This window comes from Bacillus sp. PS237, from assembly GCF_037963345.1.
GTDB classification, from domain to species: domain Bacteria; phylum Bacillota; class Bacilli; order Bacillales; family Bacillaceae; genus Bacillus; species Bacillus subtilis.
Window position 1 is genome coordinate 2,482,454 of the sequence record NZ_CP150156.1, and the last position, 111,799, is coordinate 2,594,252.

Annotated in this window: 137 protein-coding genes and 4 pseudogenes (2 of these 141 cut by a window edge); 24 read left to right on the forward strand and 117 right to left on the reverse strand. The window is 41.2% G+C overall.

What is annotated here, in order from left to right; all coding sequences use genetic code 11:
* A protein-coding gene (gene cshB, locus NST22_RS12755) for a DEAD-box ATP-dependent RNA helicase CshB (protein WP_004399101.1) crosses the window boundary here: on the reverse strand, nucleotides 1–862 show its 5' portion. Its footprint begins 455 nt before the window's first position; the window shows 862 of its 1,317 coding nt (coding positions 1–862); the start codon lies at nucleotides 860–862; its stop codon lies off the left edge, out of view.
* Nucleotides 863–1,030: 168 nt separating this feature from the next.
* Here cshB and NST22_RS12760 point away from each other — a divergent pair, with 168 nt between their 5' ends.
* Together NST22_RS12760 and NST22_RS12765 are read left to right on the forward strand one after the other, a co-directional pair.
* Complete coding sequence (locus NST22_RS12760; RefSeq protein ID WP_003246095.1) at nucleotides 1,031–1,774, forward strand: YqfQ family protein; 744 nt, start codon at nucleotides 1,031–1,033, stop codon at nucleotides 1,772–1,774.
* A 122-nt stretch (nucleotides 1,775–1,896) separates the two neighbouring features.
* The gene (locus NST22_RS12765; RefSeq protein WP_003246170.1) at nucleotides 1,897–2,841 is read left to right on the forward strand and encodes a 4-hydroxy-3-methylbut-2-enyl diphosphate reductase; all 945 of its coding nucleotides are present in this window, start codon (nucleotides 1,897–1,899) and stop codon (nucleotides 2,839–2,841) included.
* Between the two features lie 22 nt (nucleotides 2,842–2,863).
* On the opposite strand, the gene NST22_RS12770 is transcribed toward NST22_RS12765, so the two are convergent.
* The 25 genes from NST22_RS12770 to rpsU all read right to left on the reverse strand — a co-directional run bounded on the left by NST22_RS12770 (nucleotide 2,864) and on the right by rpsU (nucleotide 25,906).
* Complete coding sequence (locus tag NST22_RS12770; protein WP_004399125.1) at nucleotides 2,864–3,985, reverse strand: Nif3-like dinuclear metal center hexameric protein; 1,122 nt, start codon at nucleotides 3,983–3,985, stop codon at nucleotides 2,864–2,866.
* The gene (gene trmK / locus NST22_RS12775) at nucleotides 3,978–4,628 is read right to left on the reverse strand and encodes a tRNA (adenine(22)-N(1))-methyltransferase TrmK (RefSeq protein WP_003246178.1); all 651 of its coding nucleotides are present in this window, start codon (nucleotides 4,626–4,628) and stop codon (nucleotides 3,978–3,980) included. Before trmK ends, NST22_RS12770 begins: the two co-directional genes overlap by 8 nt.
* A gap of 256 nt (nucleotides 4,629–4,884) precedes the next feature.
* A complete protein-coding gene (cccA, locus tag NST22_RS12780) occupies nucleotides 4,885–5,247 on the reverse strand; it encodes a cytochrome c550 (protein WP_003230068.1) in 363 nt (120 codons plus the stop codon).
* 328 nt (nucleotides 5,248–5,575) lie between these two features.
* Nucleotides 5,576–6,691 (reverse strand): RNA polymerase sigma factor RpoD, encoded by a 1,116-nt coding sequence (gene rpoD, locus NST22_RS12785; RefSeq protein WP_003226225.1) that lies wholly within the window; start codon nucleotides 6,689–6,691, stop codon nucleotides 5,576–5,578.
* A 198-nt stretch (nucleotides 6,692–6,889) separates the two neighbouring features.
* Nucleotides 6,890–8,701 carry a DNA primase gene (dnaG, locus tag NST22_RS12790; RefSeq protein ID WP_003230066.1) on the reverse strand — a complete coding sequence of 604 codons (1,812 nt, stop codon included), beginning with the start codon at nucleotides 8,699–8,701 and terminating at the stop codon, nucleotides 6,890–6,892.
* A 33-nt stretch (nucleotides 8,702–8,734) separates the two neighbouring features.
* Nucleotides 8,735–9,229, reverse strand: a complete 495-nt coding sequence (locus NST22_RS12795) for a YaiI/YqxD family protein (protein ID WP_003230065.1) — start codon at nucleotides 9,227–9,229, stop codon at nucleotides 8,735–8,737.
* Between the two features lie 253 nt (nucleotides 9,230–9,482).
* Nucleotides 9,483–10,295 (reverse strand): pyruvate, water dikinase regulatory protein, encoded by an 813-nt coding sequence (locus NST22_RS12800; RefSeq protein WP_003230064.1) that lies wholly within the window; start codon nucleotides 10,293–10,295, stop codon nucleotides 9,483–9,485.
* A 25-nt stretch (nucleotides 10,296–10,320) separates the two neighbouring features.
* The gene (ccpN, locus tag NST22_RS12805) at nucleotides 10,321–10,959 is read right to left on the reverse strand and encodes a transcriptional regulator CcpN (RefSeq protein ID WP_003237058.1); all 639 of its coding nucleotides are present in this window, start codon (nucleotides 10,957–10,959) and stop codon (nucleotides 10,321–10,323) included.
* A 132-nt stretch (nucleotides 10,960–11,091) separates the two neighbouring features.
* Complete coding sequence (gene glyS / locus NST22_RS12810) at nucleotides 11,092–13,131, reverse strand: glycine--tRNA ligase subunit beta (protein ID WP_003230059.1); 2,040 nt, start codon at nucleotides 13,129–13,131, stop codon at nucleotides 11,092–11,094.
* Nucleotides 13,124–14,011: a glycine--tRNA ligase subunit alpha gene (gene glyQ, locus NST22_RS12815; RefSeq protein ID WP_003226213.1), complete on the reverse strand. Its 888-nt coding sequence runs from the start codon at nucleotides 14,009–14,011 to the stop codon at nucleotides 13,124–13,126. Before glyQ ends, glyS begins: the two co-directional genes overlap by 8 nt.
* Before the next feature lie 296 nt (nucleotides 14,012–14,307).
* Nucleotides 14,308–15,075, reverse strand: a complete 768-nt coding sequence (recO, locus tag NST22_RS12820; protein ID WP_003230055.1) for a DNA repair protein RecO — start codon at nucleotides 15,073–15,075, stop codon at nucleotides 14,308–14,310.
* 36 nt (nucleotides 15,076–15,111) lie between these two features.
* Nucleotides 15,112–15,255 (reverse strand): YqzL family protein, encoded by a 144-nt coding sequence (locus tag NST22_RS12825; RefSeq protein ID WP_003230053.1) that lies wholly within the window; start codon nucleotides 15,253–15,255, stop codon nucleotides 15,112–15,114.
* A gap of 147 nt (nucleotides 15,256–15,402) precedes the next feature.
* Nucleotides 15,403–16,308: a GTPase Era gene (gene era / locus NST22_RS12830; RefSeq protein ID WP_003230051.1), complete on the reverse strand. Its 906-nt coding sequence runs from the start codon at nucleotides 16,306–16,308 to the stop codon at nucleotides 15,403–15,405.
* Nucleotides 16,289–16,699 (reverse strand): cytidine deaminase, encoded by a 411-nt coding sequence (locus NST22_RS12835; protein WP_003230049.1) that lies wholly within the window; start codon nucleotides 16,697–16,699, stop codon nucleotides 16,289–16,291. Before NST22_RS12835 ends, era begins: the two co-directional genes overlap by 20 nt.
* A gap of 118 nt (nucleotides 16,700–16,817) precedes the next feature.
* On the reverse strand, nucleotides 16,818–17,189 hold the full coding sequence (locus tag NST22_RS12840) for a diacylglycerol kinase family protein (RefSeq protein WP_004398824.1): 372 nt from the start codon (nucleotides 17,187–17,189) through the stop codon (nucleotides 16,818–16,820).
* Nucleotides 17,170–17,643: an rRNA maturation RNase YbeY gene (gene ybeY, locus NST22_RS12845; RefSeq protein WP_003230039.1), complete on the reverse strand. Its 474-nt coding sequence runs from the start codon at nucleotides 17,641–17,643 to the stop codon at nucleotides 17,170–17,172. Before ybeY ends, NST22_RS12840 begins: the two co-directional genes overlap by 20 nt.
* Complete coding sequence (gene pgpH, locus NST22_RS12850) at nucleotides 17,644–19,779, reverse strand: cyclic-di-AMP phosphodiesterase PgpH (RefSeq protein ID WP_010886570.1); 2,136 nt, start codon at nucleotides 19,777–19,779, stop codon at nucleotides 17,644–17,646.
* A gap of 78 nt (nucleotides 19,780–19,857) precedes the next feature.
* A complete protein-coding gene (locus NST22_RS12855) occupies nucleotides 19,858–20,817 on the reverse strand; it encodes a PhoH family protein (RefSeq protein WP_003230035.1) in 960 nt (319 codons plus the stop codon).
* Nucleotides 20,814–22,010 (reverse strand): sporulation protein YqfD, encoded by a 1,197-nt coding sequence (gene yqfD / locus NST22_RS12860; protein ID WP_003230033.1) that lies wholly within the window; start codon nucleotides 22,008–22,010, stop codon nucleotides 20,814–20,816. The genes NST22_RS12855 and yqfD overlap by 4 nt, the downstream gene beginning before the upstream one ends.
* Before the next feature lie 18 nt (nucleotides 22,011–22,028).
* Nucleotides 22,029–22,310: a sporulation protein YqfC gene (gene yqfC / locus NST22_RS12865; RefSeq protein ID WP_003226191.1), complete on the reverse strand. Its 282-nt coding sequence runs from the start codon at nucleotides 22,308–22,310 to the stop codon at nucleotides 22,029–22,031.
* A 56-nt stretch (nucleotides 22,311–22,366) separates the two neighbouring features.
* Nucleotides 22,367–22,786: a hypothetical protein gene (locus tag NST22_RS12870; RefSeq protein ID WP_003230029.1), complete on the reverse strand. Its 420-nt coding sequence runs from the start codon at nucleotides 22,784–22,786 to the stop codon at nucleotides 22,367–22,369.
* A 24-nt stretch (nucleotides 22,787–22,810) separates the two neighbouring features.
* Nucleotides 22,811–23,806, reverse strand: a complete 996-nt coding sequence (floA, locus tag NST22_RS12875) for a flotillin-like protein FloA (RefSeq protein WP_003230026.1) — start codon at nucleotides 23,804–23,806, stop codon at nucleotides 22,811–22,813.
* A gap of 21 nt (nucleotides 23,807–23,827) precedes the next feature.
* Nucleotides 23,828–25,141, reverse strand: a complete 1,314-nt coding sequence (locus tag NST22_RS12880) for a nodulation protein NfeD (protein WP_003230024.1) — start codon at nucleotides 25,139–25,141, stop codon at nucleotides 23,828–23,830.
* A gap of 130 nt (nucleotides 25,142–25,271) precedes the next feature.
* Complete coding sequence (locus NST22_RS12885) at nucleotides 25,272–25,718, reverse strand: GatB/YqeY domain-containing protein (protein WP_003230022.1); 447 nt, start codon at nucleotides 25,716–25,718, stop codon at nucleotides 25,272–25,274.
* Nucleotides 25,719–25,732: 14 nt separating this feature from the next.
* Complete coding sequence (rpsU, locus tag NST22_RS12890; protein ID WP_003152957.1) at nucleotides 25,733–25,906, reverse strand: 30S ribosomal protein S21; 174 nt, start codon at nucleotides 25,904–25,906, stop codon at nucleotides 25,733–25,735.
* A 172-nt stretch (nucleotides 25,907–26,078) separates the two neighbouring features.
* On the opposite strand from rpsU, the gene NST22_RS12895 reads away from it, so the two are divergent.
* Nucleotides 26,079–27,002 carry a Na/Pi symporter gene (locus tag NST22_RS12895; RefSeq protein WP_003230019.1) on the forward strand — a complete coding sequence of 308 codons (924 nt, stop codon included), beginning with the start codon at nucleotides 26,079–26,081 and terminating at the stop codon, nucleotides 27,000–27,002.
* A 36-nt stretch (nucleotides 27,003–27,038) separates the two neighbouring features.
* On the opposite strand, the gene mtaB is transcribed toward NST22_RS12895, so the two are convergent.
* From mtaB to gpr, 12 genes are all read right to left on the reverse strand, one after another.
* Nucleotides 27,039–28,394 (reverse strand): tRNA (N(6)-L-threonylcarbamoyladenosine(37)-C(2))-methylthiotransferase MtaB, encoded by a 1,356-nt coding sequence (gene mtaB, locus NST22_RS12900; protein ID WP_003230017.1) that lies wholly within the window; start codon nucleotides 28,392–28,394, stop codon nucleotides 27,039–27,041.
* Nucleotides 28,394–29,164, reverse strand: a complete 771-nt coding sequence (locus NST22_RS12905; protein WP_003230015.1) for a 16S rRNA (uracil(1498)-N(3))-methyltransferase — start codon at nucleotides 29,162–29,164, stop codon at nucleotides 28,394–28,396. Before NST22_RS12905 ends, mtaB begins: the two co-directional genes overlap by 1 nt.
* Before the next feature lie 22 nt (nucleotides 29,165–29,186).
* Complete coding sequence (gene prmA / locus NST22_RS12910) at nucleotides 29,187–30,122, reverse strand: 50S ribosomal protein L11 methyltransferase (protein WP_004398884.1); 936 nt, start codon at nucleotides 30,120–30,122, stop codon at nucleotides 29,187–29,189.
* 24 nt (nucleotides 30,123–30,146) lie between these two features.
* Nucleotides 30,147–31,274, reverse strand: a complete 1,128-nt coding sequence (gene dnaJ / locus NST22_RS12915) for a molecular chaperone DnaJ (RefSeq protein WP_003230010.1) — start codon at nucleotides 31,272–31,274, stop codon at nucleotides 30,147–30,149.
* Nucleotides 31,275–31,473: 199 nt separating this feature from the next.
* A complete protein-coding gene (dnaK, locus tag NST22_RS12920) occupies nucleotides 31,474–33,309 on the reverse strand; it encodes a molecular chaperone DnaK (RefSeq protein ID WP_004398786.1) in 1,836 nt (611 codons plus the stop codon).
* A 23-nt stretch (nucleotides 33,310–33,332) separates the two neighbouring features.
* On the reverse strand, nucleotides 33,333–33,896 hold the full coding sequence (gene grpE / locus NST22_RS12925) for a nucleotide exchange factor GrpE (RefSeq protein ID WP_003230005.1): 564 nt from the start codon (nucleotides 33,894–33,896) through the stop codon (nucleotides 33,333–33,335).
* A 71-nt stretch (nucleotides 33,897–33,967) separates the two neighbouring features.
* The gene (gene hrcA, locus NST22_RS12930) at nucleotides 33,968–34,999 is read right to left on the reverse strand and encodes a heat-inducible transcriptional repressor HrcA (RefSeq protein WP_003246126.1); all 1,032 of its coding nucleotides are present in this window, start codon (nucleotides 34,997–34,999) and stop codon (nucleotides 33,968–33,970) included.
* 80 nt (nucleotides 35,000–35,079) lie between these two features.
* A complete protein-coding gene (gene hemW / locus NST22_RS12935; RefSeq protein ID WP_004398764.1) occupies nucleotides 35,080–36,219 on the reverse strand; it encodes a radical SAM family heme chaperone HemW in 1,140 nt (379 codons plus the stop codon).
* 52 nt (nucleotides 36,220–36,271) lie between these two features.
* On the reverse strand, nucleotides 36,272–38,110 hold the full coding sequence (gene lepA, locus NST22_RS12940; RefSeq protein WP_003229999.1) for a translation elongation factor 4: 1,839 nt from the start codon (nucleotides 38,108–38,110) through the stop codon (nucleotides 36,272–36,274).
* Nucleotides 38,111–38,243: 133 nt separating this feature from the next.
* Nucleotides 38,244–38,582, reverse strand: a complete 339-nt coding sequence (locus NST22_RS12945; protein WP_004399162.1) for a YqxA family protein — start codon at nucleotides 38,580–38,582, stop codon at nucleotides 38,244–38,246.
* Between the two features lie 16 nt (nucleotides 38,583–38,598).
* On the reverse strand, nucleotides 38,599–39,804 hold the full coding sequence (gene spoIIP, locus NST22_RS12950; protein WP_003229993.1) for a spore autolysin SpoIIP: 1,206 nt from the start codon (nucleotides 39,802–39,804) through the stop codon (nucleotides 38,599–38,601).
* A 62-nt stretch (nucleotides 39,805–39,866) separates the two neighbouring features.
* Nucleotides 39,867–40,973, reverse strand: a complete 1,107-nt coding sequence (gene gpr / locus NST22_RS12955) for a GPR endopeptidase (RefSeq protein ID WP_003229991.1) — start codon at nucleotides 40,971–40,973, stop codon at nucleotides 39,867–39,869.
* Between the two features lie 203 nt (nucleotides 40,974–41,176).
* Here gpr and rpsT point away from each other — a divergent pair, with 203 nt between their 5' ends.
* Complete coding sequence (gene rpsT / locus NST22_RS12960; protein ID WP_003229989.1) at nucleotides 41,177–41,443, forward strand: 30S ribosomal protein S20; 267 nt, start codon at nucleotides 41,177–41,179, stop codon at nucleotides 41,441–41,443.
* 14 nt (nucleotides 41,444–41,457) lie between these two features.
* Here the strand turns inward: rpsT and holA are convergent, their stop codons facing one another.
* Together holA and NST22_RS12970 are read right to left on the reverse strand one after the other, a co-directional pair.
* Nucleotides 41,458–42,501 (reverse strand): DNA polymerase III subunit delta, encoded by a 1,044-nt coding sequence (holA, locus tag NST22_RS12965; RefSeq protein ID WP_003229987.1) that lies wholly within the window; start codon nucleotides 42,499–42,501, stop codon nucleotides 41,458–41,460.
* Between the two features lie 39 nt (nucleotides 42,502–42,540).
* A complete protein-coding gene (locus NST22_RS12970) occupies nucleotides 42,541–42,690 on the reverse strand; it encodes a hypothetical protein (protein ID WP_003229985.1) in 150 nt (49 codons plus the stop codon).
* Nucleotides 42,691–42,730: 40 nt separating this feature from the next.
* On the opposite strand from NST22_RS12970, the gene NST22_RS12975 reads away from it, so the two are divergent.
* On the forward strand, nucleotides 42,731–42,865 hold the full coding sequence (locus NST22_RS12975; RefSeq protein WP_003229983.1) for a YqzM family protein: 135 nt from the start codon (nucleotides 42,731–42,733) through the stop codon (nucleotides 42,863–42,865).
* 39 nt (nucleotides 42,866–42,904) lie between these two features.
* Here NST22_RS12975 and NST22_RS12980 read toward each other — a convergent pair whose 3' ends face one another.
* The 3 genes from NST22_RS12980 to comEA form a co-directional block, all read right to left on the reverse strand.
* Nucleotides 42,905–45,235: a DNA internalization-related competence protein ComEC/Rec2 gene (locus tag NST22_RS12980; RefSeq protein ID WP_009967776.1), complete on the reverse strand. Its 2,331-nt coding sequence runs from the start codon at nucleotides 45,233–45,235 to the stop codon at nucleotides 42,905–42,907.
* Between the two features lie 3 nt (nucleotides 45,236–45,238).
* The gene (locus NST22_RS12985; RefSeq protein WP_003229978.1) at nucleotides 45,239–45,808 is read right to left on the reverse strand and encodes a ComE operon protein 2; all 570 of its coding nucleotides are present in this window, start codon (nucleotides 45,806–45,808) and stop codon (nucleotides 45,239–45,241) included.
* A gap of 66 nt (nucleotides 45,809–45,874) precedes the next feature.
* Nucleotides 45,875–46,492: a competence protein ComEA gene (gene comEA / locus NST22_RS12990; protein WP_004398514.1), complete on the reverse strand. Its 618-nt coding sequence runs from the start codon at nucleotides 46,490–46,492 to the stop codon at nucleotides 45,875–45,877.
* A gap of 83 nt (nucleotides 46,493–46,575) precedes the next feature.
* Here comEA and comER point away from each other — a divergent pair, with 83 nt between their 5' ends.
* Nucleotides 46,576–47,397: a late competence protein ComER gene (comER, locus tag NST22_RS12995; protein WP_004398597.1), complete on the forward strand. Its 822-nt coding sequence runs from the start codon at nucleotides 46,576–46,578 to the stop codon at nucleotides 47,395–47,397.
* Between the two features lie 65 nt (nucleotides 47,398–47,462).
* On the opposite strand, the gene NST22_RS13000 is transcribed toward comER, so the two are convergent.
* Genes NST22_RS13000 through NST22_RS13035 form a run of 8 tightly spaced genes read right to left on the reverse strand, consistent with a single transcriptional unit; the run spans nucleotide 47,463 to nucleotide 52,474 of the window.
* The gene (locus NST22_RS13000) at nucleotides 47,463–48,206 is read right to left on the reverse strand and encodes a class I SAM-dependent methyltransferase (protein ID WP_003229973.1); all 744 of its coding nucleotides are present in this window, start codon (nucleotides 48,204–48,206) and stop codon (nucleotides 47,463–47,465) included.
* A complete protein-coding gene (gene rsfS, locus NST22_RS13005) occupies nucleotides 48,203–48,559 on the reverse strand; it encodes a ribosome silencing factor (RefSeq protein WP_003229971.1) in 357 nt (118 codons plus the stop codon). Before rsfS ends, NST22_RS13000 begins: the two co-directional genes overlap by 4 nt.
* 17 nt (nucleotides 48,560–48,576) lie before the next feature.
* Nucleotides 48,577–49,137 carry a bis(5'-nucleosyl)-tetraphosphatase (symmetrical) YqeK gene (gene yqeK, locus NST22_RS13010; RefSeq protein ID WP_004399059.1) on the reverse strand — a complete coding sequence of 187 codons (561 nt, stop codon included), beginning with the start codon at nucleotides 49,135–49,137 and terminating at the stop codon, nucleotides 48,577–48,579.
* Nucleotides 49,127–49,696, reverse strand: a complete 570-nt coding sequence (locus NST22_RS13015; protein WP_004398676.1) for a nicotinate-nucleotide adenylyltransferase — start codon at nucleotides 49,694–49,696, stop codon at nucleotides 49,127–49,129. Before NST22_RS13015 ends, yqeK begins: the two co-directional genes overlap by 11 nt.
* A gap of 11 nt (nucleotides 49,697–49,707) precedes the next feature.
* The gene (gene yhbY, locus NST22_RS13020) at nucleotides 49,708–49,998 is read right to left on the reverse strand and encodes a ribosome assembly RNA-binding protein YhbY (RefSeq protein ID WP_003226133.1); all 291 of its coding nucleotides are present in this window, start codon (nucleotides 49,996–49,998) and stop codon (nucleotides 49,708–49,710) included.
* Nucleotides 49,992–50,834 (reverse strand): shikimate dehydrogenase, encoded by an 843-nt coding sequence (gene aroE, locus NST22_RS13025; protein WP_003229967.1) that lies wholly within the window; start codon nucleotides 50,832–50,834, stop codon nucleotides 49,992–49,994. The genes yhbY and aroE overlap by 7 nt, the downstream gene beginning before the upstream one ends.
* 17 nt (nucleotides 50,835–50,851) lie before the next feature.
* Nucleotides 50,852–51,952, reverse strand: a complete 1,101-nt coding sequence (gene yqeH / locus NST22_RS13030; protein ID WP_003229966.1) for a ribosome biogenesis GTPase YqeH — start codon at nucleotides 51,950–51,952, stop codon at nucleotides 50,852–50,854.
* Between the two features lie 3 nt (nucleotides 51,953–51,955).
* A complete protein-coding gene (locus tag NST22_RS13035; RefSeq protein ID WP_003226126.1) occupies nucleotides 51,956–52,474 on the reverse strand; it encodes a YqeG family HAD IIIA-type phosphatase in 519 nt (172 codons plus the stop codon).
* 361 nt (nucleotides 52,475–52,835) lie between these two features.
* On the opposite strand from NST22_RS13035, the gene NST22_RS13040 reads away from it, so the two are divergent.
* The gene (locus NST22_RS13040; RefSeq protein WP_003226124.1) at nucleotides 52,836–52,976 is read left to right on the forward strand and encodes a sporulation histidine kinase inhibitor Sda; all 141 of its coding nucleotides are present in this window, start codon (nucleotides 52,836–52,838) and stop codon (nucleotides 52,974–52,976) included.
* A 305-nt stretch (nucleotides 52,977–53,281) separates the two neighbouring features.
* Here the strand turns inward: NST22_RS13040 and NST22_RS13045 are convergent, their stop codons facing one another.
* Both NST22_RS13045 and cwlH read right to left on the reverse strand, forming a co-directional pair.
* Nucleotides 53,282–54,013 (reverse strand): SGNH/GDSL hydrolase family protein, encoded by a 732-nt coding sequence (locus NST22_RS13045; RefSeq protein ID WP_003229964.1) that lies wholly within the window; start codon nucleotides 54,011–54,013, stop codon nucleotides 53,282–53,284.
* A 251-nt stretch (nucleotides 54,014–54,264) separates the two neighbouring features.
* Nucleotides 54,265–55,017 carry an N-acetylmuramoyl-L-alanine amidase CwlH gene (gene cwlH / locus NST22_RS13050; protein ID WP_003229963.1) on the reverse strand — a complete coding sequence of 251 codons (753 nt, stop codon included), beginning with the start codon at nucleotides 55,015–55,017 and terminating at the stop codon, nucleotides 54,265–54,267.
* 186 nt (nucleotides 55,018–55,203) lie between these two features.
* Here cwlH and NST22_RS13055 point away from each other — a divergent pair, with 186 nt between their 5' ends.
* Nucleotides 55,204–55,830 (forward strand): TVP38/TMEM64 family protein, encoded by a 627-nt coding sequence (locus NST22_RS13055; protein ID WP_003229962.1) that lies wholly within the window; start codon nucleotides 55,204–55,206, stop codon nucleotides 55,828–55,830.
* Between the two features lie 18 nt (nucleotides 55,831–55,848).
* On the opposite strand, the gene gnd is transcribed toward NST22_RS13055, so the two are convergent.
* A complete protein-coding gene (gene gnd / locus NST22_RS13060) occupies nucleotides 55,849–56,742 on the reverse strand; it encodes a phosphogluconate dehydrogenase (NAD(+)-dependent, decarboxylating) (RefSeq protein WP_003229961.1) in 894 nt (297 codons plus the stop codon).
* 251 nt (nucleotides 56,743–56,993) lie between these two features.
* On the opposite strand from gnd, the gene NST22_RS13065 reads away from it, so the two are divergent.
* On the forward strand, nucleotides 56,994–57,716 hold the full coding sequence (locus tag NST22_RS13065; RefSeq protein ID WP_010886572.1) for a hypothetical protein: 723 nt from the start codon (nucleotides 56,994–56,996) through the stop codon (nucleotides 57,714–57,716).
* Between the two features lie 32 nt (nucleotides 57,717–57,748).
* Here NST22_RS13065 and nucB read toward each other — a convergent pair whose 3' ends face one another.
* Nucleotides 57,749–58,159, reverse strand: coding sequence for a sporulation-specific Dnase NucB (gene nucB, locus NST22_RS13070; protein ID WP_009967785.1), 411 nt, complete (start codon nucleotides 58,157–58,159; stop codon nucleotides 57,749–57,751).
* A gap of 195 nt (nucleotides 58,160–58,354) precedes the next feature.
* Between nucB and NST22_RS13075 the strand changes: the two are divergent.
* Nucleotides 58,355–58,702 (forward strand): annotated as a pseudogene (locus tag NST22_RS13075) (sigma-70 family RNA polymerase sigma factor); the annotation flags it as partial.
* A gap of 30 nt (nucleotides 58,703–58,732) precedes the next feature.
* Here NST22_RS13075 and spoIVCA read toward each other — a convergent pair.
* The 7 genes and pseudogenes from spoIVCA to NST22_RS13110 all read right to left on the reverse strand — a co-directional run bounded on the left by spoIVCA (nucleotide 58,733) and on the right by NST22_RS13110 (nucleotide 64,132).
* Nucleotides 58,733–60,193 (reverse strand): site-specific DNA recombinase SpoIVCA, encoded by a 1,461-nt coding sequence (gene spoIVCA, locus NST22_RS13080; protein ID WP_223257626.1) that lies wholly within the window; start codon nucleotides 60,191–60,193, stop codon nucleotides 58,733–58,735.
* Nucleotides 60,151–60,329, reverse strand: a pseudogene (locus NST22_RS13085) (hypothetical protein). Before NST22_RS13085 ends, spoIVCA begins: the two are co-directional and overlap by 43 nt.
* Before the next feature lie 354 nt (nucleotides 60,330–60,683).
* The gene (locus NST22_RS13090; protein WP_004398596.1) at nucleotides 60,684–61,103 is read right to left on the reverse strand and encodes a thioredoxin-dependent arsenate reductase; all 420 of its coding nucleotides are present in this window, start codon (nucleotides 61,101–61,103) and stop codon (nucleotides 60,684–60,686) included.
* 11 nt (nucleotides 61,104–61,114) lie between these two features.
* A complete protein-coding gene (acr3, locus tag NST22_RS13095) occupies nucleotides 61,115–62,155 on the reverse strand; it encodes an arsenite efflux transporter Acr3 (RefSeq protein ID WP_004398718.1) in 1,041 nt (346 codons plus the stop codon).
* A 22-nt stretch (nucleotides 62,156–62,177) separates the two neighbouring features.
* On the reverse strand, nucleotides 62,178–62,618 hold the full coding sequence (locus NST22_RS13100) for an ArsI/CadI family heavy metal resistance metalloenzyme (RefSeq protein ID WP_003229954.1): 441 nt from the start codon (nucleotides 62,616–62,618) through the stop codon (nucleotides 62,178–62,180).
* 60 nt (nucleotides 62,619–62,678) lie between these two features.
* Entirely contained in the window at nucleotides 62,679–62,996 is a 318-nt protein-coding gene (gene arsR, locus NST22_RS13105) for an arsenical resistance operon transcriptional regulator ArsR (protein ID WP_004399122.1), read from the reverse strand.
* Nucleotides 62,997–63,367: 371 nt separating this feature from the next.
* A complete protein-coding gene (locus NST22_RS13110; RefSeq protein ID WP_004398670.1) occupies nucleotides 63,368–64,132 on the reverse strand; it encodes a YqcI/YcgG family protein in 765 nt (254 codons plus the stop codon).
* Between the two features lie 442 nt (nucleotides 64,133–64,574).
* Between NST22_RS13110 and rapE the strand changes: the two genes are divergently transcribed.
* The 6 genes from rapE to NST22_RS13140 all read left to right on the forward strand — a co-directional run bounded on the left by rapE (nucleotide 64,575) and on the right by NST22_RS13140 (nucleotide 68,916).
* The gene (gene rapE / locus NST22_RS13115) at nucleotides 64,575–65,702 is read left to right on the forward strand and encodes a response regulator aspartate phosphatase RapE (RefSeq protein WP_004398842.1); all 1,128 of its coding nucleotides are present in this window, start codon (nucleotides 64,575–64,577) and stop codon (nucleotides 65,700–65,702) included.
* On the forward strand, nucleotides 65,692–65,826 hold the full coding sequence (gene phrE / locus NST22_RS13120; protein WP_004398770.1) for a phosphatase RapE inhibitor PhrE: 135 nt from the start codon (nucleotides 65,692–65,694) through the stop codon (nucleotides 65,824–65,826). Before rapE ends, phrE begins: the two co-directional genes overlap by 11 nt.
* A 109-nt stretch (nucleotides 65,827–65,935) precedes the next feature.
* Nucleotides 65,936–66,094, forward strand: a complete 159-nt coding sequence (locus tag NST22_RS13125; RefSeq protein ID WP_003245945.1) for a hypothetical protein — start codon at nucleotides 65,936–65,938, stop codon at nucleotides 66,092–66,094.
* 369 nt (nucleotides 66,095–66,463) lie between these two features.
* Nucleotides 66,464–68,059: an LXG family T7SS effector endonuclease toxin YqcG gene (gene yqcG / locus NST22_RS13130; protein WP_004399034.1), complete on the forward strand. Its 1,596-nt coding sequence runs from the start codon at nucleotides 66,464–66,466 to the stop codon at nucleotides 68,057–68,059.
* A 14-nt stretch (nucleotides 68,060–68,073) separates the two neighbouring features.
* A complete protein-coding gene (yqcF, locus tag NST22_RS13135) occupies nucleotides 68,074–68,652 on the forward strand; it encodes a type VII secretion system immunity protein YqcF (RefSeq protein ID WP_009967790.1) in 579 nt (192 codons plus the stop codon).
* Between the two features lie 117 nt (nucleotides 68,653–68,769).
* Nucleotides 68,770–68,916 (forward strand): hypothetical protein, encoded by a 147-nt coding sequence (locus tag NST22_RS13140; RefSeq protein WP_009967791.1) that lies wholly within the window; start codon nucleotides 68,770–68,772, stop codon nucleotides 68,914–68,916.
* Here the strand turns inward: NST22_RS13140 and NST22_RS13145 are convergent.
* From NST22_RS13145 to NST22_RS13230, 18 genes are all read right to left on the reverse strand, one after another.
* Nucleotides 68,913–69,275 carry a hypothetical protein gene (locus tag NST22_RS13145; protein WP_003229947.1) on the reverse strand — a complete coding sequence of 121 codons (363 nt, stop codon included), beginning with the start codon at nucleotides 69,273–69,275 and terminating at the stop codon, nucleotides 68,913–68,915. The two genes, NST22_RS13140 and NST22_RS13145, sit on opposite strands and share 4 nt — an antisense overlap.
* Nucleotides 69,276–69,290: 15 nt before the next feature.
* On the reverse strand, nucleotides 69,291–69,770 hold the full coding sequence (locus NST22_RS13150) for a hypothetical protein (protein ID WP_004399085.1): 480 nt from the start codon (nucleotides 69,768–69,770) through the stop codon (nucleotides 69,291–69,293).
* Nucleotides 69,771–69,934: 164 nt separating this feature from the next.
* Complete coding sequence (gene cwlA / locus NST22_RS13155; RefSeq protein ID WP_003229946.1) at nucleotides 69,935–70,753, reverse strand: N-acetylmuramoyl-L-alanine amidase CwlA; 819 nt, start codon at nucleotides 70,751–70,753, stop codon at nucleotides 69,935–69,937.
* A 44-nt stretch (nucleotides 70,754–70,797) separates the two neighbouring features.
* Nucleotides 70,798–71,220, reverse strand: a complete 423-nt coding sequence (locus NST22_RS13160) for a holin family protein (protein WP_003246208.1) — start codon at nucleotides 71,218–71,220, stop codon at nucleotides 70,798–70,800.
* Between the two features lie 44 nt (nucleotides 71,221–71,264).
* Nucleotides 71,265–72,158: a hypothetical protein gene (locus tag NST22_RS13165; RefSeq protein ID WP_003246010.1), complete on the reverse strand. Its 894-nt coding sequence runs from the start codon at nucleotides 72,156–72,158 to the stop codon at nucleotides 71,265–71,267.
* A gap of 87 nt (nucleotides 72,159–72,245) precedes the next feature.
* Nucleotides 72,246–72,410 (reverse strand): XkdX family protein, encoded by a 165-nt coding sequence (locus NST22_RS13170; protein WP_003229944.1) that lies wholly within the window; start codon nucleotides 72,408–72,410, stop codon nucleotides 72,246–72,248.
* Nucleotides 72,407–72,742 carry an XkdW family protein gene (locus tag NST22_RS13175; RefSeq protein WP_009967793.1) on the reverse strand — a complete coding sequence of 112 codons (336 nt, stop codon included), beginning with the start codon at nucleotides 72,740–72,742 and terminating at the stop codon, nucleotides 72,407–72,409. Before NST22_RS13175 ends, NST22_RS13170 begins: the two co-directional genes overlap by 4 nt.
* A gap of 9 nt (nucleotides 72,743–72,751) precedes the next feature.
* Nucleotides 72,752–73,852: a pyocin knob domain-containing protein gene (locus tag NST22_RS13180; RefSeq protein WP_003229943.1), complete on the reverse strand. Its 1,101-nt coding sequence runs from the start codon at nucleotides 73,850–73,852 to the stop codon at nucleotides 72,752–72,754.
* 2 nt (nucleotides 73,853–73,854) lie between these two features.
* On the reverse strand, nucleotides 73,855–74,127 hold the full coding sequence (locus tag NST22_RS13185; RefSeq protein WP_003229942.1) for a hypothetical protein: 273 nt from the start codon (nucleotides 74,125–74,127) through the stop codon (nucleotides 73,855–73,857).
* A complete protein-coding gene (locus NST22_RS13190) occupies nucleotides 74,124–74,702 on the reverse strand; it encodes a YmfQ family protein (RefSeq protein WP_003229941.1) in 579 nt (192 codons plus the stop codon). The genes NST22_RS13185 and NST22_RS13190 overlap by 4 nt, the downstream gene beginning before the upstream one ends.
* Nucleotides 74,686–75,732 (reverse strand): baseplate J/gp47 family protein, encoded by a 1,047-nt coding sequence (locus NST22_RS13195; RefSeq protein WP_003229940.1) that lies wholly within the window; start codon nucleotides 75,730–75,732, stop codon nucleotides 74,686–74,688. Before NST22_RS13195 ends, NST22_RS13190 begins: the two co-directional genes overlap by 17 nt.
* Nucleotides 75,725–76,150, reverse strand: a complete 426-nt coding sequence (locus tag NST22_RS13200; protein WP_004398572.1) for a DUF2634 domain-containing protein — start codon at nucleotides 76,148–76,150, stop codon at nucleotides 75,725–75,727. The genes NST22_RS13195 and NST22_RS13200 overlap by 8 nt, the downstream gene beginning before the upstream one ends.
* A 12-nt stretch (nucleotides 76,151–76,162) precedes the next feature.
* On the reverse strand, nucleotides 76,163–76,426 hold the full coding sequence (locus NST22_RS13205; RefSeq protein WP_003229938.1) for a DUF2577 family protein: 264 nt from the start codon (nucleotides 76,424–76,426) through the stop codon (nucleotides 76,163–76,165).
* Entirely contained in the window at nucleotides 76,423–77,403 is a 981-nt protein-coding gene (locus NST22_RS13210; RefSeq protein ID WP_004398524.1) for a hypothetical protein, read from the reverse strand. The genes NST22_RS13205 and NST22_RS13210 overlap by 4 nt, the downstream gene beginning before the upstream one ends.
* Nucleotides 77,404–77,415: 12 nt before the next feature.
* Nucleotides 77,416–78,075, reverse strand: coding sequence for a LysM peptidoglycan-binding domain-containing protein (locus tag NST22_RS13215; protein ID WP_004398548.1), 660 nt, complete (start codon nucleotides 78,073–78,075; stop codon nucleotides 77,416–77,418).
* Nucleotides 78,068–82,825, reverse strand: coding sequence for a phage tail tape measure protein (locus tag NST22_RS13220; protein WP_003246092.1), 4,758 nt, complete (start codon nucleotides 82,823–82,825; stop codon nucleotides 78,068–78,070). The genes NST22_RS13215 and NST22_RS13220 overlap by 8 nt, the downstream gene beginning before the upstream one ends.
* Before the next feature lie 2 nt (nucleotides 82,826–82,827).
* On the reverse strand, nucleotides 82,828–82,965 hold the full coding sequence (locus NST22_RS13225; protein ID WP_003229934.1) for a hypothetical protein: 138 nt from the start codon (nucleotides 82,963–82,965) through the stop codon (nucleotides 82,828–82,830).
* A 41-nt stretch (nucleotides 82,966–83,006) separates the two neighbouring features.
* Nucleotides 83,007–83,456 (reverse strand): phage portal protein, encoded by a 450-nt coding sequence (locus NST22_RS13230; RefSeq protein WP_003229933.1) that lies wholly within the window; start codon nucleotides 83,454–83,456, stop codon nucleotides 83,007–83,009.
* A gap of 145 nt (nucleotides 83,457–83,601) precedes the next feature.
* Here NST22_RS13230 and txpA point away from each other — a divergent pair, with 145 nt between their 5' ends.
* Together txpA and bsrH are read left to right on the forward strand one after the other, a co-directional pair.
* Nucleotides 83,602–83,781: a type I toxin-antitoxin system toxin TxpA gene (gene txpA / locus NST22_RS13235; RefSeq protein WP_004398662.1), complete on the forward strand. Its 180-nt coding sequence runs from the start codon at nucleotides 83,602–83,604 to the stop codon at nucleotides 83,779–83,781.
* Between the two features lie 379 nt (nucleotides 83,782–84,160).
* The gene (bsrH, locus tag NST22_RS13240) at nucleotides 84,161–84,250 is read left to right on the forward strand and encodes a type I toxin-antitoxin system toxin BsrH (RefSeq protein ID WP_075058862.1); all 90 of its coding nucleotides are present in this window, start codon (nucleotides 84,161–84,163) and stop codon (nucleotides 84,248–84,250) included.
* Nucleotides 84,251–84,503: 253 nt separating this feature from the next.
* Here bsrH and NST22_RS13245 read toward each other — a convergent pair whose 3' ends face one another.
* The 17 genes from NST22_RS13245 to NST22_RS13325 all read right to left on the reverse strand — a co-directional run bounded on the left by NST22_RS13245 (nucleotide 84,504) and on the right by NST22_RS13325 (nucleotide 96,806).
* The gene (locus NST22_RS13245; protein WP_003229930.1) at nucleotides 84,504–84,947 is read right to left on the reverse strand and encodes a phage tail tube protein; all 444 of its coding nucleotides are present in this window, start codon (nucleotides 84,945–84,947) and stop codon (nucleotides 84,504–84,506) included.
* A gap of 2 nt (nucleotides 84,948–84,949) precedes the next feature.
* Nucleotides 84,950–86,350 (reverse strand): phage tail sheath family protein, encoded by a 1,401-nt coding sequence (locus NST22_RS13250; RefSeq protein ID WP_003229929.1) that lies wholly within the window; start codon nucleotides 86,348–86,350, stop codon nucleotides 84,950–84,952.
* The gene (locus NST22_RS13255) at nucleotides 86,351–86,542 is read right to left on the reverse strand and encodes a hypothetical protein (RefSeq protein WP_010886574.1); all 192 of its coding nucleotides are present in this window, start codon (nucleotides 86,540–86,542) and stop codon (nucleotides 86,351–86,353) included. It abuts the gene before it with no gap.
* A complete protein-coding gene (locus NST22_RS13260) occupies nucleotides 86,539–86,976 on the reverse strand; it encodes a DUF6838 family protein (RefSeq protein ID WP_003229927.1) in 438 nt (145 codons plus the stop codon). Before NST22_RS13260 ends, NST22_RS13255 begins: the two co-directional genes overlap by 4 nt.
* Before the next feature lie 12 nt (nucleotides 86,977–86,988).
* Nucleotides 86,989–87,492, reverse strand: a complete 504-nt coding sequence (locus NST22_RS13265; protein WP_003246050.1) for an HK97 gp10 family phage protein — start codon at nucleotides 87,490–87,492, stop codon at nucleotides 86,989–86,991.
* Complete coding sequence (locus NST22_RS13270; protein ID WP_003229925.1) at nucleotides 87,489–87,851, reverse strand: YqbH/XkdH family protein; 363 nt, start codon at nucleotides 87,849–87,851, stop codon at nucleotides 87,489–87,491. Before NST22_RS13270 ends, NST22_RS13265 begins: the two co-directional genes overlap by 4 nt.
* Complete coding sequence (locus NST22_RS13275) at nucleotides 87,848–88,243, reverse strand: DUF3199 family protein (RefSeq protein ID WP_004398566.1); 396 nt, start codon at nucleotides 88,241–88,243, stop codon at nucleotides 87,848–87,850. Before NST22_RS13275 ends, NST22_RS13270 begins: the two co-directional genes overlap by 4 nt.
* Before the next feature lie 3 nt (nucleotides 88,244–88,246).
* Nucleotides 88,247–88,558, reverse strand: a complete 312-nt coding sequence (locus tag NST22_RS13280; RefSeq protein WP_003229923.1) for a YqbF domain-containing protein — start codon at nucleotides 88,556–88,558, stop codon at nucleotides 88,247–88,249.
* Nucleotides 88,559–88,568: 10 nt separating this feature from the next.
* Complete coding sequence (locus NST22_RS13285; RefSeq protein WP_003229922.1) at nucleotides 88,569–89,504, reverse strand: phage major capsid protein; 936 nt, start codon at nucleotides 89,502–89,504, stop codon at nucleotides 88,569–88,571.
* Between the two features lie 18 nt (nucleotides 89,505–89,522).
* Nucleotides 89,523–90,491 carry an XkdF-like putative serine protease domain-containing protein gene (locus NST22_RS13290; RefSeq protein ID WP_003229921.1) on the reverse strand — a complete coding sequence of 323 codons (969 nt, stop codon included), beginning with the start codon at nucleotides 90,489–90,491 and terminating at the stop codon, nucleotides 89,523–89,525.
* 32 nt (nucleotides 90,492–90,523) lie between these two features.
* Nucleotides 90,524–91,177, reverse strand: a complete 654-nt coding sequence (locus NST22_RS13295) for a hypothetical protein (protein ID WP_003229920.1) — start codon at nucleotides 91,175–91,177, stop codon at nucleotides 90,524–90,526.
* Between the two features lie 40 nt (nucleotides 91,178–91,217).
* The gene (locus NST22_RS13300; RefSeq protein WP_004398748.1) at nucleotides 91,218–92,135 is read right to left on the reverse strand and encodes a phage head morphogenesis protein; all 918 of its coding nucleotides are present in this window, start codon (nucleotides 92,133–92,135) and stop codon (nucleotides 91,218–91,220) included.
* A complete protein-coding gene (locus NST22_RS13305; protein ID WP_004398894.1) occupies nucleotides 92,132–93,664 on the reverse strand; it encodes a phage portal protein in 1,533 nt (510 codons plus the stop codon). Before NST22_RS13305 ends, NST22_RS13300 begins: the two co-directional genes overlap by 4 nt.
* A 3-nt stretch (nucleotides 93,665–93,667) precedes the next feature.
* Complete coding sequence (locus tag NST22_RS13310; RefSeq protein WP_003229917.1) at nucleotides 93,668–94,963, reverse strand: PBSX family phage terminase large subunit; 1,296 nt, start codon at nucleotides 94,961–94,963, stop codon at nucleotides 93,668–93,670.
* Nucleotides 94,956–95,675, reverse strand: a complete 720-nt coding sequence (gene terS / locus NST22_RS13315) for a phage terminase small subunit (RefSeq protein ID WP_003229916.1) — start codon at nucleotides 95,673–95,675, stop codon at nucleotides 94,956–94,958. Before terS ends, NST22_RS13310 begins: the two co-directional genes overlap by 8 nt.
* 67 nt (nucleotides 95,676–95,742) lie before the next feature.
* Entirely contained in the window at nucleotides 95,743–96,207 is a 465-nt protein-coding gene (locus NST22_RS13320) for a hypothetical protein (RefSeq protein WP_004398685.1), read from the reverse strand.
* Nucleotides 96,208–96,350: 143 nt separating this feature from the next.
* Nucleotides 96,351–96,806 (reverse strand): hypothetical protein, encoded by a 456-nt coding sequence (locus NST22_RS13325; protein WP_004398775.1) that lies wholly within the window; start codon nucleotides 96,804–96,806, stop codon nucleotides 96,351–96,353.
* A 197-nt stretch (nucleotides 96,807–97,003) separates the two neighbouring features.
* Between NST22_RS13325 and NST22_RS13330 the strand changes: the two genes are divergently transcribed.
* Nucleotides 97,004–97,933, forward strand: a complete 930-nt coding sequence (locus tag NST22_RS13330; RefSeq protein WP_003229913.1) for a hypothetical protein — start codon at nucleotides 97,004–97,006, stop codon at nucleotides 97,931–97,933.
* Nucleotides 97,934–98,006: 73 nt separating this feature from the next.
* Here the strand turns inward: NST22_RS13330 and NST22_RS13335 are convergent, their stop codons facing one another.
* From NST22_RS13335 to NST22_RS13395, 13 genes are all read right to left on the reverse strand, one after another.
* Nucleotides 98,007–98,213, reverse strand: coding sequence for an XtrA/YqaO family protein (locus NST22_RS13335; protein WP_003229912.1), 207 nt, complete (start codon nucleotides 98,211–98,213; stop codon nucleotides 98,007–98,009).
* A gap of 81 nt (nucleotides 98,214–98,294) precedes the next feature.
* Nucleotides 98,295–98,723 (reverse strand): RusA family crossover junction endodeoxyribonuclease, encoded by a 429-nt coding sequence (locus NST22_RS13340; protein ID WP_009967809.1) that lies wholly within the window; start codon nucleotides 98,721–98,723, stop codon nucleotides 98,295–98,297.
* A gap of 95 nt (nucleotides 98,724–98,818) precedes the next feature.
* Nucleotides 98,819–98,968 carry a hypothetical protein gene (locus NST22_RS13345; protein WP_003229910.1) on the reverse strand — a complete coding sequence of 50 codons (150 nt, stop codon included), beginning with the start codon at nucleotides 98,966–98,968 and terminating at the stop codon, nucleotides 98,819–98,821.
* Entirely contained in the window at nucleotides 98,959–99,900 is a 942-nt protein-coding gene (locus tag NST22_RS13350) for an ATP-binding protein (protein ID WP_075058863.1), read from the reverse strand. The genes NST22_RS13345 and NST22_RS13350 overlap by 10 nt, the downstream gene beginning before the upstream one ends.
* Nucleotides 99,782–100,459, reverse strand: a complete 678-nt coding sequence (locus NST22_RS13355; RefSeq protein ID WP_116362964.1) for a DnaD domain protein — start codon at nucleotides 100,457–100,459, stop codon at nucleotides 99,782–99,784. Before NST22_RS13355 ends, NST22_RS13350 begins: the two co-directional genes overlap by 119 nt.
* Nucleotides 100,460–100,534: 75 nt before the next feature.
* Entirely contained in the window at nucleotides 100,535–101,389 is an 855-nt protein-coding gene (locus NST22_RS13360) for a recombinase RecT (protein ID WP_003229907.1), read from the reverse strand.
* A 2-nt stretch (nucleotides 101,390–101,391) separates the two neighbouring features.
* Entirely contained in the window at nucleotides 101,392–102,351 is a 960-nt protein-coding gene (locus tag NST22_RS13365) for a YqaJ viral recombinase family protein (protein ID WP_004398673.1), read from the reverse strand.
* Between the two features lie 105 nt (nucleotides 102,352–102,456).
* Nucleotides 102,457–102,651 (reverse strand): hypothetical protein, encoded by a 195-nt coding sequence (locus NST22_RS13370; protein ID WP_003229905.1) that lies wholly within the window; start codon nucleotides 102,649–102,651, stop codon nucleotides 102,457–102,459.
* Nucleotides 102,611–102,784 carry a hypothetical protein gene (locus NST22_RS13375; RefSeq protein ID WP_119123069.1) on the reverse strand — a complete coding sequence of 58 codons (174 nt, stop codon included), beginning with the start codon at nucleotides 102,782–102,784 and terminating at the stop codon, nucleotides 102,611–102,613. The genes NST22_RS13370 and NST22_RS13375 overlap by 41 nt, the downstream gene beginning before the upstream one ends.
* Entirely contained in the window at nucleotides 102,781–103,038 is a 258-nt protein-coding gene (locus NST22_RS13380; protein ID WP_003245994.1) for a YqaH family protein, read from the reverse strand. The genes NST22_RS13375 and NST22_RS13380 overlap by 4 nt, the downstream gene beginning before the upstream one ends.
* Nucleotides 103,035–103,604: a helix-turn-helix transcriptional regulator gene (locus NST22_RS13385; RefSeq protein ID WP_004398626.1), complete on the reverse strand. Its 570-nt coding sequence runs from the start codon at nucleotides 103,602–103,604 to the stop codon at nucleotides 103,035–103,037. The genes NST22_RS13380 and NST22_RS13385 overlap by 4 nt, the downstream gene beginning before the upstream one ends.
* 73 nt (nucleotides 103,605–103,677) lie before the next feature.
* On the reverse strand, nucleotides 103,678–103,818 hold the full coding sequence (locus tag NST22_RS13390) for a hypothetical protein (RefSeq protein ID WP_003229902.1): 141 nt from the start codon (nucleotides 103,816–103,818) through the stop codon (nucleotides 103,678–103,680).
* 29 nt (nucleotides 103,819–103,847) lie between these two features.
* Entirely contained in the window at nucleotides 103,848–104,078 is a 231-nt protein-coding gene (locus NST22_RS13395; RefSeq protein ID WP_004398958.1) for a helix-turn-helix transcriptional regulator, read from the reverse strand.
* Nucleotides 104,079–104,254: 176 nt separating this feature from the next.
* Here NST22_RS13395 and sknR point away from each other — a divergent pair, with 176 nt between their 5' ends.
* Nucleotides 104,255–104,605: a transcriptional regulator SknR gene (gene sknR / locus NST22_RS13400; protein ID WP_004398704.1), complete on the forward strand. Its 351-nt coding sequence runs from the start codon at nucleotides 104,255–104,257 to the stop codon at nucleotides 104,603–104,605.
* 266 nt (nucleotides 104,606–104,871) lie between these two features.
* Here the strand turns inward: sknR and NST22_RS13405 are convergent, their stop codons facing one another.
* Nucleotides 104,872–105,039: a hypothetical protein gene (locus tag NST22_RS13405; protein WP_003229900.1), complete on the reverse strand. Its 168-nt coding sequence runs from the start codon at nucleotides 105,037–105,039 to the stop codon at nucleotides 104,872–104,874.
* 355 nt (nucleotides 105,040–105,394) lie between these two features.
* On the reverse strand, nucleotides 105,395–105,931 hold the full coding sequence (locus NST22_RS13410) for an AAA family ATPase (RefSeq protein WP_004399117.1): 537 nt from the start codon (nucleotides 105,929–105,931) through the stop codon (nucleotides 105,395–105,397).
* Nucleotides 105,932–106,199: 268 nt separating this feature from the next.
* On the opposite strand from NST22_RS13410, the gene NST22_RS13415 reads away from it, so the two are divergent.
* From NST22_RS13415 to NST22_RS13425, 3 genes and pseudogenes are all read left to right on the forward strand, one after another.
* A complete protein-coding gene (locus tag NST22_RS13415) occupies nucleotides 106,200–106,718 on the forward strand; it encodes an ImmA/IrrE family metallo-endopeptidase (RefSeq protein ID WP_004399097.1) in 519 nt (172 codons plus the stop codon).
* Between the two features lie 5 nt (nucleotides 106,719–106,723).
* A pseudogene (locus NST22_RS13420) lies at nucleotides 106,724–107,116 on the forward strand (sigma-70 family RNA polymerase sigma factor); the annotation flags it as partial.
* A complete protein-coding gene (locus NST22_RS13425) occupies nucleotides 107,116–107,232 on the forward strand; it encodes a hypothetical protein (RefSeq protein WP_003229898.1) in 117 nt (38 codons plus the stop codon). The pseudogene NST22_RS13420 and the gene NST22_RS13425, both read left to right, overlap by 1 nt.
* Here the strand turns inward: NST22_RS13425 and NST22_RS13430 are convergent.
* The 5 genes and pseudogenes from NST22_RS13430 to yrkP all read right to left on the reverse strand — a co-directional run.
* A pseudogene (locus tag NST22_RS13430) lies at nucleotides 107,198–107,398 on the reverse strand (recombinase family protein); the annotation flags it as partial. The gene NST22_RS13425 and the pseudogene NST22_RS13430 sit on opposite strands and share 35 nt — an antisense overlap.
* Nucleotides 107,341–107,505, reverse strand: coding sequence for a hypothetical protein (locus tag NST22_RS13435; protein ID WP_010886576.1), 165 nt, complete (start codon nucleotides 107,503–107,505; stop codon nucleotides 107,341–107,343). The gene NST22_RS13435 and the pseudogene NST22_RS13430, both read right to left, overlap by 58 nt.
* A 544-nt stretch (nucleotides 107,506–108,049) precedes the next feature.
* Nucleotides 108,050–108,466 carry a phosphate-starvation-inducible protein PsiE gene (psiE, locus tag NST22_RS13440; protein ID WP_003246154.1) on the reverse strand — a complete coding sequence of 139 codons (417 nt, stop codon included), beginning with the start codon at nucleotides 108,464–108,466 and terminating at the stop codon, nucleotides 108,050–108,052.
* A gap of 45 nt (nucleotides 108,467–108,511) precedes the next feature.
* Complete coding sequence (yrkQ, locus tag NST22_RS13445; RefSeq protein ID WP_003246194.1) at nucleotides 108,512–109,810, reverse strand: two-component system sensor histidine kinase YrkQ; 1,299 nt, start codon at nucleotides 109,808–109,810, stop codon at nucleotides 108,512–108,514.
* Complete coding sequence (gene yrkP, locus NST22_RS13450; protein ID WP_003229895.1) at nucleotides 109,797–110,492, reverse strand: two-component response regulator YrkP; 696 nt, start codon at nucleotides 110,490–110,492, stop codon at nucleotides 109,797–109,799. Before yrkP ends, yrkQ begins: the two co-directional genes overlap by 14 nt.
* Before the next feature lie 267 nt (nucleotides 110,493–110,759).
* On the opposite strand from yrkP, the gene NST22_RS13455 reads away from it, so the two are divergent.
* Nucleotides 110,760–111,799: the 5' portion of a DUF418 domain-containing protein gene (locus tag NST22_RS13455; RefSeq protein ID WP_003229894.1), read on the forward strand. The gene runs 178 nt beyond the window's last position; only the first 1,040 of its 1,218 coding nucleotides appear in the window; the start codon lies at nucleotides 110,760–110,762; its stop codon lies off the right edge, out of view.

The following is a 111,799-nucleotide window of genomic DNA, read 5'->3' on the forward strand; positions in this document are numbered from 1 at the left end:
TGACTTTTTTCCGCTCACGTGGTGTTAATCCGCCGTGCAGCAAGCCGATTTTCATGCCTTTGCCAGTCAGATACTGGGCAATATGGTCAGCCGTATTTTTCGTGTTGGCAAACACAATCCCCAGGTATGGATTCAGATGCGACATGATGTCAAAAAGGAGCTTGTCCTTGTCACGATGTTTCGAAGGAATGAGGATATGCTCGATTTTCGCAGCAGTCACCTGTTTTGGCTCCACATGGGCGTATTTCGGATTTTCCATGTATTTCTTCAAGAATGGTTTCAGCTTTTCCGGTATGGTCGCTGAGAACACAAGCATTTGCAGATCCTCAGGCATGCGGGAACCGATGTAATCTACATCTGCAAGGAATCCCATGTCCAGCATTAAATCCGCTTCATCAATAACAAGAGATTCCGCTTTATGAACACTTAACGCCTGTTCTTTGATTAAGTCAGCAATCCGTCCAGGTGTACCGACAACAAGATGCGGCTGTATTTTCAATTTATCAATTGATTTTTGTTTATCAGTGCCTCCGATAAAACATTTCGAGCGAATCTGACTTCCTTCTTCACCCTGCGTGATTTTAAGCGCTTCCTGATAAATCTGGTTGGCAAGCTCTCTTGTCGGAGCCGTAATGACTACCTGAACGACATCCTTAGCAGGATCGATTTTGTTTAATAAAGGCAGTAAATAAGCGTGAGTCTTTCCAGTACCCGTCTGAGACTGGCCGATGACGCTTTCTTTTTTTAACACTGCAGGAATCAGCCTTTTCTGGATATCAGTCGGTTCGTAAAAACCAAGGCGATGTACTGCATCTATAATAAATGGTTTCAATTCATAAAGTTCAAATTTCGTTTCTTTCATTTTTCCCAGCTCCTTAAAGCGGCACATTATGTGTCCATCATCACATTATACCCGATTTTGCTTAAAAACACCACGTTTGCAAGGCGTTTGTTTTATTCAGTTATGTAAAGCAAATACCGCAGCCCATGCATATTCTAATAGCAGAGAGAGCTGAAAGGAGGTACAAGTATGTTTTCACCGCAGCAGCCAATGAGAAATTACCCACAGCCCGGACCGCCCCGCCCCATGCCAAATCAGCGAATGATGGGCAGAAGACCGCCTAATATGCGAGGACCTTCATTTGGAGCACAGCAGCAAGGTTTTCAGCAAGCCGGACAATTTCTTCCTCAGGCAAATGCCGGAGCGAGAAATGGTGCAGGTGCAGGCGGAGGCTTAAAAGGAATGCTGTCAAGGTTCCTCCCCGGCGGAGGAGGCGCTGGCAGCGCCGGGGTTCCCGGAATTCCAGGAGCAGGTGCAGCAGCGAGCGGAGGTGCTGGCCTGCAAGGCATTCAAAATATTGCCAATCCTGCATCATTATCCAGTATGCTTGGAAATGTGCAAAAAGTACTCGGCATGGCGCAGCAAGTCACCCCTATGATCCAGCAGTACGGCCCATTAGTCCGCAATCTGCCAGCAATGATGAAGCTGTACAGCCAATTAAGTAAAAGTGATGATACTGAGACAGAGGCCAATGAGGAAAGTGAAAAACAATCCGTTTCAGAAGAATCATCAGAAAAAGAAAAAGAGACTGAAACAAAAACCTCAGATGGGAACAAAAAATCAAAACCAAAAAGTTCTTCTCTCCCAAAGAAATCTAAAACAACTGACAATAAAGAACAAGAATTAAAAACATCTGCCCCGAAGAAAAAGGAAGCTGCCTCTCCTGCTCCGAAAAGAACATCAGGCAGTTCAAAACCGAGATTATATATTTAACATTCTTTGATATCTTAAGTGAGATTGGCTATAATGAGATCAGAAGAATGCAAGAATAGAGCCGTTTGATTACGGCTTTTTATATTGCCTTTACTCACTTCAGTATTGGAGGACAACCGAAAATGGACGTAATTAAAATTTCACCGCGCGGCTATTGCTATGGTGTTGTTGATGCTATGGTCATTGCCAAAAATGCGTCGCTAGATAAAAGCTTGCCAAGACCCATCTATATACTCGGGATGATTGTTCATAATAAACACGTCACTGATGCGTTTGAAGAGGAAGGGATTTTTACATTGGACGGCTCTAACCGTCTGGACATCTTAAAGCAGGTTGACAAAGGAACTGTCATTTTCACTGCGCACGGTGTTTCTCCCGAAGTCAGAAGAATCGCAGAAGAAAAAGGGTTAGTCGCAATTGATGCTACATGTCCGGATGTGACAAAAACTCATAATCTAATCTTAGAGATGAAAGAAAAAGGATATCACGTGATCTATATCGGCAAAAAAGGGCATCCAGAGCCTGAGGGAGCCGTTGGCGTAGCGCCGGAGATCGTTCACTTAGTTGAAACAGAAGAAGATGTAAAGAACCTTGATATCCAATCTGAGAAGTTAATCGTGACGAATCAAACAACAATGTCTCAATGGGATGTTCACGACATTATGGAGCTTGTCAAAGAAAAATATCCTCATGTCGAATATCACCAAGAGATTTGCCTCGCTACTCAAGTGCGGCAGGAAGCTGTATCAGAGCAGGCAAAAAAAGCGGACTTAACAATCGTTGTCGGAGACCCGAAAAGCAACAATTCAAATAGGCTTGCTCAAGTGTCAGAGGAAATAGCCGGGACAAAAGCATACCGGATCGGCGACTTAAGCGAATTGAAGCTCGAATGGCTGAAAGGCGTTAATACCGTTGCAGTTACAGCGGGAGCTTCAACACCGACGCCGATCACAAAAGAAGTCATTCGCTTTTTAGAGCAGTTTGATCACGAAGATCCATCAACTTGGACAACTGAACATAATATACCGCTCAAAAAAATACTTCCAAAAGTAAAAGCAAAAAACTGAGGCTGTAAAAGCCTCAGTTTTTTTATAGAAATGTAAATGGATTTGTATCTGTTTCAGAAACAAAGATATTCACGCCAAACTTTTTATCATTACACATTGATGTAAGTTTTCTCGTGACGCCTTCTTTCATGATTTTTTCCGCGTAATGGCCCGGATCAACCACATTTAGGCCAAGCATCATCGCATCATGGGCCACATGGAAGTATAAATCTCCTGTGACGTAAACATCGGCTCCCTTTCGTTTTGCATGATGAATATACTTGTTTCCATCTCCGCCAAGAACAGCTACTTTTTTCACCATGCTGTCAGCATCCCCAACCATTCTGACACCATTGACGTCAAGCTTGTCTTTCACAAATAAAGCGAATTCCTTGAGCGTCATCTCATTTTTAAGGGTTCCGACACGGCCGAGCCCTTTTTCGGCGGGAGTCTGTTCGACAGGATAGATATCGTAAGCGACTTCTTCATATGGATGGCTTTTTATCATTGCATTGATAACAGCCTTTTCGACGCTTTTAGGAAATACAGTCTCAAGCCTTACTTCATGAACAAGCTCAAGCTCTCCCACTTCACCGATAAAAGGCTTAGCTCCGTCCAATGGCTTAAAGCTGCCGATTCCTTCAGATGAAAACGCGCAATGGCTGTATTCACCGATATGGCCGGCCCCCGCATTTCCGAGCGCGGCTCTGACCTGCTCTTCATATTCCTTCGGCACGTAAACTGCCAGCTTTTTCAGAGGATCCGTATAAGTAGGTGCCAGCACTTCCGTCTCACTCAGCTCTAATGCTTCAGCAAGCAAATCATTCACACCGCCGTCCGCAACGTCTAAATTTGTATGAGCTGCATAAACAGCAATATCATGCTTCAAACACTTTTCAATTAACCTTCCGGCAGGCTGATCTGTTGAAATATGCTTTAGCGACCGGAAAATTGGTGGATGGTGTGCAATAATCAAGTCAACCTCTTTTTCAATCGCTTCATCGATAACGCTCTCTAACACATCAAGTGTAACCATCACATTTTTAATTGGTTTGTTTAAGGTGCCGATTTGCAGGCCGATTTTATCTCCTTCAACCGCATAGGCTTTCGGGGAAAATTGTTCAAACAGCTGGATGATCTGCTGCCCATTTACACTTTTAGCCATGATCGATTACCTCCTTTAACAGCTCCATTCGATCGGCGAGCTCCTTTAATTTTTGTTTGTTTTGCTCTGTATCCGCCGCTTGGCTGATCTGTTCATAAATGCTTTGAGTGTGCTGAAGCTCTTGTGTCCACTTTTTCAAAAAGACAGCATTTTTTTCTTTTGCCAAGAAAGGGCCAACGAGCATCCCGGCTGATAAAGAAATACCGTCATAAGCCGCATCCCTGTCTCCCGCTTCTGCCACCAGCACCTCATAGCACTTTCCGTCCTCTTCAAGGATTACCTCATCTATCAGCGCATATCTTTCTTTATAAAGCCACTCCCTGATATGAACAGCATGAATATTCGGCTGTAAAATGAGCCGTTCCTTCCCCGTTAATTTGTCTTTGCCCGCTTCTAAAATGTGAGCGATCAAAGCCCCGCCCATTCCGGCAATCGTAATGGCATCAGCTTCACCTTTTTTAATCACTTCCAGTCCGTCTCCCTGCCTTACAGAAATGTGCGAGTTTAAGCCTGATTTTTCAACCTGCCGCTTTGCAGACAAAAATGGGCCGTCTGTTATTTCTCCGGCAATCGCCCCGCTGGCTTTATGATTCAGCACCGCATAACAAGGAAGGTAGGCGTGGTCAGAGCCGATATCGGCCATCACCGCTCCATTCGGTATGTACTCCGCTACTGTTTGCAATCGTTTAGATAATTTTAATTCGTTCACTTGTCATCACAACTTTTCTCAATCATTTTTTCCTTTACTATCATATAAAAAATCAGCCCGGAATCCAAGCTGAAGCAAATGATTTTGAAATTATTTCTTTTGATGCGGGTCTGCACGCAGCAGTCAAAAATAAAAGGCTGTCGAGAACATCTCGGCGGCCTGTGAATGTATAAAGAGAAAAATAGTTCTTTTATTTAATTTTTGACACCCACTCTGCCATATCATCCAGCTTATCGGCCGGAACAAGACCGGAAGGCATTCCATTACCGCCTTTTTCGATCTTTGTTTTAATTTCAGCGACATCTTTCTTATCCCCTACACCTTTTAAGCTAGGACCCGAAACACCTTCATAATTTTCACCGTGGCATGCGATGCAGTTTGCCTTGTAAATTTCTTCTGGTGAAGCGTTTGCATCTTTCTTTTCAGCAGATTTGCTTTCTCCTCCGCTCGCAATCTCCCGAGAGTCATCAAGTCCTTTTACTGATAAAAAGAAAGTTAGACCAATTCCTAAAACAGCGATCAGCAAAAATGGAATAAGCGGGTTCCATTTCATTTCCCTTCCCCCTTTTTGATCCTTCCCCCTATGTAAACACTTCTAATTCTAACTTATTTTTACAAAAAGTAAATGGATTGCTATACAAAAGTTTTTTATTCACACTTTATACAAAATTGAATAGAAACATGCCTAAATCTCTAATATCCTTTTTATTCTATTGTATAATGTATTGTATACGCTTACAATAGAAAATATGGAATTAGATTTTGAAATTTTTCACCACAATGTTCATTTGCAAATGACATCATTTTTCAGTAAAATAAAGGCATATTATCCATATATCTTTTTAAAAAAAGAAGAACGGATCTTCAAGACCCGTTCCATCTTATTCAAGGAAATCTTTCAAACGTTTACTTCTGCTAGGATGTCTTAGTTTCCGCAACGCTTTGGCTTCGATTTGTCGAATACGCTCTCTCGTTACTCCAAATACTTTGCCGACCTCTTCTAATGTTCTTGTACGGCCGTCATCAAGACCGAATCGAAGACGCAATACATTTTCTTCACGATCAGTTAACGTATCAAGCACATCTTCCAGCTGCTCTTTCAATAGCTCGTATGCGGCGTGGTCAGAAGGTGAAGTTGCTTCTTGGTCTTCAATGAAATCACCAAGGTGCGAGTCATCCTCTTCACCGATCGGTGTTTCCAGAGATACCGGCTCTTGAGCAATCTTTAAGATTTCGCGTACTTTTTCAGGCGTTAAATCCATATCTTCCGCAATTTCTTCAGGTGTTGGTTCTCTGCCTAAGTCTTGCAGTAATTGACGCTGCACACGGATTAATTTATTAATGGTTTCAACCATATGAACGGGAATCCGGATCGTTCTCGCCTGATCGGCAATGGCGCGTGTAATCGCCTGTCTGATCCACCACGTAGCATACGTACTGAATTTATAACCTTTGCGATAATCAAATTTTTCAACGGCTTTCATCAGGCCCATGTTTCCTTCCTGGATCAGATCAAGGAACAGCATACCGCGTCCGACATACCGTTTTGCGATACTGACAACAAGCCGCAGGTTCGCTTCAGCCAATCTGCGTTTAGATTCTTCGTCACCTTCTTCAATCTTTTGAGCGTAGGCGATTTCTTCTTTTGCAGAAAGAAGGTTAACCCGACCGATTTCCTTTAAATACATACGAACTGGGTCATTGATTTTAACGCCAGGCGGTACACTTAGGTCATTAAGGTCAAATTCTTCTTCGGCTTTGGCAAGCTGCTGAATATTAGGATCTTCTGTTTCTTCATTCTCACTAATTAATTCAACACCTTGTTCACCTAAAAATTCATAATACTCATCCATTTGGTCTGATTCAATTTCAAAGCTGGACATACGCTCAGCAATTTCTTCATATGTCAAAACGCCACGTTTTTTACCAGACTCTGTTAATTGCTCTTTTACTTGGTCGAATGTTAATTCTGTCTCGTGGGTTTGTTTATCAGCCATTATGGATCCCTCCTTCCAAAGCTTGCAACGAATTCTATAAGCGGTATGATTCTTATTCGGTCCATTCAGGCGTTTTCTATGTGAACTGCCTTTAACAATGTGCGAATAATGAAATGACAATTCATGATGAGGTTAAGCGATCTATTTGCTCCTCCGCAAGGAATCATTGCCAATAAATGCTCCTCATCAGTTCTCCAGTTATTTTAAAGATCGGTTCAATGTAACGATTTCTTGAGCCAAAGAAGCAGCTCTTAAAAAATCTTTTTGCCTTTCTGCTTCGGCTCTTTCCGCCTCTTTTTCTTTTATCATTGACCAATTTCTTTGATTCAACACTTTTTTTACATAATCTGATAACTCGGCTTCGCTAAGCTCTTGATTAACCTGAAGCATTAATATATCGGACAAGAGCTGGCTTATATGATCATCCGTCACCCTGGCCATCAGATGCTGAGGCGTCAGCTCGGCTCCCTCTTCATAAAAAGCATAAAGATAAGCGGCTAATGCCCGGTGCTCATCAATATTAAATTGAAACCCTACCCGGTCAATCACTTTTTTGATGACGCTCCGATCTCGAAGCATGTGAGCGAGTAACAGCCTTTCTGCATTTTCATACGCCGGACGCAAACGTTTTTGCCTTGCTTTTGTCGTCAGATGCGCTCGCCGCGTTTTAGTTTCACCGCTATTGTCAGCAGGTTTGTTTTGCTTGCTGAAAACAGACAGCTGCTCAGTTAAAGACTCCTGTGAAAGCGAAAACTCTGAAGCAAGCTGCTTTACATAGACTTCCTGCTCTAGAGACCCTGAAAGCGTGCTGATTTCTTTCAGTACGTCTTTAATGTAAGCTAGGCGGTCGCCTTCATCGGACAGGTTCTTTCCTTTTCGGAAATATTGCATTTTGAACGCCATTACGGTGACACTTGCGTCAATAATGTCGTTTTTAAATTTTTCCCCGCCGAATTTTTTGATGTAATCATCAGGGTCCAATCCGTCAGGAATCATTGCAACTCTGACTTTGCAGCCTTTTTTTTGCAGAAGCTCCGAAGCTTTTAAGGTGGCTTCATAACCGGCTTTATCAGAGTCATAGCAAAGAATGATTTCTTCGACGTTTCTTCTCAGGATCTTGACATGATCATCTGTAAGAGACGTTCCCATCGTGGCTATGCTTTCCTTTACATCCGAGCTTACGGCCGATATGACATCAGCAAACCCTTCAAATAAGACTGCTCTTTCCTGCTTTCTGATATGAAGGCGGGCCTTATAAAAATTGTAAAGCAGTTTGCTTTTATGAAAGAGCGGGGTTTCAGGACTGTTCATATACTTAGGCTGCTGGCTGCCAAGAGCCCTGCCTGAGAAAGCAACAACAGCCCCGTGATGATCATGGATCGGAAACATGACACGGTTTCTGAAGCGGTCGAAATATCCGCTTCCGTCTTCGCGTCTGATCAGGAGACCCGCTTTTTCCATTTGCGCCTCACTAAATCCCCTCTTTACAAGGAATTTCGTGATAAAGTCCCAAGAATCAAGAGCATAGCCAATCTGAAATTCATTAATCAGCTCTTTCGTAAAGCCCCTAGAAAGCAGATAATCCAGTGCCTCTTGACCTTCTTTTGTATTTATTAACAAATGATGGTAAAATTTCTTCAGGAGCTCATGTGCCTCAGCCATTTTTTGTTCTCCAGAAGACTCTGGCCGGGCTCCGGAATGGACTGTTATATCATCTGGAAAATCAATTTGGTATTTGTCAGCAAGGTGAGAAACCGACTCGGCAAAAGAATAGCCTTCCATCTGCCTTAAAAAAGAGAAAACATTGCCGCCCGCTCCGCAGCCAAAGCAATGAAAAATCTGTTTGTCGGGCGATACGGAAAACGAAGGTGTGCTTTCTCCATGAAAAGGACAGAGTCCAAAGTAGTTTCGGCCTTGCTTCTTTAATTGAACATAATCACCTATGACTTCAACGATATCTGCCGACTTTTGCACCTGATCCACAATTTCATCTGGTATCCGATTTCCCATCTTATAACACTCCGTCGTACATTATTCGATGCTTTAGTGCAAAATCCCTTCATCGTTCGACAGGATTTTTTGCAGCAGTGTAATAAATCGTTCTCGATCTTCTTTATTCAATTTTTTAGGCCCTTTGGCATATACGCCTTTTCTTCTTTGTTTGCCGGAAAAATGACGGCCCTCTAGGGCAAAATCAATCGTGTCTTCCTTGTAAAGACGACCTCTTTCCGACATAACAGAGACATTTCTGTTCAACAGCAGAGATGCTAATCCGATGTCCTGCGTCACAACAATATCTCCCGGTTTCACGTGATTTGCGATATATAAATCAGCAGCTTCTTTATGAGGATCAACATACTTCCATTTTTCTTCATTGCTTCTGGAAAGCTGATAATGTTCAAATGAAGCGACAAAAAGAACTTGAACTTCATACTCGGATGCTGTTTGTAAAATTTCATCTTTTACCGGACAAGCATCAGCATCGACAAAAATCGTCTTTTCTTGTTCATTAAGAAGAGTAATTCTCCATCCCTCCATTAAACTCCTGCATAAAAGCAAGCAAAATCGCACATCCTTTATTATTGTGGATGTATATGAATTTGTCGAAAAATTTCCGGGAGAAATTCTTGACATCTTACCCATAATAGTTTATTCGTATCACACGATCCTTAAACCTAAAATTAATCATTTTATCACAATTTTTTATTATAATACAAACTTCACAAAGATGCTATTGTTTTTCATTATTCCCTTTTGGCACAGCCAAAAACCCAGGATAGAGCGTCCTGAGTTATATGTTTTTTGTTTTGAGATGATGGATAATATTTGCTGTTTCCTCAACCGCTTTATTTGAAACATCAACAACCTGGCAGCCGATCCGATCCACAATCTTTTCGAAATACTCGAGTTCCTCTTTGATTCTGTTGATATTTGCATAAATCGCTTTATCATTAAGCCCGAGTGATTTTAAACGTTCTTTTCTGATATGATTCAGTTTATCAGGGCTAATCTTTAAACCGATGCATTTTTTCGGATCAACGTTAAAGAGTTCTTCCGGCGGATCAACCTCCGGTACAATCGGAACATTGGCAACCTTCAGGCGTTTGTGTGCGAGATATTGAGACAGCGGTGTTTTAGACGTTCTTGACACGCCGATCAAAACGATATCAGCTTTTAAAATCCCTCTTGGATCACGTCCATCATCGTATTTAACTGCAAACTCGATGGCCTCCACTTTTTTGAAATAATCTTCATCAAGCTGGCGCACCCGCCCCGGTTCGTATTTCGCTGTTAAACCGTAGGCTGTTTCCATTTTATCAATCAACGGGCCGATAATATCATAATATAAAACATTTGCTTTTTCCGCTTCGGCTATCAAATATTCTCTGATTTCCGGCACCACGAGTGTAAAACAGATAATGCCGCCGTCTGCCTTTGCAAGTGAAATCACTTCATTGATAGTGCCTATATCTTCAACATAAGGAATTCTTCTTACATGAGTATCATCCGCCGATCCGTTAAATTGGCTGAGTGCTGCTTTTACTACCAATTCAGCCGTTTCACCGACGGAATCCGATACAACATAGATGATGCGGTTATTCATATTATCCCCCCGTTAGTTTGCAATCTTATAGGATTTCATTTTCAGATAAACTGACAAGTATTTTGGTCATATTTGTTTTTGTCACTCTGCCGATCACTTCAAAGCCTTTATCGGTGTCTTTGATGACAGGCAGTGCATCAATTTGTTTTTCTATTAAGTGCTTTGCAATGTCCATCACATAATCCTCGCGTCTGCACACCGTAATGTTCGGCATCCTTGTCATGATGATGTGAACAGGGACCGATGTAAGCTCCTGCTGGCCAATGCTCGCTCTGAGCAAGTCTTTTCGTGAAAGCACCCCGACTAAAACAGCATCGCGGTCCACCACAAACAGAGTACCTACATCTTCTAAAAACATGGTGCAAATCGCATCGTACACAGAAACGTTTTCGTGAATCACTACGGGGATAGATTGAAAGTCTTTCACCTGAAGCTTTTTGAGTTTATCCGCCAAAAGCTGTGTGCCGGTTTTTCCCGTATAGAAATAACCGACTCTCGGGCGCGCCTCGAGGAATCCTGACATGGTGAGTATGGCTAAATCCGGGCGCAATGTCGCCCTGGTTAGGTTCAGCTTTTCTGCAATATGCTCCCCTGTAATCGGCCCGTTTTCTTTTACAATCTGCAAAATATGTTCTTGCCGTTTATTTAGTTCGATCGTACTCACCACCTTTTCACTTCATAGCTATGTAAAGAAATAACAATCCATATTATAACGTAAATATCTTGTAATCAAACAAAAAACTTATAAATGGGGAAAAGACGATTACCGATCACACAGCAACCGCCTTTTCTCTCTTTATTTTACAATAAGGGCATTCATATTCGCAAAGGACTTGATCTCATCCGCCAAGCTTACCATTTGCGCTAAACGATTTGCCTTTAATGACTCATTATCCGCTATAACCATTGTATGATCGAAGTAAGCATCGATCGGTTCTTTTAAGGCTGCAAGTGAAGCAAGCGCCGCCTCATAATCTTTTTTGCTGAAGTTTTCCTGCAGATTTTGCTTCGCTGTTTGGTAGGCATCAAACAGTTTTGCTTCGTATTCATTTTCAAACAGATCAGGCTGAATGTCTCCGCGGACTCCTTTTTTGCTGATAGAGATCACTCGGCCTAACGCTTCGGCTGTTTCCTTAAAGCCAGGTGCACCAAGCTTTTGCTCCAGTACTTGTGCTTTATGCAGCGCAGAGTACGGCTCAAGCTCAGAGCTTTCCAGCACGGCGTCAATGACATCATGTCTGATTTGTTCAGCATTCAAGACATATTTCAAGCGCTGAGTGAAGAAATCCAGCAGTTCATTTTCTTTATCGGTTTGAACGAAAGTAAGCAGCTCTTCAAATGAAATTCCCCAGTTGCGGTCAAGAAGAATCGCAACAATACCGCTTGCTTGGCGGCGCAGTCCGTAAGGGTCCTGGGAACCGGTCGGAATTACGCCGATAGAGAAGAATGAAGCGATTGTGTCAAGCTTATCCGCCATTGCTACAACAGCTCCGGTGAAAGTAGAAGGCGTTTCTCCGCCCGCTGATCTAGGCATATAATGTTCATTAACTGCCGCAGCCACAGCTTCATCTTCGCCAAGCATTCTCGCATACTTTTCGCCCATAATTCCTTGAAGTTCAGGGAATTCATATATCATATGCGTCACAAGGTCGAATTTAGAAATTTCAGCAGCCCGCTTCACATGTTTTAATGTATCTTCATCAGCCTGAAGACGAACGGCAAGTTTCTCTGCGATTGATGTGACTCTCCTAACCTTATCAGCAAGAGAACCAAGCTCTTCATGGAAAACGATATTTTCAAGCTTCTTCACATTTGCATCAATGTTTAGTTTCTGATCTTCTTTGTAGAAGAATGAAGCATCAGATAAACGTGCGCGCAGCACTTTTTCATTGCCTCGGGCCACATTTTCAATCGCGTGGCTGTTGCCGTTTCGGACTGTGATAAAGTGAGGCAGCAGGTCACCGTTTTTGTCTTTGACAGGGAAGTAGCGCTGATGCTCTTTCATTGTCGTGACAAGCACTTCTTCAGGAATTGACAGAAACTCGGATTCAAATGAACCGTAAAGAGCTGTCGGGTATTCTACTAAATGATTCACTTCATCAAGAAGGTCTTCGTCAACTGGAATGCTCCAATTGTTTTCAGCAGCCATTGTTTCCAGCTGAGATTGAATCATTTGCTTTCGGACGCTAGGATCAGCAATAACATGCTGTCCTTTGAGCTGCTCTTCATAAGCTGAAGGTGATTCAATTGACACTTCATGTCCGAGGAAACGGTGTCCCTGTGTTGTCCGTCCAGACTCAACGTTTGTGATCGAAAATGGAATGACATCCTGTCCAAATAATGCGACAATCCATTTGATCGGTCGGATATAACGCAAATCTTCATTTCCCCAGCGCATGTTTTTCGGGAAATGCAAGCTTGTAATTAAACCGCTCAATTCTGGCAGAAGCGACTTCGTTTCTTGGCCGGCTTGGAATTTTTGCACGAATACATACTCTATGCCTTTTACTTCTTTGATGTACAGGTCTTCCACATTTGCGCCTTGGCCTTTTGAAAAGCCGATTGCCGCTTTTGTCCAGTTCCCGTCCGCATCAAGGGCAATTTTTTTCGCAGGCCCTTTTGCTTCTTCTTTTATATCATCCTGCTTTTCTGCGACATCCTTAACGAACACAGCAAGACGTCTCGGTGTATTGAAGAGTTTCACTTCACCGTGAGTAATATTTTTTTCTTTAAGCCAGCCTGTCAGCTTGTCGCCAAGCTGAACCATGCTTTCATTCAAAAAGCGCGCCGGCATTTCCTCTAATCCGATCTCTAAAAGTAAATCCTGTTTACTCATGAGAAGAACCCTCCCCTTTAAGCATTGGGAACCCTAGTTTTTCTCGTTCCTCATAGTAGGTTTTTGCTACTTTTCTAGCTAAATTCCGCACTCTTGCGATATAGCCCGTCCGCTCGGTAACAGAGATCGCACCTTTGGCATCAAGCAGGTTGAAAGTGTGCGAGCATTTCAGCACATAGTCATATGCTGGATGAACAAGTCCGTTGTCCATTTGCTTGATCGCTTCTTTTTCATATGTGCTGAACAATTGGAACAGCATATCGACGTCTGATGTTTCAAACGTATAAACAGAATGCTCATATTCAGCCATCATGAATAAATCTTTTACTGTAAACCCTGACGTCCATTCCAAGTCAAACACGTTTTCTTTATCCTGGATATAAGACGCGAGACGCTCAATTCCATACGTAATCTCTACAGAAACGGGTTTACACTCTAATCCCCCGACCTGCTGGAAATACGTAAATTGTGTTATTTCCATTCCGTCAAGCCAAACTTCCCAGCCTAGACCCGCGCAGCCTAAAGACGGATTCTCCCAGTTGTCTTCAACAAAGCGAATATCGTGCTCAAGCGGATCAATTCCAAGAGCACGCAAGGAATCCAAATACAGCTCTTGAATGTTATCAGGTGACGGTTTAATAATGACCTGGAACTGATGATGCTGATACAGTCTGTTCGGGTTCTCCCCGTAGCGGCCGTCTGCCGGACGTCTGGAAGGCTCTACATAAGCCACTTTCCACGGCTCAGGACCGATACTGCGCAAAAATGTATACGGGCTCATCGTGCCGGCTCCTTTTTCTACATCGTAAGCCTGCATAAGCACACAGCCCTGACTGGACCAATGCTTTTGCAAGGTTAGAATCATGTCTTGAATATTCATTTCAAGCACCTCCACTTTTCTTTCATAAGTTGACTGCGGCAGCAACCAAAAAACTCCCGTCTCTATGCTTGCCAGCCGCAAACATAGGGACGAGAGTTCTCCCGCGGTTCCACCCTAGTTGCTGAGAACAAAATCCCAGCCTCTTTTTTAAAATTGCTCAAGAATGCCTTTCGTTGCGTGCTCATCCTTAGCTTACACCGCCCTAAGGTCGCTTTCATGAGGTAAACGCAAGTACTTCTTTCTCTCACTGCAACATATTTTATAATAAATGATCATATAAAAAGATGGACCAAATGTCAACTTTTGTTTTCACCCATAAGATGTTTCATGCTTTCCATTTGATCTAAAAAGCGCTTTGATTTTAAATACAATCCCGAATATTCTTCGTAATATAAATCAATCACTTGCTTTAATTCAGCTTTTGTTTCCTCTTTTAAGGACACATTGCCGAGTCTCGACAGATCAAAATAGTAAAAGAGCCTTAACAGCCTTGCCGTTTGCGGTTTAATCGGTATCCTGTAAGGATCTTTTTCAAAACAGCGGTGGCATATAAAACCATTATCACGAACAGAGAAATGAAAGGTTCCGTCTTGGCTTTTACAATGTACACAATGATTCAGCTCAGGATACAGGCCCATGACACCGAGCATCTTCATTTGAACAATGAAGGTGATAACATCCGGATCTGTTCCTTCATTCAACTGTTTTAATGATTCTAATATGAATTCAAATAAATAAGGATTTGGCTTTTTTTCTTCTGTGCCTCTGTCGACTAACTCAGCAACATAGGCAGCATATGCTGTTAAAAACAAGTCTTCCCTGATGCCTCTCATGCTGAGGATCATTTCCCCCTGCTGAAGCGTTCCGAGGCCCGATGTTTTTTGCATTAAGAAAGAACCATACAAAAAGGGCTGGCTGACTGCTGATAAACGGCTGTTCGGTTTTTTGGCGCCTCGTGCCATAACACCTATTTTTCCGTGTTCTCTTGTCAGTAATGTTACGATTTTATTCGTCTCTCCGTAATCATTTGTGCGAAGAACGATCCCTTCACATTTTGTCAGCATTTCCGCACCTTCCTCAAGCAGGAGCGGCCAAGAGGTTTATAAAATTGGATAATCAAATCGGGCTAGCTCATCTTCTAGTTCTTCGGGTCTTTCCATGTTCTCTTTTTCCAGTTCTTTAAAAAGAAGATACGTATCAACATTTCCTGTTTGAGAAAATACGTTCCAGGTAAAATTCAACACAAGAAACCCACCTTTCTGTAGTTAAACTAGCTTACCTAAACTCCAAATTCTTACCTTTATCTTGACCAGATGTCCTCCATTTCATGTTAAACAAAATTTGCTAATGTATCCCTGTTCCTGTGAGATAATGACACACACGGGAAGAGATTAATATTCGTCCTCTTTAAAGCCAAAATCGCGAAGCTGGGACATTTTATTACGCCAGTCTTTCTGCACTTTCACCCACAATTCAAGGTAGACACGGGAGCCCAACAGTGCTTCAATATCCGCTCTCGCTCTTTTTCCAACCTCTTTTAGAAGGCTTCCTTTTTTACCGATCACGATGCCTTTCTGGGAATCCCGCTCGACCACAATCGTTGCCGCTACGTGCACAGAACCGTTGTCCTGCCCTTTGATGGATTCGATGGCCACCGCAATGCTGTGCGGGATTTCTTCTCTCGTCAAATGCAGCACCTTTTCCCTGATTAATTCAGAAATGATAAATCGTTCAGGGTGGTCAGTTACCTGGTCACTCGGATAGAATTGCGGCCCTTCCGGCAAATACGCTTCGATCTGCGCGAGCAAGGTTTCGATGTTATTTCCTTCTAAAGCAGAAATCGGAACAATTTCCTTAAAAGGATAACGTTTGCGGTATTCGTCAATTAGCAGAAGCAATTGGTCGGGATGAATTTTATCAATTTTGTTTACGATTAAGAATACAGGCGTAGACATCGTCTGCAATTTCTCAATGATGAATTCGTCGCCCTTCCCGTAGCCTTCCTCAGCATTGATCATAAACAAGATCAAATCGACTTCTTTTAATGTATTTTGCGCCACTTTCATCATAAAGTCCCCAAGTTTATGCTTAGGTTTATGAATCCCTGGTGTGTCAATAAAAATGGTTTGTGATGTGCCTGTCGTCAGTACTCCTTGCACCTTGTTTCTCGTCGTTTGGGGCTTATCGCTCATGATCGCGATTTTTTGTCCAATGACTCTGTTCAAAAATGTAGATTTTCCTACGTTTGGTCTTCCAATAATGGATACAAATCCTGATTTAAAGCTTTCGTTCGTCATGTAAATCCTCCGATGAAAATGCGCCTGGCAATAATTCTTCCACAGTCATTTCTTTTATTTGTCCTTGTAAATTAGTCAGTACGACAATAACGTCTTTTGTGCAAAGCTCAGAAATCACCTGTCGGCAGGCTCCGCACGGAGATACTGGTCCAGGGGTGTCAGCCGCAACGGCCAGCATCTGAAACTCTGTATCCCCTTCAGAAACAGCTTTAAATAAAGCGGTACGCTCGGCGCAATTGCACATGCTGTATGCCGCGTTCTCAATATTGCAGCCTCTGTACACTTTTCCATCCTTGGTAAGAAGAGCGGCTCCTACTTGGAATTTGGAATACGGCGCATATGCCATATCACGCGCTTTTAAAGCTTCTGTTATTAATTCTTGTCTGTTCATGTGTACATTCCTCTCTTACCTATAATGGTACCGCTATCACTTTATATTTTACATAATCGCGCGCTTTTTTTCACGCCCATTTCTAAAAATGTAAAATAAATGTAAGAATTTTCAGCCATTACAGCTTTGGCAAAAAAATAAGTAAACCAATGATACACGAAATCACGGCAAAAACGCAAACAGCCCCGGCGGCAGCGTCCTTGGCCGCTTTAGCAAGAGGGTGATGTTTGTCAGTTATTAAATCAACCGTATGTTCAATGGCTGTATTTAAAAGTTCAAGCGAAAACATACCACCTATCAAAAGGAATATAATCATCCACTCAATAATGCTGAGCTCTACAAGGAAGCCGCAAATGAGAACAGCGCAGGCGGCTGCGGCATGAAATTGGAAATTCCGCTCCGTCCGCGCTGTTTCCCATATGCCCCGGCCTGCATGCACGAAGCTTTTGAAGAATCGATTCAGCTCATTTCTATGATCTTTTGAGTCCATAAGCGTCCAGCAATTCCTTTTGCTTAGTAAACATCTCCTCTTCTTCCTCTTTCGTCATATGGTCATATCCTAAAAGGTGCAGAAATCCGTGTACAGCTAGAAATCCGAGCTCTCTTTTAAAAGAATGATTATACTCCTCTGCCTGCTCTCTTGTGCGATCGGCACTGATGATAATATCACCTAAAACCGGAGGCATTTCGGCGCCCACGATTTCGATCTCGCCTTCTCCCTCTTCTTCAAGAGCAAATGAGATGACATCTGTCGGAGCATCCTTTCCCCGGTATTCTTTGTTAATCTGATGTATGTCATCATTGGAAACAATCGTGACAGAAACTTCAGCCTGATCCTGAACGCCTTCACGCTCAGCGGCAAATTGAAGCAGATTTTCTACTTCTTTGAGCATCTCTTCTGAGACGCTTCCCGTTTCATCAACGATATCAATCAGTAAACTCATCTATTTCACCTTCTTAGTAGCCTCCGGATATTCAATCCGGGAGTGGAAAATTCCTTTTAATGTTGCACAGAGCGTTTTTGCGATTGTATCCAGCTCTTTAAATGTCAAATCGCATTCACTGAACTGTCCGTCCTGAAGCTTATCGGATATAATACCCCGGACAAGCTTTTCAATTCGTTCAGGATTTGGATTGTGCATGGATCTGACGGCCGCTTCAACACTGTCGGCCACTGATATAATTGCGGCTTCCTTTGACTGCGGCTTCGGTCCCGGATAACGGAACTCTTCCTCTGTAATCTGGTCGCCTTTTTCCTTCGCTTTATAGTAAAAAAACTTTAAAAGCGAGGTTCCATGATGCTGCTCAGCAATATCGACAAGCTCTTTCGGAAATTTATAGCTTCTCAGCATATTCGCACCGTCTGTCGTATGCGAGATAATAATATTTTTGCTCAACTGAGGTGACAGCTTGTCATGCGGATTGTCAATATTCATTTGGTTTTCAATAAAATATTGCGGGCGCTTTGTTTTTCCGAGATCGTGATAATATGCGCCGACTCTTGCAAGCAAACCATTAGCCCCAACCGCTTCACAGGCTGCCTCTGATAAATTGGCAACCATTACACTGTGATGATATGTACCTGGTGTTTCCGTCAGTATTTTGCGCAATAGCGGATGGTTAGGATTAGACAGCTCGAGCAGCCTCATGGTGGATAAAATGCCAAAGCCCGTCTCAAAAAACGGCATCAGACCGATGATCAATACAGATGAAGCAAACCCCGACACAACCCCCATGAGCATTAACGTGCCGATTTCAAGACCCGACAGCGCAGTGTTCTGGATCAATAATAAGGATAGAACGACAACCATATTAATAAACGCCACGAAAAGTCCGGTCTGCAAAATCTTTGATCTTGCATTGTGTTTTCCTAAAAATAATACACCTGAAATGCCGCTGATCAAATAATAAATCCCTATGACATAATTGAATGTTCCTGTCACACCCTGATTAAACATCATACTTCCGCAAATCGCAAGAATGATACTTCCCAAAATGGCAATGCGTTCATTCATCAGCAGTTTGATTAAGATGGCGCCGGCCGCAATGGGGACCAGATAGCCGATATTATTATACTCCATCTTCTGAAACAAACTGACAACCTCCATGATCACAAGCAAAAGTGTTGTGATTATGGAGAATAACAGAATGGATTGGTTTTTAAACTTCAGATTTTGTTTCTGTTTTTCAAAATAATATACAAGTGTTGCAATGAAAAGTCCGATCATAATCAATAGCCCGCTGATCGGTTTAAAGAGATTTGAGTTATTTAATAACCCGGTCAGCTCAAGTTTCCTGTACACTTCCCGATCAATGAGGTCATTTTCTTCCACGAGCACTTGCCCCTGTTTGATTTGAACCTGCTGGACATTATCTGAGGCTTCCTGCCGTTTTGCCTCTGTTGCTTTCGGATCGAAGACGTAATTCGGAATAATAGCAAAACGCCCGATTTCTGTCGCGGCTCCCAAGTATTTAGACGGAATAGAATTGCTCTTTAGCTCTTTTTCTACCTTATCCTTTGCATCAGATAGTTTATCCGAAGGGATTTCACTGCTCATGACCGTATTTACCGCGGTAATGACCGTATCTCTGACAAAAGAAAAGTCTTCACTGTCTGCTTTCAGCAATGTCTTGATGGAATCCTCCGATATAGAATCATTCACATCTGATGTCAATTTGTCCTTTACAGATTTGACCATTGATTTTTCCGATGGTGATTTACTGCCTTCTTCCGATGATTTTTTCACTTCACTAATACTGTCGAATATTGATGACACAAGGTCAATCCGATTGTCTGTATATTCTTTTTTTAATGTATATTGATCTTCAACCGCGTCCTCAGCGGCTTGCTTTTTTTCCTCTGTGGCTTTTTGATCTTCTACGGTTGCCGGAGCGTAAATGGTCTTGTCGCTGACTGAAAACAGGTCTAAATCAAGTGTTTCCGGCTTAACATGTACAAAGAGCAAAGCAAACATAATGGCAGCCAGCAGAAGATACAGCAGTACATGCATGGAGCGGGCATTTTTAAAACTGCTCCATTTTTTTGAGCTGCTTTTGGTCTTAGCCTTCTTTTTCAACACAAGAACCTCCTCTTGAAACATCAAGCCCATAAGCAATCATAAAAATGACCCGATAACGCGCGATCGGGTCATTCAGCATTAATTTTGCTTATCGTATGCTTCAATAATTTTCGCAACAAGCGGATGTCTGACCACGTCTGTCTGGTCTAGCTCAATCATAGAAATGCCGTCTATTCCTTTCAGCATCTCCTTCGCTACTGCAAGTCCCGATTTGACGCCTTTCGGCAGATCAATTTGGCTAACGTCACCTGTAATGATCATTTTAGAGCCAAAACCCAGTCTCGTCAAAAACATTTTCATTTGAGCAGGCGTGGTATTCTGTGCTTCATCAAGTATAACATAAGCATCATCGAGCGTCCGTCCCCTCATATATGCGAGCGGAGCAATTTCAATGATGCCTCTTTCCATCAGACGTTCTGTATGATCTGCCCCAAGCACATCATGGAGAGCGTCATACAGCGGGCGCAAATAAGGATCTACTTTTTCTTTTAGGTCACCTGGGAGAAAACCAAGGCTTTCACCGGCTTCCACGGCAGGTCTTGTTAAAATGATTTTTTTGATATGTCCGTTTTTTAAAGCATGGACTGCTTTTACGACAGCCAGGTACGTTTTCCCGGTTCCCGCCGGACCAATGCCGAATACAAGGTCATTCCGCTTCATAGCGGCCACGTATTCCCGCTGTCCCATTGTTTTTACACGGATTGATTTGCCTTTTGCGTTTTTTGTAATTTCTTCTTCATACATGCTTTCAAAGTATTCAAGTTCATTCTTCTTTGCCATTTTGATGGCGTAAATCACATCACGTTCAGAGATCTCTATCCCCTTGCGAATTAAAGCGAGGAGCGATCCCAGCAGCCTGTCTGCAATCTGAAACGATTCATCATCGCCTGAAACATAAATCGTCTCGCCGCGCGTAATGATATTTAAATTCAGATCTTTCTCCATCAATTTCAAAAAAGAATCTTGGTTCCCGAAGAGTGAAAGCGCCTCGTCCGGGTTTTTCAGTTTTTGATTCATCGCAAGTAAATGTTCTGTCATTCTTCAGTCTCCCTGACAATAGGTGTGGTTTGAACGATATCTTCTATAACTTGGTAGAGAATAATCAACTTTACTTTACCATTCTCAACAGTCTGGTGCAAAACTTTTTCACTTTTCACCTCGCCGTTTTCGCCTATTTTATCCTCTACATCCTGTTTACCCAATTTAATGCCTTCTTGAACTGCTTCTTCTTTTGTATATTTTCGCAAAGCCTCTTCACTTTCTCTCGTTTGCTCTTTGACATAGGATACAGGGAGCTTAAATCCGAGAAAATGAAGCGAATGCTTTTCTTGTTCTGTTTTTGGATGCTTCAATTCCTCTTTTTTAAACGTCATCCCCCAGATCGGGATTGCCAAAGAACCAAAAGAAAGCTTGTGCTTTGTCCTTACTTTGCCCGTATAGACGTTAAATAATGTTTCAAGCGGGACTGTCACTTCTGATCTATACCAGGTTTCTCCATAAATTTCTGCTTTTGAGGCGACTTCCTGCTGATGGTCTTCGCTGCCGATCAGTCCCGAAACAAGCAGCTGTCCCTTTTCAACATGATCGTGTATGGCGGCCATGGGCTGTCCTTTTTGCACAAACATTCTCGTAATGGTTGCTTTCTTTTTGGCGACAATATTGCGCGGGCTAACATATTTTTCTTTTTCGGGCTCATTTTTCTCCACAACTTTCATATGAATGGTCGTCCCCTTCAGATCAACTCCGACCCAAGTGATATTGTCTATTCCATTGGTTAATGATTTCTGTATTTTTTCGGGCGACATCATTAAAAACTGCAGACGGCCCTTTTTGACGCCGATTTCATTAAGATGCTGCCTCATTTGATGTTCTGTTTCAGGCTTAGCGCCTGTCACATCAATTTTCCACACCATATTGGACAGCAAAAACAAAAGAATGAAAAAAATCGCAAAACCGATCGTAAACCCTATATTCAGCTTTGATTTCAGCAACAGGAAGGGAAATCCCTTCCGATTGATAAATCGGGCTTTACATTTAAATTTACTTCTTACCCGCCGAAAGGCATGTACATCCTGAAGCTGTATATATAACGATACGGCTTCTTTCTTTTTTTTGACATGAAAGACCGGAATCCCCTGTCTTGTGCATTCATTAAGGAGCCGCTCAATCCCTCTTCCCGTCAATTCAAGCTGGACCTTACCCGAAAAAAAAGACAGCCATTTATTTTTCACAACATTTCCCCCTCGGCTTTATGACTCAACATATCGAACGACATCAATCGTACCCTCCAAAAGTATCTCTTCCGGAAGAATCGCCTTGATGACAAAATTTTTACCAGATATGATGCACTGGCCCTGCTTCAGCATCAGCCGCACTTCATTCTCACTGAAAAGCAAAAGGCCTCTGTGGTTTTCTATGTAGATATGAAGTCTGCCAACCATTGTAATCCTCGGCAGATCCATCATAACGTCCGGGGGAATTTCCAATGCTCTTGTCAGCCAAGCTTTCATACGATTCTTTCTTTGCCCCATACAAAAAGAACCCCCTTTCATCTCATATGTATGATTTGAAAGGAGGTTCTAACACTTTAATTTTTACGGGCCGGGCGCATCGTACGGTGAGGTTTTTTCGCCCGTGGAGGTCCGAACACCTCTCCTAGAACGATCCCCTGTACGACGGTGTCTTTATTCACCTGAAGCATTTTTTGTTTTGTGTATACTGTTTTTTGTTTGGCAGCAGCAAGATCTCGTTCCAGCCCTTTCAGGTTTCTTGCTGTTTCCCTGCGTCTTTCTTCCGCTTCCCGTCTTGCCTGTTCCATACGGTTAGGGATAGGTGCAGGGGCATCTTCTTTTGACTGCTTCTTTTGAGGAGAAGCAGATTGCACGTGTTGAGGTTTTTTTCTTTTTTGGCTGTTTTGCTTTTCTTCTTTGCTCTTTTTGCCGAAAATCGCAGAAATGATTCCGATGATCGCTGCAATAATAAGCGGATTGGTCAGTAAATCTTCCATCAGCGTTCTCCCTTCTTAGAGAGATTATGATTTGCGGTCTTCATCCGAAGGGTCTTTCGTCAGCTTGCCGAATGAATCACGCATTTCTGTGTCAGCATCGATGTTCTTGATATTCATGTAATCCATGACGCCAATATTCCCTTCACGCAAAGCTTCTGCCATCGCAAGCGGCACTTCCGCCTCGGCTTCTACTACTTTCGCGCGCATTTCTTCTACGCGGGCACGCATTTCCTGTTCTTGAGCGACAGCCATCGCACGTCGTTCTTCCGCTTTTGCCTGCGCGATGTTTTTATCAGCCTCGGCCTGATCGGTTTGTAAAATTGCCCCGATGTTTTTGCCGATATCTACATCTGCAATATCAATTGAGAGAATTTCAAACGCAGTTCCTGAGTCCAATCCTTTTCCAAGGACTGTCTGAGAAATCATGTCAGGGTTTTCAAGCACTTTTTTATGATTATCAGATGAACCGATTGTAGAAACGATTCCCTCACCTACACGAGCTACAATGGTTTCTTCCCCTGCTCCCCCGACGAGGCGCTCGATATTCGCTCTTACTGTGATTCTCGCTTTCGCTTTCACTTCAATCCCGTCCATTGCGACGCCGGCAATGAACGGTGTTTCAATCACCTTAGGATTAACGCTCATTTGAACAGCTTCCAACACGTCCCGGCCTGCAAGATCAATGGCAGCACAGCGCTCGAATGTGAGTTCAATGTTAGCTCGCTGAGCGGCGATAAGCGCGTTGACGACTCTGTCAACATTACCTCCAGCCAGATAGTGGCTTTCAAGCTGGTTTGTTCCAACATTAAGTCCCGCTTTATGCGCTTTAATCAACGGGTTAACAACCCGATTCGGAATGACGCGGCGAAGCCTCATCCCAACTAGAGTGAAAATGCTGATTTTCACTCCGGCTGCCAAAGCTGAAATCCAAAGCATTACAGGCACAAATGTAAAAAATACTGCCAAAACAATGATCGCTACTGCGACAATTGCCAGAATCATAAGTGTTGACGGATCCATATAACTTCTCCTCGTTTCTATTTAAATTTCTCTCACGACAATGCGTGAGCCTTCTACTTTTATCACTTTTACTTTTTTATCTTTTTCTGTAAACGATCCCTCCGATACAACGTCAAGGCGTTCATCATCAATAATCACGGTACCGGAAGGACGCAGCGGTGTAAAGGTTATACCCACTTTTCCCATTAAGTCCGTGCGCGTTTGATTTGAAACGTAGCCGCTCTCCGTGTTTGTAGAATCATTTAATATCAATTTCTTAAAGAATTTCATACGCTTTCCCAACACCCTTGTCAGTAAAATAAAAGCTGTAATCGAAACAGCTGAGGCGATCAAGAGAGAAACCGCCATGACAGTGAAGCTCCCCGCGGCTAAAAACAGGCTCGCAATAATCGCTCCCAAGCCCAGTAATCCAATGATTCCTCCGGGAAGAAAAATCTCAAGCAGAATGAGAATCACCCCTGCTATAAAGAGGAGAACCGTCTCATACCCGGCAAGGCCGGCTGCAAGATGCCCGTAAAAGAACAGCAATAACGCAATGAGTCCAGCCGTTCCAGGGAGGCCGACACCCGGGGAAAAAAGCTCTACCGTCAGACCTAAAAAAGCGATTGTCAGCAGAATAGGGACAATGACCGGATTCGTCAGCCATCTTGCCGTCTTTTCCGCAAAGCTCTCCTTTGCATAGCTGATCTGCGCCTTTTCGAACCCAAGCTTCTTTACGAGCGTGGACAAATTGTCAGCAGTGCCTTCTGAATAGCCTACCTCAATCGCCTTGTCTGCGTTAAGTGTCAGCAGATCTCCCTTAGGCGCGCCAACTTCCTTGGCATCTATATCTGGGTCAGCCATTGCGAGCGCATATTTTGGATCGCGGTTATTTTTCACTGCGGCATCTTCCATCTCTGCCAGCCAAAGTGATTGAGCTTTTTGGTCAGCGGCATTGCCTTGGCCATCAACAATCGCGGCGGCTCCCATTTTTCCGCCAGGCGCCATATAAATGTGATCTGCTTGAAGTGCAATATATGCACCAGCAGACAACGCGCGTTTGTTGACATATGCAGTTACGGGGATCTCGCTTTCGGTTATCAAATCGGCCATATCAATAGCAGATTTGACCAATCCCCCCGGGGTATTGATATCAAGAATAATATGGTCTGCATGTGCATCCTTTGCGTCTTGTAACGAACGGGACAAAAACGAGGCGAGACCCTGTTCGACATTTTTTTCAACCGGGATCACATAAACAGTTTGTTTTTCTGCTTTTGCGTTCAGCTGTACGCCTAATAAAGAAAGTAAAAATATACCCAAAAGAGCAGCACGGAATCCTTTGATTTGAAGCAAGGGCGGTGTATCCCTCCTTCCTTTTATAATAAGTGCCTTCTCTTCATACGTAACAAATGTATCAAAGGTTTCATTTTTTTATGTATAAAAAAAGACATCTCTCTTAGAAAGATGTCCTTTTCTTTGCCATTTAAGACAGTTGACTGCTCACAAGCTTATTAATTAAACTTCCGTCAGCTTTACCTTTTACTTTAGGCATAATTGCCCCCATCACTTTGCCCATGTCCGCTTTTGAGCTCGCACCGACCTCCGCGATGGTTTCATTTACGATTGTACGCAGCTCTTCTTCTGACAGCTGCTCAGGTAAATAAACTTCTAAAATGTCCAGCTCTTTTTGAACTTTATCTACTAAATCTAAACGATTAGCGTTTGAAAATTCCTGGAGGGAGTCTTTACGTTGCTTAAGTTCACGAGAAAGGACAGTGAGTTCCTCATCCTCGGTCAAACTGTCTTTCTTAAGCTTAATTGCTTCATTTTGAAGTGAAGCCTTAACCATTCGAACGACAGTCAGTTTGTCTTTCTCACGGTTTTTCATATACAGCTTCATATCCTGGTTGAGACGCTCAAGAAGACTCATAAATCCACCCTCTTTTAGAATTTGCGTTTTCTAGCAGCTTCAGACTTTTTCTTGCGCTTTACGCTAGGTTTTTCATAAAATTCACGCTTTCTTGCTTCTTGCAAAGTACCTGTCTTTGATACACTGCGTTTGAAGCGACGAAGAGCATCTTCAAGCGATTCGTTTTTTCTAACGACCGTTTTTGACATTCTCTTTCCCTCCCTCCGAATACACCAATCGACTACCTTTAAGTTACACATATAAACATGTACTTTGACATTATAATATAAGCCATCAGTCAGGTCAACTAAGTGAGTTCACTTTTCCGTCATGAGTGCGACTGCCTGTCTATATAATGAAAGAAAGGGGTTGGTGAATAGGATGTTAATTCTGATTAGCTTTACTGCTCTTATATTATTCTTTCTCGCAGGCATGAACATGCTTCGAAAGGGCTTAATTTCAATGGCGTACTCAAAAATTGAAGAACGTTTGCTTTTATTTACAGACCATCCGTTAAAAGCGTTTCTTATCAGTATTGTATTTACGGGGATACTTCAGAGCAGCTCAGCCTTTATGGTCATTGTCATCGGCTTTGTAAGTGCGGGCGTTCTTTCTTTTAAGCGGACGATCCCGATGATTCTGGGGACAAATGTTGGCTCTACTTTTACAACTGAATTTATTGCTATCAAAATGGATATTGTGATTTGGGTTCTTTTAATAGGAGGTTTATTGTTTTTTCTGACTGGCAGGTATCCTTTGAAACAGCTGGGAACAAGCTTCCTTGGACTGGGCATCATCTTCTTTTGCATCAGCGGATTCAGCCATCTTGCCGGGCCGCTGACAAAGCTGAAAACGGGCGCCGACGTTCTATACCATGTTAACGATTCAAACTGGTCCGCTTTGCTCATCGGCATGGTGTTAACTGCCATCATTCACTCCAGTTCTGTCTGTATCGGCATTTTGATGAGTTTTATGAATGAAGGGATTATCGGACTGACACAGGCGATGAGCGTCGTACTCGGATCAAATATCGGGACATGCATTACAGCTGTCATGGCTGCTGTATCCGGCGGATATGCGGCGAAACAGACAGCATATGCCCATGTGGTATTTAACGTGCTAGGGGTGGCTCTAGTATTGCCTTTTCTGACCGCAGCGACCGGCTTTGTAGAGCAGTTATCACCTGATCCCGCACAAAAGATCGCGCATTTCAGCCTTTTATTTAATGTGGTGACAGCTCTTTTATTTCTTCCGCTTACAAACTTGTTTTACCGATTGATTCACCTTCTTATCCCGGCTAAATAAAAAAATCGGTACATTTTAATGCACCGATTTTTTAGGTTAAGAAGACAAACGCATGTGTTCAGTTATTTCATCCTCAACCACACGGACAAACTGTCCTTCGTTGTAAGGATAACCTGCTTTTAGGATTTTGACTTTTACGATTTTGCCGATCATATCTTCCGTACCTTTGAAAACAACCTTCATATAATTGTCTGTGTAACCGACAAACATATTTTCTTCTTCTGTTTCCTTAAACGCTTCCTCAGGGATAATCTCAAGCACTTCATTTTCATACTGAGAAGCGTATTCTTTTGCAAGCTGGTCAGAAAGAGCAATCAGGCGGTGCACACGTTCGTTTTTCACGTTTTCATCCACTTGGTCTTCCATTCGTGCAGCTGGTGTTCCTGTACGCTTACTGTAAGGGAAAACATGCAGCTCAGAGAATTTATGTTCTTTAATAAAGTTATAGGTTTCCATAAATTCTTCTTCTGTTTCTCCAGGGAACCCGACGATGACATCAGAAGTAACAGCTAAGCCTGGCAGTGCTTTTTTCAATTTATTTAAACGGTCTGCAAAGAATTCCATTGTATATTTGCGTCTCATCCGTTTAAGCACTGTGTTTGATCCGGATTGGATAGGAATATGCAAATGATTCACTATCTTATCTGAGCGGTCTAAGACCTCGATCACTTCGTCAGTGATTTGGCTGGCTTCGATTGAAGAAATTCTGATCCGTTTCACGCCTTCCACACGGGTGTCTAATTCGCTCAAAAGCTTCGCGAAGTTGTAATCTTTCATATCTTCGCCGTAGCCGCCTGTATGAATACCCGTAAGAACAATTTCCTTATATCCGGCATCGACAAGCTGCTGCGCTTGTTTAATGACTTCTTCAGGGTCGCGGGAGCGGAGCAGGCCTCTCGCCCACGGAATGATACAGAATGTGCAGAAATTATTGCAGCCCTCCTGTATTTTCAATGACGCTCTTGTGCGGTCCGTGAAAGCAGGCACATCAAGCTCTTCATATACTCTTGCTTTCATGATGTTGCTGACGCCATTAATCGGCTGGCGTTCTTCTCGGTATTGGTCAATGTAGCCAAGCATTTTTTCACGGTCCTGTGTTCCGACTACAATGTCGACACCGGGGATCGCCATAATCTCAGCAGGTGAGGTTTGCGCGTAGCAGCCTGTGACACAGATGACACCGTCAGGATTTTGACGAATGGCGCGTCTGATCACTTGGCGGCTTTTTTTATCTCCCGTATTTGTAACCGTACATGTATTAATGACATATACATCAGCTGTTTGTTCAAAGTCTCTTCTTTCATAGCCCGCTTCTTTGAAAAGCTGCCAGATTGCTTCTGTTTCATAATGGTTGACTTTACAGCCAAGCGTATGGAAAGCAACAGTTGCCATTACTGATCACCTCTTAATAACTCTGTTTGATAAGAAATCGCACTCAACGCGTATAGCGGAGCGGTTTCTGTCCTTAAAATTCTCGGTCCAAGGCCGCACGTCACACCGTCTTGCTCTGTGAGCCGTTCAACCTCCGCTTCTGTTAAACCGCCTTCGGGACCAAATACGATCAATAGAGATGATCCTTTCGGAAGGCTGCTTACAATCGCGCTGAATGCGCTTATTTCCCCTTGCTTCGATGACTCCTCGTATGCAACGACACATTTATCGAAATCCTGCATCCTTTGAAGAAGCTGCTGAAAAGAATGGACATCCATCACTCGCGGCACTTCGTTACGGTACGATTGCTCAGCCGCTTCCTTCGCAATTTTCGTCCATCTTTCCCGCTTTTTCTTTGCCTTTTTGTCATCCAGCTTGACAACAGAACGCGCGGCTTGGAAAGGAATAAAGGCATGAGCTCCGAGCTCAGTCCCCTTTTGGATAATCCATTCAAGCTTATCTCCTTTCGGAAGGCCGCTCGCAATATAGACCTTTATCGGAAGCTCTCTGTTTTCATTCGTCCATTCTATCACAAGGCAGGACACTTTATCTTTGGAAACAGATTGAAGTTCACATTTTGCCTCGAAGCCGTCTTGAGAGCAGCAGATAATCTGATCTCCCTCATTCATTCTCATCACGTTCACAATATGATGAACTTCTTCGCCGGTAATCGAAAAAGTCGGCGCTTCCTCTATTTGCTGCTTCGTGAGCTCGATAAAATATCGTTGCATACGCTGTGACACCTACTAACTGTTATTTTTTCGCAATAATGCTGACCCAATCTTCCATTGAAAGGATTTCTACAATGGTAAAGCCAGCTTGTTCCAGTGCTTCTTTTACTTCTTGTTTTTTATGACCGATGATTCCTGACGTAATAAAGTGACCGCCTTCTTTTAACAGGCTGTACGCTTGTGAAGTAAAGCGAAGAATGACTTCAGCCAAAATGTTGGCCACAATCACATCATGTTCCCCTTCAATCCCGTCTAACAAATTGTTTTGCTTCACTTGAGCAATATCGCTGACTTTGTTCAGCTTGAGATTGAGGCGTGCACTTTCTACAGCCACGGGATCAAGATCGTAGGCATGAACCGATTCAGCCTCAAGCATTGCAGCCGCAATACTTAAAATTCCCGAACCAGTGCCGACATCAATCACCTTATCACCCTTTTGCACAAAGCGTTCAAGCGCCTGAATGCAGAGTACGGTTGTCGGATGTGTCCCTGTGCCGAAAGCCATTCCCGGGTCCATTTCAATAATCAGTTCATCAGTATGGACCGGCGTATATTCCTCCCACGTCGGCACAATTGTAAACTTTTCAGAAATTTTCACAGGATGATAATACTTTTTCCAGGCAGTCGCCCACTCTTCTTCATTTACTTCAGAAATAGTGATGTGGTTTCTGCCCAAATCAATATTGTAAAGAAGGAGATTATTAATCGTTTCTTTGATGCCGTCTACAGTTTCGCCCAGAAAACTGTTAACCGGCAGATATGCTTTGACAATGACACCCTCATCTGGGTAATCATTGGGGTCGAGCTGGTAGATTTCCCCGTACACATTCTCACGTTCTTTAATTAAATCAAGCGGGTCCTCTATCACAACCCCACTTGCACCAGCTTCATGCAATATATTTGAGATAGGTTCGACCGCTTCATGTGTTGTGTGAATGCTTAATTCGGACCATTTCAAAACTACCAACTCCTCATCCAATAATTAATCGCCTTTAAACGCGCGTTTTACCTTGTCAAAGAAACTCATTTCCTGTTCGTCAGGCAGGTTTCCGCTGACTTCGGCAAATTCGCGGATAATGTCTTTTTGTTTATCAGTCAGATTTGTCGGCGTAACGACGCGGACGACGATATGCTGGTCACCCTGTCCATAGCCTCTGACATTTTGAACGCCTTTGCCTCTTAATCTGAATTTCGTTCCTGTTTGTGTACCGGCCGGAATTTTCAATTTCACTTTTCCATGCAGCGTCGGCACTTCTACCTCATCTCCAAGAGCAGCCTGAGCAAACGTTAACGGCATTTCACAGTAAATATCATCGCCGTCACGCTCGAAGAACTCGTGTGCGCGTACATGGAACACGACAAATAAATCCCCGGCAGGGCCGCCGTTTATTCCTGGTTCACCCTGTCCCGAGAGACGAAGCTGCTGCCCGTCATCTACACCGGCTGGAATTGTCACATTGATTTTCTTGCGTTTTTTGATTTTTCCTTTGCCGCCGCAGTCCGCACATTTGTTTTTAATGATTTTGCCTGTACCTTCACAGTGGTGGCAGACCCGTCTGTTAACGACTTTTCCAAACGGTGTATTTTGCTCCACGTTTAACTGGCCGGAGCCTCCGCAGTGGGAGCATGTTTCTGGATTTGTTCCAGGTTTCGCACCTGAGCCTTTACATGTTTCGCACGTTTCCTCGCGGGGAATTTCGATGGTTGTTTCTTTACCGAAAGCCGCATCCTCAAACGACAGGGTCATCGTATACTGTAAATCAGCACCCTGGCGCGGAGCGTTTGGATCTCTTCGTCTTGTGCCTCCGCCGAATATACTTGAGAAAATATCATCGAAACCAAAACCGCCGAAATCGCCGCCGCCAAAACCTCCGCCGCCGAAGCCTTGGTTAGGGTCAGTGTGACCAAATTGATCGTAATGCGCACGTTTTTGGTCATCTGACAGCGTTTCGTATGCTTCTTTTACCTCTTTAAATTTTTCATCTGATCCGGCTTCTTTGTTAATATCAGGATGATATTTTTTTGACAGCTTCCGATAAGCTTTTTTAATTTCATCCTTTGAAGCGCTCTTACTTACTCCCAGCACTTCATAGTAATCACGCTTACTCATCTCGCTTCACTCTCCCGAATTTCTCACATAAATTAGATTGTATCATTTTGAATTATGATTTTTCAATTCCTTTTATCCCGGGCAAGAAAAAAAGTCAAAGCCAAGAGATGCCTGACTTTGACTTTCTAATCATTGAATCAGATTATGAAATGTGTTCTTTTCGGTCAGCTCCGGAAGCGGGGCTGACACTAAAAAGAACTTATTTTTTGTTTTGGTCGTCGTTTACTTCTTCGTATTCAGCGTCGACAACGTTGTCATCCGCTTTGCCTTCAGCGTTTGCTCCGCCTTGAGCTTGCTGTGCTTTAGCAGCTTCTTCATAAAGCTTCATAGAAAGCTCTTGAACGATTGTTTGAAGCTCATCTTTTTTCGCTTTGATCTCTTCAAATTCGTTTTTCTCAATCGCTGCTTTTAAAGCGTCTTTGGCATCGTTGGCTTTTTTCACTTGTTCTTCGTCCACTTTGCCTTCAAGATCTTTTAATGTTTTCTCAGTTTGGAAAACAAGCTGATCTGCTTCGTTGCGGACTTCGATTTCTTCTTTTTTCTTCGCATCAGCGTCAGCATTTTCTTCCGCTTCTTTTACCATGCGTTCGATCTCTTCATCTGAGAGACCTGAAGAAGATTTGATTGTAATGTTTTGTTCTTTTCCTGTGCCTAAGTCTTTTGCTCTTACGTTTACGATACCGTTTTTGTCAATATCGAAAGAAACTTCGATTTGAGGCACGCCGCGCGGTGCTGGCGGGATATCAGTAAGCTGGAAGCGGCCGAGTGTTTTGTTGTCGGCAGACATTGGGCGCTCACCTTGAAGAACATGGATATCAACAGCTGTTTGGTTATCAGCAGCAGTTGAGAACACTTGAGATTTGCTTGTTGGGATCGTCGTGTTGCGGTCGATCAGTTTTGTAAACACACCGCCCATTGTTTCGATACCGAGAGAAAGCGGTGTAACGTCAAGAAGAACAACATCTTTTACGTCACCTGTGATAACGCCGCCCTGAATCGCAGCACCAAGCGCTACAACTTCATCCGGGTTTACGCCTTTATGCGCTTCTTTTCCAGTTTCTTTTTTGATTGCTTCTTGTACGGCAGGGATACGAGTTGATCCGCCGACAAGGATGACTTTGTCGATTTCGCTTGCAGAAAGTCCTGCATCTTGAAGCGCTTGACGGACAGGACCCATTGTGCGCTCTACTAAATGAGAAGAAAGCTCTTCGAATTTAGCGCGAGTTAATGTAAGTTCAAGGTGAAGCGGTCCTGCTTCTCCAGCTGTGATAAACGGTAAAGAAATTTGCGTAGAAGATACGCCGGAAAGATCTTTTTTCGCTTTTTCAGCTGCGTCTTTCAAACGCTGAAGCGCCATTTTGTCTTTTGACAAATCAATGCCGTTTTCTTTTTTGAATTCAGACACCAGATGATCGATGATAACTTGGTCAAAATCGTCCCCACCCAGACGGTTGTCGCCGGCAGTTGAACGAACTTCGAATACACCGTCGCCAAGCTCAAGGATGGAAACGTCGAATGTACCGCCGCCAAGGTCGTATACTAGGATCGTTTGATCTTCATCTGTTTTATCAAGTCCGTATGCAAGCGCTGCTGCAGTCGGCTCGTTGATGATACGTTCTACTTCAAGACCTGCAATTTTACCAGCGTCTTTTGTTGCTTGACGCTCAGCATCGTTAAAGTATGCAGGAACTGTGATAACTGCTTTTGATACTGTTTCGCCAAGATAGCTTTCAGCGTATGATTTAAGGTGTTGAAGGATGATAGCAGACACTTCTTGTGGAGTGTAATCCTTTCCTTCAATTTCAACTTTATAATCAGTACCCATATGACGTTTGATAGACATAATTGTGTTAGGGTTTGTAATAGATTGGCGTTTAGCCACTTCCCCTACTTGACGTTCGCCGTTTTTAAATGCAACAACTGATGGCGTTGTGCGGTTTCCTTCAGCGTTAGCAATAACTTTAGGCTCGCCGCCTTCAAGCACTGCCACACATGAGTTTGTTGTTCCTAAGTCGATTCCGATAACTTTACTCACTTGAATAACCTCCTGCTATGTAATTATTGATTCACTTTGACCATGGAAGGGCGAATGACGCGATCCTTCAGCTTATAGCCTTTTTGCATTTCCTCAACAACAATGTTGGAGCCGTAGTTTTCGTCTTCAGCCTGCATAACAGCTTGGTGCAGATTAGGATCAAATTCCTGCCCTACAGCTTCGATGGCTTCGACGCCTTCTTTTTTCAAGGCTTCTACGAGCTGACGGTGGACCATTTCCATTCCCTGGAGCAAACTTTTCGTCTGTTCATTGTCGGCTTCAACCTGAAGCGCTCGTTCAAAACTGTCAAGAGCCGGCAGCAAATCAGTCACGATATTTTGAGAACGGTATTTTTGGGACGCTTCCATCTCTAAACGGCTGCGTCGTTTATAGTTTTCAAAGTCTGCTTGAACACGCAAAAGTTTGTTTTCTTTTTCCTCAAGCAAACCTTGCAATTCGTTAATTTGGTTTTGAAGAAGTTCGCTTTCATTTGTTTCTTCCTGCTGTTCATCAGCGGCAGCTTGTTCTTCAATGATTTCTTGCTCTTCTGTTTCGTTTTGTTCAACGGTTTGTTTTTCTTCTGACATTGTGTTCACCTCCCTCAAAGTGTAAGGAGAAGGACAGGTGCTGCCCTTCGATAAAATTTGCCAAAATTCCCTTATTCATCATACAGACTTGTTAATGCTTTTGACAAGTCCGAAGTCACATGCTGAAGCAGGCTGACAACCCTGGAATAATTCATGCGGGTCGGGCCGATAATCGCAATTGAGCCGATCTGCTTCTGGTCTACGGAATAAGAAGCCGTAATCAGACTGCAATTTTCCATCTCTTCATAGTCGTTTTCTTTTCCGATTTTAATCGAAATTCCCGTGTGCGGGGATTGAACCAGCTTTAAAACATCCTGTTCTTTCTCAATTAATGAAAGCAGCGACCGAACTCGGGTGATATCATGGAACTCAGGCTGGTTCAGCATATTGATTTTCCCGCCAAAAAACAACTTTTCAACGTGATTTGTGGAATGAAAGGTTGAACGAAGCGCGTCGAGTATATTGTCATAGTTTTTAATGTGCTGTCTTAGGTACATGACAACTTCTTTAAATATGCGCTCATTCAGTTCATCCATTGGAACGCCGCTTAAACGGTCGTTCAGTATATTTACCAGTTTTTCAATATCAGACAGATCCATTTTGGTCGGAAAGTTAATCGTTTTGTTTTCCACATGCCCCGTATTGGTAACGAGAATCGCTACCGCCATATCAGGCTGAATCGGAATGATTTGAATCTGTTTAAGGTAATTCTCACTCAACTTCGGCCCGAGTACGATGGATGTGTAATTCGTCAGATCGGACAAAATTTGCGCTGATTTTTGAACTGTCTTCTCCAGCTCGAAAATTTTCTCTTTGAAGATCGAGTGGATTTGGTCCAGGTCGCTTTTCGTCAATTTGACGGGTGACAGCAAATGGTCAACATAGTACCGATACCCTTTTTCTGACGGAACACGTCCTGAGGATGAATGGGTTTTTTCAATAAAGCCCAATTCCTCCAAGTCAGCCATCTCGTTTCTTATTGTTGCAGAGCTAAATGTGATTTCATCTTTTTTCGAAAGAGTTCTTGATCCCACCGGCTGTGCCGATTTAATAAAATCGTTGATTATAACCTGAAGGATCAGCAGCTGACGATTTGTTAACATCATCATCACCTCTGTTAGCACTCTCAATAAGCGAGTGCTAATTCTATAACAAAAGTATCAAACCACAAGAAAAATGTCAATTATAACTCACCCAAAAAAGCGCCAAAAACTTCATTGCCTAATAATTTCCCTTGATGAGTCAAATAAACGGCAGACTCCGAATTGTGAATCAGCCCTTTTTCAGCGAGGTCTTTTAACACGCTTGGGAAAAGTCCATCCAGGGAACGGCCGTATTTTTCTGCGAATCGTTTTTTGCTGACACCGGCTGTTTTTCTCAAACCTAAAAACATTTCTTCCTCAATCTGTTCTTCTGTTGTCACTTCATGTGTATCTCTGTACGGAAAACCCTTTTCAGCTATCAGGTCAATGTAATGCTTAACAGGTCCGACGTTCACTGTTCGTGTGCCGCCAATATATCCGTGAGCGCCAGCTCCGAAACCGAAATATTGTTCGTTGCTCCAATACGTTAGATTGTGCTTAGATTCCATGCCTGCCTTAGCAAAGTTGCTGATTTCATATTGATGAATGCCGTGAGCTTCCATCTTGCTCATCACTATTTCATACATTTCAGCTTCCTGCTCCTGCGGCGGAAGATGAAGCCGCCCTTTTTGCATCAAATTATAAAATACCGTTTTCGGTTCTACAATAAGGGAGTAAACGGAATAATGCTCAGCGTCCAATGATAAAGCAGTGTTTATGGAATGTTCCAGATGCTTGAGGGTTTGCCCCGGAAGCCCGAACATGAGATCAAGACTGATATTCTCAAAACCGATTTCCCGCGCTCTTTCAAAAGAGGTGAATACATCTTTTTGCTTGTGCACTCGGCCGATTTTTTCTAACAGATCGTCTTCGAACGTTTGCACACCAAAGCTAAGGCGATTTACGCCTGCTTCTTTTAATATTTTTAATTTCTCTGCGGACAAATCGTCCGGATTCGCTTCAACCGCAAATTCCGATAAGTCGCTTGAGGGCTTTAGCACGCGGTTGATCATATCCATCAGCTTTTTAAGCTGTTCCTCAGACAGGGAGGTCGGCGTGCCTCCTCCGATAAAGATTGTTTTGAGATCAGGCTGCCCGGTTTTTGCTATTGTATTTATCATTTCCTGTTCGAGTGCGTTTAAATACTCGTCGACTGGCTGACTTTGAATAAAATATTTATTGAAATCGCAGTAGTGGCAAATATGCTCACAAAATGGGATATGGATATAAGCTGATTTCAACGGATTCACCTTCTTTACAGAAAGAAGCCGCAGTACAAGACTGCGGCGGCTTCTATTGTTTTTTCGGACTGTCGTCCATTTTCAGAACTGCCATAAATGCTTCTTGCGGCACTTCAACTGAGCCGACCTGCTTCATACGGCGCTTTCCTTCTTTTTGTTTTTCAAGAAGTTTCCGTTTACGCGAGATGTCCCCTCCGTAACATTTAGCCAATACGTTTTTACGCATTGCTTTTATGGTGGAGCGGGCCACGATTTTCTGGCCGATTGCGGCTTGTACCGGAACTTCAAACTGCTGGCGCGGAATGAGTTCTTTCAGTTTTTCAACGATCACTTTTCCCCGTTCATATGCGTAATCACGATGCACGATAAAGGAAAGGGCATCGATTTTTTCACCATTCAGCATAATGTCCATTTTCACAAGCTTGGACGGTTTGTAGCCGATCAGTTCATAATCAAAGGACGCATAGCCTTTAGTGCTTGATTTCAGCTGATCAAAAAACTCATATACGATTTCCGCTAATGGCATATCATAAATGATGCTGACACGGTTTGCGTCTAAATACTGCATATCAATGAAATTGCCGCGTTTTCCTTGGCAAAGCTCCATTACAGCGCCGACATAGTCATTCGGCACCATCATCGTCGCTTTTACGTATGGCTCCTCAACCCTTTCGATCTTTTGAGGATCCGGCATGTTGGACGGGTTGTCGACAACGACCTTTTCGCCGTCTGTCATATACACGTCATAGATAACGCTTGGCGCTGTCGTAATCAGGTCGATGTTGAACTCACGCTCAATTCGCTCCTGAATGATCTCCATGTGAAGCATGCCTAAAAATCCGCAGCGGAACCCGAATCCAAGCGCTTGCGAAGTTTCCGCTTCATATTGAAGGGAGGAATCATTCAGCTCAAGCTTTTCAAGAGCTTCCCTTAAATCATTATACTTCGCTGTATCAATCGGATACAAACCACAGTACACCATCGGGTTTAGCTTGCGGTATCCCGGCAGCGCTTCTTCTGCAGGATTGGCAGCGCTCGTTATTGTATCACCGACACGTGTGTCACCAACATTTTTGATTGAGGCAGTCAGGAAGCCTACATCACCGACCGTCAGTTCATTTGTCGGAGTTGCTTTCGGCGTGAACACGCCCACCTCTGTTACTTCGAATTCTTTGCCGGTTGCCATCATTTTGATTTTTTGTCCCGGCTTTACCGTTCCTTCAACGACTCTGATATAAGCCACGACACCGCGGTAGGCGTCATAAAGCGAGTCGAAGATCAGCGCTTTGAGCGGCGCCTCCGGATCTCCGGTCGGAGCTGGCACCTTTTCTACGATTTGTTCTAAAATCTCCTCAATCCCGATACCGGCTTTTGCTGAAGCAAGCACGGCTTCTGATGCGTCAAGGCCGATAACGTCTTCTACCTCTTGGCGCACACGTTCGGGCTCGGCGCTCGGAAGGTCGATTTTATTGATGACCGGAAGGATTTCAAGATCGTTGTCAAGCGCTAAGTAGACATTGGCGAGCGTCTGCGCTTCAATCCCCTGGGCTGCATCCACGACAAGAATCGCTCCCTCGCAGGCAGCAAGGCTTCGGGATACTTCATACGTGAAGTCGACGTGTCCCGGCGTATCGATTAGATGAAAGATATATTCTTCTCCGTCTTTTGCTTTATATTTAAGCTGAACAGAGTTTAATTTAATGGTTATGCCCCGCTCACGTTCAAGATCCATAGAATCGAGCAATTGTTCTTTCATTTCTCGTTGAGTGATTGCCGACGTTTTTTCTAAAATACGATCCGCTAAGGTCGATTTTCCGTGGTCAATATGGGCAATGATAGAGAAATTCCGTATTCTCGATTGCCTCTCTAAACGCTTTTCTTTATCTGTCACAATCTATCACTCCTACTATTAAACGCAAAATACACTAGCTTAGATTATATCAATAGGATTGTAAAGATTCAATGTAAAACAAGAAAGAGAAAAGTTCCCTATCATATCTGGGTTGCTTTTCTCTTTCACGTACTTATTGATTCATATCCCGTATCCATTCATACATTGACTGGGCAGTATTGGTTACGGTGTCCGAAAGCGCTTTTCCGGCTTTTGAAAACATATTGAATGTCTCCACCTTTTCCAGCTCTTTTTGTTTTTCTACTAAATCTTTTGCCGTGACTGTTTCTCCTAGGATTGAGGCTTCTTTTTCATTATCTTTTCCGTCGGTGAGCGTAAACGCCCCCTTCAGTGAAGGGTCATGATAGCCTTTCATACTCAGCATCCCGTGGTTTGCCTGCTGCATGCCGAACAGAACGCCTAAAAACATGATCGTGACAAGCAGTAAGCACTTTCCAAAGTATGCAATCAAATCAACCACCTATTTCTTATTGTTTTTTCGTCTCCCCGCTCGCTGCGTTGACCTTTTCAGCATCCCAGTACATTTCGCTGAATACGTCCGCGGCCGCGTTAGCCGCACGCTGCAGCTCTTCGAGATTATTATCCACTCCGCCAAACTCGAGCAAAAGCGCTCTATCGGTTAAATCCTGATTGTAAACACCATTATCGCCTGGCGAGCCTTTGGAAAAGACACCTGTGCTAAGTCCGGGGTATTTTTTCTCCATCAGTTTATGAAGCTCACTCGCAATTTTATAGTTTTCTTCGAAGTTTTTGCTTTTTTTCCCGACGACAAAGGCTACCCTGGCATAGCTTTTCCCTTTAATCGTTGCGGTTGTGTCTTTTTTGCGCCGAGAGTCTCTGTGGATGTCAATGATATATTGCAGATTTTTGTTTGAAGCGAGGGCGTCTTTCACGACCGGCCTTGATTCATCATAGGACCTGGCATAGTTTAAGCCTTTTTTATTCAATTTTGACTGTATATCGGTTTTATTCACTGTGGCTCCGATTCCCTGGGATTCAAGCGCTTGTCCGAACATATCTCCTACAAGCGTGACATTGGCTTTAGAATGGCGCGCCATGTCAGGATCGGTCTCGCCTTTTAATAGAGGGAGATATGATTCCGTATTGTGCGTGTGATAGATAAACACGACCTTTTTATCACCTGTTGTTTGTTTCGGCGGATCTTTTTGCGCATTATCTGATTGCGTTTGCTGTTTTTCAATCTCTGCCAAATTCGCTTCTCTTTCTTCCTCCATCACCTTAGACGGCGGCGGCGATTCCGCAGGCATATTCGTATAATCCGTTCCTTGTCCAGCTAACAAAATCTCGGTATCAAATTGTGCAAATCCTGGCAGCTCCCGACCGAGAAAGCTCCGCGGATCTTCGAGGTTAATGCTCGTCGCCAGCTTTAAAGAAAGACGAGAAAGATGAAATGAGCTGTCTGTTTGAGAGAGGTCAGAAGCGAAATAATGGTTTTCCATCTGCAGCAAATGTGCAAATACGTCACCCGGCAATTCTTCAGCAATCCCATAAAAAGAGTCAGACGACGGCCTAAGTTCCGGCCGGAGAGACGTCAGCACACCGGATAGAACAAAAATCACGATAAGGCTTACGATAAATAGAAAGATGGCTTTTACCGCTTTCCCTCCATTTACCGCAACAACAATCTGTCTGTTTCTGCGTTTATTTCTCATTGAATCCCTCCAGCGCTTGTCTAGTAATTACTCTATGAACAAGCTAGAGGAAGTAGAACTGTTTAGTGATTGTAGGAGCCTTTGTTTTCTTGTGACACTTTTTCATGAAGCGCTGTGTTTAATCCGTTCGCTAAAACATTTGCCATATCGTCGATAAATGAATCGACTTCCTTCGGTGTAACCATTAAGTTGTGCCCTAAAGGCGAAAGCACCTCGTGAATGAGCTGCCGTTTTTCATCTTCTTGAAGGGTTCCGACAATACCTAGGAACGATTGGCGCTGCTTTTGATCGGGAAGATCGTCTTCAGTGAGCACTTTCTTTTTCCCAAACGTCATGCCTGCCGGAACAAGCGATCTTGATGGCCTGTTATCCTTCATTTCTCTGCCAAAATGTTTTAATATGTAGTCCACCGTGTCGCTGGCAATTGTCACGGCATCAACTACTGTCGGAACACCGATAGCAATCACCGGAACACCAAGCGTGTCTTTGCTTAAATCTTTTCGTTTATTCCCCACTCCAGACCCCGGGTGAATGCCTGTATCCGATATTTGAATGGTTGTGTTGACCCTTTCCACCGCCCGCGCCGCCAACGCATCAATGGCGATGACAAAATCAGGCTTCGATTGCTCAATCACACCTTTAATAATGTCACTTGTTTCGATTCCTGTTATCCCCATTACACCCGGTGCAAAAGCACTGACAGGCCTGTAACCCTCCTGTACGTTTTCCGGCTGAAGCTTAAACAAGTGCCTTGTTACCAACAGATTTTCTACTGCCATCGGTCCAAGCGCATCAGGTGTCACGTTCCAGTTGCCGAGCCCAACGATCAAACAGCTCGCATCTTTTGAGATATTAAGGTTTTCAAGAAAAGCTGAGAATTCCTCCGCAAAGACAGCAGAGACCTTCTCCTGCATTTCCGAATCATTCTCCCTGATTCCCTGTGCTTCAAGCGTTAAATAGCGCCCTTCTTTTTTTCCCGAAAGCTCTGCGCCTTCCTTTGTAACATCAACTGTGCGGATTTTAATGCCGCCGTGATCACGCTCTTTTTCAATAAAGCCTTTAATTTCTTTTGTCGGCACAGCCTGCTGATTGGCCATTGCTTCCTTCGTTTCCACTGCCAAATCGGTCCGTATCAAATACTGATTCACATCCAGCTCACTCTTTTTCATACAGGGGCCTCCTTCACATTAAGTACCTATATTGTTGCCATTTGCTGAATAAATCATGCTAAAAAGAGAACCTTCAATGAAAAATACTTTACATTTATATTGCAATCTAAAGGTGTGTTTGATAGAATACAATTTGTTCTATTGTGAAGAAGATTTAACCTTAAGACACTGTGCTACAGGTTGTATCTTAGGAGGTGAAACACATGCCAAACATTAAATCAGCGATTAAACGTACAAAAACAAACAACGAACGCCGCGTTCATAACGCGACAATCAAATCTGCTATGCGTACTGCAATCAAACAAGTTGAAGCTTCTGTTGCCAACAACGAAGCTGACAAAGCGAAAACTGCTCTTACTGAAGCAGCTAAACGTATTGATAAAGCAGTGAAAACAGGTCTTGTACACAAAAATACCGCAGCTCGATACAAATCAAGACTAGCGAAAAAAGTGAACGGACTTTCTGCATAATATAAAAACGATCCTCAATAATGGGGATCGTTTTTTTCATTTCTTTTTAACAGCTGTAAAAGGAACAGTTCGAGCAGGAGCTGCTTGTCCTTTTTCCCGGTTTTCATCTCATAGTCCATGACGGCAAGCTGTTCAATAATTAAACGGAGCTCCTCCTCTGAAAAAAGCCTTGCTTGATCCATCGCCAGCTTTACCCGAAATGGGTGAACTTTTAGATTAGAAGCGATTTGTTTTTGTCCGTATCCCTGTTCCGCGAAGTACTTCGTCTGCAGAATCAGCCGGAACTGATTCGAAATAAGCGCCATAATTTTGATCGGTTCTTCATTTTGTTTTAGCAAATCATAAAAAATTTGCAGACTCTCTGTTCGTTTTCGGTTGACGATTTTATTGATCAGCTCAAAAATATTTTGTTCAAGGCTTCTAGCAACAAGCATTTTTACATCATCCAGCGTAATTTCTTCACGATCTCCAATAAACGTGCAGAGCTTTTGAATCTCCTGAAAAATCGATGACAGATGACCGTTCACAAGCAGAACCAAATGCTCCGCCGCTTCCGTGCCGATTGTTTTCTGCTCTGTTTTTGCAAGGTTGACAGTAAAGTCTGTCGTTTCCTTTGCATTTAATTCCTTCGCCTCCATCATAAACGCGTGCTTCTTTAACGCTTTCGTCAGCTTTTTTCGCTCATCAAGCTTTTCATACGGAGCAAGCAGGACAAAGACTGTGTAAGGCGCAGGTGATTGTATATATGATTCAAGCGCACTGACGTTGTGCTCAATTTTTTCTTTTTTCTTTTCACCTGTTAAAAAATATGGATTTTTCACAATGACAAGACGCCGCTCCCCCATAAACGGAAACGTTTCAGCATCTGCAATCGCTTGATCCAGCGGGTCCTCTTCCAGATCAAAAACGGACAGATTGAAATCCTTTGTCTCCTGATCAACGACCGTCTGTCTGATCCTGCTGACGGTTTCTTGCAGCAGATATGTCTCTTTTCCGTATAAACAATAAACCGGATGGACCTCTCCTTTTTTCAGGCTTTTCCACACATCAAATACCATTGTTGTACGACTTCCTCTCTTTCATCATCCCCTTCTATCCTAAATTGAGTTTGCAAAATAGTAAAGAGGAAGCCTGACTGCTGCTTCCCCATTTATATTAAACGCCTGTTCGCAAGCCCCCGGGACAGCTTGTAAAAAGGCGATAATCACCAGAACAGAAAACGTTACCTTAGCTTCTAGATTTTTCAAAACAATTCCATTATACTTAAGTCAGTCAGGAGGGATAAAGTTGAATGATTTTGAAAAAAACGTTCAAAGCAAACGAAATGATGCTGTAGATTCAGCTGTTGGTTTTGTTGTGTCCTTCGGATTTTTCGCCTTCTTGTTTGTCATGGCAACGGTTATTCACCTAGTTGGTTCATAACAGCGACTGCCCGGGCTGCTGATTTCTCGGCAGTCTTTTTTAGTTCGTCTCTGTTATATCTGATGTATCATATGGAGGATAGACAGAAAAGGTTCCAACTCTGTTTTTGTATCTATATTGGATCGTTCCGTTTTGATCTGTTCGCAGCACGCGGATAGAATGTCTCTGTAATAGTTGCAGAACTTTTTGATGAGGATGATGGTACCGATTGTTTTTCCCGGCTGAGATAATGGCCGTTTTCGGCTGAAGCTGTTGGATGAATTCTTCACCGGTAGAGCCTTTGCTCCCATGGTGCCCCACCTTTAACACATCTGCTTTTATATTCGGAAACACGTTCATCACCTCTTGTTCCCCTTCTTTCTCCAGATCACCCGTCAAGATCCAGCTCATACCGCCCGTCTCCATCCACAGAACGAGAGATGAATTATTTTTGCTTGCCGGATCAGGTGCTTCCGGTGACAGTACATGGAACTGCAAATCCTTTATTTGCAACACATCGCCTCGCTTCACCTCTTCAATTGCCACTCCCTCTTCCCTGGCTGCCTGCAGCACTTTCTCATCTTTAGGTTCAGAAACGAACCCTTTCGGAATCACGAGGCGCTTTACTTTATGATGCTTCAGCAGAATCTCCGCCTCTCCGATATGATCTTGGTCAGCGTGCGTCAGAATTAAAGCGTCAAGCTGCTTGATTCCCTTAGCAGTTAAAAACGGAATCAGCACCTTTTCCCCCAGTGAAAACGGATGCTGTTTTTCGCGCCAAGGCTCTGACGAGTAAGACAAAGTGCCGCCGGTATCAATTAAGACACGACCCCGCTGATGCGGAGCACCTACAAACATGCTGTCACCCTGTCCAATATCTATCATATCCACTTCTCCTTCGGAACTAAGACACGGATATATAAAGAGCAGAAACATCACCGTGCAGCAAATGCCTCCGGTTACCATCAACTGCGACAAGGAGCGTTTTTCAATCGCCATAAGCAATAGGATGATCGTGACTGTGAATAAAAAAAGCAAAACAGGTGCAGGATGTGCGATCATAATCGTGAACACATCAACATCTGCAATGTTTGTGATTAACCTATTGATCCAGCTTATCAATAAATCAAACCAGCTGAAAAACAATCTCCCAAACGAAGCGGAAAGACTTAATAGAAGAACACCTGCTACAGCTCCCGGCAAAATACAGAAGGTATAAAATGGTACCATCAACATATTCATCGGTACGCTGATGATAGAAAACTGATGAAAATGATATAGGAGAATCGGAAGCGAGCCCAGCTGAGCGATGAGTGATACAATTGTCAGCTGCCCCAAGGAGGTTTTAACCTGCTGAAAAATAGAAGAGGATAGAATTAAAGAAAAACTGACGGCGAACGATAGCTGAAAACCGGCTTCAAAGAGATGATAAGGATTGAAGAGCAGAAGGACGATGTACGAAAGGCAAATTGCAGTTGCAGAGCGGACACGCCATTTGACAAGACTTCCAGCTAAGTAAACACCCGACATGAGAGCGGCGCGTAGCACTGAAGGAGCAGCGCCGGTCAACATCACATAGAGCGGCAGAAATAACAGCAACAGAATTGACGCCTTTTCTCTAGTTATACCAAGGCGGATCATGATATAAAACAAACCTGCTGTCAAAATCCCCACGTGGAGTCCTGATATTGCCAAGAGATGGACAACACCAAGCTTTTGATACGCGGTAAGCACTTCATCCTCCACGTAAAATCTGTCACCAACTGTAAGTGCCTGTACAATCCCTGTCGAATCAGGAGGCAGAAGGCTGTTTGTGAATGATATGATATGTTTTCTCAAGCTGAGCACCTTGTACTTGAAATTTTCAGGTTCGCTGCAGTTTTGGATAGACGTGACAGAGTAGTTCCAATGAATATGCTGCCGATAAAGATACTCGTTATAATCAAATGCACCCGGCACAGTTGCGTGATTCGGTTCTTCCAATGTACCAGTCAACTCACATGACATTCCTGGTTCTATGTATAACAGCTGTTCTTTTTCACCAGCAGACTGAATGCGATACGCAGCAGCCCATTTTTCCTTATCAGGTGTCTCAACCATCATAGACATACGGTCGCCGTCAATTTTGGGAATAGTGTCAATCACTGCCTTGAATTGATAGGTTCCCTGCCGATAGGAAGAGACATTCTGAGAATCTGTGACTGCATACAGTACAAAAAACAATATAAAAGAGAAGAAACAAACAATAATAAGAAAAGCGTGCCTCGTTTTGATTAAAATGATGAGGAGAAAGAGGATGAAAAGAAAAATAGCGGGGAAATAAGCGGCGGCAGTAATTCCAGCCGTTGCCGAAGCTGCCGCCATAGGCAATAATAAGCGCGAATTACGCATTCATCACACGTAGCTCGTGAAAAGTGTATTCGCCTGTTCATGTATCTTTTTCAATTCTTCCTCCGCTAAACCGGCATCAGCCAATTTCCCTATTAGACCCGCTACAAATGAAAGCTTTTCTCTGTTTTTCAGATCAACGATCATTTCATCGAGTTCAACCTGTTCAACAGTTACACCCGCCTGTTCAAATAATTCCTGCGCATACGGATGTGTTTTGTAATCCTCAGCATAATAAACCGTTTTGATACCAGCTTGAATAATAGATTTGCAGCATTGAATGCACGGATAATGCGTCACATAAATCTCGGCTCCATCAGTCGGCACCCCAAACTTAGAGCATTGAAGAATCGCATTCATTTCAGCGTGAATGGTTCTTGCGCAATGATCATCTATCATTAAGCATCCTTCATCTGCACAATGTACGCCGCCCGCGATTGACCCATTGTAGCCTCCTGCTATCATGCGTTTGTCTCTGACTATAGTAGCGCCGACAGATAATCTCGGACATGTGCTGCGCAGCGCCAATAAATGGCTTTGAGCCATAAAGTATTGATTCCATGAAATTCGTTCCACGTTGTTCCCTCCAAATGTTGTGTTGCCTGACCTTTAGTTTACCTATCATAATGCATGACCGTCAAATCACTTTACTGTAATGGAAGACTTTATTTTCTCAAATGACTTTTCACCTATTCCTGAAACCTTAGTGATATCTTCAATTGTTTGGAAACGACCGTTTTCCTCCCGGTATGCAATAATAGCTTCAGCTTTGGATGGCCCCACCCCTGAGATGCCTTGTAACTCCTCTAAGGTTGCTGTATTGATATTCACCAGCGCTCCCTTCCCTCCATCGCTTTGGACAGACCCTCCGCCACCTTGCTGCACTGCTGTTTCCTCTCCCTTTTTCGGGATGTACACCACTGTCCCGTCCTGCAGAATCTCCGCCAAATTTACTTGCGCTTCGTCTGCTTGTTCACTGGTCCCGCCCGCTTTCTCAATTGCCTGAGATACTCTGTCCCCTGTTCGCATTTCATAAACGCCAGGATGCTGAACAGCACCTTTGATGTCTATCACAATTGTTTCGTTTGACTCGTCGTTGTTTGCTTCCTGCTTTACCACTGTATTTTCTGTCTCTGTTGGTACAGCTTGCTTCACCGGCTCTTTATTTTTCCCTGTGGCCAGAAAGATCATAATCGCTGTGAAAACAGCCGCAGAAGCCGCTAAAATAATTGCTTTCTTATGCTGATTCAACCAATTCATCGTGCATGTTCCCCGCTTTCGTCATATTTTATTTTCATAACACATATGGTTTAGAGGATAATAGCTCAAAGGAGGGGAAACCATTGAAGATAGGCTTTATCGGCACAGGAAATATGGGTACGATCCTTATCGAATCATTTATTGAATCAAAAGCGGCCGATCCCTCAAACATGACAATCACAAACCGCACAATTGAAAAAGCGTTGCACATAAAAAACCGCTACAACAGCATAAACGTTACCGAAAGTCTCGAAAAGCTCGTTTCTGAAAACGAGATGATTTTTATTTGTGTTAAGCCGCTTGATATATATCCTTTACTGGCAAGAGCGTTACCTTATTTAAGAAAAGATCATATTCTCATTTCAATTACAAGCCCCGTTCAAACCGAACAGCTCGAACAATATGTGCCGTGTCAAGTGGCGCGAGTGATCCCAAGTATTACGAACAGAGCGCTGGCAGGTGTTTCTCTCGTCACTTTCGGCACAAGCTGCGGCGAATCTGCAAAAGCGAAAATCAATGAGCTGATGCAGCATATCTCTCATCCGCTGCAAATTGAAAGTGACATCACGAGGGTTGCATCAGACATCGTAAGCTGCGGCCCCGCTTTTATGAGCTATCTGATTCAGCGGTTTATAGATGCAGCTGTTTCGGAAACATCAGTGTCTAAACAGGACGCGATTTTGATGTGTAAGGAAATGCTTGTCGGAATGGGAAAACTGTTAGAAACCGAATTGTATACCCTGCCTGCATTACAGGAAAAGGTTTGCGTTAAAGGCGGTGTAACAGGAGAAGGCATTAAAGCGCTGGAAAGCGGTGTGCAGGATATGTTTCACCGGGTATTTCAAAATACTCATATGAAGTACGAGGAGGATATTTCCGCAGTGAAAAAGCAGTTTCATGTGTAGACGAGTATGTCATACGTTCGTCTGTACTGCAAAAGCATAAAAAAGCATTTTAAAAAACCATCGTTTTAGGAAACGATGGTTTTTGATTTCTGCGCCTTGAAAAAGAGGCGTTCTGATTGTGCTGATGGCTCGGTATCCGTAAAATCAGCTGTCACGCGATGGAGCTGAAAGCCGCAGTTCTTAAGCATTTCTTCGTATTCTTCCACCGGGAACGTTCTTTGCTCGTGTGTCTCATCAAAACGATCATACGCTTCTCCGTTCCACACAAAAAACGACATATCATGAATGACAGAAAGCTCGTCACTTCCGGCAAAGCTCTGCCAAATATAGCTGATATCTTCGTCCTGGTCAGCAAATGTGCTATCCGGAAAGACTTCCGCAATTTTAAAAGATGAATGAACATCAAACAGCAGGATGCCTTCAGGCTTTAATACCCGAAAAACACTTTTAAAGGTTTCGATCACATCATTTTTTGTTTTTAAATAATTTAATGAGTCACAGCATATCACAACAGCGTCAAATTGACCGTCAAAGCCGGTAATCTCTCTCATATCCTGCTGAAGAAATAAAATAGGCTGGCTACTCGATACCTTTTGCTGGGCGAAAGAAAGCATCTCTTCGCTGAGATCGATGCCTGTAACCTCGAAGCCTTTTTCGGCAAGCCGGATGGAGATTTCCCCCGTGCCGCATGCCAGATCGAGAATACGGCCTTTTTCCGGGAGAGATGCTTCAATCCATTTTGTCCATTGATCGTAAGGCGCGTGTGACATTAGCTCGTCATACACGCTTGCAAAGCCTTGATAAATCATTGATTCATTCCAAAGTCAAGATCTGCGAGCGGAGCGTCTCCCCACAGCTTTTCAAGGTTGTAGTAGCTTCTTTCATCCTTGTGGAAGACATGGACAACTACATCGCCTAGATCAACGAGAACCCATCTTGCTTCATCAAAGCCTTCCATCTTTTTGACTTGAATGCCGTTTTCATCAGCTTGATCCTTGATTTCACGGGCAATCGCCTGTACCTGTTTATCTGAATTTCCGTGGCAGATCAGAAAATAATCAGCAACCAGAGAAATACCTTCCATATCCAGTGCTAAAATATCCTCTGCCCGTTTATCATCGCAAGCCGCAGCTGCGATCTTTAAAATGGACTTTTGGTTCATTCACAAATTCCTCCTGTTCAGCTGCCAGACACAAGCCAGTTATACGTTAAAAATGTGTCTGGAAAAACCGGTTGATTTTTTTTCATAAGAAAAACCATTGTATTTTTAATGGACTGAATCAGCGCTTGATTCAAATCTGTCTCAGCAAGCTTACGCACCTCATCGACACCGGGAAATGCCCGGTTTGGCTCAATGTAATCGGCAACGTAAATGACTTTTTCTAAAAGTGTCATGCCGGGGCGGCCTGAGGTATGATACCTAATGGCGTCAAGAATGTCTTCATCTTGAACCCCTGCCTCTCTTTGGACCAAATAAGCGCCGACCGGAGCGTGCCAGAGCTCCGGATTATGATCCAATAAATGCGCAGGCATTTTTTCACGCGCAATAATTTGTTTCATTTCTTCTTTCGGGCGGAATTTGGCGTAATCATGAAAGATTGCCGCTATTTCCGCTTTTTTAGAATCGGCTCCAAAACGCTCCGCAAGTTCGATCGCCGTGTTCATCACGCCAACCGTATGGATATATCGGTGTTCGGTCAATTGCTGCTTCACGCATGCAAGTGCCTCCTCACGATTCATATAAACCATTCTCCTCTACATACTTCTTCACTTTATCAGGGATTAAGTAGTCAGTGGGCTTCTTGCTTTTAAACCGTTCCCTTATCATAGTTGATGATACCTCAAATTCCGGAACGTCTGCAAAGAGAAGCGGATAAGGGGTTTCAACATGAAAACCGGGGCGCTTTACTCCAATAAATTGAATGAGGTTCAGCAGCTCGTCCAGCTTATACCATTTCGGCAAATATTCAATCATATCAGCGCCGATAATAAAGAACAGCTGATCATTTGGATAACGCTGCTTCAGTAAAGAAACGGTATCAAAGGTATATGATGGCCCTTCTCTTTCCATTTCAACAAGCTCCAGCTTAAAGGACGGATTAGATTGAATTGCAAGCTTTAGCATTTCCACGCGATGAAAGCTGTCGGTATAGTCTTCGTTCTGTTTATGCGGCGGAATTTGATTAGGCATAAACCAAATTTCATCAAGCCCCGCCTGGTACAGCACCTCATTCGCCATTAAGAGGTGACCATTATGCGGAGGGTCAAACGTGCCTCCGAAAATTCCGATTTTCTTCATTTCAACCACCTTTAAGGAAGCTCGATTTGTTTATTTTCCTTTGATTCCTTATATAACACAATCGTATTGCCGATTGTCTGCACCAATTGAGAGCGGCTTCCTTTTACAAGAGCTTCCGCTACATCGTTTTTATCCTCTTCGCAATTCTGAAGCACGCTGACTTTAATCAGCTCTCTCGCTTCAAGCGCCTCAGCAATTTGTTTAATCATGTTGTCGTTTACTCCGCCTTTACCTACTTGAAAAATCGGCGTTAAATGATGCGCTTTTGAACGCAAAAAACGTTTTTGTTTACCTGTTAACATTCTGTTCCTCCTAATTTTCCTATTACAATAGATCTCATTTTTTCAATATTAGGCTCTTGTCCAGTCCACAATTGGAAAGACAATGCTGCCTGTTCAACAAACATGCCCACACCATCGAGTGTTTTCAAGCCTTTTTGGCTTGCTTCTTTTAAAAGTGCCGTCTGTATTGGATTATACACGATATCACATACGACGGCACTGCTCGCGGCACGCTGTAATGAAAGCGGCACATCGTCCACGTTCGGATACATGCCCACAGACGTTGTATGGATGATAACATCATACTGCTCAAGACGTTCTTCTGCTTCTTTTATGCTTAATACTTCTTTATTGTGAAACGAGGGAGTAGCTTCTGTAAGCCGCTTTGCTTTTTCTAACGTCCGGTTGCAAATGTCAAATTTTTTCGGGGTATTTCGGACAATTGTTGTAAAAATGGCTCTCGCCGCTCCGCCAGCGCCGATCATTAAGAATGACAGTTCAGAGATGGGCTTGTCTAATACCTTCATTAATGACTTCACGAAGCCTTCCCCATCGGTATTGTATCCGACAAGCTTATCTCCCTCTCTTCTGACCGTGTTTACGGCACCGAGCACTTTTGCACTCTCATCAATATGATCCAAATAATCCATAATGGAAACCTTGTGCGGAACAGTCACATTGATTCCTTGTACGCCTAGAGCTCTTATTCCTTTTACCGCATCCTCCAGATCATTCTCTTCTACCTTGAAGGCATGATAATGTCCGTCAAGCCCGAGGTCTTTCAATGATGCGTTATGAATATCAGGTGACATAGAATGGCCAATAGGATTTCCGATAACCCCGTACAGCTTTTTCATACACCTCTCCCCTTTTCTTAAATTAATGAACGCCGAACAAATACATGAACGCCTTTTGGCGCGTATGCAGTTACCTTTTTATCAGCGTCATGGACAGTAACCCAGCCTAACCCAGAGAAAACGATATCTGTCTTTTTGTCTTTTATCGTAAACGTATGGGCGACCAATTCAGGAAACTCATCCATTTCATCTTTACCCGGAGGTGTGAGCAATTCCCCTGCATGCTTTTCATAAAGCGCGTCTGCATTTTCAAGTTTTGTTCTATGAATCATCAGCTCATTCGGCATATAGCAAATAAAAGGAGATCTTTCCCCAGACACATAATCAAACCTTGCAAGTCCGCCAAAATACAGTGTTTGCTGATCATTAAGCTGGAATGTGCGAGGCTTCAGCTCCTTTTTAGGAGATAATATTTTCAGGTCCTTTTTATTGACATAATGCGCCATTTGATGGTTGTTGATAATTCCCGGTGTATCATAAAGCGATGAACCGTCATCCAGCGGGATTTCAATCGCATCAAGGGTTGTGCCAGGAAATTGGGATGTTGTAATAATATCTTCTTCACCTGACACTTCTTTAATAATCCGGTTAATAAAGGTTGACTTTCCTACATTTGTACATCCGACAACATAGACGTCTTTTCCGTTGCGGTAATGCTCAATCGCGTCAATTACTTCTCTGATTCCCTGGCCGCGACCCGCACTGACCAAAAATACGTCAACCGGTTTTAAGCCAAGCTCTTTCGCTTCACGCTTCATCCATTGGATCAGACGCTCTCTTTTCAGTGACTTAGGCAAAATATCCGCTTTATTGCCAACTAATAAGATAGGGTTTCCCCCCACCAAGCGCTGCAGCCCATTAATCCAGCTGCCGTTAAAATCAAAAATATCAACAATTTTTACGACCAGAGAGTCCGTTTCTCCAATACCGTGAAGAATGTTCAAAAAATCATCATCAGTTAAGGAGACATCTTGTATTTCATTATAGTTTTTCAGTCTGAAGCAACGCTGGCAAATCACATTTTCTTTCGTAAGCGATGCAGGCGGCGCGTACCCCAAACCTGTTTTGTCCTCGGTTTGGATCGTAACTCCGCACCCGATACAAACAACCTTTTCCATTTCTTACTCCTCCCACTGAATGTGCCCTTTTCGTTTGAGAGCACTCAGTATTCTGCGTTCGACCTGGCGGTTAAAGCGCGTAATGAATCCGTCAGAGGAAGCGACTGGCACGACCAAAATCGTATGGTAGCCGTTTCGGTTTCCCCCGAGTACATCGGTCAGCAGCTGGTCTCCGATGACAACGCAGTCCTCTTTTTTCAGCTCCATATTGCGCACCGCTCTATTAAAGGCTTTACCCATCGGTTTTCTTGCTTTATAGATGAATGGGATTCCAAGCGGTTCTGAGAAAAGTTTCACTCTTCTTTCGTTATTATTAGAGACAATTGTCACTTTAATGCCGTGTTCCTTCATTTCTTCAAACCACTCGATCAATCGCGGCGTCGCGTTCGGCCTGTCCCATTCAACAAGCGTATTATCCAGGTCAGTAATAATTCCTTTTACATTTCGTTCCTTTAATTTCTCAGGTGTAATATGAAAAATATTTTTTACAAACTCGTCAGGTAAAAAAAACTTTTTTAACAAAACCCGCACCCTTCCCTTTTTCTTTCTTTCAAAATGATTGTCGAAAAAAATCGAACTTGCGCCTAAAGAAAAACTGAGCAAAAAAATTTCGACAAAAATTGGGTTTCTTCACCAGGTGTGGATAAATTTACACACACTATCCACTCTTATTACATCACTCTTTAGACAAATTATAAACACGATACTCACAAGTTATCCACTTTTTGGTGTGGATAACAGAACGATTGTTCTTATATGCATTTCATGGTAGATTAAAGATAACTTCAACCTCAGATGAATGCAACTTATCATTGTATGCGTTAAAATCATGAATGATTCCAACTTTTAAGGAGGTGCCTCTCCCATTAATTGGGTTCCTAGCATGAGAAAACTGTCTGATGAATTACTAATAGAATCTTATTTCAAAGCCACCGAAATGAATTTAAACCGTGACTTTATTGAGTTAATTGAAAACGAAATAAAAAGAAGATCGCTCGGACATATTATTTCCGTATCTTCTTAATAGGAATTTGTCTATTTTTTCCGGGCGTATTTCCTTTTTTTACTCAGATGACTGATATTATATCACTTTGGCTGCGCGCTTTACTACTATTTTCAGCAAAAAACACCCCTAAAAAGAGGTGTTTTAAAGGGCCGGTTATTATGCTAACCAGTATATGCCGCCCACAACAAGGAGAACAACAACTAAAACAACAATAAAAGCGTATCCATATGCTCTGCCTGCGCCATACATGTGAAGCGCCTCCTTAATAAGGTTTTATAACAGCCTATGTAGGAGAAATAAATCGGACTAGGCGGTTGTCCGGCTCAACGCTGCAGGATCTGCCCATCTTGTATTCCTTCATATACGATCCTTGCCCCTTTAGGTGTCATATGATTTCCAGAAGGATCTATAAGACCAGATTGGATAAGCGCTTCATCAGTTGCTTTTCCGCCGTCTGCTTCTATAAAATGCTTCCAGTTATCTACAAGAGGGACATCCAGGCGCTTCGACACATCTCTTGTAATATCGTTATATGAGTTGTGCCATTTCCTTGCTCCGCCTTTTGGTTCAAAAGCAGCTGCTTGATATCTGGAATAGTAAAACAAATGATGCTTCCCATTACCTTCTATAATTGGGATACACGTCATTAAGATTGGCTTGATCCCGTGTTTTCTGCTTTCTTCAATAAAATAAACCAGATTTTCTCTAAAACGCTGCTTCGACACTCTCGGTTTCCCCTCAGTCAGTATGGCAGCGTCATTGGTTCCGAACATAATAAACAAATACTTCGGTTTTTGATCCAGCACATCTGTCTGAAATCGGAGACGGGCATCCTCTGTCGTCTGTCCGCCGATTCCCGCATTGAGTATATCAAGGTTACCGCGCTCAGCTGTTTTTAATATATTGACCCACTGCTGTGCTTTTGGATAATCGCGATAATCCCAATTAGAGCCACGCGTATTACTGTCACCAAATGCTACAACGTCTTCGTATCCCCTTCCCTCGCATCCTGCTGTAACGAACAGCAGAAGGAAAAGGATGATAAAATGTTTCATCTTTACACCCCCAAAAGCCTCACTTTAATGTTATACCTCTGTTTCTCTTCGTTCAATGAAGAGTTTTTCGCTATCACTGTTTTTTCCTATAGTTAACGTGTCCCCCTCAGTGAATATCATTCTGCTTTCATTGCGGCGCAGCTGATGATTTTTTAAAATTCCCTTCTTTCCAATCTGAAAAACACACAAACCAAAGAAAAGAAAATAACCTGAATCCGCACTGGAAACAGGTTATCCGTTAAATCCTGCATTTACTTTAACTTCGATTTAAGCTTGGCCTTTGTTTTTGGCCCATAAATCCCGTCTGCAGTTAATCCGTTCATGAGTTGAAAACGCTTGACGGCATTCGCTGTTTTCGGTCCGTAAACTCCATCTATGCCATTGTTTTTGGCTCCCTTATCAGGGTAAAAGTGAAGTACAGCTAAAGCCTTTTGCAGCTGGAGAATGTTTGTGCCCTTTCGATAAGGCGAAGTGAGCTTTATAACCCCAGACGGCAGAGGATATGATGGTGAAGTTTCTTTTGGAGGTGTATCCGAGGAAGAAATTCCGTTTAGAAAAGAGTTCCAGTGGTCCAAGAGTTTCCGCGGACATTCTTTCCCGGACCACTTTTTGTGGGGAACAACACGATTTAACGGAATATTGTTTTCCTTCATCAGCTTTCTGATCAGCCACTGGGCATTTGATGTTGCTTTTTCAAAATCGCCGTCAGCATTTTCACAGATTTCAATCCCGATCGATTTGCGGTTTCCTGTCCCGTTTGTACCGTCTCCCGCATGCCAGCCGTTTTCATCTATCGGGAGATGCTGATAAATGACTGAATCGTCAACTGTAAAATGCCAGCTTTCGGATGTGTTCGGGTTTTTCACAAACTTGGCGTGCATTTTCGCATCAGCGCCTTTGGCTGTATTCGCTGTATTATGCACCGTAATATAAGCAGGCGCCATCGCATAGCCAGGACGATTATCATTTGATACCGGTATAAAATCCTTTTTTATGGTTACCATTTCTATCCCTCCCTATTAATAAGAATGCAGAAAACAGAGAGATGGACAGCCTTTTTTATGAGGTAAAAAAGAATTGTGTTCTTAACCTGGTTTTCAGTTGAACAGCTGAAATGGCACCAGTTATACTAATTTAGATGACGGAGGTTTTGACTCCTGACATCACCTAAGTTGGGAGTGACCATAGACATGTTAAAAAAAGTAATAGGTATACTTGTGATTATCGCTATCATTTCAGTTGGTTTTTTTCAGAAAGAAGCTTGGCTTGATGCAATCAAAGCAGGAGGGATGTTTTCCGTTTTATTTAGTATGCTGCTGATTGCTGCCGATGTTTTTTTCCCAATAGTGCCGTTTGCTTTGATTGCTGCTTTAAATGGCGCAGTGTTCGGGACTGCAAATGGAATTTGGATTACACTGACCGGCTCAATGCTTGGTACAATATTGCTGTTTTTTCTCGCCAGGTACAGTTTTAGAGATTGGGCCAGAAAAAAAGTTCAGGCCTATCCTGCCATACAAAGCTACGAGGCTTCCTTCAACAAAAACGCTTTTACCGCTGTTTTATTAGGAAGGCTGATACCTGTCATACCTTCACTTGTAATGAACGTGATCTGCGGGCTGAGCCAGGTTCGCTGGCATGTTTTTTTCTTTGCGTCTTTAATAGGGAAAATCCCCAATATTGTTGTTGTCACTATTGCAGGTGCCAATTTCACCAGCAATAAATTATTGTCTATCAGCATTTACGGTACATATATTCTGATCATCATGCTGGTCATTTATAAAAAGTTCCCTCATCTTCTGAAGGTGCCAAAAAAATAAGGAGGCTTGTTGGCCCCCTTACTTTTTTTCTGTCGCATGGCCTCCAAATTCATTTCGAAGCGCAGCAACCACCTTTCCTGTAAACGTATCGTCTGTTAAAGAACGGTATCTCATCATTAGTGACATGGCGATGACCGGCGTTGCCGTCTGCAGATCAAGCGCGGTTTCCACCGTCCATTTTCCTTCACCTGAGGAATGCATAATGCCCTTGATCTGATCCAGTTTCGCATCCTTAGCGAAAGCTCGCTCAGTCAGTCCCATAAGCCAAGAACGAATGACAGAACCATGATTCCACACTCTGGCAACCTTCTCGTAGTCAAAATCAAATTGGCTGTTTTCAAGCACTTCGAATCCTTCACCAATCGCGGCCATCATTCCATACTCAATTCCATTATGGATCATTTTTAAAAAATGTCCGCTTCCCGCTTCACCAGCGTATAGATAACCATTTTCGACGGCAGTATCACGAAAAAGCGGTTCCACAATCTCCCATGCTTCATGATCGCCCCCCACCATAAAACAGGCTCCATGCCGTGCGCCTTCCATTCCGCCCGACGTTCCGGCATCGAGATAATGGATACCCGCTTCTTTCATTTGATTGTAGCGGCGAATTGATTCTTTATAATGAGAGTTTCCAGCTTCGATAATCATATCGCCTTTACTTAATAAAGGTGATACATCACGCAAAACAGCATCGACAATGCCATGCGGTACCATAACCCATAGGATGCGCGGCGGGTGTAATAAAGAAATGAACTCTTTAAGATTTGTTGTCCCCTCAGCCCCGTATGCTTTCAGTTCATCAACAGCCGCTTGATTTACATCATATCCAACCACTTGATGATTGCGGTCAATGAATTGCTTTCCTATGTTTATGCCCATTTTCCCTAAGCCGATTAATCCGATTTTCATATCTGTTCCTCCTGATTGTCTAAAAAGCCTTTACTCTTTATGTTCCCTATGGATTGTATTGTGATACGCAGAAAACAAATGGGGCTTACATCGTCTGCGCATGTAAATTTTATTTTTCATGACCGACGGCGCCTGCCAGTTCTATTACTGAATCTCTTTATATCCATAATTATCGCTTTATCCTTGATTTACCATCAGTTTAAGTTAAAATATGGGAAGGAATTCGATTTTTTCAGTAAAAAGAAGGTGACATGTTGCAGAATCAATCTCATACTCTTATTGGAGTTACGAAAACCGCTGTATTCTTTTTATACGCTGCACTTGCAATCATCGGTTTTGCAATCGGGTATTTTATTCCGCAGATTGCGAAATGGGCATTATCCCTCCCCTGGATCCCTCTTGAAGGACCACTTCGGCTCATTACCTCTTTTCAGGGATCTACAGCTTCATTTATCACTGCTCTTCTCGGTATGTGTGCGGGGATTTGGTTCGCTCATTCTGTTATTGCAATGCTGCTGTCTGTCAAAATTACAGATCACACAGTGGAATTCATCAAAGGAAAAAAAGTGCAAACAATTCATTCCGATGACATCGCTCTTGTATTTATGGATCACAAACGGCTTGTCCTCCTGGGAACAGCCGGATATGAATTGGTACGGGAAGAAATTGATGAAAAACCAGTAAACGTTGAGAAGGCCTTTAGACAGCATCATTACGAATGGGCAACAGATGGTGATCCGTTTAAAGATCAATTTCGCCGATGGATTCCTGATGCACCAGACCTATCGCAAGGCGCCCATGCCTTATTAAAAGCTCGTCACAAAGCACTGCAGGACGAAGAAAAAGACGATATTGAAGAATTCCGTCTCGAACTGGCACAGCTGGGCATCGTTGTACGGGACGAAGGCACACGCCAATATTGGCGAAAAGCAGAAACCTATCCCCCGAAAATTCAGCTCGGCGAAGGATTGTAACAACAGAGGCTCAAGAAAGAGCCTCTTCTTTACTACTGCACAATAAACAGCACTCTGGTACCGTCAGGATAGCTGCTCATTTGATTCCCTACCCACGAGCCGGCGCCGCGATTATCAGAAGGCGTCACATATCGGACATCAGCCCCTGCACCGCCTTCCTCGCAGACCGCCATCGGCCACTCATCCCGGTCATAGCCCGGCTTGGTCGGGATTCCCTTTAAAGATTCCTCCCGCCTTTTGTCTGCTCCATCTCTGTCAATGGTACAAATATCTGGATGTCCCTCTGCAATCGCATCCCTAATATGACTGCCGGTTTCCGGATAACGAGACAGCGGAAAATATAACACTTTGTCATACGAAGATGCGCCTTGGATCTGTTGCGGAACCATTAAACAAAGAAGAACTGCTGCAGCAAGAAACAGGCCTGCCATCCATTTTTTCATCCCCATCCCCCCATACCTTTGTTCATTTCAATGTATGGGCGCTTGATGAAGAATATTTTTAACATTTGAAGTTAGTATGCTGCTTACCAAAGCCGGACTCCCCCGCGAGAAATTTCCCGGTACAGACACAGACAGCCTCCCGGTCACATACATTTACATATAGGCTTTTGCCTACATACTTTTGTGGAGGTGACGATGGTGACAGGTGTTTTCGCAGCGCTCGGCTTTGTTGTTAAAGAGCTTGTCTTTTTAGTATCTTACGTGAAAAACAATGCCTTTCCACAACCGCTCTCAAGCAGCGAAGAAAAAAAATACTTAGAGCTCATGGCTAAAGGGGATGAACATGCCAGAAACATGCTGATTGAGCATAATCTTCGCTTGGTCGCCCATATTGTGAAAAAGTTCGAAAATACAGGTGAGGATGCAGAGGACTTAATCTCCATCGGAACGATCGGGCTTATTAAAGGAATTGAAAGCTATTCCGCTGGAAAAGGGACAAAGCTGGCGACGTATGCAGCGAGGTGTATTGAAAATGAGATTGTAATTACAAAAGGGGGGTGCATACACCCCTCTTTAATACGTTTCAATATATATGGTGTCAGAATCCACAATGGTAACTTCTTTCACGATAAAGTTAACAATTGTTTTTTTATCTTCAAGAGTTAAGTTATCTGCACCGATTGATTGAAAATAGTCGATGGCTCTTTTTAGAGCATTTTCACTTGAGCTCGTATCATCTAGGACTTTCATTTTTGACTGGATTTCGTTACACTTTTCAGTAAGCTGATTTTGCTTTTTTTGCAGTTCAATAATTTGTGCTTTGATTTCATCTATGTCTAAATCATCGTCATCGCTTAGGCTGATTAGCGTTAAAAGACGCTTGCGGCCTTTTTTTGTTTTCTCTATCTCTTTTTCAATAAGTTCTAATTCATCAGACAGGTGATTTGATTGTTCAGCCTCTTTAAAAGAAACATACTTTTGAGGATTTGTGATGAATTTAAAAATTTCACCCCATACATGCCGGTTCAATTTATTCTCAGACATTTCTTTTCCGCAGCCGCGGTCCTTTGCGCCAGAATAATTTTTCCGGCAAGTATATACATAGTAGTCTTTACCATGTGATTTTCTTTTCTTCCCTGTCATGGTATTTCCGCATTTTCCGCATCTAACCAAACCCGATAACAAGTAATTGTGAGGGCTGATACTCAAGTGTTTTCTTTTACTTTGACCTAAGAGTTCTTGAGCATAATCCCATTGTTCAGCTGGAACAATTGCTGGAATTGTCACAGTGATTTGTTCTTCTTCAGGCCTTATTTTAATTATAGATTTGTTCCCTGCCTGCTTTGAAACATAGGAACCCTCTGTATCATATTTATACTGTCTATGTTCACCCTTATAGGAAGAGTTCATTAATATTTGCCGAACAACCTGCCTGTGCCATACTTTGGCGCCTTTTTTTGTTTTAACCCCCATCTGAGTTAAATGTAGAGCAATACCATTTACTCTGCCGAAAAAAGGGCTTTTATGATCGGTGAAATAGTTAAAAATCATCCGAATGATTTTTGCTTCCTCTTCTAATATCTCAAGAGTTCTTTTCTCTTTAACAAATTTATAGCCATATAGTTTAGAATCTTTAATGATCATGCCTTTTTTCATTTTTTGAAGTCGGCCGCTTGATGTCCGTTCTTTGATTTTGGCTTTTTCAAATTCTGAGATTGCCCCGCGCATTGCGAAAAACAATTGACCTTCTGGAGAATTGGCGTATTCACCATTTACAAAAATCAAAGGTATGTTTCGCTTTCGCAATTCGTCATCAATGATTAGCTGATTCATTAATTTCCGAGAAAGACGGTCAGGATCGTAACAAATGACTTGACTTATAAGTCCCTTGCTTGCATCCTCCCTCAAGCGATTCAAAGCCGGACGTTCTAAAAGCTCTCCTGAAAATCCTTCATCTGCATACTTCAGCACATCTTTAGTCCCTGCTTTCTTTATACAGGCCTCGATTTGGCTGTCGATGCTCGATCCCTTGATCGCTTGTTCCTCGGTCGATACCCTTACATATATTGCTATCACCCTGAATCTCCTTCCTATAAAGTTTTATTAAATAATGATAGCAATCGTTAATGCATTTGTCAGCTTGCGGTCCCTCGATGATTATCACTTTCATAAAATGCATCACCCCTTGGGTAATGCTATGTAACAGCTGTTTGTCCAAATGAGGAGATTTTAAATTAAACTATAGTGTTATTAAACGTTTCAATGAATATGCAAAAAATTTAAAAAAAGTTGTTGTGACTTTTCTACACTCCTTTAGGTCCTCAATAGAAAAGATTTTATTTTCTATGCCTCAACATTCGCTTATTATAGTTTTCAATGATTTATTATTATTTGAGAGTACAATGGAGTAGTGTTTTTCATTGTTAGATAGTTAATGACATTTCACTGGTGTCAAGTTCGTATAGCTAGACATTAATAAAAAAAGGACACATATAAATATGCATCCTTTAACAAAAGAGTTTATTTATTTCCCTGTTTCAGCAAATTCCTTCAACCTATTCCCTATTTCATCACGAACTCTTTGGAAAAACGCCCATTTTTCTTCTTCTGTCCCTTGTGCTCTTGCCGGATCATCAAAACCCCAATGCTCACGTTTTACATGTGGAGGCGTCATCGGGCATTTATCAGCAGCATCTCCACAAAGCGTAACAACTAAATCAGCATTGTTCAGAATATCAGAATCGATTATATCTGACGTTTGATTAGAGATATCTATACCAACTTCCTTCATCGCTTTAACAGCATTCGGATTTAATCCATGTGCTTCTATCCCCGCGCTATACACTTTCCACTCATCACCTAAATATTGTTTAGCCCATCCTTCAGCCATTTGGCTCCGGCAAGAGTTCCCTGTACATAAAAAGTAAATGATTTTATTCTCCATATATTCCACCTCTACATCGAGTGACTTCCAAAGTATTTTCGTTGAAACCATAAAGCAACCTTAACAAGTGCTATCATGACTGGCACTTCTACAAGCGGACCAATTACGGCGGCAAATGCTGCACCCGAATGAATTCCAAATACACCAACAGCTACAGCAATCGCTAATTCAAAGTTATTGCTTCCTGCTGTAAAAGCTAAAGTAGTAGTTACAGCATAGTTTGCCCCGATTTTCTTCCCTAAAAAGAAGGAAACAAAGAACATTAAAACAAAGTAAATCAATAATGGAATCGCAACTCGGACAACATCTAACGGCAAGCTAACAATTACATCACCTTTTAAGGAAAACATGACGATAATTGTAAATAGCAAAGCAATTAACGTAATTGGACTAATCTTAGGAATGAACACTTTTTCATACCATTCTTTGCCCTTCACTTTTACAAAAATATAACGTGTCACCATTCCTGCAATAAAAGGAACTCCAAGGTAAATGAATACTGATTTTGCGACTTCTGCCATCGTAATATTCACTACTGCTCCTTCCATCCCTAACCATTGCGGAATAACTGTTACAAAAATGTAAGCATAAACTGAGAAAAAAAGCATTTGGAAAATTGAGTTGAAAGCAACTAATCCTGCCGCGTATTCCGTATCACCTTTTGATAAGTCATTCCAAACAATAACCATCGCAATACAGCGAGCTAATCCAATCATAATAAGCCCAATCATATACTCCGGTTTATCTGGCAAAAAGATGATAGCCAAAATAAACATGAGAGTCGGTCCGATGATCCAGTTTTGCACTAAAGATAAAATTAACACTTTAATATCTTTAAATACCCGTCCAATTTCTTCATATCGAACCTTTGCTAGTGGTGGATACATCATTAATACTAATCCAATAGCTAAAGGGATAGATGTAGTTCCTACTTGTAATTTGTTTAATCCACCAACAAAACTCGGAAATATAAAACCTAATCCTATCCCCAATGCCATCGCAAGAAAAATCCAGATGGTTAAATAACGGTCTAAAAAAGATAAACGTTTCATTACTTTATCCTCACCTTTTTTACTAACAGCAAGAGTTCGTTGTAATATCACTTGGCGGTGTTACACAACAAGAGGAGGAATCTTGTTTTTGAACCTCGCTGTTCGATTTGGTATAGAAAAATTCCCACTCGTTCCCATCTGGATCAGTAATCCAAAATTTATCTTGGACTGCATAACAACAAGTCGTATCCATTTCTTCACGTGCAAAAAACCCTTCTTTTTCAAGCCTTTTCTTGTGTTTCAAAACTTCTTCCAAACTATCTACTTGGAATCCAAAATGATTCACTTGATTTCCCTTCACCTCATCTGCGACATTTAAAGTGAAATTCAGTCCAGGAGTCTCTAATAGAAACTTTGCATAGTCTGTTTTTACTTTTACAGCCTTTACTCCAAAAACTTTTTCATAAAAATTGATCGATTTCTCTAAACTGACAACGTTAACCCCTACATGAACATATTTCATTTTAATTCCCCCTCTTATATATTAATCAAAAAAATTTGATATAATACCTAAAAAATTTTTTTAGCAGCAATCTCCTTCACCTTTTTTTCTAAATATACAACAAAGCTCTTCTGATAATAAACCATTTACTTCCTCATCATTTAGATCATAATAACTCCATGTTCCCTTTGTCTCTTTCGTTATTAAGTTGGCATCCAATAAAATTTTTAGATGATAAGAAAGTTTAGATTGCGTCACCTCAAAAATCTCAGTCAGATCACAAACACAGGTTTTTCCCCTTTGACAAAGTTCATACATGATCTCTAATCGTTTCTGATCAGCAAGAGCCTTAAATTTTTGTTCATATTTCCGTAGCAGTTCTGATTTCGTCTCATCCATTCATATCGCCTTCTTTAATCAATTTTTTTTGATGTATTTATTATACTCATGATTTTTAAATTAATGCAAGCAAATAAATCAATTTATTTTGATTAATTGTAAAACCCGCTAAAAGCTTGTGTAACCAGATAGAGGTTTTCCATTTTTATTATTTCCTCCATCGCTACTTTGCTACTACAGCAACGGAGATCATAAACGCTAATTTCTAATTTCAAGAAAAAAACATTAAATAATTTTTGTGAATATGTAGAATCGATAATAATTCGAGATAATACGTATTTAGTCAGAGCACACAGATTTATCATCAATTAAAACCTTATGTGAAGATATAAGCCATTCAATCCATCCTTCCACATAAGGTTTTAAACAATTTAATCAGACCTTTTCTTTTTGAATAAGTTCTTCATTTTCATAAAAGGGCATTGTGACACTTGATTTTCATCATCTCGCAAGAAGTACTGTTTCCACTCCAGATTGTCTTTTTTTCCATACCATCCTAAATGCGGATGGATAGGTACTTCATCATATGCCTCAAGCCTTTTTCGAATTTGCTTACTCATATTTCGTCCAAATGCAGTAGTATCATTTAGATCCTCAAAAACCCATCTAGGCTGAAACGTCAACATAAAATAAGGAAAACTTCTGCTTTTTCTTTTGCTGTGAGCCGGTGTAGCACACAGAACAAAATATGGTTCTCCATTAAAACAGTATTCCCATTGAAAGTTATCTGGATTTTCTGGTATATCATCTGGCCAATCAGCTGGATCTTCCATACTCAATGAATTGAGCAACTGCCAAAACAACGATTCGTAATCCTCAATTTTGTAATCAGTCAGTAATTCTTCTGGTGTATGAAATATTACAGTTAATGATGCATACTTTCCTGTCTCTCGTGAAATAGTTCCATACCGAGTAAGCAATGGCGCTAATTCCTTCGCAGTCTCGGGATTCCTAGGATCACCGACAAAAGCAATTCGCAGCTGGTCGCTTAAAAATGCTTGCCTTCCCGGTATACAAGGAAATTTATTTTCTTTATCACCTATTTTTTCATTCAAATAGTTAAACGAATCTAATTGCCAACCAGGTAGCGTTTCTTTAATTTTTTCAAGATCACTTTTAGCATATAACTCAGTCAATAAATCCACCTCCGAAGGCATTTATCATAATGTATTGCGGGAGCACGAAGGAGGTGAATGTCTAATTACTTTTTCATATATCCAAATGAATATTAATTAATTAATTGGTTAAGTTTTAGTGGGTAGGTAAGTAATTTTCTTATCAAGAAAAATCCAGAATCAGTTCTGCGTTTAGCTGTACATGCACACTCAGCCCTCAAAACGACTAACGCTGGACTTTCTGGATGTTTTCAATTTTAAACTATCACAAGAATGACCGAAATTCCCTGTTTTTTGATGCCAAGTCATGGTACTCCCAGGAGGGAATTTCATAACTCTCTAAAGCAAAAAGTTATTGCGGTCTCACCGAAAATTTAAATTGCGGTGCCCTATTTCCTTTTTCTGCGAACGAAAACTTGTTAATATTTACAGTACTAGTAGAGTTAAGGGAAGGGTGAATATCTTGATATCAATCACATCAGCTGAAGTGGGAATGAAGATTAATGAATGGCATAGGCATATTCAAAAATTCAACGTAACTGATGCTGAAATGTTAAAAGCTGAAATAGAACGTGATATAGAGGTTATGGAAGAAGATCAAGACTTGCTTATTTATTATCAACTAATGGCCTTTCGCCATAAAATTATGTTGGAATACACGCTGCCATCTGATGAAAACCGAATGGAACTTTCAGAATATTTAAATAAAATTGAGGGCCATAAGAAAAAATTAGACAATATGCGGGCATATTATTATAACTTCTTCCGCGGGATGTATGAGTTTAGAAACGGTGAATACACAAGAGCCATTACATATTACAAAAAAGCTGAACGCAAAATTCCTACAATCTCCGACAAGATTGAAAAAGCTGAGTTTTATTTTAAACTGTCTGAAGTCTATTATCATATGAAAATGACACACATTTCGATGCATTACGCTGAGCTTTCATACAACATTTATAAGAAACACGAGCTTTACTCTGTTCGTCGTATTCAGTGCCATTTTGTCATTGCCGGTAACTACGATGACCTTGAAAATCATGAAAAAGCTCTCCCCCACCTTCAAGAAGCTTTAAAAGGTGCCGAGCTGCTTAAAAGTAAAAATACTCATATCTATGCCACTGCGTTTTTCAATCTCGGCAATTGCTATCACAAAATGGACAACTTAAATAAGGCTGCTCGTTACATCGAACAAGCCTTGGTTCAATACAGAAAAATTAACTCTGACGTACTTCCGCAAGCTTATCATGACCTAGCGTTGATTTATTTTAAACAAGGCAAAAAAGAACAAGCAATGGATTGCTTCCGCAAAGGAATCAGAAGTGCTGTAGATTTTAAAGACGAACTATTTATGAACTTATTTGAAGCATTAGACGTTCTTTATATAAGAAATGGCGATACACCTAAACTTCTCAACATTTTTTCTCGTTTAGAGAACGGCAAAGGATACCCTTATCTGGAAGAGCTGGCATTGTTAGGAGGCAACCTTTTCGATTATAATGGAAAAATAGAGGATAGTATCATCTGTTTCAAGAAGATGGTATATGCTCAAAAGCAAATATCGAAAGGGGAATGCATGTATGAAATCTAAATTGTTTATCAGTTTATCCGCCGTTTTAATTGGACTTGCCTTTTTCGGATCTATGTATAATGGCGAAATGAAGGAAGCATCCCGGAATGTAACTCTCGCACCTACTCATGAATTCCTTGTTTAATTCGATAAACAACATTAGTTCTGATTCCCTTTAGCCGTTTCATAACGGCTTTTTCTTATTTCTAATACTGAAAAAATCTATCATACTTAAAGCTTTTGAGGTGAACATTTTGGACTTATTTGATGAATGCTTAGAAGCTCTAGGGAAAAACAAAGAAATCTTATCAGAAGAATTAACGGCAAAATATTATGAACTGCTTTCAAACAGTTTTCCCTTACATCTTGGGGACGAATCAAGTGGGAAGAAGTTTGTTGTCATCAATCTATAGATTACGAGGAAGAGATTTACGATTGGCTAGCTAAACACCATTTTAAAGATAGGAACATTATTATTCTTTGGGGTTACGGAGAACAGCCAGCATTAAAAACCAGTCTTGAGCATGCATTAAACGTAATTGATGATGTAACTGCCGTTGGATCGGATACTTTTATGTTTAGTGAATCTGGCTACGTTATCGAATTTTTTCATGATGGCGATGTTACAATTGGAAAGTCCCCTTTCATTGAAAGGATTAACAAATAGGTAAAATGACACAGATCGAATGATTCATTTCCACCATTTGATCCACATAACAGTTAGTTTCATCATTCTTCCATGGTAATATTTTGTTATGACGATTAAATGAAAGGATATGATCATGAAAGTATTTGAAGCCAAAACCTTGCTCACCGAGGCTGAAAAGCGAGCACAGGAATACAAAGATTTAAAAAGTAAAATGGTCAAATTAAAGAAAGCGTTCAAAGCTGTTGCAGATTTAGATGATAGCGAGTTTTCAGGCAAAGGCGCTAATAACATTAAATCATTTTATGAAGATCAAGCTGGCATTGCTGACCAATGGATTGATTTAATTGAGATGAAAATTTCTTTCTTAACGAGTATTCCTGGTTTTTTAGAAGATGCCAACTTATCAGATGCCTACATAGAAGAAACCTTTTTAGCGCATGAGCTTGCTAACGCCTACACCAAATCAAAATCCATTATGTCTGAACAGAAAAAAGCCATGAAAGATATATTAAATGATATCAACGATATACTGCCTTTGGATCTGTTCTCGACAGAAACTTTTAAAAATGAACTTTCGTCTGCCGAAAAGAAACGAAAAGAAGCCATTGAGAAAATGGATGAAGTTGACCAAAACTTAACATCAGAATACGGACTATCAGAAGCAAATGAACAAATGATTCAAGCTGATTATCAAGCTTTAATGAATGCGACAGCAAAAGGCAAAAGCGCCTCTCCTATTCACTATAATGCGAAGGCTTATAGAGACAGTGAGATTCACAAGATGACTGAGGATGTAAAGAAACAATCAACAGACTACATCTCTTTTAAGGACCAACAGGCGGAACAAAGAAGAATTGCAAAAGAACAAGAAGAACTGGCGAACAGACCATGGTATGAAAAGTCTTGGGATGCTGTTTGTAATTTTACAGGAGAGGTCTCTGGATATTATGATTATAAAAGAGCCGCTGATGGGGTTGATCCTGTTACCGGCGAAAAGCTAACTGCTGGACAACGGGTCGCTGCCGGTGCAATGGCTGCGGCAGGATACATCCCTATCGTAGGATGGGCAGGTAAATTAGCTAAAGGTGGAAAAGCTGTTTATTCAACAAGTAAAGCATTGTATAGAGCAGACAAAGCTCTCGATGTATATAAAACACCTAAGACATTCCATGCCCTTCAAAACTCCAGCAAAGGACTTTATGGACTTGCTTCTGCAAATGGTTTTAGTGAAGCTATAACAGGACGCGATATGTTCGGGAATAAAGTCTCCAAAGAGAGGCAAGAACAGAGCCTTAGTGGTGCAATGGCAATGTTGGTTCCTTTCGGAGCTCGCGGAATTAACAAAAAGCTTAATGCAAAATCAAGTTCTCGAGTTAGCGAAGCATCGACTAACACCAGCAAAAAACCTAAAGTTCCTAAAACGTACAAAAGACCAACTTATTTCCGTAAAGGCGTTAGAGATAAGGTTTGGGAAAATGCTAAGGATTCAACCGGATCTGTTAAAGACCCGTTAACAAAACAAGTAATGAAAAAAGATGAACCATGGGATATGGGTCATAAACCAGGTTATGAATTTAGAAAACATCAACAAAGTGCGATGGAAAGAAATATTAGTCGAAAGCAATTTTTAGATGAACATAATAATCCAGACCACTATCAACCCGAATTACCTTCCTCCAATAGGAGTCATAAAGGGGAAGATATGACGGATGATTACTTTGGAGATTAAGGAGAGATTGTCTAATGGGCGTAACACAAGAAAATAAAGTAATTGCTAGAACAGTTTTAGGAGCTTTTGGGGGGAAACCGAAGGTTACGAAATATTGGGATGATAACAAGAATAGCAGCATAGATATTTTATCGGTTAGTGACCAGCCTCAGGAAGGTATCACGTCATATTCAACTCTAGGTTTGTCGGATCATTCTATTAATTATGAGGTGAATGGCACTCCGTTGCGGATAGAAATCGTAGCTGCAATGGAGTCAGCTTCAGACATATATGCTAATGTTTTATCAACTTGTGCCTTTAATATAATCAACTCAAATTTCACTTGTGCACCAGGTGTTATTTTTAAAAATGTGATTAGTATGTATGATCAGGAAACCGACATGAAACATATTATGTTCGTTCCCCCATTTTTATGGGAGGAAGATTTAGAACTACTTGAATTTAGTAACAAAAATGTTACTTGGCTAATGGCTTTACCTATATCCGAAGGAGAATTGCAAGTAGCTGAAAAACACGGCTCAGATTATTTACAAGATCTTCTGGAATCAAAACAGATTGATATTTTTGATATAAAGAGAGAATCTGTTGTTTAATGACTTTAATAAAGAAGAGTCACTTTATAAGCCCCTCTCAATGAGAAGGGCTTATTTTATTTAATTTGAAATCAGCTGCAAATAATAGAAGAAAATGACTGAGGTAAGGAGAATTCTATGATTAATGAAGAAAAACACACAAACCCTCAAGCTAATAACAATATATTTGGAAGGATAGATACCTGGTATTCTGTTCATAGGAGTTCGAACTTGAGGGAAAATAAAGAAAGACCAGCTTATTATGTGGCTGGTCCTTATCTTTAATTAAAGAAATGGTTATGTAAAGCTTTAGAAAATCCAAAACCTTCTTCTGGTCCCTTTAACCAGAGAGAAATAAACTTTTCGAAATCCACTTCTTTTTCAATATCTTTCAAAATTCTTTTAAATTCTTCAGTAAAGTTATGAAGAGAGACCTCTTCGCCATTTTTAATCTTATCAGTGTACTGGCTCGTTAACTCTCTTAATTCTTGATACTGTTTTTCACTTAAATCATAGGCCAAAACTTGATCAAATAAGCCAAACCGATCATAATCAGCTGCTAATTGTTGGACTAACCTTAGTTGAAAAGCCTGCTTCTCGACTTTTTTTTCTAGGTTGTCAAGCCTTTCTTCTACTGTTACCAATTCAAATCACCTCAATTAAAAAGCTAAGAAAGTAAATACACTTGCAATAGTTCTAGCTGTAGAAGATTTTACACCAGCATCAATTAGATATGAGGAAACCGTGTCAATAATTGCGTCCTCCACAACGTCACCTCGTTTAACTAACTCGTCCAAAGCATCTGCTACATCATCAGTATGTTTTGCGAATGTTTTTCCTGCTGATCCACCTAACTCATCGACTACCTCACCAACAATTCTCCCACCATGTCGAAGCGCACTGGCTGTTGCCTTCATTGCTTCTTTAGCAATCCATTTTTTAATACCATTTGTGTGAAATTCACCAGATTGTTCAGTTGTATTAGTTGGTAATTCGGATAGTTTAACGGGAGTTTGATAAGTGACTTCCTGCTGTGCCTGTAATGTTACCTCTTGAGCTTTGGCATGTCCATCCAACGGAAGAACTAATGATAAAGAGAATGTTAATGCAGATGTTGCTAAAAGTAATTTCTTAAACATGAAATCAATCCCTTTCTTTTAAATTATTTACATGTAAATGATAACATTATGTTCAGACTAGAAAAATAATACTTTTTACTCAAATATTAGAATAATTTTGAACTATCTGTAACAAAATAAACATAAGTATCTCCTTGAGAAAGATACTCAAGGAGACTATTTATTTACTTCAAGAGAGCTTCAAGTTTCGCTTTCGTTTTTGGTCCGTAAATACCGTCTTGAGTAAGCCCGTACATAGACTGGAATCGTCTAATTGCATCTGCTGTTTTCGGACCATACACGCCGTCAATGCCGTTGTTTTTTGCTCCTTTATCCGGGTAAAAGTATAGTGCAGCCAGTGCTTTTTGAATTTGTGTTACCTTTTCCCCTCTCATCATTGGGCTCTTCACTTTAAAAATACCGGATGGTAGCGCATATGACGTTTTTTTGCTGCTTGTGTTTGTTGTTTTCTTTTTAGCTACACTTGCTTTGCTTGAGTTTGTTTTTCCGCCCAACTTTTTCAATTCTGCTTCAATTGCAGTCTTAACTTGAATCCATCTTCCCTCTGACAAAATGCGGTGCGGGCAATACTTACCATTCCAGTCTTGATGTTTGCGGACTCGATCAATACCCCATCCACGTTCTTTAAGTAGCTGAGCCACAAACTTAATAGCAAGCTTTTCCGCTGCCTTATATCGTACCCCTCCTGACTTGCTATAACAAATTTCGACACCAATAGACTTGCGATTCCCTGTACCGTTTGTTCCATCTCCTGTGTGCCAAGCGTTACGATTCGTTGGAATACCTTGAATGACTTGTTTATCGTCTACTGCAAAGTGAAAACTTGTTGAGCTAGAGTTATTCTTCATGTAAGAAATCTCATTGGCTGCTGAAGCATCATTCGCAGTGTTATGAATAGTGATATATTCAGCTTTCATTGGATTAGGACATTTCAATCCATACTTTGATTTAGAGACTAGATTCTTTACAACTTTAATGGCCATATACCCTCTCTCCTTCTGTCAGTAAGATAAAAAAAGCCACTGGCTTAGCCAGCAGCTTTGTCTGCGTTATTCTTACTCTGTTCTTTTTCGTTCTCAATTGTTTGTAATCGATCTGTTATTGATGATGGTATTTTAACACCAATCTGTGCTAAGTTTTCAGTTATTGACAAACCTTCATTAGCGATATAAAAAAGAACGGTACCAAAGGTTAAGACACCGTTCAAATTGAGTACTGTATCAATCACGTTTGCTAAAATGACCGCAAAGAAATTGAGTAGCTTGCGGACATAGCCAAACCATGCGCTTCGACTTCGCAGTTTTTTGAATTTCCATGCCTTGATTACTCCTGTTAAAACGTCAATTATGCTAAGTACTAGAAGTAAATCAAGGTACTTCACCCCTCCAAATAAATATACTCTTGCTAAATCTAATGTTTCAAAATTGATAAACAAACTTGTCTCCTCCATTCTAATCACCTCCTCCGAGGCAAATAAAAAAGGACAGCCGGATCTTATGAGACGGCCGTCCCTCTAACTGAAAAGTTTCCATTTGTTAAAGCTGTAAGCTCCATAACAATTTCTTTAAAGCCAGTAATGCTAAAAGACCAAGCTTCTGATTTTCCTTTTGTGCTAGTGGCAAACGTTCCGTCATCCACTTTCTGCCCTCTAAGGGCTCTTTTTGTTCCCGATAAGGATTTACCCCAGAACTTCAATTCACTTGTCTCAGCCGTCCCATAAACCTCAATGAGCAACGTTTTGAATGATCCAACGGTGAATGGGTTACCCTCACCTATGGTTTCTGTTTTATCGTGAAAGACAATATCCATTGTTTTTGATTGAGTGTCTAATGAGCTAAGATTCAAGCCTTCAGTTTGAACTTTTAAACGACCATCATTAGTTAACCCGCTTTTATCTAACTGGACTGAGAACGGAGCAACTGCTGTAATAGGAACAGTATGGTTAATGTTTATATCCTCTTCACCTGCGCCCAATGACTGGTAAAGTAAGAATTCAGATTGCTGCAGGTTACCATTTGCGTATCTGAAACGGAAATATCGTTTAGTTAAATGAATCCACTCAGTCTCGCCAAGCGTATTTGCTTTAACAACCAATGAAGAGATTGTGGTCCATGAATTCATATCGTTACTTTCTTCAATGAATAAGGTACCTTCACGATCAGAATAAGCGTGACCTTTTACTTTTGAAATTAAAACCTGACCTAATCGATCTTGTCCATATTGCGTGTAGACTTCAGTGGCTTTTAAAACTGCGTTCGTCAGCAGCTCTGAATTACCGGAGATTGAAGCTACCGGCACAACAAAATCTCTGTTTCCTTCTCTGTATGGCTTGGCTGCCCCCGGCTTACCAGTTGCATCTGTTGAAAATTGAAAACTATATGATGCCATTATAAATCCTCCTTGCTATTGTAGATCATTAGTGGTGAGCATGGGTTTACAACGGAACCACCTCCTTTAAGGAAAAATAAAAAAGCCCTAAATGGCTTCTCCTGTGATCTCTTTATACTGTTCAGCTGTAATGAGTTTTTTCTCTATTCCTTCCTGTAAATCTTCGGGCGAACAATCTTTGAGATGAATTGCCTGTTTCACCATTTCAGAAGAAGCCCAGTTATAATGCAAAGCCAGCACCCAATAATTCATGAACCTTGCCCTCCTTGTAGAGTAAGCAGTTGCAACTTTATTTTTGAAAGCTCGCTTCCCAAAGTTTGGTTTAATTCTTCAAGCTGTTTACGAGCCAGTTTTTCCTGTGACAACTCTCTTGCAAGTAGATCCACTTGAACTGGTGGTTCATATGCAGATGTACTCTGAAGCTCTTCCCACCAAGTTTTTAACTCTGCTTCCGTGGGTATAGGTGCCCTAATATTCCACTCTGCTATATATGAGGGAGTTCCATCACCATTATTCTGGACAATAAAATCCTTTGTGGGATCAGCTGTTGGGTATTTAAAAAGAATAGCTTCACCTATATTCATCGTTACCTCCTAAAATCTTGGATAGTTTCGGCCTCCAAGTTCTTGTATATCAAAAAAGTTAAATACACCATTTTTATCATCTACTGCCCTTTTCAGTGTTTCGTCTCCTCCGTAATTACAGTAGCACCAGATTTCAACGTAATCTCCTTTATTCATGGGTACAGTCGCATTGCCGTTTAAACCAAGATTCATCCCATTATCCTTTTCCTGAAAGTCTCCTCTTACATGGTGCAGTGTTTTATATGCTTTTCCATTTAGGTAAACCTTCAAATGAAAGTTTATATAAGATGTATAATTTAAGGTATATATACTTGCCCCGATTAAGTACATTCCATCGTTCGGAGCAATAAATCGATTGTTTTTAGTATCAAAAGCATTATGGCTATCCTTGATGACCCTGTTAAATGCAATTTTAGTGTGATCAATCTTTTTTAAATACTGAACACCTGTAGTTCCAATATTCGCATGAGCAAAACCTGATATCTTTTGCCACGGAGTCCAGCCTGAACCACTCCACCAGTGTCTAATCCAAACTCCTGTACTGTCATAGTAAGTCCCAGACTCATTCCCTGTTCCGTAAAAGTATTGAGTGAAACGGTAATTATTATATTTTTCATTTTTGACAATGCCATAACCCAAGGGGTAGCCTGTAGTATTTCCCTGCCCAATGTCCATTAAGGTCAGTCCTAAAGGATATTCTTCCCCTCCTGTTCTTGCATCTTGAATAGCATTGTCTCCAGTAATTAACGTCAGATTGTTATTTTTATAGTTGGTATCCACGTAATATTTTGCATCCGATAAAGCCTTATCCGCTTTTTCCTGAGCTCCGACAATTGTTTCTTTTGCATTCCAATTCTCCCGTTCCACTGGTGTAATGTGCCGTTGTAAATCATTACGATGCTCTTCAAATTCTTTTTTCGAAGCTTGCTGTACATTATCAACGTTCCCTAGCCCGATTTGCGCCTTTGTTGTATTGTGAGGGTTGTTCATGTCATTTTTATGTACAGCTAAATCTTTATGCGCATCTTGAATGCCTTTCTCCCAACGGTTCACATCATCTTCATTAATCGGATCGTCCGGGAGCCAATCTGTTTTTGCATCATAAGCCATTGTTAAACCACCTCAAAAGTAATCCTAAAATCTAGCGTTCTATTATTACTAACGTCTAAATCTGTTGTTCTTTCCGTAATCACGTTGTTTTGATCATCAAGTATCTGAACACTCTTAATATGTTTGATGTCTTCCTCTCGTTGAGTAAGCACCGTGACAACGGCACCCTGAATGGTGAGTTCCACAATTTCTGTTTCATTTCCATTCAGCAGCACTTTCGATATTCTATTTTTCAAATCTGCAGCTGTACGCTCTCTATAAAGCTGTGTAATCATACAAGGACCACCTCGTTATTATTGAGCGTGACGGAATAACCTACCTTTAGCTCACTTGCTTTTCGATACCTTCTGTTATTCAAAATGACAGTATCTTTTATTTGGAGTGGCTCATTCAAAGCAGCTCGCAAGGTATATGCCAAATGAGCTGGCTTCATATTCTCCAATGTTTCTATGAGCTCGCTCATATGCTGCATATCATCTATATCAATATCAACCTTAAAACGGTACTCTCCGGGAAGCAGCCGAACCTGAGCTGACGGATTTTTCAGGAACCGGTTCAACGCGTGTTCAATGGCCCTATATGTTGCCGGCGGTATATTGGACATTTTAGAGATTAGGCGCAATCGGCGGATCTCATCGGTGTCACCTGATTCCCGCGGTACGTTCAAAATCTTTTCCCATCGTTCAAGCCCCCAGGTTGCCGTAGTAACAAACAGCTGATCTGTCAGATCAAAGATGCTGTTATTTTGCTTCTCAAATTCCGGAGCTTCCGCTTTAAGAAGTTCAGCCATTTCCTTTAACTTGGTAAGGAACGGCGGCAGGTAAGCAGTCATTTCATCGAGTTTGCTCAATGATGTTCACCTGCCCCAATTTAGGGATTTCGACGGCACTCAGAACCAAATTTTCGGCCACGCCGTTGATTTTAATATCTGCGTAATCACTTACTGAAGGTGAATTGTAGACGATATTATTAATCTGCGATAAACGGATGACGTTATCTTCAAAGGCAATCTTTTTAAAAAGATTTAAAACACCTGATTCAATTTCTTGCTTTACCTGATCGATAGAGCTATTGACCTCGGGAAGTACCTCGGCTGAAATCTCAACCTCTTTCCATACCGCACTCTCCACTGTGACAAAGGCACCTATTGGCGCTTGTCCCTCACCTTGTCCGGGTTCAGGATCAATATAGTTTTTCACCTTTGATATTAAAATATCGGAAGCAGGTTCCAAGTTAGCATTGGTCACGACAATTTTGACTGTACCGTCCCCGTTCCAAAGCGGAAAGACCTTTACCTTCCCCACTCCGTCTACTTCTTCAGCCCATTGTTTATAGTGTGCTTTATTGGCACTGACAGCTTCTCGACGCACGCGGGTAAAATATCTAGCTCTTAAACTGTCATCATCCTCTTCTTCACGTCCAGGAATCAGAATCTCTTTCACAATCGCTTTTTGAAGCCCAGGTATAGTGTCTAATGACAATAGATTCTGACCGGATATGTTTGCGTTCCCTGCTTCCCCCGCTGTTTCACACTCCAACGTCCCGTCAGCTGTGTATTGAAAATAAAGATTATCAACATAAAAGCGAGACCCTACAGGAATGGTCACGCCTTCAGTAAACTCCCCTGCCCTGACTGCTTTTGTGGCAGCAGTCCGCTCAATGCCTGCTTCAGTAGCTCGTCGATCTAAAAATTCCCCTTGGGCCGTGTCTGAGAAGACAAGTTCCAGAACAGTATCGAGCCAAATATAAGACTTGGCCAATTCTGCGGCTACAGGAGCTAACGCGTTATAAATCACGCTGCCTTCCCTTTTATCAATGTCCGCTGAAATGCTGTTCAACATTCGATCCATAATCGATTCATAGGTTTGATCTTCAAACATCCTCGCCAAGCACCTCCTCGATCTCCAATGTTCCTTCGTCAGTCTCGACTGTAAAGGAGACACGGAACGATTCGCCTTGTTTTTCTATTTCAAAATCTGTAACAGCAGAAATCCGATCGTCATAGATCAGTGCTTCCTCTATCAGCCGAGGGATCTCCATTTTCTTATATGCGTCTGTTGTTTCGTTATCTGCCAGCACGTCTTGAAGTTCATTTCCAATGTCATGACTGTAAACAGAATATGCGTATCGCTCAGTATGGAGAGACAAATATACAAACTGCTTGATCGCTTCAAGGCCTGTGATGATTTCATTTGTGATACGGCCATTTTCAAAATCTATTTTGTAGGTTTGCGAGGTCTCTATGACTTCGCTGTCATCTTCTATATCCTCAAACTCGATTTCCGGAGACAAAGCCATTCCAAACACCTCCTATATTTTGTCGAGAATAAAAAATGATTGCCCGCCTTTTAAGGAGACAATCATCACACGCTCACCTGTATTTAATGCTTCTTCACCGGCCCGCAGCCGCTTTGGAACAATAATCAAATCAGCAGGTATTATTAATTTGTCATTTTCATTAAGCCTTATTTCAACAGGGGAAACGGAAACCACTTCAGCCGGTAGAATATCCACTGGCGACTCAGAATCAACTGCACGGACAGCCAAATGTTTGATTGCTTCACTTAATCTCATGAGGAAACACCATCAGGGATAGAATTTTTCTCAACCACATCAATGGTCATCGTGTGTGTCGATCCTTTAAATTCGTGTTTGTCTGTATCGATCCAGTATGTTTTCTTAACCCCGACTTCCGGAATTGAGATATAGATGGGCAACCCGCTCTGAAGATCCGGAATGCCAATCGCTTGAATACTCTTGAGTTCTTTTTTAACACCTTTTTTCTGTGCCTGTTTGACTTTCGCACGCTCCTGAAGCTGCGCCTGGTTAATGTTATCAGAAACCGTTTCGACATACTGAAGCACACCATATTTACTGATCCCTGAGCTGTCACTTGCAGTGGCTGTGTATGTTTTATTGTCTTTCTGCCGGCGGAGCTTTACTTTTGTGGCCGTGTCATTAATTGAAGTGCTGTATTGATAGCCGGTGATGTTCACACCCGTCTCCAACACCCATACTTCTGACAGATCTGGCCAAGCGCGAAGGCCAAGCTTCCCCTTCGCAGAATATAATTGATAATTCCTTCCGGTTTGGCTTTTCGTTTGTTTCAAGGCTTTTAGAATCATGTCATAAAGGCTCGTATCATCTTTAAACACTAATGATTTAATGGTGTAACCTGTATTTGCAATGGATGTAGTCGGAATCTGAAAATCTCGCGCCAACCGTTTTATAATCTCGTCTGCACGTTGATTTGAGAAAACATAAACATCTTTGTTCTTGACCAAATATTGCAGCATATCATAAGCCGTAAAAGTCATCCAGTGTTCTTCCGGATTGCGAGAAAACACAATGCCCCGGAACAGTTCTTTGCCCTTCCACTTAAATAAAACTGTATCCCCTTCAGATACGCTGTAATATGAATGGGTTCCCTGTTTCGTAATGATCTTGGCCGTAATCGATCGCGGCGCCTGATACCGTTGCCCTTCGAGGGAAACACTTTCAGTTACCAGCTCAAGCCATTCCGTTTCTTTAATGACGAAAAGTTCTATCATGTCATCACCTGCTTACTGCGGTATTTTTAATTTTTGCCCAGGAAAGATCCAGTGTCCTGGCTGTCTTATATTCCGTTTGCTTCGTTTGATCATAGCCTTTTTATTGACTTTCCATATCTTGCGCCATTTTGTACTGTCTCCATAAAATTTGCCGGCAAGGTCCCACAGTGTATCGCCTTTCTTAACGGTGTATGTTTTAGGAGCTGATTTAGATGGCCGTTTCTTCTTCGTCTTTTTCTTCTGCTTGATCTTCCGCGGCGAAGCAGTTTTGTATTCCTTCAGCTTTATTTCATAATCACGATCACCTATATCTTTTTGGCCCTCTGTATAAGAAAAAACCTCGATACTGCAAGTTAAATTAATTTTCGTTCCAGTAATTAAGAATTGAACCGGCTTTTTAGATTTCACCCATTTCTCGATCTTTGCAATAGCATTTTCAGGAGAAGGAAATCCCTTATACTCAGCAAGCGGGCTGTGTTTCTTTGGAAAAAAAGAAGAGAACGAAATTTCTTTCGCTCCCGGTTTATCAATAAAAGTGATCTCCCCAAAACTAGCCACTTTTACTGATTCATTTTGAATTGTGTTGGATATATCAATTTGTTCAGGAAGGACCGGAAGCCGCAGCTTGTCCTTCCCTTGTGAAATCCAGAATTCATATATGGATTTAGTCAAAAGCAACGACTCCCTTCGTTCCAATGTTGATATCCTGTTCAAGCTCATCGACAAGGGCCTGCTTAATCTTAGCTACAAGACTGTTCATGTCTTGGTCATTGTGAAAATGCTGATCGCCATTAAACTGAATAATGACCTCTTTGCCACCTGCAGCTTTAAACGTTGTTTGATTACGACCCGTTGTGGCAGCTGTTACCTGACCTGAAGATAATTCAGTTTGACCTTTTTCAGATGGGTCTGTGACTTCCATTCCGAGTGCCTTAGCTGCTTGGGCTAATAAATAACGTCCACGGATGCCTCGCTCCTCCGGAATGATCCATTCCCTTTTGTTTCCTTCACCGACACGGGCAATCTGCTCTTTGGTAATAAGTCCGCCGTTAGCGTAGCCAACATATGGACCTCCATGTCTCATGCTTCTAATGCCTGGTACATTATTAATTGATCCATATCTGCTTTTGATATAGCCAATCGCAGCAGCAGCGTTGTGAATCGGGTTAAGAATGTTATTCATGCCCGGCAATTTGTGTGCGTTGAAGGTACTTGGGATTGTCTGCATGAGCCCCTGAGATGGATGTCCTGCTTTCGCATTACTATCCCATAAGTTGATTGCCTTCGGATTACCGCCTGACTCATGCTGAGCAATTGTCATCAGCCCTGGAAGCCAGCTCATCGGTGTCTTTGTAGCCATGATAGCAGCCATGAGCCATTGCTTCACATTTCCGCTTACTGCGCCCATTCCAGAATAAGCGGCAGCTAGTGAGCCTGCTTGTTTTTCAGCAAACTTTTTTACATCAACAGAATCCAGACCTTTTACAATACCTATAGAGGCAAAACGCCCAAGACTCATCATGACACGGGAAGGTGAATGAATATCCAGCTCTTCACGAAATGCCTTCTCAACTTTTTTCGCCAGTTCCTTGGCAGCCTCATTGACTTCACTTGCCTTAGAAGTCATGCCTGAAACAAAATTACCGATCATACCGCTTCCCCATCCGTTTGATGATTCTTTAGAGCGGATAAACGGCTTGTTAATATGAGTGCTGACGTATTGATCAGTACCAGTTTGTGAGCTATTTTGTCCGGAAGCAAAACCTTTGATCGTTCCGCTTCCCCATGATGAAGATTTATTAACAGTGTTCTGAAATGGCATTTTAACCTTCGTCTGCAAGAAGCCATCTGTACCGGTCGAAGTGCTGTTTTGACCTTTAGCATAACCATTGACCACTTGCTTTCCGTAATTCGGAGAATAAGAGATTAAATTGTTCATTGGTTGTCCAACGTTTTTCTGTTTCCATGCTTCCATAGAAACAACATTATCTCTAATTCCTTGATCAAAGCTCTTCGTGAACTGTTGACCAAATGATGTTGCTTGTTCATCAAGACTGGATGTGTCAATAATAGGAGATACAGAAGCAGTCACCGCCGCACTACGGACTAGCGGGGAAGTTGCCGGTTCACCTCCTGCAGATGAAGCAGACGCTATATCATCAACCACACTCATCCCTAATTTCGAAGCAGCTTGAGAAAGGAGCATTTTGCCGCGACCTTTATTATTCTCAACAGGGATAACGAATTCTTTACCAGCTTCACCAATCCAAGATATTGTTGGCTTCGTAATGTAACCACCAGTAGCATGTTTCTTTGGCTTTTCTTTTCCCGAACCAAATAAATAATTTACGCCACTCTTCACATATCCCCACGCTTTACCAGCAGTTTTTTTCGCACTTGAAGCTACTTTACCACCAACTTCTTTTACCCCGCCTAAAATACTGCTTCCCAATTCCTTTACACTCTGCCACTTTTCAGACCACCACTTCTTACTAAAAAGGGTTTCTGAGATGGAACTCTTAACACTTTTCCATATTGATTTAGCATTGTCCCATTTATTTTTGGACCAGCTTTTTACACTTTCCCATTTTCCTGACCACCACTTCTCGCTAAATAGAGTGGATTTCAGCTTTCCTTTAACTGATTGCCAAACAGAAGACGCGCTGTCCCACTTACTTTGAGCCCAACTTTTTACGCCTTCCCATTTACCTGACCACCACTTCTCACTAAACAAAGTGGATTTTATTTTTCCCTTTACGGACTCCCAAACAGATGATGCACTATTCCATTTGTTTTGTGCCCAGCTTTTAACGCCAGACCACTTTTCAGACCACCATTCACTATTAAATAAAGTGGACTTCACCTTTTCTTTTACATTAGACCATGTATCACTTAACCCATTGATGGAAGTCTTCGCATTACTCTTAATGCCTGACCATTTTTCAGACCACCATTTTTGATCAAATAATGTACTGTTTAGTTTCTTCTTTACTTCTGAACCATCAAACGCTTTACCTAAACTTGAGCCGCCCATGGTGCCTGCTATACCACCAACTAATCCACCAATAGCTGTTCCCACTCCTGGAATAACACTGCCAATAGCTGCTCCTGTAGCCGCTCCAGCAAGGCCACCGCCAGCTGATCCAATTTTTTCACCAACATTATCTTTATTCATCCCAATTAAATCGGTTGCCGCTAACGCTGTTCCTAATAGAGGGACTCCCTTTGCAAACTTGCCAACACTTTTCAGAGGACTTAAGACTTTCCCGAACTTCGATGTACCGCCTGCAGCTCTACCAGCTGAGTATAGCTCCGATCTCGTAGTGATTATTGCTGATCTTGAATCTCTAGTTGGATTAGTACCTACAGTTCTACCGGAACGCCTTCTCTCCAACCGTTCAGATGACACAGCAATTGAACTATCAGAAGGGTTCATTCGGTTTGGATTACCGCGTCGACCTAAAACTCTTTTCCCTCGTCTTCTACGAATGCGATCATTTTTACCTCCATCGCTACAACAGCAATATGTCAAGCTGCCGCTTCGAGGTAAACTCGTTGGACCTGTGGCAGTTTTGGATTCTCTGCCCCTTGTGCTAGCATTACGATTACTGTTTCTATTCCTCCTTTCACTTTGCGTATTAGTACCAGCTTTAGGAGTACGTTTTGGAATTAATTTTCGGATTACGCCTGCTGCATCACTTCCGACAGTACCTATGCCTTTTAACAGCGGACGAAGTATTTTCAAATAACCAATCAATCCAATTAAAGAGGGGATCACAACTTTAATCGCTGTTTTCAAATCATCCCAATGGTTGACGCTCCACTCAATGGCTACGTTTAACTTATCACCTATCTCCTCACCTAGATCAGCAATATCTTTTTTGATCTCTTTAAGTTTTTCCTGACCTTCTTTACTGTTAATGAACGAGCTGATTTTATCAAAGGCCGGTCCTAATCCAGTTAGCAGAGAGGTTCCCATATCCTTAGATATGCTTTCAAAATCTCTCATGGCATCATTAACCGGTGTCATCGGGTTATTATCCCGAAGTTTCGTAAAGCTTCGTTCCAATTCACCGCTTGTTTTGGCACTTGTACCAATACCCTCAGCCATATCTAAAATAGGCTGCTTAAGGTCTTCATATTGTGTCCCGATAAGCTCAGTCGCAATAGCAGCCCGCTTTGTTTTGTCTTTCACTTTAGAAAGGGCTTTTGCCACCCTAAATAAACTTTCCTCTCCGCTTATTGAACCATCTTTGAAGCCCTTGAACATTTTCTTAGTTTCCTTGGCTCCGAACAGTGTTTTAAATGCGTCCACTTGACTATCAGACATTTCGGTTCGGCGGATGTTAAACTCACGCATACTATCGGCTAGGTTATCGAAGTTTCTGGCTCCACCCTTTGTTCCTTTTATCATCGCGTTTGCAATTTGGCCGCCTGTGAGCTTCAAGTCTTTAAAGGTGGAACTGTATTCATTCATCGTGTCTAATAAATCATCAGCCTGGTCACCGGCATTCCGGTATACATAAGCAATTAAGTCTCCGCTTTGTTTCCCAGACAATTTCAAGTTGTTATACATTGAACTGAAAGCACGATCTACCTCTGCCTGATCAGCATTCATAAGCTGGGCAATCTTACTTGATGACTCAGTCAATTCAGCCAGAGCTTTTTTAGACGCCCCTGTCTGTTGCGATAAGTTTCTTAGAGATAAACTGACTTCTTCCCGAGAACTGCCCGCTTTATTGTTGAAATAGATCTGATCCGTCATTTTTGCAACATCTTTCTTATTAACGTTTGAAGTTGCTGACACATAAGCATCCTGAGACATTGTGCTTTTACCAGAACCCATAATTGAACCTGCAGAAAAACCACCTGCAACTGCCAGAGTAATGGTAGCACCCTTCAAGCTGTCTATTTTCGCTTCAATAGCATCCAGAGCCGCTGAAGCTCTATCCTTAATAGAAACAGTTGGCTCTGCATGTTCGCTATCTACATCAGTCACATGACGACGGATCTCATCTAATTGGTTAGAAGCATGATCACGTACTGAAACAGTTGGCTCAGCGTGCGAGCTATTCAAATCAGTGAGACCTCCACGGATCAAACGAAAACGTGGTGTAGCTTGATCATTTACGGAAACCGTCACCTCATGACTGCCTTCGGTAAGATCCTCTGCTTGCTGGCGTATAGAATGTAAGCCATTCGAAACTCGATCATCTAAACCCATTTCAAGCAATCGAGCCCGAGCCGTCAAACGGTTGGCTGATCGATCAATTTGCCGCATAACTCTTTCAGTCCGGTCTTCAGCCTCAAAAATAAGAGGGCCATTAGCAGCCCTCTTAAGTCTTTCAGCATTGCCTTGTATCATTCGAAGCTTGCGGGAAATCTTATCATGTAATTCAAACGTGGCTGTTAGTTTAGCCATAGTTAATTACCTCCCTTCTTCGCTTCTTTTTCTAACAGCTCAAGCTTAAAACCGATTAATCCATATAAGAGCGCCTTGAATGCTTTCGGAGCCTCATATAGTTCTCTTAATTCTGACGGGGCGTATTTGAGCTCATGCATAGCATAGTAAAGGTATACAGCCTCTTTGTCCCCGTCTTTTACTAGTTTTTTGCTGCTTCTTCAAGGTCTTCGAGATCATCATCAAAACCGTTGATTTCAATTGCTTTGTTCAGCCAATTTGCATATTCACCGCCGACTGAAAGAACACGTTTGGCGACTTCCACTGGATCTTCTGTTTTGTAAGCCTCACGTAGTTCCTTAGCTTTAAAGTTCGGATAAACAGTCGTTTCAACCGCAATACGAGCATAAAAGCGTTGGCTGTCCAACTCCTTCACACGGCCGCGGCCTTTTACATTTTTGTAAGTGGTGTTCTCTTTCTCAAGTTCGTCAATTCGTTCAGTCGTAATTGCTTTGAAAATGAATGGAACAACATTGCCTTCTTTGTCTACAAACCGTTTAGAAATCGGAACTTCTACCTCTTCCGCTTCAATTGTTTGTCCTGGCATAAAGAATGAAAGATCGTATACTTTTTCGTTTTGTTTTTCACTCATGTTTATTAACTCCTTTTACTTTTTAGTTTTGGACAAGAAAAAAAGCACATTCATACTTTTTGAATGTGCTTTCCATATAATTCATGTATAATAGATTCTTGAAGCTACCTTAGCTTATCCTCCGAATATGAAAGGAGGTGAAATTATGTCGACCTATGAATCTCTAATGGTCATGATCGGCTTTGCCAATTTAATAGGCGGGATTATGACATGGGTAATATCTCTTTTAACATTATTATTCATGCTTAGAAAAAAAGACACTCATCCTATTTACATTACTGTAAAGGAAAAGTGTCTACACGAGGACCCTCCTATTAAAGGGTAGTTTCTTTTTTAAAAGCTAGAGTGCTGCCACACTCTGGCTTTTATATTTTAGCATTTCTCATGAAAGTAACACACATTAACAAGTGGTAATGTGGTAATGTGGTACCAACTATAAGCTTACGCCAGTAGTTGCAATACTTTTGCTTGGCACCATTATAACATGAATATATATTGATTATATAATTATTTGTATCTTTTATTTGTTACTTTTTTTATCTATGAGTTCAAAATGACCTGATCATAGAAGCCTTAACCCTTTTTCTTTTATTAAAAACCCTCGGATTATGAAAGTGTTATGGTACAATATGGTTTAGTATAAATGAATATTGGCTTTCAACATCTCAAGGGCGGTCTGGCTCACTCCCTCATGAAAGGGGGTGATGCACGTGTCAACATTTCAAGCATTAATGCTTATGCTTGCTTTCGGGTCATTTATAATTGCCCTGTTGACTTATATAAAGAAGAAATAGACCCACCCCTTGAGCTCGGCAAAGTAAAAGGGTAAAGTCTATCCTAAATACTTTCATGAAGTTGTTAAGCCAGCCCTCTTGATGGGCCAACATTTATACTGACCCGGCGGCAACCGGGTCTCTTTTATTTTATGCATTTCTTTTGAAAGAAATACATGTTTCCATTTGGTACGGTTGAATTACTTCTAAAGTAATCTTACCACATTTTTTCGTAAATATCTTCGTTAAAGTCGGCGATTTTTCGTGAAAGTGATTAGAATGTGGATTTTAACTGTTCAGGCACATCAAAATCCTCAAAGGTAAACGGCACTTCTTCTTCCAATGCTTCAGAATCAACATCAAGCCCAGCGATTTTCGCAGAATCAAAGTTCACATCGTACAAGGTGACTCGTTCAGTCCCACGACCTGAAGAGGCGTCATCTAGAACAGCTTGTAAGGTGAAATAAGGATCACTTCCCTTTTTCACATAGTCCATCATAATAAGAACAAATTGAGAAGTCACTTTATAAAAAGTGGCTGTTCCCGTTCCATTTGCTCCGGTCGTTTTGTGCCCCGTCATCCGACGACCCATGATATTGACCTCGGATTTGTTTTTCTCTACATTGGCTTCAAACGTTTTGATATGGGCCATTTCTTCTCCATCAAGAAACAACCTGCCCTCTTTACCTGAAATGGTGTTTTGCGCTTTTAATGCCATTCCTATTTCACCTCAACATTAAAGTAGAATTTTTCAGCTGCATCCACCGGTTGAACTGCAAGATCAATCAGGAAGCCGTCACGATCATTATTCAGAGCAATTGTAATGTCATTCTCTGAATCAAAATCAGTAATGCCCTCGTTATCTTGAAGAACACTCAAGTATTGAGTAATTAGCGTTTTTACAAACTGCAGTCCGTCATTTGTAGCGGGAACATCACTGCCGCTCGCTTTTCGAGACTTGATCAATGCTTTCAATTGTGATGTCAGGTCATTATTGATTGCATCAAGTACACGGACAATTTTGTTTTTCTGGAACATCTTATTTTTCTCTGCTGTTAGGCTTGTGAGTGAATTAATGTCCTTTTCAACCGATACTGATTTATCACGAGAATCATAAGTAAACAAGAATTCCCCATTTGACAATCGTTCAACGATTTCGTCGTTGTCAATTCGGTTAAGGACATCTACAGCTCCCTCGTATTCTACAAATGTAAGTGATTGATTAAATGTAGCCCCCGCACTTGCACCGGCAACCCAAGCTGTAGCTTTTTCAGGAGTGATCTCCGTTCCATCCTCAAGTAGGACACCACCTGTTACATTGATAATACCCTCATGGTCTCCCTTGTAATTTGAAAGAACACCTTGAACCTTTTGCCCTTGGTTGTCTCTCAGCCGTTTGATAAACGCAACAAACGTTGCTTTTAATTGCTCGTTATCCTCTACAGGTAAAGCGATTGTGTCAAAGTATTCCGTTTCAGCCGCTTCCAAGAAAGCTGTATAATCGGCATTTGTCGGTGTTTTGTCTGTTCCGCCTGACAAGCGGATTCCGGAAGTTGCAGGGAGAGCACCGCTAACATCTTCAGGGGCCGTACCGGTTAACGGAATAGTAACTGTTAAATCTCCTTTCCCCGTAAACGTGACATATTTATTCGGTTTAAGTTCTTCAGCTTTAGACACTGTTTGTTTATCCACTTCAGATTGATCAAGGTAGGTAGTGACATCAACTTTCGAAGAGTCAATAACGTTCTCCGTAATACTAATAATGATGTCATTACCTTTAGTGCCGCCATAAAGAGCAGTAGCCTTTACACCTTCGCTAATGTCTGCTGAAGCACGAAGACCTTCCGTTAGGCGATAAAGCAAGACTGTATTCGCCTTCTTCATCGCCTCACGTAAAAGCAACAGCGAAGGATCATCAATGTTCAACCCCACTTTTTTATTCAAGTCCTCGATTGAAGAGATAGAAATGAATTTCTTAACCTCACCCCAGCTGGACGCTATCGGCAGCGCCACTGTTCCACGTTCTCCGGCAGAAACACGGTTCTCCGCGGTCGTTTTGAAGTTAAAGTAAATACCGGCACGCTCTTTTTCCTTGCCAGGTGTGAAAGTTCCGCCGTTCATCTATTTGACCTCCTTTTGAAGAAACTGAGAAATCAACTTCTTCGCTTCCGATTTTGTAATACTCATTTTATGAACATGAAAAAGAGCACCGTCAAACACCTCGGGTTTTACCCCAAAGAGCTCTCGACTGTGCTCTCGCAAATCCTTAATATAAAAAGCATTTTCTGCTTTCTCTTTTTTAGTGGCCATCATTTCACCCCACTTTTAAATTTAAAACCATCTATTGAACGCTGATCTTCCCGCTCATACCAATAGCGGCTCGTCCAGTTTAAGACAATGGTCGCATAATCGTCTGATACCCGCGTTTCTATTCGAGATAGGCGAATAAAATCCCCAGTATCCTCGCCAGATTCTTGTATAAGCGGAATTATGCCTCTTCTGCTTCTAAGTGTATCCGCAATTCGTTCCGCTTCGTTATGAGCCTTCTGTACGTTTTCGTGAAAGAGTTTTACGTTTAAAACATATGCTTTCTGAAACGTGGATACTGTGTCCACCCCATCGACCGTGGAAGCCGGTGGAAAGTAAAGAGACGGAACAGCAAAGTCCTGCGGTATTTCTTCTTCATACACTTGAACAGGATACAGTTTGTATAGATAGCCCATAATTGAACCTACTTCTTGATTCATGGCAGCACCGCCTTAAAATTCTTCATAAATCCATTGCTGCAGCTTCCGCTCAAGGCTTCTCTCAAACATCAACTGAAAAATGGCCATGGCGTTATCCCAAAACCCCGAACCGTCTACCCATCGGAACTTCAGCAGCATGCCGGAATTTTTTTCAGCAGGGTCATATTCGAAACGGTCGCCTTTCCACCGACCTGGAACCCATCGTCTATCCTGATTTTTAGACGGATCGATAGTAAAGTGCCCGTCATTGACGTATGAGGCGTAATCCAGATTTGTTCCAACATCCAACTTTAAGCTGCCTTCTGTCATTGAAAAGATATTATCCTGGTCACCTTTCTGAAAGGAATTGAGCAAGCGGCGAGTGTCCACGGTCTTCGTCCTAATGATCTCATCTTGGATGATATCTAAGAACTCAAAACCCATTGATTCAAGCCACTGCTCATATTTCCTCTTCAGTCCCCCACGAGAAGCCCGGTCTAATGATTGTATGAACTGATCGAGACCCCGAATTTTCATAAGTATTCAACCTCCCGTACTGCCGTCACTTCCCAATGATGATTCCTGATTTTGCGGGGCTTCTGTAATTTATAAGCAGTACCATCCCAAACCGCCCTGTCATTTACTCGAATATCAGCAGTAGCAGGGAAATGCACAAGGAAAGATTGATAAATAGATACATTTGACTCCTGTTGGATAATGGACTGACTCTTCTCTGTAAAATAACACGGCTGATTTTCTATGTCCGGCTCATCAGGGTACGAAAAAACCGGTTGAACATCTTCAACCGGCACCCCGAATTTTTGCTTTCTATTTTCTTTTTTCTCCTGCAGATGGTAAATGTCACATCTGTGAGTCAATAAGGATTGATAACTCATATTGATCTCATCCGCACTTTCGCTTCAATCCCTTCTAAATCAGGGTCAGCCGGTTTCACATAATCTTTTATTAATGCATACACATCAGGTTTTTGAAGAGAACTGCCATCCCCTAGAGTATAAGAATAGTCACCAATTTTTTCAGTTGTATATCCTTTAATAATTGACTCGTCGCCATTTATAAGAGCATAAAACTGAGACAACTTTAATAGAGCCAGTCGAACCGTTTCAGGCAAAGGGATATACTCTGCATCTGAAAAATCATGTCCAACTTTAAGAATGATATCGGCAGTTGCCTCAAGGATATCCTGTTTTAACAACTCGTCAGGTCTGGTCTTTACAGACTCAAAAACTGAATAACTCTTTAATTCATCGGGAGTGATTAACAGCATAGGTCACTCCCCTTTGTTATCTATTTGCTTAAGGATGTAGGCAATTCTTTCATCTGCGTTTTTGAAGTCAGACGGATTGCGACCAAGATTAGAAATAATGGATTCATGCTCTGCTTTATTCATACCTTTCAATTCCGATTCAGTATAATTTATCGGATCATCCTTTTGATTATTAAGCTCTTGGGTTAGTATAAAATATGGATTTTCATTTAAATACTCATAGAGCTTTTTCGGTACTGTTTGACTGACACCTGCTCGAAAGGTTATTCCCATCACATTGTATGTTTTGCCTTTAATAAGCTTTGCAGTAAACACACCAGACCACCTACTCCTTCACTTTCACGATCTTGGCTACGGCGTCCTCTTCTTCAAAAACACTATCCAATTTCGCTGTCAAAACAATGATAAACATACGGCGACGGATGTCCTTATCTACTTCAATCCGAATGTTACGAGAGAATCCGAGAATAATATTCTTCGGATGAGTTAGGATGATATCAGAAACATCGGCTGCAGTATCTCCCTCTCCAATCGTATAAGGCTGTAAATTTGCAATACCTTTGATTGGAACACCAAAAGCAGATGAAAGGCCACCTTGAACAGCTGCATCCCCTAAATTTGTTTGACGATCAGCTACACGATCTTTCCATTCGACCTCAATACCAGGCGATGTATAGAAACGGAACTCCTGCGGAATTCGCAAATATTTAGGAGGTACAGCTTTGTATCCTCGTTTAAATGTTTGACGTGTCAGTTCCTCACCTGCAGCATCGACAATATGAGATGTAGCTTGTTTTCTGATGCCATCTAATTGTGCAAGATATGAGTCGGAGGAAGATGTATCCCCATTTACAAGCAACTCTTCAATATCAACCGCAGCACGCTCAGCTATCATTTGCATGATTGTATTCTGAAGGCCATCTTTTTCGATGTTGTTTTCAAGTGTGTCATAGGTAATGTTAACTTCAGCAATTACTTCTTTTGTGCTTAAGTTAACTGTGCTAGTTGATGGAACTGACTTTTGATCTTTAGTTAGCGCAACTCCCTCTTGGGCTGCCCTTAAAATACGCTGACCAAAACCGATCTTCTCGATTTTCTGTGTGTCATGGTCCATTTGAATAACTCGCGCATCTCTTAAAATGGTTGGCGTATCTTGTACCATTCGAATAAAAGTTGAAGCCTGAGTAGGATTCATAATCCCGCCGCTCTCTAAAGTAGAAAGCGTCATTTCTGCTTTATTAATAACCTCTTGATTTCTCATTCGTATCCTCCTTATCCATTAAAACAACCCTGACCAGATTGATTTTTGAACTTGTTCGGAACCCGATTCTTCAGTTTGCTTAGATGTTCCGCGACTTTTTTCGATTGCTTCAATACGATCAGCGAGCGGTTGAACAGCTTCTGAAATTGCCTTTTTCAACTTCTCGCCCTCTTTTTCAGTCTCTTCTTCTTTTTCTTTATCTTTCTTATTAAGCTCTTCCTCTTTTTCTAATGTCTCGAGCCGCTTCTTAATTGGCTCTAATGCTTCTTGAATGGATTTAGTTACTTCCTCCGAAGTCATTTCTTCTTCCCCCTCTTTTGTTTCTACCTGACTCAGTAAATTACCAAGGGCAGCATGAGCATTCTTAATTTCTTGCAGGTTTGAAGCGGAAAATTTTCTGCCCGCCTTTGCAACTGGCTCTTCATATGATTGCTGTTGTTTTCCAACAAAAAAGTTTTTGAGCAAATTAAATAGCCCTTTCTCATCTGTTTTCTCTTGAGAAACGGGCTTTTCTTGTTTTTCAATCGTCTCAGCAGTTCCTGCCATTGAATAACCGGTAATTTCGCCTTTTTTGATTTGCTCCCATACTTCCTCAGAAGCCTTTGTGACAAGGACCCATGATCCCTTTTTAATGGTTTCCCCATTCATTTCAAAGTCTGCCGGTGCGACATAGGACTCAACCACCTCACCAACACCACCCTGAAAGTCATGTTGCTTGTCGATTTGACGAGCATCTTTCAGGAATCCATGAGCGGCCTTTTCGATTTCTGCAGCTGTCATGAAATCTCCGTGGGCGTCCACTGTATCAGGTTCATACACGATACCGTAAACAAGTTTTTGCTCGTCTGCCTCTTTCGCAAGGATTCTGACTTCCTTTTGAAAATCAGGTTGTTTTTCTGATTTCACAATAAAGAACTGCTTTTGATTAGCAGCCTTATCCACATAAGAAACATGTGTGATTTTTGCGTTCACCAATTCTCTTGGCATGTTATTCACCTCCTTAAAATAAGAAAAGACTTCTAATTAGAAGTCTCACCAGCTGTATTCTCAGCAACATAATTGCTTGTTATCTCCATTAACCTTTTTACACTCTTATCTACATTCCAGAAAAATTTATTCATAATGTAGCTTTGTGAAATATGACTTTTCTCTAAGTCATGAACTATATTCATTATATCAAGTAAGCTTTCCGCAAATGAATCATTAAGAATTTTATGGCGTTTCAAATAATCAACCATGTATAACATGCCTATACCTTGAGATTTATCTGCCGCATCATCTTTTTCTGATACTTTTTCATAAAGATTTTTCACTGCTCCATATAAACGAATCATTTCCATTTTTAGTAGTAAGTCATTATCCCCTTTAATGCTTGTCTTCTCATTATAATGGGAATGTGTTTCCTCAGTGATTTCAGAATTACTTTCTAAATTTAATGAATCTTTTAGATTTTGATCATCAGTTCCATATTGATTCTCTTTATTCAATTGGAAACTAATCTTATCTAATTTTTGGTCAATAGTGAATTCAAATTCCCAATCCTTATATTTAATTTTCGCCAAGGTACTGATCAAATTTGAAACCGGTTGTTTTAATTTAAAAACCAAGATAATTATTGCTACCGGCCAAATGATTGATTTGACTATTGAAGAGATAAACTCCATCCAATTCATATTTTCCCCACCTAATATGTAATGAGGACATTATACTATTTTATTCCATGTTTGCTAAGACTTCTCTTTGAATCTCTTCTTTTTCTTCGGGTGATAAGCCTAAAATCTTACTATCTACCACAGGCGATAGAACACAATGGCAGTTAACCCGCTCCCTTGTTGATAGTTTAGGATCCCTCGGAAACATGCAGGTTTCGCTACTGCCCGGTATCTGAAATTCTTCATCTACTCCAATGACTGTACCGTCAAGATCAATGTGATTTTCACGAGGATTGTTCTTCTTCCCTCCGCTGTGCCGCCATTTCTTTTTCTTTACTGCCGGCGATTGTGCATATGATTCATGCTGCGCGGCAGAGGAAGCGGCAAGCACTTCTGTGATGGCTGTGGTACGCGCCCGCTCCCTATCAAATTGTGGCATGTCTTTGAGAGTCAACTCAATGTCCTGGATTGATGAACCGTTCTCGATAGCATTAGTTAGCACGTCCTCCACCACTTCATGTGTGTTTAACTTCATGATCTCAGCCAGCTTCTTTGACCAATCCTTAATCCAATTAATCGTACGATTGGATAAGACTTTAAAAGGCACCTCTGGATCTATTGAATCCATGATTACTTCAGCCATTTCTTCAATAGTCTGTTGCAGGAATCCCTCAGTCAGTTCCTGAAATTCTTCCTCGAAGTCATCCTCCGCGAATAGGTTCTGAGTAAAAAACACTAGAAGGGCTTTTAACGTCTCTTCTGAGTCTTTGCTTACAAAACCTTTGAGACCATCTAAAAACTTCTTATGCTGGCGTCTGAGCAATCTGGCAATGCCTTTTTCATATTCCTCCACATATTTGGGGATATTAGATTTGCCAGGAAAGTCAGGTACCATCTCCCCCAATTGCTTATACTGATTTTCCTCGGCTTTTTGAATAAAGACATTTAAACTCTCCAATAGCTTATCCGTTTTGTTCATCTCTTCAAATCCTCCAGAACATCCCGCATATCTTTTAATAACCCGATCATATTAGGAGTACCGTTCTTAGATTTAAACAGTGCAGCCAAAGGATCGGAAACGGACGACTCGTTAGTTTTACCAAGCGGCCTGTTGTATTCTTCTTCTGGCCATTCTTCAAGCGTCTTACCAAGTACCCGTCCAGCCAAATCGCGTAAATCATTCGGAGAAACTGCACCTGCTGTTATAAACGGTGTTAGAACCTTAGCAATTTCTAAAGGATCTCTAAAGTCTGGCCCTTTTAGTTGGAGTCGGACTTTATGAATTTCAAGATCATTTAGAAATAAAGCATTCAGTTTACCTGTGATTAATTTTCGTTCAGGCTGAAATACTTGTTCCTCAGTAATCTTTCTTGCTGTGTCAGCTGTCGCTCTGTTGTAATCTTGAGCTTCACCTGTATAAAGTGGGGGCAAACGAAAAGCCGATCTAATTTTATCTCGGTTCTTTTGGTCATATTCAAGAAACAAAGCATCTTCTTGAAGGATTTCAGCAAGTGACTTAATATCAACTTTCACTGGTGCAATCTCTTCATCACCATGAATGTTTTTCCCCTTCGCTATCCCTTCTGCTTCAAGTAATAGAAACTTATGAGCGTTCTCCACTCCTTCAAGCCCATTCATGTAATCCTGCAATTGTGTGTATGAGTCCTCAGACAACATTCCATTTTCTATTGTGATGGCAGCGGGAATATGTCTTCCTTGTTTGAAGTACATAAAGTTCAGCTCTTCAGCTTTACGAGCACCATACAAATTAACAATATGGCCAATCCATCGCGGTTTCCCATAAATACCGCTTCCTATTTTGAAATGGACCACTTCATTTGCTCGTTTCTCCAATGGGGTCTGTTCATCATATTGACCTGTCTCTAAATTTAAAGTGCGAGGATCACCATATTCTTTAAAATAAACCATACGGCCGTCAATCATCTGAACATACTTTCGGAATCGTTTCTCTCTTTTGATTGATTTCATTTGTCCTTGTTCGAAGTACGTAAAATCAACTTCGATTGGTTCAGACAGTTTGCAAACTCGTACATTTTGAACGTCCATGTATTCAATGCCGGCTGGCTTATTTTCACCGTTTCGAATGACCTCAATAAAGCCATTGCCCGTCTTTTCTCTATCTTCAATAACAAATCCGAGTAAAGTCTCAGCTGACTCATCAAAGTGAAGATATTTAACGAACTCTTCAAGCTTTGTCCATTCACTTTCAGCTTCTGTTTTTTCTTCATTTGTCACATCTGGCGAATTCACATCAAAAGAATACTCGAAATCAAATCCAAAGCCCACAATATTTGTCCTGTAGGCATCAACACATTGCTGTAAGATTGTTGAATACTCAGCAATCATTTTTAATTCCTTTAGGTTATACGGAGGAGGCAAAATATTGCTGTCATAGCTGTCAGCAAATTCATCTTCATAAATTTGTTTCGTTGATTCAGTAGGTGGAGAGGCTTTGATCACTCGTGCTTTAACAGATTTTTTTGACATGCTTTACCTCCTTCCTGGTCTTGATCTTTGCGGTCTTCCTTTTGATTCTTCTTTCAAATCGGTTACCTCATAATCATCGAGAGCGTACCAGATAGCTGACAGTGTATGCGGGTCTATGGTGAACTCGTCTTCTATGATGTTCCCCAGCTTATCGGTAGCATAAGCAAGCGGCTTAAGCTCATAAATCGTGTTCTCGCAACGATCAGAGCAAATGATCTTCCTGAACCGCTTGATTTTCTTTGTATACTGAAGGCGTGATCCTTGATATTTACGGGCACCCACCATATTGAAACCGTGTTGCTGAAAATAACGGATTGTCTTTGGCTCTGCTGAATCCGCCTTGATTAATTCCTTAGTCTCTGCAAATTCCTTAAGTTCTTCGGCTGTCTTATCATCCGTTAATCCATTTTTGTAATACTCCCAGTAGATATAGAGATATTTCTTTTCATGATCCACAGCAACCCTAACGACGGCGTTATACGATTCCACAAAACCAAAGTCCATGCCAACCCGTTTAAGCGGGCGGTTAATATTAGAGATTGCAGTCATAACCTCTTCATGCGGTCGCTCTTCAAACTGCGGCAGAACCCGAATTCCATTCACGCCAAAATGACCTTTCCGCGCAATTCGGTAAAGGTCTGGATCGTATTCCTTCAATTCTTCAAGTTGCTGGACATAGCTTTCTGGCAGGAAAAGATTATCATCTGCCGTTGAGTGATGATAATAGGTGTCGTTGCTAACGATTATCCGCTTTTCATAAAGTTCCTTATCATCCAGTACAAAGCGCTTCTCCCTATCATCCTTGAAGAAATGCTTAAAAGTCCAATTGTCCTCTCCAACTGGATTTGTTGAAAGTATCATGTGAAGCGGCAATGTCGGGTGACGAAGACGTCCAAGAAGCTCCTTGAACCCCTCATATTTTACTTCAGAGCATTCCTCAATCCAAATGAGGGAAATATTATTGATTGATTTCAGTTTGGCTGGCTTATCCATCCCTTTAAAGATGATTCTGCTGCCATTTGAAAATCGAATCTGCATCGGAGAAGATACACATCTAACGATATGATCTAATTTTAGATCACTTACAAGTTCATCAAAAAGTGAAAATGTTGAGTCCCTATGTGTGTCGTACACTTCTCTGATAACAAGTGCAGTACGCTTTTCTCTGAGCAATTTCAGAACAATCTTGAGCGCCACATGATAGCTTTTGGATGATCCATAACCACCCACAAGAAACTGAAACTTTTGATTCCAGTCAAAGAGAAATTCTTTAAAATGTGGATTTACCTGTTTAATCACTGTCATCACCTTTGTTTACAATGGTGATCTCAAAAGGTTTATCTTCTTCTGTAAGTTCTTCGATCTCTATTTTTTTCTTGTTGATATTTAAGCGCATATGCTCCAATTTAAGGCGTCGTTCGTCTTCCGAATGGGCTAATTCATCAAACTGTTTAATTAAATTCCTGAGCTCTGCCATTGCACGAGATTGAGCGTTCAAGAACGTTGCATGACGATCCCAAGAAAATTGAAATTCGAATTCTTCCTCTTCGACTTCGTTTGTCTCAGATAGCACAGACTTTTTCTTTTTCAGTTCTTTAATCATTTCCTGCTTATCAGAAACGAACATGATCTTTTGCGCCCTTATTATTGCGGCATATTGGATCTGTATCTGATCCCATATCATATCGACAGGCGAACGTTCTTGAATCCCTTCCATGATGGATAGCGTTTCTTCTGGCAGGAACTTAGAGAAGAATCCATGAGTCACAGCGTTTTGATTTCCCTTAGGTGCGCCGCCATTATTACCTAACGCATTCTTGTTACCGAGTGGTGCACCTACTTTTTTTGTGTGCACACCTTTTTTTAAGGGTGCACCCTTTTTTCTTTGCCAACCATGGCGTTGTTTCCACGATTTAATGGTGTTCACAGATACCCCATATTTCTCGGCAAGGTCCTTGTATTTCATACCTTTGGCGTAATCCTTATACGCCTGTATGTGCTTATCAACCATCTACATTCACTGCCGCCTCCTTTTAGATTGAGTTGTTTTGAAAATAAAAAAGCTCCTCAAAAGAAGCTTAAATATGTTTTTTTATTAAATTAGTTATTTCATCAATCAACCGCTCAATATATTCTTGATTGAAGTTCACCTCAATTATTGGATCATCGTTCATAAAACCTCTTAATGCCACTTCAACTTCTCTTAAATAATTTATATATTCCTGTAACTTGATATTCAGTTCTTTATCAAAGAGTATTGAAAATTTCTTAACAATCAGTTCAAATGCCGATAGCTCTTTAAAATAATCAGTATGTAATTTTTCTAAGTATCCTTCTGGGTGATTATAGAACGGTACAAAGGCAGCAGCGGTTTCAATTCTTTTATTGTTAATATTATAAATCTCATCAATTAGTATATAGCCTTTTGTGAAAATTTCATTTCCTTTTCTATTCTTCTTTTGTAAAACATAATTAGTTCCACCTGTAAAAAAAACTGCTGTTATAGCACTAGTAATGACTGTACCAAAATCTATTTGAATCAATTTCATCCCCTCCTTTTACTAATTATCGGCAAAAGAGAGCGATACAGGTACTATTCGCAAAATTTGTCGAACGAAACTGTTGTATAAAACCTAAATTTAGTGGTGACGCAGGAATAATTCGCCGCGCCGACCTGCCTCCCATTTTACACTACAGATTTTTTCAGATTCAACAAACGCTCAAAGTGGCAATCTTGGCATAATTGGCTGATGAACTCATCTTTCATTTTGCGTACAGTTTCCCTTGAAATGCCAAGGTGAAGACTTATTGCGCGGTAGCTCATACCCTCCATCATGCAATCATAAATGACTTTATGCTGCTCACCATGGATCTTTTCAGCCCCTAATTCAACTGCATATACTCGCTCTTCATAATACTTAAGACGTTTGAAAAGACGTTCCTCTCTCATATCCATTTGCCTTAGCTCAGCCTGACTCTTCCCAGGACTTCCTTTTGGCATAGTAGCTTCTAATCCATATTGAGCAACACCCCAATTCTTCATGGGAATTACTGAACCATAGAGTACCCTTTGCAATCGACGAACCTCTTTCACCATCCAGTGATAGCTATTGATTAGATTTTCAATTTCTTTTCGATTCATGAAAGTATCCTCCTTTTCAAAATAAAAACGGACACCAAACATACAGCGTAATACTGTAAGTTCAGTGTCCGCAGGCTTTCCGTCTTGGACTAACTGGATATTTTATGCTTTAATGAATTCACATTACCTAAGGAAAAAAATTCAACTCCCTCCTTAAATATGGTAAAATTTTATTATAAAGTAGTGGAGGTTGTTATATGAGAGTTAGAGAAATAAAAAATTTACTCGACAATTATAATAAACAAATTGGAGTTAGTGTTTCGCACGTACCGCACAGCAACAGAAAGACTGTTCTTAATTTACAAAAGTCTTTAGATGCAATTAACGAGTTGTCTAAACTTGGTTTTTTAGATGATGATATTGAGAGATTTAAAGATCTAGGAAGTATATATTATTCACGTGTACCTGAAGATAAGATTGAAGTGGATAATCACATCGCTAATCAAATTACTAATCATATAAAAATTGTAAAAGAAAAATTACGTGGTTTTGGAATTTTAATTGATCAGTCAGTTTCTGATCAAAATGAGAACGTAATTAGCGTAAAACTCCCTCAATACAACTCATTAGAAGAACTAGAAAAATTCATCAAAAAATTAAATAATGCATTTCAGAATGGTATTACCCTTGAGGAAATTAATGGACATTATAAATTACAGGGTTTTGACACAGGTTCAATGTGGATTGACATCTTAGTAAACAGTTCAGCTGCAGTAATATTTGTTGGACAACTTATAGATGCAGCTATAAACATTTCAAAGCGATCTCAAGAATTACTCATTACTAAGGCAAACATCGAAAAGCTAGCTCTTCAAAATGAGCAATTAAAGCTACAAGTCGAAACTTCCAAAGCTTTGCTAGATGGAATTGAAAAGGGTATTGACACAATAACAGATGCCGAAATAAAAAATGTTACTGAAGGAGCAAATTATTCAACAGAATCAATAGGACATATAAAACAATCGGTTAAAATCTTTGCAGAATTACTCCATGAAGGTACCCAATTCCACCCATCTTTAGATGCACCTTCTGAAACAGTTGAAGCCTTTCCTGAACCCCAAAAGAATTTAGAAGAGCCTCAACAATTATTAGAAACATTAGCTGACAATTTACCTGAACAGGAATAACCTGCACATCCAAGCCGAAGGAGGAGATATCCTCCTTCTTGTTTACCTTTTTATAAAGTATTATATCTTCTTCTCATTTCACCTTAAACCCTATCTCATGATCAACCCTTGCAAAGCTGCCCTTTACAGTTTGAATCACTGTTTTGCCGTGCTCCGGAGCATCTAAAACATGTGCAGTTCCCTGATTCCCATCTAAAACAATGATCTGAACTTTTCCTGGGTCAATTTTCTGCTGAATAGTGAAGTCTTTTTTGATGTTTATTTCTCTTGGATTGTACACTCAAAGCGCCCCCTATGTTATGATAGAAGTACCAGTTCATATCAAGAACACTGAGGCTAAGCGCTTCGGTGTTTTTTATTTTTAGGCAGAAACCTCTCTTATCATGACTTCCACCCTTGGCTCTTCGCTATAAAACTTACTGACTTTCAAATCCACAACCTGACTATCATCTTTGTATATCAGATGATTCAAAGCATCTTTCACGCCCTTTACATAATTATCAACGTCGGGCTTTGTAGTCGGCCGCAGAAGGCCCTTTTCAGCTTTCTCTTTCTTCTTTTTTGAGTTTGAAACTGACTTAGGCATTGGTCTGTACACTTTGACATCCATTGAGACAGGACCAGTAATAATTGTTTCTGGTCGATGCTGAGACGCAACCAATGCCACATACTGTTTGAAATACTTTGATTTCGCTGGATCACGCATATGCACCTTCCCATTTCGTATTGATCCACGCGGCCTTCCTTGTGCGACTGGCTCACCATAAACAGTGAACTTAATGCAATCCAACTGTTCTTTACCTCCCGTCAAGCTGTTCCCATAACTTAATTTCTTTTTCTATTCTCGGTGCAGAAAGTAAAATTATCAGCAGAGACACGACTGCTTTAAGCACTCAGCATCCGCTCCATTTGCTTTATTTTTTCCTCAAGTAAACGGATTGTTGGTGTAAGATCTTTACCTTCATTTCGATTTGAAGGGCCAAATATATAAAGTCCACCAGTTGCTTTTATATTCGTTTTCTTTTTCATTCCCAATCACCTAACCTATGATTTAATTGCATTCGATCGCCTCTAATAATCACTATGTAATCACGGCACATCTGGTGAATTCGTGAACCAAGAGCCTCGTCTATATCCAAAATCTCATCGATTGTTAACTCCGAAGAAATCAGCAAAGGTTTGTGATTTAAATACCGGTAGTTCAAGACTGACTGGATTTGTTCAACCTGCCAGTCTGTTGCCCTTGGTTGACCGTTTATTGGTTTAAATAAATCATCAATGAATAGAACTTCGACCTTTCTCATGGCATCGAGTTTTGCTTCTAAGTTATCAAAGTTAGCTTTCAAATCACCCATGCCCTCTACATAAGGGAAATACATGCAGTGTACTGATTTTTTCTTGATCAGATTATTCATAATCGCCGTGAGCAAATGAGTTTTACCGCTACCTGGCTGTCCAAGTAATGCGATACTGTTTTGCCTTTCTCCTTTGATCTTTTGAAAATCTTTATAGTATTCCACTGCACACTCATAAGCGTCCTTGATCATGTCTGGCTTACCGTCCGTTATGAAGTTACCAAAGAGAAGCTTTTCAAACTCTTCTGTAATGCCACTAGCTGCCATGAGTCTGGCAATTTTCTTTCGTCTTACACATTCACACTGTTTTGAATAAGTATCTTTCCATTCGCTAGCTTTATCCGGCGTACAAACCTTACCTAACAGAAAATCATCTTCCGACACCATATCGTCCGGAACCATAAGGTCTAACTGTTCATCTAAATGCCAAGAAGTGTCCTTATGGACTCGATAAACGACAATTCCACGATCCTTACAATAAGGACAATCAAATTCAGCCTTTTCTTCTGATACGGCCTGTTTTGTTCCCAAAAAGCGGGCTGACCTTTCCCGAAGTTCCTGCATGATCGTTTGAAATGCGGTGTCTATACTGACTGCTTTGTTTATAGCCATATTGTTTCTCCTTTCTCTTTTGAGTGAATGGATTTGATAAGATGGCTTGAACATATGACAAACTTGCAGCTTTCCCCTTTAATTGAAACGCTGTCTTGATAGCCTCCATCACTTTTTCCTCACCATAATCGTCGACCATGTAGCCGATCCGCTGTGCCTCCATCGGGCCGACTGACCGAGCAACTTTGTTTTCATATAGCTCAAAGGCATTTTTCATTTTGTCATCGACCTCCTGATGTTCAATCTGAGCTGGTTCCAAAGCTTTGTTCTTCATGTAATTTCCTAGTTGTATGTAGTCTGCATAATGAAGTATGGTGACGATGAACCCTCTTTTTTGTGGAAGACGGTGCAATTTGATATATCCCTGTTTCTCCATTCGGTCTAGTGAGTATTTGATCTGTGCAGCTGACCAGTTAAAATCTTTTGCTAGTTCCACAACTTTGATAATGGTCTGCCCAAGTTCTAGCTCTTGATTTGGCCTGTATTCAGCTCTTTTGAACAAGTGATCATAAATTTTTTCATCCCTAAACTCTTTGAATGGTAGTCGGGGTATGACCACATACCCCATTGCTTTTATGTCCAAGTCAATCACCTACTTCCTTTCACAGAGTGCAGTTATGTCAGAGATGCCGGCTCAATCAAACGGAAGTTCATCGTCTTTTATATCTACAGGCTTGCCGTCAAAAGGATCGGTTTCTTGGGCGCTTGGTTTTTCCGTTTCATCTTTGTTTGAAGGCTCGGAATCGATAATTTCTGAACTGTCTGCCTCATTGGTAATGTCAATCCGTTCCCTTGTTTCATCTTCCTCAATAACTGCTTTTTGCATTTCAACAGAGAGAATCCCCCACTTGCTCAAAACTGCTTTTAATACAGTCTTAAGAGCCATCGCATCCCAGTCATTTTTCCATCCAAAATCAGACTTACTGAATTTCTTTTTGTGCTTCTCTACTTGTGCCTTTGTCCAGTACACTGTTTTTCGGAAGCCATTTATCAACTCAAAATAAGCTGCATAACCAATTACCGCGTCTGATTCTCGTTTTTCAAAATCAATCTCGATCTCCTCAGTCAACGGATTCCACTTCTGCAATTCGCCTTCATGAATCGGTATGCAATTGATGGATTTATATTGGCCTGTTCGTAAGGCTAGCTGGATATATCCTTTGTATCCAAGCTGAAATTGAGCCTTACCTCCGTAAGGAACAATCCAGGCATACCCTAAGTTTTTATCTATAGGTAAATCGAGTGTAGCTGCCACCATTGCTGAGGATATGACGCTCATAGGATCTGTTTTCTGTAGCATCTGCTCGCTGTTATAAAGGCTTAAGATAGAAGCAGTAAACTGTGTAGCCCTCTTCCCTAACACTTCCTCAAATCGTTTAATAACAGATGGTGAGGAAAGTAGCCCTTTCATTGTTGCTCCTTGTTGTTGCACAGGTACGTTTTTTTGTTTCTTTTGGATGTTGTTTTTAATTGATTGATTAGTAGCCATAATCAGCTAACCTCCTTGATTCCAAAACGTCTGAAATGAGTTTCCTTTTTAACTTTCTCGTATACATCCGGAAACTGGTCTTTGAGCTTTTTCGTGTCAATTCGATTTGAGACAACAGGCTTCCAGCAAGCTTGATAGTTACCGATAAACCCATACTCTGCATCCTTCATTTCATGTTTGATTTGGTTCTCTAATTCTTTTGCCTGGCTTTGAAGCTCTGAGATCTGTTCTTTAATAAGCAAGTATTGTTGAATACGTTCTCGATTAGCCGCAGTTAAATCAATAGCTTTGTTATTTTCCGTTTCGGCATATCGTTTTTTGAGGTATTCCTCCGCAGCACTTGAACCATCTAAAGCAGGAGCTTGTCCACCTAAGACCTTGTCATTCCAGAACTCAATCTCTGCTTTAAAGATCATGTCAATTAACTCGTCGTCTCGCTCAATCTCTTTCCAGACAAATTTGTTCCCGCCAATCAGCACAGCAAAATAAGCTTTCCGATATTCAGGTCCAAGCACACCCAGATAATGCTGGACCTGAACGATATAGCTCTCGGGGATTTCTTCGTCCTCCCATTCTTTTAAGTTGTAGGCTGATGTTGTTTTACATTCAAGGATCGCTTTTTCACCAACGATCATTCGATCAACATTAGCCAAAATGAAATTATATTCTGGATGTCTGAGTATTGCTTTTTTACGTCTAACCTTCTTGCCACTACGTATCTCAAATTCTTTTGCAACAATATCTTCTAGCAATGATCCAAAGTAAGCAGCTTCACTTTGCGATTCACTAACAGGGACCTGTCCTGTTTTGTCTAACCATAATTCAAAAGGTGTCTTCCACTTGTTCAGCCCCAAGATAATGGATGCATCTGAGCCGCCAATTCCTTTTCTTCTTTCAATAAGCCATTCATCACGGCTCATTTCAGAATTCTTAGCAAGAACCTCAGCCCGTTTGCTTGTCATTCCACCTAACCCCCATTGTTTTTATTGAGGCTATCTGATAAAATATTTGCACATGAGTTTTTTTAGATAGCCTTTAAAGAAGTCCACTTTGCCGAGTGGGCTTTTTTATTGCGCGTTTTTAAATTCAAAACCAAGTTGCTCCCTTAGATACCTTTCCAAGTTCTCTCTGAGAATGATTTCGCCGCCATCAATTACATAATCATCAACTGGTGTTACTTCATCACCGTAAAAATCTATTTGTACATCCGTTTCAGTCAGCTTATCGTGCCAGTTGTTTATGACCATTGGATTTTCGACCATTCTTATTCTCCTCTCTGAATTTGTCTGCACGTCTATCCCATAACAGATGGAATTCACTATTGTTACGAATCATCACACACCATTTACGAACTTCCAGAGCAGTTGCCGGTTTATGAACAAAATGAACCATCATCCTATACACCTGCTCACTACAGTTAAGTTGATACCTTGCTGTTGCATTTTCAATGCCGTTTCATAAAGGCGTCCTTTGTTTGCAAGCCGGCTAATATCCTCAGTAAGAACCTTGATGCTTCCAGCAAGACTAATCGCTTCTTCATAATCACCATCACGTAATGCCTCTGACAGCATGATTGATAGCTCTTCTGCTGATTCGATTTTTCTTTTTGCGATAGGAACATCTGCCTTCAAGAAATGATTAGTATTCATACTGAAACCGCCTGCCTTCCTTCTTGTTTTGCCATAGCAACTTGATCAACTAGAGCTTTCCGCGTCCATCTATCTGCAAGTTCCTGCATTTTCAACCCGTGAGTACGAACAAGTGAATAAATCAATGTTTTGTTAGCCGCAATCAAATCAAAAATCTGCTTAATATCGGCCATCGGCAGCTCCTCTGTTTTACCTGGTCGGTTATCCGTGAGCCAACGGGCTAAATGTTTGGTTGCTTGCAGTGCTTCCTCCAATTGGTGAACCATATTAATCACCGCATTACTTGCACATTCATTGAGTGCCGGATCAATAGGAGCAGCGGCTGTAGGATGAAGTTTGAATAAGTAATGTACAAGATCAATATGTTCATAGGCAGCGCACTTCTCAAACCATTTAATACATAACTCTGGAGTAAGCTTGGCAAGTCCATTTTCAACATCTGAAACATACCTTTGATCCTTACCTCCGATTAACTTGCCGATTTGGTATTGTGAAAGACCTGCAGCCTTACGGGCACTACGCATAATCTGCGGTAAATTACGCATATTGTATGGGTTGTTCTCCATATGTTTGCCTCCTGTTATATTAGGTTTTTAGTTTTAAAATTGAAGTTGAAAGACCATGCTGTTTATAAATGACTTAGGCTGATTCCTTTTTATTTTTTTGCGCAAGCTTCTCTTGGTGTTCATTCATACGCTGAACAAGTATGCCACTGAGGTATTTGTAGGCTTTGGCCTCTGCCTGTTCAAACAGTGGTCCTTTTTTCAAGATGACTTTCATAATTAAAAGGCCTCCTTTGTGAATTCTAATCATGCTGAATCCTTAGAATTATGTTTCGTTTCGTTACATACATCCTCAAAAAAAATAGTCCAGTCAAAGCCTAATTTCTCTCCTATTTTTTTTGAGACAATAACACTAGGCTTCCTAGTACCATTTTCTATCATGGTGTAGTATGCTCTACCAATCTGTGCAGCTTTGGCAACTTCTTCTTGAGTAAACCCTTTTTCTAAGCGGTTTTTCTTAAGCCATTTTCTCATCATTTTTCACCCCCTTAATCAGAAAATGTAACGTTTCGTTACTTAGATAATAGTATCGATTCGTTACATTGTCAACACATTTTCATAAAAAAAGTATCGTTTTGTTACCAAAACTTATATGTAACCCTTTGTTACGTTACAATGAGATATAGAATAAAAACAAAAGTCAGGTGATTAATATGTTCTCCGAGAACTTGAAAAAGTGCAGAAAACAAAAGAAACTAACCCAACAAAATATGGCTGATAAACTTGGAATTACTCGGCCTGCCTACACCGCCTATGAACTAGGTAGTCGTGAGCCTGACTATAAAACCTTAATTAATATTTCAAACATACTTGATGTTTCTTTGGATTATCTTCTTAAAGGAGAAAGCAATGAAAAAGTATTTCAGGATGAAGCAAAAAAAGTGTTAAACGATCCTGAAACATTCCTTGCAGCAAAAGACGGTGAGGTAACAGATGAGATCTTACAGGCTGCTTTGGAGATTATAACGGAGCAATTAAAAGAAAGACGGAAATCAGATAAATAAACGCAGTTAGTTTATTATTATTTATTTCTGTTTATTATGTTTAATTCTGTTTACTAATAAGATTTAGATTCTCATTTATATTTCATTCATACCCTCATTTAAAAAGTGATTTTGAATCCTTTACAAACCCTTACGTGACAAGGGTTTTTGTTGTTTTTCTCATTTATATTTTCATTTATGTTTCTTTTATATTCTCATGTAAAAAAATTGAGCGTTTATTGTGAGGGAAATTGCAGAGTATCGAAATGGGAAAAGAGGGCTTCTTGTTAAAAACCTTGCAAAGTGTATGTGAAAAAAATAAACAATACAATTATCGTAACAACAATAATTGTTTCTTTAATAAAATTTTTATTATCTTCATTCTTTTGTTTCTTTTTTTTAATCTCTTCTCTGTATTTTCTTTGAACCTCTTTCTTCTTATCATTATTTTTCATGATTAAACTCCTTTGAAGTCCATTTATTCCCTTGCCCCTATCATTTGCAATTGTAATAATTCACTAATGATTACACCAACAAAAAAGGATCGGCAAGTGCTTTTCACTCAATGGTAACCAACATAAGCACTAGCTGGACAGGTTTTAGGATGTATCTAATCGTTGAGGTTCCATTTCCTGCAACTGATCCAAAAACTTCCTTATGAAGAACAATCTCTTCTCTGTTGTGGGGATGCTACCAAAAATAGTAGGCAAATTGATAGCGGTATTAAAAAAACAGCTCATTAAATGCCATACTGGAACTGTCTTTGATTTTTGGATTTATTTTCTGATGCAGCTATTGCTATCCGTTAGTTTAATTAGAACTCAGATAATCCAAGACACGGTCAACTCTTTCATTGACTGAGCAGTCGTCTTCAATCTTTAACACTGGACAAGATAAATCTGCCATCCAATGTTCATGCAAAGCTCTACTTCTAACTTCCATTCCAGCATTATCATATAAAGAAGCCCACTCTAAAAATGTTTTTGATTGTTCATATTTACTGCCACCGGCTAACACTTCGTTTCCATAACGCTGAAATTCCCTGTGCCTTAGTCTCTCAAGCCGTATATCTTGTGGAATCCATAAGAAGACGACAAGGTCAAAATAACTTTTTAGATTATCGCCCCAGCCACACACTGCACCAGAAAGAATCCATTTTTCATTGATTGTTAAGTCTTTTTCAAGCAACTTTCTTCTTTCAGGAATTTCTCTTTTTTTAGTGAATTTGTCTAACCAATAGTAATTATCAGTATCAAGATGCGTATGAGGCAAACGCTTTGATAATGCAGCACCCAATGTTGAAGTTCCGACACCAGAGGCTCCCAATATGTGAATATTTTTTTTCATACTTCCCCTCCTTATTAAGCAACCAAACTCCCTGTTTGTTGCATAACGTACTTACTATTATTTTGACATAAATCCCTAAAAGACCTTTACTTTTCGAGGGAAATCCAGATGCGTGTTAAAATCATAATACTTACGAAAACAGTCATGATTAAACGGATTCATATTCCATCTCCTTAGACGCATTTTCCTATGAAAAAAGTCTTGATTTCCATATAATATTTAAACGAATCCAATTTTTAGATTGTCGTCTTTAAGGAGGTTTTTCATCTTGAGGTATACAAACAGTCATTTAGAGGATTGGATTGAAAACTTATACAAGAAGATTGATATTACAGAACCAGAACAAATTAATTTTGAACGGATTGCCGAGGCTTTAGATATCAGGCTTTCGTTTAAACCTGTTACAAGCTTCGCACTTAAACACAGCGGAATTTATAATATATGCTTGGACAGCCGTAAAAGCCGAACTGAACAATGGTATGATTTTGCTCATGAATTTTGCCATATATATAGACATGAAGGCGATAAAAAAACAATGCCTGCAACTTGGACTGATTATTTGGATTGGCAGTCCAATTATTTTACATATCACTTTTGCATTCCAACTTGCATGTTGCGTAATATCAACCTTCCGTACATACAATCACATGCAATTGAAAATGTAGCTTGGTTATTTAAGGTATCCCCTTCATTCGCTAAGAAACGTTTAAGCATTTATTACAGGAAACTGACTCAACATTTATTTAGTCAAACTGTTACGGGAAATTTATGCCCCCCCTTTTTGTAATGAATAATGAAATCCTCATGCATTTGCGCGCATTGAAAAAAACAAAAAAAGACGTCTCCCTTCACGATCCGATCGGGCAGGATAAGGAAGGGAATGAAATAAGCCTGATTGACGTTTTGAAATCAGAAAACGAAGACGTGATAGATACGATCCAGCTCAATATGGAGCTTGAAAAAGTGAAACAATACATTGACATTTTAGATGACCGTGAGAAGGAAGTGATTGTCGGGCGGTTTGGACTTGATTTGAAGAAGGAAAAAACGCAGCGAGAGATTGCCAAAGAACTCGGTATCTCACGCAGCTATGTATCGCGGATTGAAAAGCGGGCGCTGATGAAGATGTTTCATGAGTTTTATCGGGCAGAGAAGGAAAAGCGGAAGAAGGCGAAGGGGAAATAATGCAGAAGAAGCCGGATCTCATACTCCGGCTTTCTCTATTTGAAAGAGTTATGAAAATCATTTTTTTCATCGCTGATAAGCTCTCCGAGAAAGACAGGCAGGATCGTAACAAATAACTTGACTTATAATCCTCCCGCAGGCATTCAAAGCCGGACGTTCTAAAAGCTCTCCTGAGAAAATCCTTAGATCGGTATACTTCAGTACATCTTTAGTCCCTGCTTTCTTTATACAGGCCTCGATCTGGCTGTCGATGCTCGATCCCTTGATCGCTTGTTCCACGATATATTGCTATCACCCTGGATCTCCTGCCTATAAAGTTTTATTAAATAATGATAGCAATCGTTCATGCATTTGTCAGTTTGCAGTCCCTCGATGATTATTACCTTCATAAAATACATCACCCCTTGGGTAATGCTGCGTAATACCTGTTTGTCCTAATGAGGTGATTTTCAATGAGTATGAAAACAAATAAAAAAACCGATGGTTTGTACCATCGATCTGTTTTCTATATCACTAGGCCCTCAATATAGTAAATCTAGCTCATTGGTTATGAAAGCTTATTTTCATTACACACTATATATTCATTTGTTATCATTTCTATACGTTTATATCAATTATGGTAAAAAATGGTTACAAAAACCCAATAAACGTCCAACCTAACTTTTTCATCTTATTTATTAAGAATTTTAACCTCTTCCTTGTGAAATAAAGAAGCGATTTTCATCTCCAAACAGTTAATGCTATTTCATCGGGACATGTCTGTTAAAGTAGCCAATAAATACATTCGGATATCCACTTACAACCACGATTCAATTTGATCCACTACAGATTTCTGAGCTGACATTAAACAGATAGAGTTATAAAAATCTGTACCAGTTCCCTTTCACAATTAGGACATTTCGGCGGCGTTTCGGCATAATGCGAACTAATTTATTAATGTTCAACAACAGAATTTCGTCTATTGGCAATAAAGAATCCACAAATCATTGCAAGAATGGCCATCGCCCACCAGAACGTTGAGATCGCCTGATCATGATCGATGATAATCAAACGAATGACAGCTGTGATGCCAATATAAATGAAGTAGCGAAGCGGAAAATGAAAGTCTGATTTGAAGTATTTGATAATCAAAGCAATGAACTCAAAGTACATGAAGAATATAAGCAGTTCTCCAAGCATCTCATAATAGCTGTCCACTTTGTTGAACAGTGACTTGTATACGAATAGCACAATGTACCAAGTCTCGCTGATCAGAAGTGCGCTTAAGGCTAACGCCAGAAAGAACAGACAGACGTTGAGAAGCGCTTGTAACAGGTAAGGCACCTTTTTGAATTTGTTAGAAAATCTCATCATGTTGTCTCCTATTTCAATATATTCGTGGTTTTTATTCTCAGCCTACATCTTGGTGTTCCAAAATCGTAGCACAATGTAGTACTTAGAATTCTTTTGTATACTGTGAAACTGTCCCTGCATGCGGGACATCATTCGCGCAATGCTTCTTTCACCGAGTCCGTTGCTTTCCGGTGTTATATCTGCAAGTTTAATCGTATTGCTAACATGGATCTCAAATATCTCTTGATCCGATACAAACGTGATACTGATTTTTTCTTCCGGATCTGCGTATTTCAATAAGTTTGACATCACATTATCAAATACACGACCAAGCTCCTCCAAATTCACGTTAATATAGGTTTCCGGCAGCTCGCCTGAAATATGGACCCGAAAATGCTCCTGATGAAGGATAGCAATCTGATCTGATATTAGATCGTAGATCACTTCTTTCACTGCAACGGTCTCCAGATCGGCCTCATATTCCTTGTTCAGCAGGAAATACGCAAACAGATTGTCAGACAAGCTTTTTAATTGCAGTGCTTTACCATAAGCATTGGCTACATACCGATCTTTGCTGGCACCCGCTTCGCCTCCCTCTTTTTTGGCAAACTCCAGATTCATGATCAGCGACGTCAGCGGTGTGCGCATATCGTGCGACATTTCGGTAACCAGGCTGCGGCTCTCAGCTTGCAATTCCTCGATAGCTTTAAGTTTATCCAGGAAAGCTTTCCGCAGATCCTCAATGCTCTTTGCAATCATCGCTAATTCATCATGCCCTTTTATCGTCATCTCGTAGTCCAGTTCGCCCCCTTCAAGAATATGAATCTCTTGATGAATCGTTTTAAGGTAGCGAAGACTTTGGCGAATTCCGAAGAGAACAATGATTAAAAAGATGAGGGTTGCCCCGAGCAAATCCAATGCAAAGGCCAGATCATAATATCGGGAAGAGTAGAAACCGTCGATAATGACTCGTCCTTCACCATCGCTAAACTTGACAGGATGTGAATGATTTTGAGCGTACTGAGTCAGCTTTTCCTTTCCATAATCCGATTCGGAATAAATAGAATCATATTGCAGCTCCTGATCCTTGAATATGGTGAGGTTAATGTAATTTTCTTTTTTGACCCACTCGCCAAACGCTTTTCTATCTGATGTAGACAACTCATTTTCTGAAACGTACTTGCTGAATTTTTGAATGTATCTTGCTGACTCCTCGTGATAATACTCTTCCGAACTCAGATATCCCTCGATCAGATCATCTGTGATCTTTTGCAACGTCAGAAAGATCACACCACTCACAATCGCAGCAACCATTATCAGCAAAGCCAGTTTTTTGGTTAGCGTAAATTTAAGATGCGCCAAATCGATATCCTCTTCCCCATTCAGTTTTTATATAAACCGGACGTGCCGGATCATCCTCAATTTTGGAGCGCAGCTTCCGTATATGCACCATCACCGTATTGTTGGAACAGTAAAAGTAAGGCTGTCCCCACACACTCTCATATATATTTTGGGCAGAAAATATTTTGTTGCGTTTGTTCATCAGAAGTTTCAGGATACGATACTCCAGATCTGACAACTTGATTTGCTTCTCCTCTTTCCACACCTCATTAAATTCTTCGCTCACTCTTAGTTTGCCCCCGATAAGAAATGTTTCTTCCTGTTCCTTCTTTTCCTGATAGATAGTATATCTGCGTAATTGAGCAATCACTCTAGCGTGAAGTTCCTCTTCCGAGAATGGTTTAGTCATATAATCATCGCCGCCGGCGAGTAATCCCTCAGTTTTATCGAGTGTACTCGATCTGGCCGTCAGAAACAGAATCGGGACGTTAGAGGATTTCCTGATGTGCTGACATGTTTCAATTCCCGAAATGCCTGGCATCATAATATCCAAAATAACCAAATCAAGCGAGTCATTCACAAGTTGCAATGCTCGCTTTCCATCCTTGGCTCTTAGCACCTCGTAACCTGCACGTGTAAGGGATTCCTCCAAAAGATCACCAATATCCTCATCATCCTCTACGACTAATATTCGATAGGCCATGTCTCTCTCACCTCATGATTCTTGTTGTTATTTCTCGTGTGTCCTTACTATATATCGTTCATAGTAATAAGTACGTTATAAGATACTACGTAAATCTTAACAATTTATGAAAGCTGATGCTCGCCACAAATTTGTCACATTTTCTAAAAAAAAAGATGACTCTTCATAAATTGTTAAGATTCGGTCTTTATATTTATCCATTGTAAGGCTCAAGTTTTTCAGATCCGCACTACACATTGCCGTGATAAATGGGAAAGGAGTATTGATATGATTGTACAAAAAGAAGGACGCGGGCAACCGGTGAGTCTGCGGGAACGGGTTCATTTTCTGGACATCGTACGAGGATTTGCCTTGCTTGGCATTATTATTGTCAATTATTTTCTGATCGTAGATTCAGTAAAGGGATTCGAAATGGCCTCCGATGACGTACTGCATAAGCTGGTTTCCTGGTTTGCCGAAGGGAAATTCGTTACGTTATTCTCCTTCCTGTTCGGAGTCGGGTTTATGATCTTTATGGATCGAGCCGCGCAGAAGGTAGAGAGTCCCAACAAGCTGTTTGCCCGCAGGTTATCTATCCTGTTGGGATTTGGCATTTTGCACATCACATTTGTTTGGGTCGGTGACATATTGGCCTTTTACGCCGTAAGTGGCTTCCTGTTACTCGCCTTCTATAAACGCACGGCCAAAACGGTGCTTAGATGGATTATCGCACTTATCGTGTTTCAATTCCTGACTCCTGTTTTCACAATGTTGTACAATGTCATCAATACTGCAGGGTCAAAAAACCCGAATTTTTCAGAGTTTACTTTGTTTAGCCACAGCAGCCTTACCTACATGGAATCCATCAGCACTCGGTGGACAGATATGGTCACGATGGCTGCCGGCTCTTTCTCTATGATCTATTCCATGTTTCTCATGTTTCTGCTGGGCGTGTACTTTGTTAAGATGGAATTTTTCAAAGACATGGAAGCGAAAAAGCCTATATGGAAGCGTATCTGGATCATTAGCACAATCGCTTTTCTAATAACACAAAGCAGTATATTACTAGACATGTTTAATCTTTCTGAGAATATGCTGTGGAAGGACATTTCCTCTGTCTTGGGTCAAAATGGCGGCTTAACCGGAAGTATGTTTTATATGAGCACTTTTGCAATGCTGTTTCTATACCTTCCTCAGCTGCGAGGCCCTATGATGATATTCACCAAAGTCGGACGGATGTCATTGACCTGTTATCTGCTTCACTCTATCATTGGAACAGTTCTGTTCCTCAGGTACGGATTCGGGCTTGCGGATCATATTCAATCCGC

Coding starts and splice junctions, on each gene's coding strand:
- NST22_RS12760 (WP_003246095.1), top strand. CDS start 1,031: ATGTTTTCACCGCAGCAGCCAATGAGAAATTACCCACAGCCCGGACCG.
- NST22_RS12765 (WP_003246170.1), top strand. CDS start 1,897: ATGGACGTAATTAAAATTTCACCGCGCGGCTATTGCTATGGTGTTGTT.
- NST22_RS12770 (WP_004399125.1), bottom strand. CDS start 3,985: ATGGCTAAAAGTGTAAATGGGCAGCAGATCATCCAGCTGTTTGAACAA.
- trmK (WP_003246178.1), bottom strand. CDS start 4,628: ATGGCCGATATCGGCTCTGACCACGCCTACCTTCCTTGTTATGCGGTG.
- cccA (WP_003230068.1), bottom strand. CDS start 5,247: ATGAAATGGAACCCGCTTATTCCATTTTTGCTGATCGCTGTTTTAGGA.
- rpoD (WP_003226225.1), bottom strand. CDS start 6,691: ATGGCTGATAAACAAACCCACGAGACAGAATTAACATTCGACCAAGTA.
- dnaG (WP_003230066.1), bottom strand. CDS start 8,701: ATGGGAAATCGGATACCAGATGAAATTGTGGATCAGGTGCAAAAGTCG.
- NST22_RS12795 (WP_003230065.1), bottom strand. CDS start 9,229: ATGGAGGGATGGAGAATTACTCTTCTTAATGAACAAGAAAAGACGATT.
- NST22_RS12800 (WP_003230064.1), bottom strand. CDS start 10,295: ATGAATAACCGCATCATCTATGTTGTATCGGATTCCGTCGGTGAAACG.
- glyS (WP_003230059.1), bottom strand. CDS start 13,131: ATGAGTAAACAGGATTTACTTTTAGAGATCGGATTAGAGGAAATGCCG.
- glyQ (WP_003226213.1), bottom strand. CDS start 14,011: ATGAATATTCAAGACATGATTCTAACCTTGCAAAAGCATTGGTCCAGT.
- recO (WP_003230055.1), bottom strand. CDS start 15,075: ATGCTGACAAAATGTGAAGGGATCGTTCTTCGCACAAATGATTACGGA.
- era (WP_003230051.1), bottom strand. CDS start 16,308: ATGACGAACGAAAGCTTTAAATCAGGATTTGTATCCATTATTGGAAGA.
- NST22_RS12835 (WP_003230049.1), bottom strand. CDS start 16,699: ATGAACAGACAAGAATTAATAACAGAAGCTTTAAAAGCGCGTGATATG.
- NST22_RS12840 (WP_004398824.1), bottom strand. CDS start 17,189: ATGGACTCAAAAGATCATAGAAATGAGCTGAATCGATTCTTCAAAAGC.
- ybeY (WP_003230039.1), bottom strand. CDS start 17,643: ATGAGTTTACTGATTGATATCGTTGATGAAACGGGAAGCGTCTCAGAA.
- NST22_RS12855 (WP_003230035.1), bottom strand. CDS start 20,817: ATGACAGAACATTTACTTGCGATGAATCAAAAACTGAAAAACCCGGAC.
- yqfC (WP_003226191.1), bottom strand. CDS start 22,310: ATGGGGCAAAGAAAGAATCGTATGAAAGCTTGGCTGACAAGAGCATTG.
- NST22_RS12870 (WP_003230029.1), bottom strand. CDS start 22,786: ATGGAAGATTTACTGACCAATCCGCTTATTATTGCAGCGATCATCGGA.
- floA (WP_003230026.1), bottom strand. CDS start 23,806: ATGGATCCGTCAACACTTATGATTCTGGCAATTGTCGCAGTAGCGATC.
- NST22_RS12885 (WP_003230022.1), bottom strand. CDS start 25,718: ATGAGTCTTCTTGAGCGTCTCAACCAGGATATGAAGCTGTATATGAAA.
- rpsU (WP_003152957.1), bottom strand. CDS start 25,906: ATGTCAAAAACGGTCGTTAGAAAAAACGAATCGCTTGAAGATGCTCTT.
- NST22_RS12895 (WP_003230019.1), top strand. CDS start 26,079: ATGTTAATTCTGATTAGCTTTACTGCTCTTATATTATTCTTTCTCGCA.
- mtaB (WP_003230017.1), bottom strand. CDS start 28,394: ATGGCAACTGTTGCTTTCCATACGCTTGGCTGTAAAGTCAACCATTAT.
- NST22_RS12905 (WP_003230015.1), bottom strand. CDS start 29,164: ATGCAACGATATTTTATCGAGCTCACGAAGCAGCAAATAGAGGAAGCG.
- dnaJ (WP_003230010.1), bottom strand. CDS start 31,274: ATGAGTAAGCGTGATTACTATGAAGTGCTGGGAGTAAGTAAGAGCGCT.
- grpE (WP_003230005.1), bottom strand. CDS start 33,896: ATGTCAGAAGAAAAACAAACCGTTGAACAAAACGAAACAGAAGAGCAA.
- hrcA (WP_003246126.1), bottom strand. CDS start 34,999: ATGTTAACAAATCGTCAGCTGCTGATCCTTCAGGTTATAATCAACGAT.
- spoIIP (WP_003229993.1), bottom strand. CDS start 39,804: ATGAGAAATAAACGCAGAAACAGACAGATTGTTGTTGCGGTAAATGGA.
- gpr (WP_003229991.1), bottom strand. CDS start 40,973: ATGAAAAAGAGTGAGCTGGATGTGAATCAGTATTTGATACGGACCGAT.
- rpsT (WP_003229989.1), top strand. CDS start 41,177: ATGCCAAACATTAAATCAGCGATTAAACGTACAAAAACAAACAACGAA.
- holA (WP_003229987.1), bottom strand. CDS start 42,501: ATGGTATTTGATGTGTGGAAAAGCCTGAAAAAAGGAGAGGTCCATCCG.
- NST22_RS12980 (WP_009967776.1), bottom strand. CDS start 45,235: ATGCGTAATTCGCGCTTATTATTGCCTATGGCGGCAGCTTCGGCAACG.
- comEA (WP_004398514.1), bottom strand. CDS start 46,492: ATGAATTGGTTGAATCAGCATAAGAAAGCAATTATTTTAGCGGCTTCT.
- NST22_RS13000 (WP_003229973.1), bottom strand. CDS start 48,206: ATGATTTATCAAGGCTTTGCAAGCGTGTATGACGAGCTAATGTCACAC.
- rsfS (WP_003229971.1), bottom strand. CDS start 48,559: ATGAACCAAAAGTCCATTTTAAAGATCGCAGCTGCGGCTTGCGATGAT.
- yqeK (WP_004399059.1), bottom strand. CDS start 49,137: ATGAATCGTGAGGAGGCACTTGCATGCGTGAAGCAGCAATTGACCGAA.
- NST22_RS13015 (WP_004398676.1), bottom strand. CDS start 49,696: ATGAAGAAAATCGGAATTTTCGGAGGCACGTTTGACCCTCCGCATAAT.
- yhbY (WP_003226133.1), bottom strand. CDS start 49,998: ATGTTAACAGGTAAACAAAAACGTTTTTTGCGTTCAAAAGCGCATCAT.
- aroE (WP_003229967.1), bottom strand. CDS start 50,834: ATGAAAAAGCTGTACGGGGTTATCGGAAATCCTATTGGCCATTCTATG.
- yqeH (WP_003229966.1), bottom strand. CDS start 51,952: ATGGAAAAGGTTGTTTGTATCGGGTGCGGAGTTACGATCCAAACCGAG.
- NST22_RS13040 (WP_003226124.1), top strand. CDS start 52,836: ATGAGAAAACTGTCTGATGAATTACTAATAGAATCTTATTTCAAAGCC.
- NST22_RS13045 (WP_003229964.1), bottom strand. CDS start 54,013: ATGAAACATTTTATCATCCTTTTCCTTCTGCTGTTCGTTACAGCAGGA.
- cwlH (WP_003229963.1), bottom strand. CDS start 55,017: ATGGTAACCATAAAAAAGGATTTTATACCGGTATCAAATGATAATCGT.
- NST22_RS13055 (WP_003229962.1), top strand. CDS start 55,204: ATGTTAAAAAAAGTAATAGGTATACTTGTGATTATCGCTATCATTTCA.
- gnd (WP_003229961.1), bottom strand. CDS start 56,742: ATGAAAATCGGATTAATCGGCTTAGGGAAAATGGGCATAAACATAGGA.
- NST22_RS13065 (WP_010886572.1), top strand. CDS start 56,994: ATGTTGCAGAATCAATCTCATACTCTTATTGGAGTTACGAAAACCGCT.
- nucB (WP_009967785.1), bottom strand. CDS start 58,159: ATGAAAAAATGGATGGCAGGCCTGTTTCTTGCTGCAGCAGTTCTTCTT.
- NST22_RS13090 (WP_004398596.1), bottom strand. CDS start 61,103: ATGGAGAATAAAATCATTTACTTTTTATGTACAGGGAACTCTTGCCGG.
- acr3 (WP_004398718.1), bottom strand. CDS start 62,155: ATGAAACGTTTATCTTTTTTAGACCGTTATTTAACCATCTGGATTTTT.
- NST22_RS13100 (WP_003229954.1), bottom strand. CDS start 62,618: ATGAAATATGTTCATGTAGGGGTTAACGTTGTCAGTTTAGAGAAATCG.
- arsR (WP_004399122.1), bottom strand. CDS start 62,996: ATGGATGAGACGAAATCAGAACTGCTACGGAAATATGAACAAAAATTT.
- phrE (WP_004398770.1), top strand. CDS start 65,692: ATGAAATCTAAATTGTTTATCAGTTTATCCGCCGTTTTAATTGGACTT.
- yqcG (WP_004399034.1), top strand. CDS start 66,464: ATGAAAGTATTTGAAGCCAAAACCTTGCTCACCGAGGCTGAAAAGCGA.
- yqcF (WP_009967790.1), top strand. CDS start 68,074: ATGGGCGTAACACAAGAAAATAAAGTAATTGCTAGAACAGTTTTAGGA.
- NST22_RS13140 (WP_009967791.1), top strand. CDS start 68,770: ATGATTAATGAAGAAAAACACACAAACCCTCAAGCTAATAACAATATA.
- NST22_RS13150 (WP_004399085.1), bottom strand. CDS start 69,770: ATGTTTAAGAAATTACTTTTAGCAACATCTGCATTAACATTCTCTTTA.
- cwlA (WP_003229946.1), bottom strand. CDS start 70,753: ATGGCCATTAAAGTTGTAAAGAATCTAGTCTCTAAATCAAAGTATGGA.
- NST22_RS13160 (WP_003246208.1), bottom strand. CDS start 71,220: ATGGAGGAGACAAGTTTGTTTATCAATTTTGAAACATTAGATTTAGCA.
- NST22_RS13165 (WP_003246010.1), bottom strand. CDS start 72,158: ATGGCATCATATAGTTTTCAATTTTCAACAGATGCAACTGGTAAGCCG.
- NST22_RS13170 (WP_003229944.1), bottom strand. CDS start 72,410: ATGAATTATTGGGTGCTGGCTTTGCATTATAACTGGGCTTCTTCTGAA.
- NST22_RS13175 (WP_009967793.1), bottom strand. CDS start 72,742: ATGAATATAGGTGAAGCTATTCTTTTTAAATACCCAACAGCTGATCCC.
- NST22_RS13180 (WP_003229943.1), bottom strand. CDS start 73,852: ATGGCTTATGATGCAAAAACAGATTGGCTCCCGGACGATCCGATTAAT.
- NST22_RS13185 (WP_003229942.1), bottom strand. CDS start 74,127: ATGATTACACAGCTTTATAGAGAGCGTACAGCTGCAGATTTGAAAAAT.
- NST22_RS13195 (WP_003229940.1), bottom strand. CDS start 75,732: ATGTTTGAAGATCAAACCTATGAATCGATTATGGATCGAATGTTGAAC.
- NST22_RS13200 (WP_004398572.1), bottom strand. CDS start 76,150: ATGGCTTTGTCTCCGGAAATCGAGTTTGAGGATATAGAAGATGACAGC.
- NST22_RS13205 (WP_003229938.1), bottom strand. CDS start 76,426: ATGAGATTAAGTGAAGCAATCAAACATTTGGCTGTCCGTGCAGTTGAT.
- NST22_RS13210 (WP_004398524.1), bottom strand. CDS start 77,403: ATGATAGAACTTTTCGTCATTAAAGAAACGGAATGGCTTGAGCTGGTA.
- NST22_RS13220 (WP_003246092.1), bottom strand. CDS start 82,825: ATGGCTAAACTAACAGCCACGTTTGAATTACATGATAAGATTTCCCGC.
- NST22_RS13225 (WP_003229934.1), bottom strand. CDS start 82,965: ATGCATGAGCTCAAATACGCCCCGTCAGAATTAAGAGAACTATATGAG.
- NST22_RS13230 (WP_003229933.1), bottom strand. CDS start 83,456: ATGAGTGAAAAACAAAACGAAAAAGTATACGATCTTTCATTCTTTATG.
- txpA (WP_004398662.1), top strand. CDS start 83,602: ATGTCGACCTATGAATCTCTAATGGTCATGATCGGCTTTGCCAATTTA.
- bsrH (WP_075058862.1), top strand. CDS start 84,161: ATGCACGTGTCAACATTTCAAGCATTAATGCTTATGCTTGCTTTCGGG.
- NST22_RS13245 (WP_003229930.1), bottom strand. CDS start 84,947: ATGGCATTAAAAGCGCAAAACACCATTTCAGGTAAAGAGGGCAGGTTG.
- NST22_RS13250 (WP_003229929.1), bottom strand. CDS start 86,350: ATGAACGGCGGAACTTTCACACCTGGCAAGGAAAAAGAGCGTGCCGGT.
- NST22_RS13255 (WP_010886574.1), bottom strand. CDS start 86,542: ATGATGGCCACTAAAAAAGAGAAAGCAGAAAATGCTTTTTATATTAAG.
- NST22_RS13260 (WP_003229927.1), bottom strand. CDS start 86,976: ATGAATCAAGAAGTAGGTTCAATTATGGGCTATCTATACAAACTGTAT.
- NST22_RS13265 (WP_003246050.1), bottom strand. CDS start 87,492: ATGAAAATTCGGGGTCTCGATCAGTTCATACAATCATTAGACCGGGCT.
- NST22_RS13270 (WP_003229925.1), bottom strand. CDS start 87,851: ATGAGTTATCAATCCTTATTGACTCACAGATGTGACATTTACCATCTG.
- NST22_RS13275 (WP_004398566.1), bottom strand. CDS start 88,243: ATGCTGTTAATCACTCCCGATGAATTAAAGAGTTATTCAGTTTTTGAG.
- NST22_RS13285 (WP_003229922.1), bottom strand. CDS start 89,504: ATGAGAAATCAAGAGGTTATTAATAAAGCAGAAATGACGCTTTCTACT.
- NST22_RS13290 (WP_003229921.1), bottom strand. CDS start 90,491: ATGCCAAGAGAATTGGTGAACGCAAAAATCACACATGTTTCTTATGTG.
- NST22_RS13295 (WP_003229920.1), bottom strand. CDS start 91,177: ATGAATTGGATGGAGTTTATCTCTTCAATAGTCAAATCAATCATTTGG.
- NST22_RS13300 (WP_004398748.1), bottom strand. CDS start 92,135: ATGAACAAAACGGATAAGCTATTGGAGAGTTTAAATGTCTTTATTCAA.
- NST22_RS13305 (WP_004398894.1), bottom strand. CDS start 93,664: ATGTCAAAAAAATCTGTTAAAGCACGAGTGATCAAAGCCTCTCCACCT.
- terS (WP_003229916.1), bottom strand. CDS start 95,675: ATGGTTGATAAGCACATACAGGCGTATAAGGATTACGCCAAAGGTATG.
- NST22_RS13325 (WP_004398775.1), bottom strand. CDS start 96,806: ATGAATCGAAAAGAAATTGAAAATCTAATCAATAGCTATCACTGGATG.
- NST22_RS13330 (WP_003229913.1), top strand. CDS start 97,004: ATGAGAGTTAGAGAAATAAAAAATTTACTCGACAATTATAATAAACAA.
- NST22_RS13350 (WP_075058863.1), bottom strand. CDS start 99,900: ATGGCTATAAACAAAGCAGTCAGTATAGACACCGCATTTCAAACGATC.
- NST22_RS13360 (WP_003229907.1), bottom strand. CDS start 101,389: ATGGCTACTAATCAATCAATTAAAAACAACATCCAAAAGAAACAAAAA.
- NST22_RS13365 (WP_004398673.1), bottom strand. CDS start 102,351: ATGACAAGCAAACGGGCTGAGGTTCTTGCTAAGAATTCTGAAATGAGC.
- NST22_RS13370 (WP_003229905.1), bottom strand. CDS start 102,651: ATGGTCGAAAATCCAATGGTCATAAACAACTGGCACGATAAGCTGACT.
- NST22_RS13375 (WP_119123069.1), bottom strand. CDS start 102,784: ATGATGGTTCATTTTGTTCATAAACCGGCAACTGCTCTGGAAGTTCGT.
- NST22_RS13380 (WP_003245994.1), bottom strand. CDS start 103,038: ATGAATACTAATCATTTCTTGAAGGCAGATGTTCCTATCGCAAAAAGA.
- NST22_RS13385 (WP_004398626.1), bottom strand. CDS start 103,604: ATGGAGAACAACCCATACAATATGCGTAATTTACCGCAGATTATGCGT.
- NST22_RS13390 (WP_003229902.1), bottom strand. CDS start 103,818: ATGAAAGTCATCTTGAAAAAAGGACCACTGTTTGAACAGGCAGAGGCC.
- NST22_RS13395 (WP_004398958.1), bottom strand. CDS start 104,078: ATGATGAGAAAATGGCTTAAGAAAAACCGCTTAGAAAAAGGGTTTACT.
- sknR (WP_004398704.1), top strand. CDS start 104,255: ATGTTCTCCGAGAACTTGAAAAAGTGCAGAAAACAAAAGAAACTAACC.
- NST22_RS13405 (WP_003229900.1), bottom strand. CDS start 105,039: ATGAAAAATAATGATAAGAAGAAAGAGGTTCAAAGAAAATACAGAGAA.
- NST22_RS13410 (WP_004399117.1), bottom strand. CDS start 105,931: ATGAAAAAAAATATTCACATATTGGGAGCCTCTGGTGTCGGAACTTCA.
- NST22_RS13425 (WP_003229898.1), top strand. CDS start 107,116: ATGCAGAAGAAGCCGGATCTCATACTCCGGCTTTCTCTATTTGAAAGA.
- NST22_RS13435 (WP_010886576.1), bottom strand. CDS start 107,505: ATGAAGGTAATAATCATCGAGGGACTGCAAACTGACAAATGCATGAAC.
- psiE (WP_003246154.1), bottom strand. CDS start 108,466: ATGAGATTTTCTAACAAATTCAAAAAGGTGCCTTACCTGTTACAAGCG.
- yrkP (WP_003229895.1), bottom strand. CDS start 110,492: ATGGCCTATCGAATATTAGTCGTAGAGGATGATGAGGATATTGGTGAT.